The sequence below is a fragment of the Bacillus sp. RC251 genome, assembly GCF_044908765.1.
GTDB lineage: Bacteria > Bacillota > Bacilli > Bacillales > Bacillaceae_G > Bacillus_A > Bacillus_A wiedmannii.
The window spans coordinates 1-115,343 of the sequence record NZ_JBIYDP010000001.1 but is presented as its reverse complement, the minus strand read 5'-3'; the positions used below and the strand labels follow the sequence as shown (position 1 = coordinate 115,343).

The window sequence follows — 115,343 nt, the reverse complement described above, 5'->3', positions numbered from 1 at the left end:
ACCCGCGTGTTGCTCCATCTAATGCAATACCAGAACCAGTAATACCTCCACCAATTACGATCACATCTAACTCTTGTTTATTTACTCCGTTTAATACGTCTTTACGTTGTTTACTTGAAAATTTCATGGTAATTCCTCCCTTTGATAACGAAAAAAGAGACCACGAACTCCGCTATAGATTTCGCCTCTATAGCGTGTTGTGGTCTCTCCAAATCTCCTACCGAATTATTAACTTGTCACCATTATAACACTGTTTATGATTATTTGAAAGCTTTTGTTGCTTCAATCGCTTTTTTCCATCCAGCATATAGCTCTTCGCTTGTTTCCGCTTCCATCGTTGGTTCAAAGCGTTTGTCCATATGCCACTGTTCTTTAATTTCATCTTGGTTTTTCCAATATCCAACCGCAAGACCAGCTAAGTATGCTGCACCTAAAGCTGTCGTTTCATTGATTACTGGACGCTCTACAGGAACATCTAAAATATCACTTTGGAACTTCATTAAGAAGTTATTTTTAACTGCTCCGCCATCAACGCGTAATGTTTTCAGTTCAATACCTGAATCTGCTTCCATTGCACATAATACATCTTTCGTTTGGTACGCTAAAGATTCTAGTGTTGCACGAATGAAATGCTCTTTCGTCGTACCGCGCGTTACACCAAACATAGCGCCGCGTACTTCACTATCCCAGTATGGTGTACCTAATCCTACGAATGCTGGTACAACGTATACACCGTCAGTTGATTCAACGCGAGAAGCATATACTTCACTCTCACTTGCATCTTTAAACATGCGCATTCCGTCACGTAACCATTGAATTGCAGAACCTGCTACGAAAATACTTCCTTCTAATGCATAGTTTACTTTACCATCTATACCCCATGCAATTGTTGTTAATAGACCATGCTCAGAAGCTACTGCTTTTTCACCTGTGTTCATTAACATGAAGCAACCAGTTCCGTAAGTGTTCTTCGCCATACCTTCACCGAAACAAGCTTGTCCAAATAATGCTGCTTGTTGGTCACCAGCTACACCTGCGATCGGTACATTTTGACCGAAGAAGTGATAATCAATTGTTTCGCCATATATTTCAGATGATGGACGTACTTCTGGAAGCATGCTCTTTGGCACTGTTAACATGTCTAGAAGCTCATCATCCCACTGTAAGTCGTGAATGTTAAACATTAATGTACGTGATGCATTTGAGTAATCCGTTACGTGCGCTTTACCGCCAGACAATTTCCATACAAGCCACGTATCAATCGTTCCGAATAATAGATCGCCGTTTTCTGCTTTTTCTCTTGCACCTTCAACATTATCTAAAATCCATTTTACTTTCGTACCAGAGAAGTATGCGTCAATTAAAAGACCTGTTTTTTCGCGAACCATTTCGCTATAACCTTTTTCTTTTAGCTCATCACAAATTTCAACTGTTTGACGAGATTGCCATACGATTGCGTTGTAAATTGGTTTTCCAGTCGTTTTATCCCATACAACCGCTGTTTCACGTTGGTTCGTAATACCGATACCAGCGATTTGTTCTGGTTTTACATCTGCTTCACTTAAGCAAGTTGCGATAACTGCTAAAATAGATCCCCAAATTTCTTGTGCGTTATGCTCTACCCAGCCTGGCTTTGGAAAATGTTGTGTAAACTCTTTTTGAGCTGAATGAACAATTTCACCTTTTTTATTGAAAAGAATTGCGCGTGAGCTAGTTGTTCCTTGGTCTAAAGAAAGAATATATTTTTTCATAATGGTTTCCCCCTATGCTACTTTTCTACTATTTGTATTGCTTTCACTTTTTTTACTTGTCATATAAGAGATTGCTAGTACAATCACAGTTGCAATAATCACATAAATAAGTGCTGCATTTTGTTTTCCTTCGAATACAACTTGATGGAATAATCCTGCAAGTGATCCACCTAGAATTGGACCAACTACTGGAATCCATGCATACTTCCAGTTCGAACCGCCTTTTCCTGCAATCGGAAGGAAGAAGTGTGCGATACGCGGACCTAAATCACGAGCTGGGTTAATCGCGTATCCTGTCGTTCCACCTAATGATAAACCAATACTTACAATTAAGAAACCTACGATAAATGGATTTAATCCATCTGCAAATTTATTTGCTCCAATTGCTAATATACCAAATACTAAAACGAATGTTCCAATCATTTCACTTAAAAGGTTTGTAAATGTGTTCGGAATTGCTGGGCCTGTTGCAAATACACCTAATTTTGTTCCTGGATCTTCTGTTTCTTTCCAGTGTGGTAAGTAATGTAAATATACAAGAACTGCCCCGATAATTGCCCCAATCATTTGTGCTGCGATATAACCTGGTACGTCACTCCATGGGAACGCTCCCTTAAATGCTAATCCTATCGTTAAAGCCGGATTCAAATGTGCCCCACTAATTGATCCAACTGCATACGCTGCCATAGCAACTGCTAAGCCCCAGCCCATTGTAATAACAATCCAACCAGAATCTTTCGCAAACGATTTCTTTAAACTTACACCAGCGCAAACGCCGCCACCAAGTAAGATTAACAACGCAGTCCCTACTAACTCTCCTAAAAATGCTGACATAGTATCCCTCCACAATCAATTTAAATGCGTTCAAATGTGATAGAGGTAAAATGAATGGCCATTCGTTTTTGTCAAAAGAAAAAGACCCACAGCTTTGCACGCTTCTATATAAATTTATATAGAAACAATGAAATGTGGATCTCTTCTTTTCTCCGTCACGTTTATTAACTTGTCTATAATGTTAACCTTTCATGAAAGCGGTGTCAACAGAATTTTTTCACATTTTCGTCACTTTTTTTGGTAATGTTTCCATAGTTCTTTTTTTGATGTCGTAATTGCTGTCGCACCAGCACTTAAAGCTCTTTCAACATCTTGCACAGTACGAATGAAACCACCCGCTAAAATCGGGACACCAGTACGCTCTTTCACTTCAGCAATCACATCCGTTAGCGCACCAGGGAGCACCTCTATATAATCCGGCTTCGTCTTTTCTAGCAAATTACAGCTCTTTTCCATCGCGCTAGAATCAATTAAAAAGATGCGTTGAATTGAGACGACACCCTTTTGCTTCGCCTTCATAATCACGCTCGCCTTTGTCGACAGTAACCCGTACGGTTTATATTCTTGGCATAAAAACTCCGTCGCATGCCCATCACTTTGTAATCCATGGATTAAATCAACATGTAAAAACACCTTTTTACTATGCTGCTTCGCAAGTGACACAACACTCTTCAATTGACCAACATGAATATCTAAAATAACAATATACTCATATGAACTATGTAATAGCTTTTCCAAATCTTTAATTTGCCTCACTGCCGGCAAAATCTTCTGTTCATGAAATTCCATTCTATATCCCCTTCCTGTCTATTCTTTATAGTACACAATTTGAGTGGAAAGAACAGCTAGTGAAGGGGATTTCTTTCATTATCTATATATTTTCTTTAACTTATCAGAAGCCGTTCCACCTATAACCATTAATATGAGAGGTAAAAAATTCATTACATACGGTGCATCTGCTACAAGTGTAATGCTCGCTCCGGCAAACTTATTTAGCATCCATACAACGATTTTTGTAATAAATAAAAATACACCCATCATAAATAAACTATCGAAAAACACCTTCCATTTTGGATATGCTAACTGTTTACTATCGTTAATTACTTTTTGCGTCAACTCTTCATCACTCCTTAGCAACTCATCAATCGTAATACCGAACAGATCACTTAAATGAATAATAATTTCAATGCTCGGATAGTTCTTTCCCGTCTCCCATTTTGAAACAGACTGCCTACTTACATGAATTTTTTCAGCCAAATCATGTTGCGACCAATTTCGTTTTTCTCGTTCTTCTTTTAAACGTTCACTAAAAATCATACTGTGTTTATCACCTCTCTCCGTCTAGTATGGTCAAATAACGGATGAAGAGTAAAGCGAGTTGTCGTTGCGTAGGTGGTGCAACTTGTGCGTTACAGGTTGTAATGGGGCTATGTAGTGTGTCGATTTCATATATTTTTCTTCTATAATAATTTCCCGAACAATAATTGCGCTCCTTAACATTGTCGTTTCGTGTCGATAAGTCGATATCCCATGTCGAATCGTCGATATATTGAAAAAATCGTTGATATATTCCAAGTTGTGTTCGATATATTTGAAAAATCGTCGATATATTTCAGGAAATAAAAAAGTGGATAACAATACGTTATCCACTCTTCTCTAATTATAATAAAACCGAATCCTTATCACTATCCTGATTCCGCTTCTCTCGCTCTTCTTCTAAACGCTTCATATACACTTCGCCTTCTTTTTCGATAAACTCATTATCCATCTCTTGCTCTTTTTTTGAAGTATATAAAACCATGTAGCCACTTAATACGATCCCGACGATTACAAGATACACCCACCATGGTAAAGTTTCCACTGTACTTCATTCCTTTCCTTAGACAAGCCTTATTAGTTTCACTGTATGAGGAAAGAAGTGGATTTATGCTTAAATTTTATTGTGGATTCTTCGCGAAGAACGCTTGTACATATTCCATAAACTCTATTGGTTCCTGGCGAAACGGTGCGTGGTATCCTTTCTCAATGATATGGAACGTACTATCCGTAAATAGCTGATGATACAGTTCACCATTTTTCCAAGAAACGCTCTTATCGTGTCGTCCCCATATAATTAAAGTCGGCACCTTAATTTTGTCTGCTTCCATCGCAATGCGGCGCTCTCTCATTTTCGTAAGCTGATCATAATGTTCTTTATCGTCGCGACTATTTTTCACCGCACTTTTATTATAATCCGTAATCTCTGTTACAGTTTGTAAGTCTGTCGATAATGGCGGCACTTCATAACTTTCTTTTTGCTGGAAAGACTCTATCCCTGTAGAATCCGCTAAAATGAGATGCGTTACTGCATCCGGATATAAATACGCTAAATTTAGAGACATCTCTCCGCCCATCGAATGACCAAGTACTGCAAATTGATCGTATCCGAGTTTTTTCATTAACTTATAATATAAATTCACTTGCGCAGGAAACGAATACTGAAAATCAACTGGCTTAGAAGAACGTCCAAACCCTAAAATATCAACCGCTATAATCGTGTGATCTCGTACAAGTTCCGGATAAATATCATTAAATCCATCAGATGAACCACCAAACCCGTGAAGCATAAGTAAAGGCGGTTTTCCCTCACCAATTTGCTTAAAATAAATCGTCTGTCCATCAATCTGCGCCATACTCTCTTTCGTATGCAGCTTCATCATAACAGTATCTTTCACTTCTTCAACCTTCGCAATCGGCTTATCAACGAAGTTACATACGATAAGCAAAACAAGCACAATACCACTAATCAAATAAAACTTAAACCGTTTCAACATTCCCGTCTCCTTTCTCTTGTTGCTATTTAAAGTTTTTACATTATTTGGTTGTTTTATAATAAATTTTAATTGTAACTACTTTAGTTACAATTATATCAAAAAAATATTACTCACTTCTATTAGTGATGGTTGTTTTGTAACCATTATAGTTACACATTTAAAGTAAGTCAATTCTTTTATAACTAAAAAGAAAAAAGAGACCTCATTGTGAGATCCCTTTTTCTCTTTTAGCCACCATAATCCCCATGTTCAGCTTTCATTAGTGTTGGACTTTTTTGATGATCTGTTGAACTATACACCCCTAAAGTCAGTGTAAATACTGTTACAATCCCTAACAATTTGATTACTATTTTTTTCATTTTAAAGCCCCCTTATCAAAAAGTTTTTCCCTTGCTTTTTTACTAAAATAAAAATACTTACTTGCCTTTTCCCAAAGGTTTTCTTCATAAAATTTCACTGCTAATTTTTCCTGATACTCCTGAGTATAATCATATAACTCTTCTCTTTCAAAATACGTAATTCCTCTAAGAATAATACCCTCTAATTCTTCCGCTTTTACACCTTGATTTAATGCATTTAAAATTTCATAATGGTGTTGATAGCCTTCAATTTTCGAATCTCTACAAATCTTCAATCCTTTTTCTATAAGCTTATTTGCAATCTCATGCTCTTTTAACTTGTAATGCTCTTTTGCTTTTACATAAAGAGCTTTATAATGTTGAGGAGATTTTTCTACTACTTCAGTAAGATAACGAATTGCCAATGCAGATAAATTTTGCGTAGAATACATCCATCCTAAATTATGACGAACCATAATAATAAATTTTTCTTCACCAATTTTTTGGAATTGATCCATAGCAGCTGTGAAATGCTCTTCAGCTAATTCCCATTCCTTTAAGTTCATACAGGCTAAGCCTAAAATATTATCACAAAAAGCTACATTTAATTCATATCCATCATGATTTGAATACATATCCTTTGCCTTCGTTGCATGTTTAATAGATACCAAAGCTTGTTGTATATCATAATGAAATGTAGCTAACTTATAATAAAATTCAGCCTTTTCTAATTGATCAGGAACATACTTCAAAAAACTTTCAGCCTTTTCATAATGTTCTTTAGCCAGATGAAAATTTCCTAACTCACTAACATGTATTGCTTTAAAAAAGTGATAATAATAAGTTAAAAAATTATCTGTTGGTTGATCAAACGAATCTATCTTGTTAAAACTCTCTTGAGATAAGCCTAGATTATCTATTAAATAGTTATATCGAAATTCTAGCAAATAATAATAAAGTAATAGATTTTGGTCCTGCAAACCTTCTCCAGTCTCTTTTTTTAGTTTAGTAAATTTAAAATCAAGTTCTTGTTTTAGACGTTCTGCATTACTTATACGTCTTGATCTAATCTCTAGATACCATTCATTCAATAGCTGCGTCAGTTTTTCGTTTGTAGTAGATGTAATCATGAAACCCCTCCTAATCATCTGTTATGTACTCTTCTATAAATAATAACAGAAAATTCAAACATACATTTTGATCATCCTACAAATAAATATTTCTCCATAATTAACTGACAATTCATTAATTATTTTATAAAGATTATCCACTTTGATAATTACCCAAATAAAAAAACAAGCAGTTCCAGCACTCCGCTAAAACTACTTGCTCTCCTACCTATTCTCTCTATTGTTACTCTTTAATAAATTCCTTCGTGCTTCTTACTGTATCAATTGGACGAACTAATTTTTCAATTTCTTCACGTTTTGGCTCTAGGAACGGAGGTAATGATAATTTTTCACCAAGTGTTTCGTATGGCTCATCTCCCATAAATCCTGGACCGTCTGTTGCAAATTCAAATAAAATTTGCGGTGCTACTCTTGCATATAATGACTCGAAGAAGTGACGATCTACATATCCAGATGACGGAAGGCCAACGCTACCGATTCTCTCAATCCATTCTTCTAATACAGCGCGGTCTTCTACGCGGAATGCAGCATGGTGCACTGTACCAAATCCTTGTTGTGCTTCAGGAAGAACCGTATTATGTTCTACAATGACAGAAGCACCGTTTCCGCCTTCGTTTACTTCAAATAAATAGAATTCTCCTTCTTGCGCAATCTCTTTAAATAATAGAACTTTTTCTAACACTTCTTTAAAGAAACTAAAGTTTGCAATACGGATGAATACAGGGCCTAAGCCAGTAATCGCATATTCTAATGGAACTGGACCATTTTGCCACGGTGTACCTGATTCTATCCCGTTATCAAGTTCATCTGAGATTAATTGATAGTGTTGATCGTCAAAGTCAACGAAAGAAAGAGTTTTCTTACCAAATTGCTCTTTAATGCCTGTATGCTCCACTTCAAGACGATCAAAGCGTTTCACCCAATACGTTAATGCTTCATCAGTTGGAACGCGGAATGAAGTTTTTGAAATTTCATTTGTACCGTGTACTCCTTTTGGAATACCTGGGAAATCAAAGAATGTCATATCTGTTCCTGCACTACCTTTATCATCTGCGAAGAATAAATGGTACGTTTGAATATCATCTTGGTTTACTGTTTTTTTAACTAAACGCATTCCTAAAACGTGAGTGAAAAACTCATAGTTCTTTTCTGCACTACTTGTAATTGCTGTAACGTGGTGAATTCCTTTTAATTGGTTCATTTTATATTCCTCCAGTTGTTTTTAAAGTTTTATTTTTTCTTCTATTATTTCTCTTCAATAGGTGCTAATTTCGCTTCAATTTCTGCTCGCTTTTCTTCTAAGAACGGCGGTAAATCAAGTTTTTCTCCTAAATGCTCTACATCTCCATCAACTGTAAATCCTGGTCCATCTGTCGCAATTTCAAATAGGATTCCATTTGATTCGCGGAAGTATAAGCTTTTAAAGTAGAAACGGTCGATAATTCCAGAAGAATGGAAACCTTTTTGTATCACCTGTTCTTCCCAATAAGCTAGCTCTGCATCGTTTTTTACACGAATTGCTAAATGGTGAATGCTACCGCGGCCCGGTTTTTCAGTAGGACCATCTAAATATTTCACAACGATTTCTCCAAAGGCTTCTCCTTTAATAGACTGGAAAATCGCTTCTTCATCGCTTCGGCTAACTTCTGTATAACCAAATATGTCTGTTAGTGTACTCGCCAGTTTATCAAGTCTACGCACTGTCATTTCCACTGAACCCATTCCTTGAATTTGATGTTCAGCAGGAACTTCTGATTTCTCCCACGTCTCCCAGTGCTCCACTTTTTCTCCGTTTGAAACGATTAGCACGAGGCGAAGACCTTCAGCATCCTCAAATTGCAAAGCAGGACGATTTGCATATGTTGTTATTTCGCTATGTTTCACACCAAATTTCTCAAATCTTTCTTTCCAGTAATGTAAGCTTTCCTCTGAAGGAACGAGTAATCCGATTCGCGTAATTGCATTCGTACCACGGTATGTTTTTCCTACTAAAGGCATTTCAAAAAATGATAGTTCCGTACCTGGGCTTCCTGTTCTATCTCCGTAAAATAAGTGATACATCGATGGATCATCTTGGTTTACCGTCATTTTCACACGACGTAAACCAAGTACGTTTTTATAAAAATGATTATTCTCACTTCCGTTTTTTGTAACCATTGAAATGTGATGATGCCCTTTAATTTCATACATTGATAATTCCTCCGTTTCATTTTACTAGTCAAGTGATATCTAAAAAATAATATGCTTCTTAGCTTTTCAATTTATTCTCATTATGTTTTTGTAAATTCATCTTAGTTTTTACTGAATAAGTTACTTCGTTTTTTTAATCGAAAGCAAGTGAGTGTATGTTTTTCATATGACTCAATCGCTTTCGTTACTATCACTTTACAACTCAAGTGATTAAAAAGCAAGTAATTTATCTCGAATTCGAGATATTTTTTTATTGGATAACATTTTGAACTGGAGAATGATAAAGTGAAGGCTAATAATCAGTGGGGTTTTACTGTCCATTAACGCGGGATAAAGTATTCATACGAAGAGTAGACAACTTCTCCCCTTTAAAAAGGTTTATTACATGGTGAAAAGGAATGTTATCTATAAAAGAAAGGGGTTAATTTATGAATAAAAATATATCATTACTGACCTTATCATTATTCCTATATCTATCCGCTTGTTCGACTGAGACAAACACTGGTAGTACATCTACTACTGAACAACCAAAAGTAAAAACTGCCTCAATACAACAAGAGGAAAATCGTAAACCTATTTTCTTTCAAGGCAAGGAAATAAAGAAAATTGAGCTTATATCCACTAAGGTAAAAAATACAAAAGCAGTTATAAATCTAGAGTTTGATCAAATTATTAAATCCATGGAACATACAGGAATAGATAAGGATCGAGAAAGAGTTATTCCTCTTTTGCTAGATGATGAGGCTAAAGCAAATATTGATTATCAAATGAATGTAAATTACCAAGATCATTCCAATGAAACATATTTAATTTGGCTAGAGGATAAAAAAGTTATAATTGCTCGTCAAGATAATGAAGAACAAAAAAATCTAGAACATTACATAATAAGGGATACAGATGCTCAACAAATATTAAGTTTATTTAAGAACAATGTAGAATAACAATAAGCTGCCCATATGGACAGCTTATTGTATTTTTTCTGAACTGCTGGCGGTACTCAATTAAAAAGTTGATATGCTCCCATTCTAGTGGCAAGATATGTTTTATTTGTTCTTCGTTACGCCCATGCGTACTTCTTAACTATTTTATTTTATTTTTAATAAAGTGAAACTTTAATCAGTAGGGGTTTTCTTCACCCCCCACTGATTATCAGCCCTCACCAATCGGACTTTAATGACTTAACATTATGCTTATCTTAGGAGCGAGGTATTTTATCGGTGAGTGTATACAAACCATGTAATGCTTGCTGTTAATAATGCTGACGAAATCAAAGCTGTAAGAACACTATATGTTTGCCACATAAGTATTGTTGACCAATCGAAAGCACAGCACAGTATAACCAGGGCAATCGTAGCGGTCAGGAAAATAACTGTTACGGTTATTCTCTTTTTTGTCATTGGCTGCCGCTCATTCGTTCTCCTTCTGCGTAATCCTAAGAGAAATAGCAAAACAGCCAATAGGAAAAGAATAATTGTGATAGACGACAAAATGATATCCAAAAGCTGTGTGCCGCTTATTTCATATGACTGAGTTAGATTGCCTTCTAATATATCTTTAACTTTTAGTACCATGTTTGTATTGGTATTTGCACCGTTGCTCAGCAAGGAGACGGCTGTTCGTTCATTTAGCAGTATGGCTACTTCGGTTCTGAAATTTGGATTGCCCCCAGTGTGTTCTATAATCGTTTGTTCGGCGTTTACGGACCAGCCTGCCGCATAATACATACCGTTGACAGCCGAAACAGACATATCACCCCTATGTGATTTTTCGATAACCGTGTGAAATATTTCGGGTATGTCCTGCACGATACCCATCTGTATGCCCATCCAACGCGCCATATCTTTTGTATTAGAAATGATGTAGCCTGCGGGTTTATTCCCAGCATAATCCGGAGCTTTAAATGGAGTTGTCATAAAAAAGGAAGAACGGTAGCCCTGTGCCAACTGTCCAGTGGCTTGAGCATCTTCTTTATAAGCATACGTCTGGTGAAGACCTAACGGCTGAAATACCTGTTCCTTCATAAAGTCTTCATAGCTTTGTCGCGACACAATCTCAATAATCAAACCCAATACGTCATAATTAACGGTTCCATAGTTATACTGTTCACCGGGAGGGAACGCCAATTCAGCATCCACGAGCATTTCCACAGTCTTTTGCAACATATCCGGTGTATTGCCTTGTGGAATATTTTGAGTATGCCTAATATTTGTTAGACCACTGGTATGGTGAAGAAAGTTATTTAGTGTAAGACTTTGCATATCAACAGGTTTCCCTTGATACTTTAACGTAAACCAAGGTAAATATTTTTGGACAGGGTCAGTCATTGAGAGCAGCCCTTGCTCTTCCAACAGCATAATACCCATACCGGTAAAAGCTTTACTGACCGAGGCTAACTCATAGAGTGTATTTTCACTTGCAGACAACCCATTTTCACGGTCTGCATACCCTGAAGAAAAGTAGAACACTTCATCATCAGCAAGTATTGAGATTGACATTCCCGGCACACCTGATATACGACAGGCATCATCTAGCAACGCTTGTATTGCCGCAGATTGCGAATCTGACAACGCATAACTTTGTGTTGCAAATCCTGAGAATAATATAAATATCGTTAATACAAAAACAATAATCTTTTTCATAAACCCTCCTTTTTGGAAAATTATAAGAGAATAATATAAAGTGAACCTATAATCAGCCCTCACCAATCGGACGTTTACGGGCAGCCCGACCCCCACCTAACTTCTTTGCTCCAGCCAAATTTTGAGGTGGGAGTTTTACTGCCCGTTAATGTCGGATAAATAACCTCCTTTTACAACTACGAAACTAAATTTTAATATATCTTTCTATTCACCTGTATAATATCAAATAATTACGAATAGTTACACTTGAACGGACAGATGGATGTAATTTGAAACAACTTTAAAGAGCCTTGCTACGTAGAATGTAGTAAGGCTCTTAGCTTTTAATAATCAAAATTCAATAACTTTATTATCATTATACAACAGCCCCACTAAGCTTATTAACACTTAATGAGGCCACTTTATTCACACTATTAATTATGGAACGTCGGTTTATAGAACGAACGATTATCAAGAGCAAAGACACGCTCTGTGTATTCACCTGGTTTTGTGCGTCCTAATGCGCGGTCCATCATGTTCATTTTTGCATCTAAGTTATCGATGTAGTGCAGAATTTCTGCTTCTTTTACTAATGGTGGTTTTGGGCTACCCCATTCTGCTTTTCCGTGGTGAGAAAGCACGATGTGTTGAAGAATTAATACTTCTTCTGCATCGATGTTCAGCTCATCTGCCGCTTTACCAATTTCGTTCACCATAATAGAAATGTGGCCTAGTAAATTTCCTTCTAACGTGTACGTCGTAGAAATTGGGCCAGATAATTCGATTACTTTACCAAGGTCGTGTAAAATAACGCCTGCATATAGTAAGTCTTTATCTAACGATGGGTATAAAGCCGCAATAGCTTTCGCTAAATCAAGCATCGATACGACGTGATAAGCTAGTCCAGATACGAACTCGTGATGGTTCTTTGTCGCTGCTGGATATTCTAAAAATTCGTTTTGATGCTTATTTAACAAATGTCTTGTCAGACGCTGAATGTTCGGGTTTCTCATTTCAAATATGTATTGCGTAATTTTTTCAACCATATCTTCTTTTTTCACTGGTGCTTTTTCTACGAAATCCGAGATATCTGTTACTTCATTTTCATTCGCAACACGGATTTGTTTCACACGTAATTGAATACGTCCTTTGTAGTTTAAAATGTCACCAGCTACTTTAACGATTGTTTCTGCTACATATTGTTTCTCAACTTCTGGCGATACGTCCCATAGCTTCGCTTCAATATCTCCACTTGGATCTTGTAAGATTACTGTTAAAAATGGTTTCCCATTGCTTGCTAAACCTTTTGTCGCTGTTTTAATTAACAAGAAAACATCGACTTGTTCACCAACTTCATATTCTGCAATTTTCTTTTTCATTCGAATTCCTCCACCATATCAATTACTTTTAGTATAGCACACTACAACTCATTTTCTTTACGCTTACGCACTAATTTTATAATCTGTTTTTCTGTAAAATACGTTAGTAAATGCGCATGACATGTAAAGAAGATGACTTGTCTATCTTTCGCAATTTCCTTTATTAGTTCAATCGTACGATTCGTCCTTACCGCATCAAAATGTACAAAACTATCATCAATAATAAATGGATAATCATGCTCAAACGTTTTCGCTAACGCAAATCGTAACGATAAATATAACTGCTCTGCTGTCGCTTGACTTAGTTCATGACTGTAAAAACGCATACCGTCATTACGCTCAACAATGAACGGTTCTGCCTCTGACGGTGAAAAGATTTTACTATATCGTCCGCCTGTTAAATAGACGAAATACTCTTCTGATTTTTGTAAAATACGAGGAAGATGTACTTCATGATAATATTGCTTCGTTTTCGTTAATACTGTCTTTGCGGCCGCATAAGCAGCCCACTTCTTCACTTGTTCACGCACTTGCGCTTTTTTCATTTCCCATTCGTGCAGTAAATCACCGTACGTACTACCTTCTTCTAAATTCGCGATTTCCATACGATGTTTCGCAATACGCTCTGTCAGTTCTTTCTCTTTCATAAGACAATTTTGCGCAGCTGTCATTTCTTGCTTTAATTTTTCATCATAACCGTCAGCCTCATAATGTTCAGCTAATGATAAACTCGTTAAACGTTGTTCTAACAGATCAATTTGCGGTAATAAACGCCCGATTTGCTGCTCAGCATCTTCACGTTTTTCTGCCAGTTTACCTGCTTTTAAAAACATCTCTTCATCTGTAGAATGTGCGATATGCCATAAACTATCTCGTTCTACTAACAGTTGTTTTAATTGCTCTTGCATGAACTCATATTCTTCTTGCCATTCAGCTAATTTCTCTTTTCGCTGCTTACAAGTTTGTCGCTTCTCTTTCTCATTTTGCATACGGCTTTGTGCCTCGTGCAGTTTACTATACTCCGCACTACCGATAACAGTTTCTAGTTTATGTTCAAATTGCGAAATCATTTCATATAATGAAGATTTCCGCTCACTTTGTTTCTCTAACTCGCGATATAATTGCTGCATTTTTTCCATACGCTCAAACGCCGGCAATATGTGTGCATACGTATAAAATTCAGGGAACATATAGCGCACTTTATACACATTTACTTGTTCGCTAATGCGGAACGTTTCTCTCTCCCATTCCTCATACGATGAAACGACTTTATCATAAGCTCGCTCTATTTGCTGTAACTTATACGACTCACGCTCAAATAATTTACGTATCTCTTCATCTTTTTCTAATTGATAACGAACTGACATTGCTTCTTCACTTTGTCTCCCACCAGCACTTTGCTGAAGAGTAAGAAGCTCTTCTTGTAATCCACTTGACGGATCTTTATATAAAACGAGGGCAAGAACAATCCCTACAAAAATAATAACACTAATAAATAAGAGTAGGCGGTTGTCTATAAATAAGCTTGTGAATAAAACGACTGTGTTAATAAGAAGTAACAGAAGACAAACTCTTTGCCACTGTTTTTTCTTTTGCACTGCCGCTCCTGCCTTCTCTTCATACTTGCGCTTCATTCTCTCTGCGCTCATACTGATAAACGCCGCATCTTGGAATGACTTTTCTTTCTCAACTAGCGTATTTCGTTCTTCATCCGCTAACATTTGTTGCTTAACCTGTTTTATGTTTCCTTCTTGTTCTTCTAATTGCTCCTGCGCTACTTTAAAACGCTCATCAAGCTGTGTTTTTTGCGTTTCTAGTTCGCGCGCCTTTTGCACCGTTTGCGTAATTAACTCTTTCGTTGCCAAACTCATATCAAACGAAAGGACTGTTTCTTTTTCAAAAGTAGCACCGATTTGTTGCTCTAGTTCTGCCAGTTCTTCTTTTATATTCGTAATTGTTCCTATCATGTCACGCATTTCTTGGCGTGCATTTTCATAAGACATATGCTGCATACGAAGTTCTTCTACATAACTTTCTTTTTGTAAAAACTCTTCATCTATTTGAATCGATTCAATTTCCGTTTGCACAGTCTCTATTTTCTTATGGAGTGAATCCACTTGTAATTGAAGCGGCTCCATCTTCGCCTTAATCGCTTCATAGCGTGCCATCCCGTTTACAGGAAACTGCCCGCTCTCGTTTTCTAACACTTTCTCATGCGCACGCTTTTCAATAACGAGAGGCTCTAGCACTGCTAATATTTCATAATCTTGCTTTCGCTTTTCTGCACTCTCTTTTTCCGCACGAACAGAAGCAAGTTTCTCTTCACTTTCTTTTAACTGCTCCACTTGCTTTTCATACGTGCCAATTTTCCCTTGCCACTCTTTCATCTTCTCTTCAAGCTTCTTCATTTCTTGCAGTGACACGTTAATTTCAGGTTTACGCCCGCTCGGCTTAAAGCGCTGATCCATTTCCTTTTCTAGCTTTTTATCTAGTTGTAATAACGCATCGCTTCCGACTGCGCTTGCTGAAAATAAATAATTTCCGATATCCGTTTCGCCGAGCTGATGAATATTTTGAAGGCCGTGCATATCAAATGAAAAGACAGATTCAAATAAACTTTCATTCATCCCGCTTAATATATCGTTTAAAATTTCTTCGCCGCCCGTTTTCCCGTCTTCAAAGTAAACGGTCACCTCGCCAGCTGCCGTCTTTGGCAACCGTTCAATTTTCAAACGGCCGTACTTCTCTGTTTGCACAGTCATCGCACCGCCATACTTGCCGCCTTCTTTCGGCTCATAACGGCGCTGTCCTCTCGTCGGAAAACCGAATAAAATACTTTTCATAAATGAGCGAATTGTCGATTTTCCCGCTTCATTTTCACCGTATAACACTGTCAGCATTGATAGATCCATTTCCACATTTTCTAATTTTCCGTACCCATAAATATGGAGTTTTTCAATTCTCATTTCTTATCCCTCTCTTGCTGGAATAATTGCTCTAAAATAATATTTTCTGCTTCCTTTTGAATCTCTTTCTTCTCTTCTTCTGTAAAAGATTCAATACTATTACGCGCTACAGGAGATGTCCAAATACTGCGCAATACGCCGTCCATATTGGTGAAAGCTTCTAACTCTTTTAGCACACTACCGACGAAATGATTTTCCTCTTTCAAACGCTCGATTTCCGCAAAAGAAACCGTCTCATTTTTCCACTTCATCGCATATACAAAGTCTTTTCGCTCTTCGCCAGCTGCTAAAATATGAAAGATCTCTTCCACACGCTTTTCATCACGTAAATAAGGAGAAAGTGGGCCTTGTCCTGTAAATACGACAGTAAGTAGCGTCCCTTCCTCTTCTCTTCGGCACTCATTCATCGCATTCGATGCGCTCGTCATAAGTTCATCAACAGTTTCAAGTCCATCAATATTCACTTCTATCTCATCCCACACAACATCCGCCGTATGGAAAAATGAACAGTGCGACCCTTGTTTCGTGAGTTCAATCAGGTATGCACCCTTCTCTCCTGTTTCCTTACGATGACGTCCTTGTATATTACCTGGATAAATAATGCACGGCTCTTCTGATAAAATTTCACGTTTATGTATATGACCAAGAGCCCAATAATCAAACTGCTTTTCTTTCAGCTCACGAATTTGAAACGGTGCATAGCGATTATGCTCTGCATCCCCTTCCACACTTCCGTGAAGCATGCCAATATGAAAAGGCGCATCACTCATTTTCGTATACTGCGCTGTCATATTATCCGTTACCGCTTGCTGCAAATAACTAAAACCGTAAATAGAAGCTAACAACTCACCATTTTTATAAAATGATTTCTCTTCTACGTAAGGCTCCGTAAACACGTGAACATTTTCCGGAAACTCAATTGCTGCCCAGCTTCCCCCTAAATGATCGTGGTTACCGTGAATAATAAAAACAGGGATATCGTACTGCGAAAGTCTCTTCATTTGCTCGCGCACAAACACTTGCGCTCTCAAACTTCTCGTCTCCGCATCATACAAATCCCCGGCTAGTAATACGAAATCAACGCGCTCTTGAATCGCTTTATCAACAATACGCTCAAACGATTCAAACGTACTTTGCTTCATTCTTTCCCAAACAGACTGCGGTACATTCATCTCCATTCCTTTAAACGGACTATCCAAATGCAAATCAGCCGCATGTATAAACTTCACTTGTTTCACAAATAACGATCCTTTCTATCTTTCAAAAGTTTCATTTTATCAATATTAAAATTGCTGAAAACTTTAATAAGTAGGCATGAATAGACTCCCCACTAGTTAAAGTTTCACCTTATTGTAACACGCAATGTCATATATTTCTTTGCATATTCTAGTGATTTATGCCAAAATAGTTATAAGATTCTGATTTTTATTATTGGAGGGAATTTTCATGGGAGTATACGTTCTAACAGTCTTTGAAAAAGATGGTTCAAAAGCATTAGACGAATCATTCGAGGCGGCAACTGAAAAAGAAGCGAAAGCAAAAGGTGAATCTATTTTACAAGAAAAAGGATTGTATGAAAAAACACATCGCTGCACATCTTCTGCAGGTAAGCTCGTTTTATTCCAGCGCTAAAAAAAGAAGCGTCCTCCGCTTCTTTTTCACTCTACTATATCTTCGTCACACCACGTAAACACCACATCTAGAATGCGATTACCGATACGTACGCGCTTATTCCATTTTCCTGTTTGGATCTGATGTTGCAATTCTGCTTTCATCTTTTCCGTCCAGTCGTGAATCGTTTCACTACCGTCGTACGGATATACGCTCGGAAACTCTTCCTGCAGTAGATGCAAGCTCTCTGCATCAAAATGAAAATGGAAGAAGTAGTTTGCTGTAAGCGATGGTTCTTGCAATCGTAAAAAATGATCATCAACTTGCTTTCTATTTCTATAGAAAGTAAAGATATTCACTTTACCGCTCGTAATTTGGTCAATTTGAATTTCGTGCTTCTCTATAATCACGTCTTGCCCACCTCGTTATATACTATCCTTAGTATATATGTCTTTTGCAACAAAGTTAACCATTTTCGCGCGAAATTCATTTCCTTCATTATATTACCTGTACCTCCATATGCAATCAGAACAACTAAAAACAAAGTTGAAGGGGAGCGATCACATGTATTTCGGAAGCAAAGGTTGGTATGTAAAAGAACTTAAAAAATTAGGTATCCGTACTTATGAAGGTAAAAAACTAGAATCGTATCGTACGCATGTGTTATCTAGTTTACTTGAAAGAATGAAGAGAGCTTCGGCTTAATTGATGTAGGAAGCGACTACGGTTGCTTCCTTTTTATATAGTGGAAAAAAAGAAATAATCCTATCTTAACGTTCTATCTTTACCGTTATACTCTCTTGATAAAAACCACCCATTATCAACTGCATCTCTATTACCAAATGCTCTTCCAGATAATCATTCGTATATATTTTAAATTCTCCATACTTATTAACCCGTCCACTTCCAACAAACGTATCGCCACTTGTTATGACAATTATTGAATGCGGTTCCGCACAGCCCGATACATAATTAGCACCACATTTTACAAAATCTATATTTATTTCCTTATGAATTTTAGTAACCGAATCTATATATTTCTTGTTACGCAAATTATCATCTTGCTCTTCAGCCCTCAAAAGCGTTTGATTTTTGCTAACTTTTTCTGAAGAGAAAGCAACATTCCCCAGCCAAATAAACCTATCAAATGTAGTAATAGGTAGAAACATCTACGCTAACTCCCCCATTCTTCTTTCCTGTTTTTATCGTCTACAATCTTTTGATGAACTTACAGTAATAATTTCTATATTAATATAAAAAAATATTCTTTTTCCATTCAATTTCGCACTGTTAATTTGTACAGAATACATAGAATACTGTTTTTCACCCCAGATGCAATGGCAACGCTACACAAAATAATCCACGATCCATTAAATGTAAATTCTCCTTCAAATGTGTTAATAATAATTATGTTGCCGATTATTAAAAGAATCCATGAAATGGAATACTGTTTTCCATTTGTAATATATAAAATTCCATCCTCATTACAAACTGTAATTCCTCCACCTTGCCAAACACCAATAGCGAAAGAAAAAATCGTAGCTGCCAATAACTCTGCTTGTAAATCTCTAGTCACTGGTTGCGGCGCCGTATAAGTAATAATCCCTATCATCATGAGAAAAGTAATAATATGTATCCAGTTTAATTTTGTTTGTTTACTTTGCAGCCAAATAAAGAAAATTACTACAGAAATTAAAAACAAAGTTGCCATTTAATTATTCTTCTTCCTTTCCCATATTAAAAACGTCTGTGTAATGCAATTAGAGCGTTCTTAAATCTCTCATACTTTCTAAAGCATAACATGAGAAAATAATAAAAAAATCGTACAAAAGGGCAAGCCTATAATGTACGATTGGGCATATATAATGTTTTAAAAATGAATTAACTTCCTTTCAATAGATACAGCTACTGCTTCTGACCTTGAATTAACACCTAATTTATTGTATATATTTGTTAAATACGCTTTTACTGTTCGCTCAGCTATTCCCATATCGAATGCAATTTCTTTATTCTTATTTCCACGCGCTATAGCTTTCAACACAAACAATTCTTTTTCTGTTAAATTATTTTCTTCAACCTTATCAGCATATACTTCTTTCCTTTTATAATTCACTATCTTTTCCATAATATTGGGTTGTAGTAAAATCTCACCTCGAATAGCCGCTTCCAATGTTCGAAACAAATTCTCACGATCCGTATCTTTTAGCAAATATCCTTTTGCTCCTAACTCAATTCCCTTTAACATTAATTCGTCTTCGTTATAAGTAGTTAATATAATAATCGGCGTATGATTTTGTTTTTTATTTAAAGCTTCAATTGTTTCTAACCCACTCATTTTAGGCATATTTAAATCCATTAAAATAACATCAGGTTTCTTTTTTTCTATGAAAGAAAGGGCTTCTTCTCCATTTGCAGCCTCACCTATAATTTGAAATGAATCACTCGTTTCTATTATTAATTTCAGACCCTCTCTTACAACGAAATGATCATCCACAATTAATACGTTATACTTCATGGCTATCTCCTTCATTATTGATAGGTACTTGAATACACACTTTCGTACCCTTCATCTTTTCACTCAATATATGTATTTCTCCATTAATCAATCGAACTCGCTCATTTAAGCCAATTAATCCATAATGCCCAGGATTCTTACCGATAGATCCAGTGTCAAAGCCCATTCCATTATCTTCAACTTCAATAGTAAGCTTTTCAAGGTTATCGATATATTCAACTTTTAAATTTACATCTGTTGCCTGCGAATGTTTTGCGATATTCGTTAAACATTCACTAATTACATATAAACAATGTTCCTTTACTAAGCTTGAAATATGCGGAGGGCTTTGAATAGTAAATCTCACTTGTATAGACGTAGCCTCAGAAAAACGTTGAACTTCTTCCTCTACTGCTTTATTAAATGAATTGGTAGTATGACGCAAATCATCAATAACCAACCTTGCATCATGTAAAGTTTGTCTCGCTCTTATCATAGTTTGTTTCATAATCTCTTGAGATCGTCCTATATTCCCTTTTTGCATATGGGCGTCTATTGCTTCCAATTGCATAATTAAGCTCGCTACACCTTGCGCTAACGTATCATGTAAATCCCTTGCCATTCGCTGCCTTTCATTAGCTAATGTCAATTCTTCTACTCTCATATATGCAGACTCTAACTCTTGAATGTAGCTCTGTATACGATTACGTGCATCATATTGCTGCTTATTAATATAAGAAAAAGGAATAATAATTGCTAGTACTAAAAGGAACATAGAGATAAGAATAGCTACTTTATTCACACCATAATTCATACTAATCGCAATACAAAATATGGCATACATGAGAGTAAAAACTGCCATTACTTTAAATATATTGTGATAAACATATAAACTTTGAGCAATTAAAATAGGGGTTAATCCAACAAAAATAGCTATTGAACCATTTGGTACAATAAATGCAGCCAAAAACACAATGAAAAGTTGTACAAAAAAGAAATACAACAATTGCCTATTTTTTAATGAACTCGCATACCAATGAAAAATAGTATGAATAACAATGACTATTGTAAAAAAGAAACTATCTATTGAGAGAATATTATTACGAAATTCTAAAAGCATTGAAGCTATATATACGAGTGTAATCCATAAAACAATAAACCTTCTTGGAATAAATACCGCTTCCAATACATTTGTATCCACATCTATATTTGAATTCATTTTTTTCATATTCGACCTCCATCATTATATTATACAAGATGCAGCTTACATTTTGATAAAGTGAAACTTTAATTAGTGGGGCTTTTTTCCATCCCCATTACAGAATATTAATATGAAATATTGCATATCGAAATGCATTGATATAATTGTAAGCGCTTACTATAATAAGCGTATAAAGATTTATTGCATCTTACCATAAAAAAAGGAGGCACTCATATGGAAATCGCAATGGCAGTTTTAAAATTTGTAGGTGGAGTAATTCCATTAGTTCAAGAACTTTTAAAAGCATTCATGTAAGGTTATCATTCAGCAATTATCTATAATAATTATCATACAAATGATCTGTATATCAAAAATAAATTGATACACAGATCATTTGTGTGAGAAAACTTTATACGAGAACTATGTAACCTAGTAGAACAATAATGATACATCTATCTCAAATTAGAAAAAGACGCTCACAAGAGCGTTTTTTTTATATTACTATGTATTCAGGAGAAATCGATTTTTTTATGTCTTATAAACCCTATTTTAGTATCCCATTTCAACTACCTAAAAAATAACATTGTCAACCAAACTTAAATTGGTTATCATAAAAACGAATATAACAGGAGATGAGCAGATGAATATGAACGAAAAGAAATCTTTTTCAAAAGTTGCTCGGCGGAAATTAGTCGATGAAGTGTTGGAACGTCTACAGGAGAAAATCTTTTCTGGCGAGTATGAAGTTGGTGATCGCCTCCCTACAGAGCCGCAATTAATGGAAGAGTTAGGAGTTGGACGATCAACATTGCGAGAGAGCATAAAGATATTAGTACATGCTGGCATATTAGAAGTTCGCCAAGGACAAGGTACTCGTATTGTTTCACTCAATACAACGCAAGATTCATTTGAAAAACGATTGCAAACAGCTAATATACATCATGTGTATGAAGCACGAAATATGTTAGATAAAGAAGTAGCGATGTTAGCAGCACAGCGCCGAACCGACGAGGATCTTTTATACTTAAAAGGACATTTGAGTAAAAGAAAAAATGCCCTTCAAGAAGGAAATTATGTAGCATACATAGATGCAGACATTCAGTTTCATCTAGCCATTGCAAAGGCGAGCAAAAACGAAGTTCTACTTGATTTGTATGAATCTTTCGTACCTGCCCTTCGCCACATTTTAAGCCAATTCATATTACATACAGCGAACTATGAAGATAACTCTGACATTCATGAAAAGTTATTCCAAGCGATTTTAAAACAAAATACTGAAGAGGCACGAACATACGCTATTCAAAATTTGGAGCTGAAATAAGCTCCTTATCTATTACACACAAACATCAGATGATATACTCAATAACATCTGATGTTTAAGAGAGGAGAAAGTGAAATTGAAACATCAAGAACGAACTTATTTGTATATACTAGCACTATTTTTTGTTTCTATTAATTTACGTATCGGAATTACATCTGTTTCACCTGTATTAGAAACAATCCGACAAGACTTAAATATAAGTAATTTTTCCGTTAGTTTTTTAACAGCTATTCCTGTTTTTTGTATGGGGACATTCGCCTTACTGACTGGGAAGGTAATAAAAAAATACGGGGCAGAAAAAGCAATTATGGCTTGTCTTATTCTAATTGGGTTTGCAACATGCATGAGGGTCTTTACCTTTTCCATTTCCACATTATTCGCGAGTTCTTTATTTATCGGTATTGGAATTGCACTTGCAGGTCCGTTACTATCAGGTTTTATTAAAGAAAAATTTCCTACGAAAATCGGCTTAATGATTGGCATATATTCAGTAGGTATGGGAACTGGCGCTTCTTTAAGTGCAGGGTTAACGATTCCTTTACAACATGTGTTAAAAGGATCTTGGAATATGGCACTCGCTTTTTGGGGTGCACTAACTATTATCGCTATTATGTTTTGGTATCCCGTTATGAAACGAAAAAAGAATACGAGTACACAAAATAAAAAGAATAATAGCTTACCTTTAAGAAATAAAAAGAATAATAGCTTACCTTTAAGAAATAAAAAAGCGTGGTTGTTCACAATCTTTTTCGGGATACAATCAGGAACCTTTTATTCCATTACGACTTGGCTTGCGCCGGCAAATCAAAGTATGGGTGTGAGTAGCGAACAAGCGGGGACTCTTATAACTGTTTTTACAGTGATTCAAATGATATGTAGCTTTTTAATTCCAACGTTAGCGGATATTTATAAAAACAGAGCACTTTGGTTATTAGGGAGTATATGCTTTGTACTCGCAGGTTTATCGCTTATGATTTACCCATTAACCACACCATGGGTTCCTTCTATTTTACTAGGTATCGGGCTCGGCGGCGTATTTCCACTCGCTCTCATGCTACCGCTATATGAAACAAAAACTTCAGAAGATGCGAGTGCATGGACTGCTATGATGCAATCAGGAGGATATATTATGGGCGGATTCATTCCTGTCCTAGCAGGAATCGCTCGTGATTATTTTAATAGTTATACGCAAGTTTTTATTATAATGGCACTTTTAAGCTTCATTTTATTCCTATTAACTTTAGTTATGAATAAAAGGAAAAGAAATGCAGAAGATCTTGTCTCCGCTTAAATTAAAAATGTTAATATATGGTATAATTTAATTAAAAACGAAAGGAGCTTCTAACATGTGGTTCATTTCGGCAATTTGGCCTGTTGTAATAGTTGGTGGAATTGTAGTATTTGTAATAAAAAGATTGGAACATAAATATAAGAACGGAAAATTAGGTAAGAAAAAATCAAATGAGGCTCAAATTTTATTAGACAGTTTCATACCGATAGGAATGCTTGTTGGCTGTATGATTGGTTTGATTTTCGGTATGTTTTTCCCGGAATTCTCCCTGCTTTCATTTAGTTTAGGGGCCGGAATAGGCTATTTATTTGGTTATTTCGCCTATGAAATTTATAGTAAAACAGGAGACAATTTCTCGTAATCCAAAAAGAATAATCAGGACCGTACATAGTCGTCATATACAATATGTACTGTCCTTTATTTTTGCATCAATGCTATCACCTTACCTTTCACATCCTATACACCTTTTCTTACCTCAAATAATAATTTTATTATTTGTCATATAATTAACACCTTCGTTAAACATATATAAAGATTGTTGTATTTCTTACTTTTCTCTTTGAAAACAATATATACTACATTTGAAATAAGCAAGTGTGTCTGCTTATTATCTAAATTCCCGTGCAATACCCCCTCACGAAATGCTAGGAGCAATCCTAGCATTTTTTACAATAACGTTTTGCCCACTTTGAACATATGTAATTATAATTTCTTGTCAACGTTAGTCATAAAACAAAAAAATCCCCTCAAAGCATAAGCTTCAAGGGGTGAGCCTGTATTTTTACTTACTTATATACGTACAGCTGTACCACTTACAGCAACCATTAACATTCCATCACGAACAACCTCATAATCTACGTCAATACCAACGATAGCGTTCGCACCTTTTTGTTTTGCAAGTTCTTTCATTTCATCCATTGCGATATCACGAGCTTCTTTTAGCTTGCTTTCGTAAGAACCAGCACGACCACCGACAACATCACGAACAGAAGCGAATAAATCGCGGACAATATTTGCACCCATAATAGCTTCACCATTTACAATATCGATATACTCAATAATTTCTTTACCTTGAATTCCAGACGTTGTTGTTACAATCATGACTGACACTCTCCTAATAAGTTGTAGTTTGAATAAGCTTTCTTATGTCTTTATTATGACATGGAACAAGCAACGAATCTATTGAATTACCTTACAGGAGTGTGACAATTTTGTAAGAATAAAACGCCTATTATGTTTAATAAAGCGCTTTAACATTCGGATACATAAACGATTCTCTATTTTCTTTCCAATCCCTTTCTACTTCTTTAAAAGTTGGTCGCCCTACTTCTTCCTTGTTTTTCTGTTTACGAAACCATTTCTTTACATACTTCTCTCCATTTTTGTTTTGAACTGTACAAAGGAAACTGTTACTACTATCCTTTACTATTTTTACAATCACGAAAAGACACCTCTTCCCTTTTAAATAAAAGAATAGAACTTGATCTTTTACTATAAGCCCTTCCTCTCTTATAGTCATACGACTCCTCGGCCGCGCCAAAGTTGTAAGATCAAAAAACGATATTCACTATGTTTAATATGTGACGTACATATTATTTAAAGAAATCCGAGTTATACGCATTGTGCTTATCAAATATTTTATAAATTTCTAACTTATCATCTAATGTTGCATCTACTAAAATTAATATATTTCCATCGTAAATGTATTCTTCATATTTCTTAGCATGTTCCTCAGGAATGCCTAATCCGATAAATGCTCCTATTAAACTTCCAGCTCCTCCGCCAATACCGGCTCCCCCAATAGCTGCTGCGATAGGTCCTGCCGCTACGATTGGACCCATTCCAGATACGGCAAGTACACCAAGACCTGTTAATAAACCACCGAGTCCGCCTGCTACTCCTCCTGCCACAAGCCCTGTTGCTGAAAAGATATCCGCTTTATGTGCAGTTTCATGATTCACTTTTTCACCCGATTTCTCTTCCAGATGTTCAATTTCCTTTTGATCCTTCGCAATAGCTGAAATGTTATCAGCTGAGTATCCTTTATCACTTAATTCATTAATAACACATGCCGCATCATCAATTGTTCTAAAAACACCTACTATTTTTCTATCTACATTCATAACTAGTAACCTCCTAAAGTTTTATATCATGTATCTTTATCTTTCTTCATTTCTGTATACACTAATCTTCTTATTAACATAACCATTTACGAAAAAAGCGAATAGTAAAAGCATTACAAGCGAACTACTTAACAAGTAAATTAAATCAAATGTAATATCAATTATCAGTTCATTCATGTATACCCGACTCCTTTTTATTTAAAGTAAAAGTATATTTTTATAGACTAGAAATCTTTCAATTCATCTTCATTCAATCTCTTTGTAGTATATGTATACCCTTCGTAACCCTTTCTAAACGTAAAAAACTATAATTATATTTTTTCTTATTTATATGTTTAACATTTTTTAAAACGGGTATGTTTATATTGTTATACTTACTATACGGAAAGGAATATTTCGATGAATGCAATCCAATCTACTACTATTCTTTATAATGAAACACCTACAATAACGCAGATTCATCACTTTTATGCTTTAATGACAACATTTCAAACGAATGTATTTATAAGTAAACATGGAACACTTACTTCTATTAAAAACTTAAGCACATTAGTTTCCTTTTTCCTTACTGTCAAAAAGAAAGAACTTGTATTATTTATCTTTGAAGGAATAGATGCAAACAAAGCTTTAAGAACACTCTTTCCTTCTTAAAAGTTTTATAATCCCCTATTCCCTCGATTGTTACTTTTCATATATCGTTTTATATTTCAAAATGATTTCCTCAATTCAAAAAGAGACCCCCCTAATACAATAGGGGGATTTCTAGTTTGGCCTTACGAAAACTGATATAATATATATTACGTTTTTTATTCTGTACAATTGAAAATTGTTAATAACCTTGAAGGTAGGAATTTTTAATGAACTCGAAAGCAAAATTTAGTATTCGCTACAAAATTATGGCTGGTTATTTAGTTATCATTTTGTTCTTACTTATTTCTTTCATTATGCTAAACAATGAGATTTCCAGTTTACAAAAATCTCGTAATTTTATTATTGATCACGATTTTAAAGTTCTTAATTTAACGAATCAAGTGGAGAAAGAATTACTAACAATTGAAAATAAAGCGAAAGGATTTATCACTTCTAATGATGCAAATTACGTTCAATCCCTTAACGCTGCGGAAAAGGATTACGAAAAACATTATCAAGATCTTTTTGCTCTATTAGAGGATAACCCCTCTCAGCAAGAAAAGTTAAAACAGATTAATGAAAACATTACTAGTTGGATTAATAAAGAGATTCACCCACTTATTACAAATAGCAATCGTAATAACGTACAAGCAATCGATACGACTCAAATTCAGTCACTACAATCGCAGGTAACTAACTTCCGTAGTGTAGAGGAGCAGCTAACGAAGAAAAGAGCTGCACAATTAGATACGGAAAATAATAAATTAGAGCTTTGGTTATACAGTTTGTTGTTCTTACTTTCTTGTATTTCTATTATCGTTTCACTCTATATTTCGAATTCCATTACAAAAACGATTAAAAATGTAATTCAAGCTATTAAATCCATTTCTTCTAAAGAAAAAATTACGGAAAGAATTCATGTAAACACTCATGATGAGATAAAAGATTTGGCTCATACAACGAACCATCTACTAGACGAAATATCGAAAAGAGAGTGGTTGCAAACCGAGCTTGCAGAATTAATTTTAATGTATCAAGGTGTATCTTCTATTGAGATGTTAGGGAACAAAATTCTTAGTGGAATGATACAAAAAACGCAAACTTCTTGCGGTGCATTTTATGTACGTGAAGAAATTGAAGACACTGTCTACTATGTGAAGAAAGCTTCTTTCGCCGATCAGGGTTCTGATGTTGGGAAGCAATCCATTAAAATGGGTGAAGGTTTAATTGGGCAATGTGCTTTAGAAAAGCAAAGCTTTATTCTTAGAGAAATACCAGAAGAATTTCGTTATGTCACTAGCGGCTTATTAGAAATACGCCCTCAAAACCTACTAGTTATCCCTATCTTATTTGAAGATGAAGTGATTGCAGTAATGGAGTTAGTAAGTGTAACTGACATTTCAGATTTACATCAAGATTTAATTCAACAAACTGTTGATAACCTAGGTTTAACGATCCATAGTATTATGGGACGTATGCGAATTCAAACTCTTTTACATGAATCACAAGCAATGACAGAAGAGTTGCAAGTTCAATCAGAAGAATTGCAAACACAAGCTGAAGAACTACAAATGCAAGCCGAAGAATTAAGAACAACGAATGAACAACTAGAGTCTAGAACGGAAGAGGCGGAGCAAAAGACAGCTGACTTACAAATCACTAAATCAGAATTAGAAGAAAAAGCAAGTGAGTTATTACGTAGCTCAAAATACAAATCTGAATTCCTAGCAAATATGTCACATGAATTACGCACACCATTAAATAGTATTTTACTATTATCTGAAATGTTAAAAGAAAATCATGATAATCATTTATCCGATGATGAAATTGAATTAGCAACTGTTATTCATTCATCAGGGAAAGATTTACTTACTCTAATTAATGACATACTAGATTTATCTAAAGTAGAAGCCGGCAAACTAGACATCATTTTTGAAGCAACGAACATAAGTGATATGGCAGCAAATATGCATCAAAACTTTTTACATATAGCTGCACAAAAAAATGTCGAATTTACTATTGAAGACAGTGATATTATTCCTGATTTGTTTTATACAGATGCAAAACGGATTGAACAAATTATTAAAAACTTATTATCCAATGCATTTAAATTTACGGAAAAAGGATTCGTTTCTTTACATTTCGATTCAATAGAAACAGCCAATTTAAGTCATGAAATGCAGTCTATCAGTAATGATTGGATGAAAATTTCGGTAAAAGATACTGGTATTGGTATCGCTAAAGAACAACATCAACTCATTTTCGAAGCCTTTCAACAGGCAGATGGCGCAACGATTCGAAAATACGGTGGTACAGGCTTAGGGTTATCTATTTGTAAAGAGTTTGCTAGATTATTAGGTGGTTGGATTACGTTAGAGAGTAATGTAGGAGAAGGCAGTACTTTCACCGTATATATCCCTAACCTTCCAAATGGGTTAACTGATATACAAGTATCCAATTTAGAAGTTGCAGCAACGATAGAAGATGTTATTCCTGCTGAAGTTGTTGAGGAAACTATCGTGACGCCAGAAACAAATAACGTCTTCCAAGAGAAAACTATTTTAATTGTCGATGATGATCATCGAAATATATTTGCATTACAAAATGCATTAAAAAAACAACATGCCAACATTATTACTGCGCAAAACGGTATAGAGTGTTTAGACATACTAAAAAACAATACAAATATTGACCTTATTTTAATGGATATTATGATGCCGAATATGGACGGTTATGAAACGATGGAACATATCCGAATGAACTTAGGGTTACATGAAATACCTATTATCGCATTAACTGCTAAAGCAATGCCAAATGATAAAGAAAAATGTTTATCTGCTGGCGCTTCAGATTATATAAGTAAACCATTAAATTTACATCAACTCTATTCAGTAATGAGTGTATGGTTAATAAAATAAGTGAGGTTTAGTTTAAGTGGAAAATAAGTATTATAATTTTGATCCATCTGTAGATATGGATAAGCTCACGAACTTAGAAATTGAATTACTATTAGAAGCGGTATTTAAACTATCTGGCTTCGATTTTCGCCAATATGCTCGCACATCTATTTATAGAAGAATTTGCAATCGAATGCAGCTCTCTAATATACCAACCATTTCAAAGTTAATTGAAAAAGTAATTCATGAGGAAGGGGTTTTAGAACAGTTATTAAATGATTTCTCCATTAATGTAACTGAAATGTTCCGTAACCCTAACTTTTTTAAAGCGCTAAGAGAGCATGTGATTCCTGAACTAAAAAAGTATCCTGAAATTAGAATTTGGCATGCTGGATGCGCAACTGGTGAAGAAGTATTATCAATGTCCATCTTACTTCACGAAGAAGGATTAAGTGAAAAAGCTGTTATTTACGCAACAGATATGAATACAGATGTGTTAGAGAAAGCAAAACAAGCTATCCTTCCGTTAAATAAAATGCAAACTTATACGAAAAATTATTTACAAGCTGGCGGTACACAAGCATTTTCTAACTATTATTCAACAGATAATCGTTTTGCTTATTTTAATCCATCACTGTTACAAAACATTATTTTTGCGCAACATAATTTAGTAACTGATCAATCTTTTAACGAATTTCATATTATACTTTGCCGTAACGTTTTAATTTACTTTACGAGTAAACTTCAAAACCAAGTACAGCAACTATTTTATGAAAGTTTAGGTCACAACGGATTCCTATGTTTAGGAAATAAAGAAACTCTCCGTTTTTCACATATAATGCCGCATTATATCCAGTTTAATCCGAACGAACAAATCTATCAAAAAATACAATAAAAAGCGTATGAAATCCTCTGTTTGGATTTCATACGCTTTTTATTTCGCATTCGCTTGTATCATAATGAGGCACATATCATCTGATTGTGCTTTCTTCTGTTCTTCCTTGTAAAACCCTTCGATCTCTTCTTCTAAATCTCCCCATTTTCTTTCTGTAAAAGCACGTAATTTCTCTTCAGCCTCAAATTCATCATGTGCAATTGCTTCAAGAACACCATCTGTAAACAATACGATTTGAGCGTTCTTCTCAAAAGGTATAACGGTCTTTTTAACTTTTATTTCATCAAAAAATCCTACTGCACAACTTCCTCGATTTAGTTCAACCATATTTGTCTCATCAACTAAAACGTATCCAGAAGGATGTCCTGCATTTACATATTCAATCGTTCTCTTTTCTGTATCTACTACTAAATATATCGCTGTAAAATAATATGGAATATCGTCATTCTCATTATGTAAAAGAGTCATATATTTATTTAAGTCTTTAATGACAAGTTCTGGATCGATTAAAGATTTAATCGTTTCACGTAATACAGACGAAATAAACATACAAACTAATGAAGCAGATATACCATGTCCCATCACATCTAATAATATAATACCGTAGCGGCTTTCATCGATTTTATACCAATAATACATATCTCCAGCTAATTTAAATGAAGGTAAGTAACTTGCTTCAATTTTTATATGATCTTCTCGTAATGGGCTACTTAATAAGTTTCTTTGTACTTGCGTTGCTAAATCTAATTCATTACGAAGGTTTTCTTCTTGTTCTTTATGCCAATTTAATTCCGATTTCAAGCGTAATGCTACACGCATACGCGCTAACAATTCAACTTTATTTATCGGTTTCGTAATATAATCCATTGCCCCTATATCTAGCGCTTCAGCTAATTTATTCGCGTCTTCTAAAGCTGTTACAAAAATAATAGGAATATCTTTAAACTTCTCCTCGTTTTGTAATCGCCTACAAACTTCAAGTCCATCAATTTCAGGCATCATAATATCTAATAGTATTAAATCAATTTCATTATGCCTGGAAGAATCTTTTCCAAAATGGATGTATTCGAAAAGCTCTTGTGCAGAATTAAGCGATACAAGATCCTGATATCCGGCTTGTTTTAAAATTTTTTCAATTACAAAGATGTTAACCGGATTATCATCGACAATTAAAATGGACACAAGTTATTTCCCCTTTTCTTATTTAAAATGTAAATCTATTATCATTTTCTATTTTTCTAGTATTGCATACTCAGTTATAAAATGAAAATTTCCTACTCAAACATATTTATACAGCAAAAGAACAAACTCCCTAGAAATGAGAGTTTGTTCTTTCACTCTATAAAGTTCCACTATTAATTTAACACCATTGCTTTGTCGCTTAAAAGACGATCTAATTCTTCCATATGATTTGTTTCATCTGCGATCATATCTTCTAACTTTACAACTAACTCTGTCATATTTAATTTCGCTGCCTGTTCTTTTCTCGTTTCATAGCGCTTAATTGTTTCATATTCTGATTGTCTAGCTTCTTCTAACATTTCTCTAACATCTTCTACTTGTTTCACTGGTAAAGGGATCGTAGTAGGTGTACCACCTAACGTCTTAATTTTCTCCGCTAAATATAGGGCATGTCCTTGTTCATCACTAATTTCAGATTCAAAGAAAGGTTTTAACACTTGTCTATATATACCAGAAACTGTAGCTGCATTATGGTTATACATAATAATTGCCGCGTATTCTCCTGCTAAATCTTCATTCAATCCTTTGATTAGTTCTTTCACATCGTGTGACATTTTAATATCTCCTCCTATACTTAATAACTACCCCTTTTCTCATGCTTTAAACATAATTCTTTTAAATTTTTATGTATCTAAAAATGCTGCTTGCTTCAATTTACTTATCGCTTGTCTTTTAATACGAGAAACATGCATTTGTGAAATACCTAACCGTTCCCCTGTATCCTTTTGATTTAAATTTTCTCCAAATATATAATGAATAACACTCTTTTCCGTATCATTTAATACGTTAAAAATATCCTTTAAAACGAGACGTCTTTCTGTTTCTTCATATCCTTGCTCTACTTCACCTACAGATTCAATTCTTGCTACCGAACTTCCATCAGATGAATTTTCAACTACATCATCTAAGGAAGATACTCGATAATTATTTTTTGCATCCATAATTTCTAGCACTTCCTCTTCGGATAGTCCTAAATGATCCGCAATCTCTATAATTTTCGGTGAACGTTGCAGGTGATCTGTTAGCTCCTCTATCGCAAGTTTAATCTTCCCGCCTAAATCTTTAATTCGCCTTGGAACATGAATGCCCCAAGTTTTATCACGTAAATACTTCTTTATTTCACCTACTATCGTAGGTATTGCAAATGGCTCAAAAGCATTCCCTATTGAATAATCATACCTTCTTATTGCGCCTAAGAGCCCTAACATTCCTACTTGTATAATATCCTCATGCATTGGCCCACCTTTTGAATAGCGATATGCAATGGAATGTACGAGATTTTTATAGTGATTAACCAACCTTTCCTGCGCTTCATCACATTGATTTTGTTGAAAGTCTGCAATTAGTTTAATAACGTCTTCTTTAGCAAGATTTGTAGGTTGAGATTGGATTTCCATCATTCTCCACCTGCTCTCTTTGTATATATTTTGTCATTAAAACTGTCATGCCCTCATCATGCATAATTTGTATATCATCCATTAACGTATTGATTAAATATAAACCTAAACCATTTTCCGGCAAATGCTCTACTGGTTTATTAATATCATACGGACCAACTTTCCTTTTTAAAGTGCTGAAATCAAAGCTAACCCCATTATCCGCAACCATAATTTCTAATCGATCTTCATATAGACCAAAGACAATTGTAATTTCTCCAACGTCTTCTTTATATGCATGTTGTACAATGTTTGTACATGCTTCACTAATAGCAATTTTCATATCTTCTATATCGTCATAAGCAAAGCCCATTCGATTCGCAACACCAGCCATTGTTAAACGAATAATAGCCACATATTCTGCTTTTGCAGGAATTTTCATTTCTATCTTTTCAAATCTCTCCATCATCCCTAGTCACCTTCTTTCTACTTTTTCAAAATCGGAATTCAAATTTAATATTTCTGTTAGCCCTGTAATATCAAACAATCTTTTTAGTCTTTTAGACACACCAATAAACTCTAGTTTTCCATCATTTTTCTTAATTGCTTTTAATAGCGCTATAAAAACGCCTAAACCCGTACTATCCATATACTCTACCTTATTAAAATCTACTACTATATAAACCTCTTTCTCACTTGCAATAGGCATTACCTTATTTTTTAAATCTGATGCCGTATACGCATCAATTTCACCATTTAGTTGTACTGTATAACCTAAATCATTTTGCAAAATATTTATTGCCAAATTCATCATTTCCGCCCCCTTATCTCAAACTCTTACTATTTAATTACCCATAAAAATTAATTTTAAACATATTTTTTTATTTTAATTATAAAGTGAAACTTTAATCAGTGGGGGTTTTCTTCATCCCCCACTGATTATTAGTTGAACCAATCGGACTTTTATGGGCAGTTGATTCCCCACCTAAATTCTTTGCTTTCGCTGAATTTTGAGGTGGGGGTCTTACTGCCCATTAAAGCGGGATAAATAAATTTTCTATATCTTTCCCAGCTTAACACTTAAAAAGTACTACCAAATGTTTAAACCTTATAAAATTGTGTATGTATAATGTATAAACATTATTTTTAGGGGGATCTATCTATGGAAGAGCACAACTTTAAAAAGGGAGATTTCGTTCAATTTTCTTATCGACACGATCATGCTACAAAATTAATTGGTTCTATTATTAACATACTAACGAATACAATTGTAGTTGATATAGGTAATAGCGAGGACTTATCTCATATAGAACCAAGGCAAGTCGTAAGAATAAATAATTGTGAAAAAGTAACAATGGTTTAATACATAATAGAAAGTATAATTTTAATGAGTGGGGGTTCTTCATCCTCCACTCATTCCTATGCAAATTACATTAAAAAAGCATCCAAATTATTTTAATTGGATGCTTTTTTATGTATATTTATCAGTTTATTAACTTTATAGCTATATATAATAAACTTAAGATTACTATTCATTATCATACTTACGCTTTCCGTAGCATTCTAGAAAAGAATGTAACGATTAAAATAAAGACGATTGCACCTAATAACGCTGGAAGAACGAAAATGCCTCCCCATTCAGGACCCCAATGACCAAATAACGAACTACCTACCCAAGATCCGATTAATCCGGCAATCACATTACCAACTATACCTAAAGGAAAGTCTTTTCCTGTAATCATTCCAGCTAACGCACCAATAAGTCCACCTACAATACACGTAATAATAAGTCCCATAATTAAACCTCCTATATTATTTTTATATTGGGTTCATCAAGCTTTGGTATGTAACCAAAGCTTGATGAACATGTATTATTCTTTATGATCCAATTCATCACTTATCTTTTGTTTCACTTTTCCGACTTTTTCTTTTATAGTTCCTTTTGTCTTCTCCCACTTCCCTTCATTTTTCAACTCTCTGTCCTCTGTAACTTCACCAATTCCTTCTTTTATTTGTCCTTTTTTCTTTTCAACTTTACCCGTAATTTGTTCTTTTAGCCCGCTCTCACTCATATTTCCCATCTCCTTTTCGTAATAGATTTATAGATTTAAAGAGTATACGTGCATCTTCTTTCTTGTAACCATTCACCAACTCTTTCTAAATCCTTAACGAATAACAAGATTTTTCCTTCATCCAGCTTTTCTTCATAAAAGTTAGCTTCTTCCTCATTAAGTCCTAACTCTTGCATCTTATTTCTTAACTGATCTCCCGTTTTTTGAAAGACGTTAATAATGCTTGTCCCAAGTCCCTCTTCTTTTATTCCAATTGTATTCACATCTGCATTGTCTGCGATTCTATCTGTCCTTTCTTTCTCATGTGTTAATACGTAAATATCTTTTTGGTCTATTCCTTTCTTCACTAGATCATTCGCCGCATTCATGACCTCTTTCTCCGTAATAAATTCATATACAAAAGGTTTACTATACTTCGTTTCCATCTTTAACTTCCTCCTCTAAAATGAATTATTTGTTATATTATATGTAGTACACCCATTTTCGAAATGTTAAACATAAAATATGAAAAAAGTTATGTGAATTTTGATTTTAATAGAGAATGAACAACATAATTTACCACTTTAAAACATTTTCCCTTACAATAACTACCTTAATTAACAGAAAATTGTTATAATTAAAAGTAAGGAGGGATACTATGAAAAAAATCATATCTATATGCGCTCTAACCGCTCTATCTTTCACTTTAATAGGCTGTGCAAGTACCTCAGCTACAGACAAATCTCCACAAACTAAACAAGAACAGAAACAAAATGCCTTTCAATTAAACTCCGCAAATATTACAGATATCGAAATACTTCAGACAACCAACAATACTACTTCTAAATCTCAAACAGACAACGAAGAAATGATAAATTCTATCGTTTCAGCAGTTCAAAAAGGAACGCCTAAAACAATTACACTTGATCAAAAAAAGAGAGAATCTACACATTCTACTATTACCGTTACATATAAAGATGACGCAAAAGAAGAGTTTCTTGTATGGGTTGATAATAAGGAGCAAATTACGATTGCTAAAGATGAGAAGAAAGATAAGGTGCAAGGCGTGGTAGTGAACATAAAAGATGTGAAAATGATGAAGGATTTCTTTAAGAAGACATCTTAGAGGATATCTTTTCTTTATATATTAAAAAGGCCCACCTATTTCCGTAGGCGGGCCTTATCTTTATTACACAATAAAAAAGTATACTCTCTTTTCTCTTGAATTTTTATGTAATTATACATATTTACAACAATGAATATAGTAAATTCTAAATTGTAGGCATGCTCTATAAAGCATCCTTTTCCTTTACTCGTTTTAAAAAGGTACCATTTACAAACTCAAAAAATCCCCTCAAAGCATCAGCTTTAAGGGGACCCATCCTATCATCTTCTCGCCTCATACAACCGATTTGCTTTATACGAGCAAATGAAAAACATACATGTCGCAGCGGGGATAAACGTCCAAAACAGTCCTCTCATTAATGCAAATGGCGTTTCAAATAAGAATGACCATAGAAATGATACACCTTGCTTATCCCATAGTCCTGGCGTCAAATATAGTTCTTTCGGATTTACAAGTGCTCCTAAATGAATCGTGTCATTAAACATAAATAGGAATAATATCGGCAAATAACAGATCGCTAATTCTAAAAATGTTTTAGATAGGCGTTTGTACTTCCCTGCTCGTGACATTTGATCTGAAAAAATGTCATCTTCACTTTCTTCATTTACCTTTTTAAAATAGTACGTACCTGACCACCGATTACCAGCTATATGCTCCCATCCACTGTCTTCAAATAATGTACAGTAATTCATAAAATCACTTTTTCTACTAAATACTCTATGGTCTATTCTAATCGTCGCATCTTCCGGCTCTGTATATCTAAATGTATAACCAAATGTAGTGCTTTCTAGTTGATAGCCTTTCCAAGCCATCTCTTCTAACCATTTTTCCTCTTTCTCAAAGTCTAAAAAGAATTTCAATCTCCACATCATCGTTTCCCCCTAACTATACGTGTAATAAACTTTTTGTAACCTCAATAATGTGCTGCATTCTCATAAAGTCTAAGCGCAATACTTCTTTCCCACGTTCCGTAATGACATACACTTTTCTTCGTTTATCTTCACTTTTTACCGATTCTATTAACCCTTGTTTTAATAAATTTTCAACCGCACCATACAATGTACCCGCTGCGATCTTTACTTGTTGATTACTTAATTCCTCCACCTTTTGCATAATTAAATATCCATGAGCTGGCTCTAATAACGCTAAAAGAACGTAATACGTTGTTTCCGTTAATGGTAAATTTTTATCTCTATTCATAAAGACCTCCAATGTAACGATAAATATATAGCTAAACTATATAGTTTAACTGTATAGTTTGATTTTATACAGTTGGACTGTATATGTCAAATTAAATTATAAAAAAGCAACCTAGATCCAACATGGGATCTAGGTTGCTTTTTTACATAAACGTAATCGTCACTAAAGAATATCCTTCTTTCGCATTATACGGCTCAGCTTTATAAGAAACACGGTTTGCCCCTTGCGGATAACCGATTTCTCCAATTACTTTTTTCACATCTTGCAATGCGCCATCCATTGATTGTTTATAAAGGATTTCAATCTTTGGTAACTTTTCGTTATAACGTTGCTGCATTTTATTTTTGAATTCATTATAGTTATTTGCGATGTATTCATTTCCTAAATAATTCAACTTTGTATCTTTTAAAATTTGCTGGTATGCAGGAGTTTTCGTACCACCTGCCGCAATTTTATTTGTTAATGTACTATAATAATTTGTTGTAGCTTGCGGATAGTCCCCGCGGTTCCACACATGATTTCTTGCGATTTGCTCATCTGATAAGTTGAAATAAGAATATGTTACGCGGCCTTGTTCATCTGGCACTGGACATTTAATTATGAAAAAGTACCAATAACAAAAAAAGTTAAAAATAATGATACATATCCAAGATACATAAAACGTTTATCGTGTGTTTTAAAATATAACGTAATACACAGTAAAGTGACCAGTAAAAAAACTGCTGTAGACACTATGAACATGAATGTTCCTCCTAAAAAGCTAATTTATTATTCTTTGTCAGTTAAGCACATCTAATTTTTCTAATATTAATGAAAGAATATTTCTTTGATCTACTACAATTGCAGCTTTTCCAGTAGAACCTGATCGCAACTTCTTTTTCCCTTTATTTTCAATTGTTCCTTCTACAACAAAAAATGTAGTATCTTTATTCTTGCTAATAATAGGGTCATGATAAATTTGAACTACACTTCCATCTTTAATATCGTATTGTCTCACCCAATAATATTTTTTAAATAAAGACATACTTATTTAAACAACCTCTCATATTTAACTTTTAAATGAATTCTCTCCCACATATGTTAATAAACACAGGAGTTTCAAACTTATTGTACTTAAAGATAACAATACAATTTGTTGGCCTTTCAAAAATTTCATATTGAAAGGCTTTTTATAAAGAAGAAAAGATTGTACTATTAAGCGCATACAATCTTTTCTTCTCTATAAAAATGTTTATTTCTTCTTGTTTGCTTGACTCTCTTCGTAAGCATCCCACATTCCAGCACCAGCAACTCCAGTAATTGCTAAAGGAACCACTCCACCATCAATGTTTTTTAATTCCTCATTACTTAATACTGCTAAATTAGGTATTTCTTTTTTTAATACTGAATTCATAATAATATATTATATACTTAATTTAATTATATTACGTTTAAATAATATAAATTTTATATTAATACACCTTTTGAGAAGATCCTACACTTTTTTGAAAAAATTCTTTTTTCTTGATTAAATAAAATTTTTTCACTTTAAAATACAGCAGAACCCACCCACTTACCTACAATGTAACCAATATAAATAAGCAGAGCTCCTGTTAAGATATAAAAACAAGATTTAAAATACATACTCCTTTCAATCGCATCACCAATTTGATGAAACATGTTTGACATAAAGAAAACACCACCTTTTTATAATTATTAGAGTAGAACACACAGAGATATTATCAGAAAATAACTAATTAACACAACACTTGTTGGAATAATAATATATAAAACAATAACAGTGTTAACAAAAAATTAAAATTTATGAAATGAATTACTTTAGAGTTAATATTTAGAATTCAAAAGGTTTATTAGGTAAAAAACACGTTATATTACAACTAATTATTTCTATTTAATAAAGTGAAACTTTAATCAGTGGGGGTTTTGTTCCTCCCCCACTGATTATTAGTTGAACCAATCGGACGTTTACGGACAGTTGATCTCCCACCTAACTTCTTTGCTCCAACTGAATTTTGAGGTGGGAGTTTTACTGTCCGTTAACGCGGGATAAATCAATTTAAGACATGAACTTTTAACGAAAAGAATTTGGGACTATTTTGCTCCGCAAAGATCACTTCAAACGCATGCACACCTGAATCTGGATAGCCTAAACTTAGTCATACGACAACGATTACTTTAACAAAGGTTTTTACTAGAAACTTATATCTTATTTAACTGATTCTACTTGTTTCTCTAATTCTCTTCCAAGGAATGTAGCAAGCTCAAGCATACCAAATTGATTCGCTACAGACTCTGCATCAGAATTATAGTTTGTGTTTGTATTAATATCATACGTATAAATTGTTCCATCCGCACTGCGAATAAATTCAATACCAGCAACGGTAATTTCATTTTCTTTCAAAAACTCTTTATATTGTTCAATAATTGGCTCGTGGAAGTCCGATATAATTTCAAATTTTGTTGGCGTCTCTTTCTTACTCTCTTCTCCTACTGGGCAAAAAGCATCTTGAATCGAGCATGCATCTGCTGGACAAAGTTCAAATCCTTCTGATGTATCTACCTTAACCGCATATACAAACTGGCCGCCTATAAACTCACAACGTGTAATATATGGTTCGGGCGCTTCAATATATTGCTGAATTAAAGTAATTCCATCAATGGGTTCTTCAAACGCTGGACCATCCAAATATTGTTCTAAAGCATCAATGGAATGAAACAGTTGAACACCAAGGCCTTTACCTGCACGGTTATGCTTTGTAATGAACGGTACTTCCCCTAACTCTTTTGCTGCTTTTACTATATGATCACGGCCCACAGCACCAATTGTTTTCGGCACTTGTATCCCAAATTTTCTTAATGCTGCGTATTGGTTTAATTTACTTACTTCAAGACGTAATGCACGTGATCCATTAAATACTGTGCGCCCGTATCCCTCTAGCCAAGCAAGAACACCTTCAGTTAATTCAGGTGCATATCGATGCCCTCTCGTATGTGAAGAAGCACTCATACGGCTATAAAATACACCTTTTGGAGGTTCTTGTTCTAATGAAAGTGTTCCTTCATTTAAAAGCCATTCCTCATACGGTAACTCCAGTTCTTCCAGCCTTTTCACTAAATGATCCGTCCATTCCTTATTCTCATGTAATATGTAAATTTTACTCATTTGTAATCAATTCCTTTCTTTTCGCTTCAACTAATAGCATCACTTTTTCAGAAAATCGTTTCATCTCTTCAAGCTGTGGCGAAAATTGTAAAAGTAATAACGTCACACCCACTTTTTCAAAAGCAAGTATTCTTTCTGCAATTTGTTCTGGTGTTCCGATTAAATTAGGACGTAACCCGCGATTCGATACGGAATAATCATTGAGCTTCAATTGCTGTTCCAACTGCGATTTACTCACAAAATCTTGGTAACCCGCGTAACCTAACGCATCATCTTTCACATCCGTTATGCGTTTCCATTCTTCTAATGCCTCTTCTTCTGTATCACGACAAATGACGTAAGCCGCAAGCCCGAATGACTGCAATGGCTCCTCTGTAACTTTCTTTCTACGATTCTTCATATCTTCTATTTTCACAGCTACTTCTTCCACTGTTCCCCCGTGCATTACATATGCATCTGCGTGATTTACAATGACCTCTTTTCCTCTCTCGCTCTCACCACCTGCATAAAGCTTAATGCCTTGTTTTTGCACAGGTTTTGGATTTAAATGTGTATCATGAAGCTCATAAAAGTTCCCTTTATAAGAAAACTCTTCTTCTTTCCAAAGCTCCTTCAAAATTGTTACAAATTCCTCTGTGCGATCATATCTTTCATCATGTGCGGTAAATACTCCGCCGTACTGTCTCGCTTCTTCTTCCCACCATGCTGAAACTACATTTAATGTAAAACGACCATTACTTAATTGATCGATATTCGCTGCCATTTTCGCTGTAACCGCTGGATTGTGGAAGCCAGGTCTTACAGCTGTCATAATCTCTAATTTATCCGTTACTGCTGCAAGTGCTGCCGCAGTTGTCCACGCTTCTAAACTTGGTGCTGACACACCTTTTATATCATTTAAATTTAATTCCGCAATAAGAGTTGTTGAAAAACCTAATTGTTCTGCCGCTTGCGCTGTTTGTTTTGCATACTCAAACGTAGGCGGCATAGATTCATCATCTACATTTCGAAGCCATCCCCCAAAAATCGGTAACCAAAAACCGTACTCCACTACCTATTCCCCCTTTATCTTTTAGCCATAAAAAAAGCTACTCTTATCGAAATAAGAGTAGCCTTCTTGACTAAGTGAACCGCTCTTATCTTTCAGGTGTTTTTTCACCTGCAGGATTTGGCACCTTTCGTCTAAAACGAGGTTGCCGAAGTTTCATAGGGCCCGTCCCTCCACTTCTCAACATAAGAATTGTTTGGTTTTCATTTATTATAATCATCAGAATAATAAAAATCAATCCTTTAATACTTATTTTTCCGATATACATTAAATGATATACGAAAAATTATATTGTTATAGATAATTATAGGGGTATTATGTTGTTTTACTTGCGAATAGTTAAAGGGGTATGTTATATCATGTCGAAAACATCATGTATAACCAAGTTGATTTACTTCTATCTTAAAAATACAGAAAAAGAGGTGTTAATGCATGAAAAATAAACGATGCGAGAATTGTGGTTCTACTACATTTAAAGAAGGAAGAGTTGGATTTGCTTATCATGCATATGTTTGTGAAGATGATTCCAGTAGGCTCTTTTCAGTGGGAAAACGTTCCAAACTATTAACTACATTTTGTTTAGAGTGCGGTGAGGTGAAATCATTTAGAGTGGAGAAGCCGGAGATATTTGAAGAGTAGAATAATACTAATTACATATTATAAAGATGTTTATTAATGATGGTAACATTCAAGCATTTCGCCTACCTTTAGAATTGGAATATTGAGTACTTTCATCTATAGGTGCTACTTCACTAGGAAAAATCCGTTCCTCTGTAAAGTTGCTTTCGAAATAATAGACACGAAATTTCATATAAAATGCAAATAAACAAGGAACGTATTAGTCGGTTCCTTGTTTATTTAGCTAAAGCAGACTTCTTTGGAGAACCCAAATAAAAGTTAAATCAACTCCTATTTAACTTTTCCCTTCAAATATATGACAGTAAAGAATACATCATCACGGTGTCAGCAAGCAAAAGTGTATTCTGCATTTCTAAAAACAGTAGATGGTAGATTGTGACCTGCTGAATCTGCTAAGAAAGAATATACAAGCACATCCTTAACATCATCTTTATTTCCACTAATGATGACATCAAGAAAATCTTCTATTTGGAATTCTGGCGTAAACAACACAATCTTAGTTGTTCTGTTTGGTTCTAAAGAAACAAAAGTACGAGAGATTTCAACTAATTCATTTTGAGTTGGGAAAGAAATGTTTCGACTTCTCTTAACAGTTACCGTTACATTACTAGTATGACAGCGTGAATCATTGTTTAACATAATGTTGAGAGCAGTTGGAATAATCCCATTTTCAGAAACTGGAACTCGAAACACTCCCGTAGATTTATGAGCCATATAATCACATCCTTTCAAAATAAAATATACTTACAATATATTAGATGCAAAAAACGTTCATTTTGATAGGGACAAATTATATGATTAATATATCTATAATAACCCTCAGTATTACTAAGCCAATGATTTAAAAGATTAAAAAATATCGTGAGAACCAATTGGATGTATATTAAAAGTAAAAAAATAAGGTGTCTAAAAGATTCCCTATTTTGAGCCAATAATGAGACATTATGTTAATCTTATATGTATAGTTGCACAAAATTGAGAAACTTAAGGAGACAGATTAATTTTATGAGAAAATCATTCATATTACTTACTTTCATTCTAGTATTAGTCAGTGTTACGGCTGCTTGCACACAAGATAAAAAAGATAGTGCCGTTGAAAATGGTCCAATAGAAGAACCAACCGCAAAAAATGAAAATGAAGAATTAATAAATCTTGAAGAAAAAGAAGATATGAGCCGCTTGGAACAAGGTATTTTATTAGTTGGTGAGAGTGTTAAGGGAGGCTATTACTTAACCGCCGTTCAAAATGCATATTTAAATGCTAGTAACGATTCCGTCGTTGTTAATGTCTCTGTAAAAAATGTACGAGGTCAAACGATTGGACTATCAGAATTAAAATATAACCTAAAAGATGAAAAAGCCGGAAAGACCTATGAAGGAAAGGTGCTTGATCAAAACCTTTCTGATATACAAGTTAAACCAAATGAAACGGTAGAATTGAAAATAGCTTTTGAAGTACCAAGTACCGCAGATGAATATATGTTTTATATTGAAAGCTCTTTAGATCCTCTAGGAGCACACTGGAAAATCGATAAGCTGCAATCACAAAAAAGCTAAGTCTCAAATAAGCAAAAAGCAATGAAAAATTTGATATAGATACAAATGAATAATATATAAACATAAAACCATCGATTTAATGAATCGTTGGTTTTTTTCAAAAAATGCTCCATTAAAAACTAGGAGACAAAAAAGAACTAATCCCTAGAAGAGATTAGCTCAATACATCAAAAGCTATTATAGTACATAGTTTTATGAGCAAACGTTATATAATGTTGTATGGGATACATAACCTGTCATCCCTTTATAGGTAACTTTTAACCACTGTTTAGAATTACTGTAATGACCTTGAACATATTCACCAGTTACCCATGTTCCAGTAATTTTCGCACCATCATTAAATGTATGTAAGACAGGTGATCCAACAGTGTAACCACTGCGCATCTTTGCACCATATACACCTACCGTACCTCCCTTTGCACAAGCTGATACTACTGTTTCATTTTCAGTAGTATTCGTAGCCGCGAAAGCAGAGCCGTTAAATGTAAACAAAGTAAACATAAAAGCTGTTAATAAAGTACAAATAGATAAGCGACGTAACAAAATAAATTCCCCCTTTTTTTATAATTTATTTCTTCACAAACGATTATCTTAAATATTCTAACTATTTTAAATATATTAATATTGAGAAATATTAGTTGTATTTTTGAAATAAGATTTTATCAAAAATATTAACAAACTCATATTTTACAGAGAGCCCGAAAGTAGTCTTCTACCAACTATATAAAAGCCCCTCCACCTTAAGGCAAAGGGACTTTCTCATTCCTATTTCAAACTACCCGCAATCTCCGTAAAGATAACTCCAAGCGCATGTGCACCTACATCTGGGTAGCCTAAACTTCTTTCACCAACTGTACCGGCGCGGCCCATGCGAGCAACGATTTCTTTCGTGTACTCTGCTCCTTTTTCAAAGGCAATTTTCACTATGTTTAAAATATCTGAACACATAAATTCATTTACTTTTTACGAAAATAAAATTGTATTGTTTAGAATTTTAATGTTAATCAATTTGAAACTTTACGAGTTAATTAAATGTGATATTTAAAGAAGGAATTTCTAATGAAGTACTCACATGATGGTATTAATGTTAAAAAACAAAAAAACTCTAACTAATTCGTCATGGCGATTTAGTTAGAGTTTTTTTGTTTGAAGTATTCACGAGTATCTACCCTTGTCTTTTCAGGTAAAACAATATCAAGTTCTTTATCTAACCATGCAAGAGTCTTTTTACGAAGAAACTCACGCATGTGTTCTTCTGCTTCAAGCATTACTAAGTTAATTGTACAAGAAGAATTGCTAGGCTCACAAGAATTACAAGCTTCGTCTCGATATAGTAGACCATTTTGTACAATATTTTTACATTGAAAGATAGGTTTTGGGCCTTCGACGGCTTCTATTACATCCCAAAAAGAAATATCTTCTGGAGACTTAGCTAACCTGTATCCTCCTTTTACACCTGGGACAGAATTCACAATGTCAGCTTTAGATAATTTACCGAAAACTTTTGAAAGAAATGTTTCAGAAAGTCCTTGAAACTCTGCCAAATCTTTTATTCCAACACTTTCCTTGGAAGGAGCATTGATTAAATAAACTAGGCAATGCAAGGCATATTCAACCCCAACACTATATTGCATATACAAATCACCTGCTTTTTATTTTAAGGGTTATCAAATTGTATCTTAGGACCATTTAGAATTTTAGTCAAATAAAAAAAGGCTCTTTTAGAATAGTATGTATTTCATTTGACAAAAATAATTTCAGAGATTATATTAAAGACAATATTAATCGACGATTAATATTGTCGACAATTAAAACGTAAAAACTTTTAAAAAGGGGAAATACAAATGAACAAAACACTTATTATAAACGCACATCCGAAAGTGGATGATACATCATCAGTCAGCATTAAGGTTCTTAACCACTTTTTAGTATCTTATAAAGAATTAATTCCTAATAATGAAACGATTGAACAGATTAATTTATACGATGATGTAGTACCAATGATAGATAAAACTGTTTTAAGCGCATGGGAAAAGCAAGGAAATGGACAAAAGTTAACTGATGAAGAACAAAAAGTAATAGAGCGTATGTCCGAAATTTTACAACAATTTAAAAGTGCAAATACGTATGTGATCGTATTACCTTTGCACAACTTTAATATTCCATCAAAGTTAAAAGATTACATGGACAATATCATGATTGCACGTGAAACATTTAAATATACTGAAACTGGATCAGTGGGACTACTTAAAGATGGAAGAAGAATGCTTGTTATACAAGCAAGTGGAGGGATCTATACAAATGATGATTGGTATACAGAAGTGGAATACTCTCATAAATATTTAAAAGCAATGTTTAATTTCCTTGGTATTGAAGATTATCAAATCGTTCGTGCACAAGGAACAGCAGTACTAGATCCAAATGAAGTATTACAAAATGCATATAAAGAAGTTGAAGACGTAGCTTCTAGATTAGCTAACAAATAAATTTTTTCACTGGAAGAATGATGGTTATAAATAAAAATCCCCTCCACCACAAGGCAGAGGGGATCTTCTCATTCCTATCTCAAACTACCCGCAATCTCCGTAAAGATAACCCCAAGCGCATGTGCACCTGCATCTGGATAGCCTAAACTTCTTTCACCAACTGTACCAGCGCGGCCCATGCGAGCTACGATTTCTTTCGTATACTCTGCTCCTTTAACCGCTGCTTCTGCTCCTTTTTCAAAGGCAGTTTTCATATCTTCTTCGCTTGAAGCGCTAGCTAACCAAGAATCTACACATGGAGCAAGTGCGTCAACAAGTGTTTTATCACCAACTACTGCTCCTCTGCCAAATGATCTTTCACCGATAGATTGTATGCCTTGCAGTGCTGCTTGCAACATTTCAGCGAATTCTTTCACTGTTAACTCACGCTTCTCGCCTGCTGCTTTACTAGCTGCGCGGAATGCTCCGCCCCAAATTGGACCAGATGCGCCGCCGCAATGTTCCATAATAATCATCGAACAACCGTCAAGGAATGATCCGATCGTTACGTTCTCTTGTTCTACAATAGAATGCCACTCACGTTTTAATTGCTTAAATCCTTTTGCCACACTCATTCCGAAGTCCCCGTCACCAGCGTGCGTGTCTAACTCACAGAACGGTACTTCATTTTTAATAATAATGTCGCTCATTTTATCAACGAGATAAACCATATTGTTTAATGTGATGACATTATCTTTTATAACAGCGTGCTCTTCAGCTGTTTCTATTTCAAAAGAAACTTCTTTCTCTTCTGCTCCTTCAAGCACATTCACGTACTCTACACTTTCAACTGGTCCATCTACTTTAAACGCTGGTGTATTACACTCTTTTGATAGTAATGTTTTTAGCTCATCGTCTAGTTTCATTACTGTTAAAGACATACCCGCCATATCGATACTCGTCATATAGTTGCCAACGAACACCCTATTAATTGTAATATTTCTAGTAGCTAGTTCTCTCGTAACTGCGTTATTAAATAGGTAAAGTTCTTGCAGTGGTGTTCCGCCAAAACCGTTAACTAGAAGTGCAATTTCTTCGCCGTCTTTTACTCCTAAATCTTTCATTAGATCATTTGTCATACGGTTCGCTAGTTCATCTGCTGATAACATTTTTTCACGTTTAATTCCTGGCTCGCCATGAATACCTACGCCGTATTCCATTTCATCTTCCGCAAGTGTGAAAGTAGGTGATCCGCTCGCTGGAACTGTACAAGAAGTTAACGCTAAACCGATTGTACGCACGTTAGCCGCTGCTTTTTCCGCTACAGCTTTCACCGCACCTAAATCCATACCTGCTTCCGCTGCTGCGCCGGCAATTTTATGAACGAGAATAACGCCCGCAACGCCGCGGCGTCCTACTGTATACAAACTATCTTCTACCGCAATATCATCGTCCACTTTTACGTAGTCGACTTCAATTCCATCTTCCGTCGCTAAATGTGCACCGTTTTTGAAATTCATAATATCGCCGCTGTAATTTTTAATAATTAATAACGTACCTTTTTTACTCGCTGTCTCTTTAATTGCTTGATACACCTGAATTTGTGAAGGCGAAGCAAACACATCTCCGCACACTGCCGCATCTAGCATTCCTTTTCCGACTAATCCTGCATGCGCTGGCTCATGACCACTACCGCCGCCACTAATTAACGTTACTTTATTTTCGTTCATTTCTTTCTTCTTAATTACTTTATATTTTTTCAAAAGCTCAAGCTCTGGGTGAGCCATAACCATTCCGTTACACATTTCCATTACTAATGTTTCTGGTTTGTTTATAATCTTTTTCATTGTGATTCTCCCTCAATTCCTTTAATATATTGTGATATATTTGAAATCTTCTTCTTACTACTTATGTTAAAATGAAAGCGTTTTATAGTAAACGGACAAAATGGACAATCTGTCTAAAGACACCGCTCTCATTTATGGATAGGATTTTCATATTAATAACATTCTAGGGATGATTCACATGACCTCTTCTATAATTTCTAAAAAGATAATCGCGAATTCATTGAAGTATTTAATGGAAACAGAGTCGTTTCATAAAATATCAGTGAGCGATATTATGTTACACTGTCAAATGCGTAGGCAAACTTTTTATTATCATTTTAAAGATAAATTTGAACTATTAAGCTGGATTTATAGAGAAGAAACGAAAGAGAACATTATCGACTTTCTTGACTATGAAACGTGGGAAAACATTTTCGATTTATTATTTGATTACTTTTATGAAAATCAAAAATTTTACCGAAATGCTTTTAAAGTCATTGAGCAAAACTCGTTTAATCACTATTTATTTGAGCATACGAAAAACTTATATATGAAGATTATTGATGAACTATCTGTGAGCTGTGGATTCAGCCTTTCTGATGAGACAAAAAATACGATCGCCTCCTTTTATAGTCACGGCTTCGTTGGAACGATAAAAGATTGGATTGAAAGCAAGTGCGAAGTAGATCCGTCCATTATGTCTTCTCTCATGAAAAATATGATAAACAATCAATTACTACTATTACTGGAGCAATCTGCAAAGTAATTAAAGGGTGGCAAAAGCAATGAAAAAGATTATGAATGATGTACAAAATGTTGTTCAAGATATGATGCATGGCTTTTATTTTGAACATAACGACAAAGTAAATTACGACGAAACAAATAACATCATTTATGTAAAAGATATCGAAAAACTGAAACAAGACGTTGTCATTATAAGCGGCGGTGGTAGCGGACATGAACCTGCTGATATCGGTTATGTAGGAAAAGGTATGCTTACAGCGGCCGTAAACGGCAATATTTTCACTCCGCCTACAGTGGAACAAATTATTACGGCAACTCGCCTCATGCCAAAAATTAAAAGTATTTTATTCATCATCAAAAACTTTAAAGATGACGTAGCAAACTTTCTTGCGGCTGAACAAATTGCTAAAGAAGAAGGAAGAAAAATTGACCATATCATCGTAAATGACGACGTTTCAATTGAAGACGATGCTTCGTTTAATAAAAGAAGGCGCGGCGTCGCTGGTACTGTTTTCGTTCAAAAAATACTTGGTGCGGCCGCTCTTGAAGGTCACTCTTTAGAAGAACTAACAACACTCGGCCGTTCTATCACCGAAAATTTACACACATTAGGAGTCGCCCTTTCACCTGCAAACGATCCAGTGAAAGGAAAAGCTTCATTTTCATTAAACAACGATGAAGTCTTTTACGGCGTCGGCATTCACGGAGAAAAAGGATACCGTAAAGAGGCACTATCCTCTTCTGAAATATTAGCGATCGAACTAATGAACAAACTAAAAAGCATTTACCGCTGGAGAAAAGGCGACAACTTCGCCATCCTCATTAACGGATTAGGCGCAACTCCACTAATGGAACAATACATTTTCGCAAATGACATTCGCCGTTTATGTGAGCTGGAAGGATTACAGATTACATTCGTAAAAGTTGGTACATTGCTAACTTCTTTAGATATGAAAGGTGTTTCGCTTAGTTTGCTTAAGGTGGAAGATTCTGATTGGGTGAAGTGGTTGAAAGAAAGTACGGAAACTGCTAGTTGGTAATACAAATAAAGTGAAACTTTAATCAGTTGGGGGTTTTGTTCATCCCCACTGATTATCAGCCCTCACCAATCGGACTTTTACGGGCAGATCGATCCCCACCTTGAAATATCCGCTGTGCTTACCCCATTGCTATCAAGTTAAACTCGCACAACGTCAATTAAAGTATAGGTTGTTTCTTGAAATGAATTTTTAAATAACTCAAAATAACAAGCAAAAAGTCCCTTCAAAGTTAAAGGGACTTTTTAGTATGTAGAAATTAGCCTAAACCTAAGATTACATCTCTTGAAAGGGGGCATTTTTATGTTATTCAGGTTTATTGAGGAGCTTTTGTTTGAAGCAACTTTAACCCCATACCAATAAAAATCAGTCCTGTTATCTTATTTAGAATCATTCCTACCTTTTGGTTTCCTCTTAATTTTTTTGTAACATATGAAGAGAAATAAGCAATAAATAAACACCATAATAGTCCAGTTACTGTAAAAGTAAGTCCTAAAATGATAAAAGGCATAGGACCTGAAGCCTTTGTATCTATAAATTGCGGAAGAAATGCAATAAAGAATAAAGAGACTTTTGGATTCGTCAGACTTGTTAAAAGTCCTTGTACATATATCTTTCTAATGTTCAATTTATTGGACGAGGCCTGGAAAGCTACATTCGTCTTATCAAGTATCATTTTAATCCCTAAATATACAAGATAGATAACACCTATAACCTTAATAGTGTTAAATAGCACAATGGATTTTGTAAGTATAATAGATAAACCAAAAGCAACCAACAACGTATGAACTAAAGAACCAGTAATAATACCAAACACAGAATACACACCTGCTTTTCTACCTTGTGAAATACTTCTCCCCACAATGTACATGGTGTCTGCACCAGGAATTAAATTCAATAAAATTCCTGTTAGTAAAAACACTTCATAATTAATAATACCGTACATTTTAGCACCTCTATCTATTTTTTGGTGCCCTTATTGATATTAAATTAAATAGGCGGAAAAAGAAAGTATTTTCTATTTATTCAATAAAGTTAGTGGATTTTTGAATCCACAAACGAAATCCAGCTATTAAAAGATTCAATTACTGAAGAATTCTGCACTCAATATTACAGCAAAATCATATCAAAAATGTAAATTCTCATTTCCCTGGTACTTTCCTTTATTAAGTCTTTTTCTTATGAATAATTCTGCAACAATTAAATTAGGTACCCATGCTAACCAAGCAATAATAGCGTAACTAAGTTCAAACCGCTCTATTCCAAATAGAACGATAAACAACGGTAGCCAAATTCTTAATGTAACTGCTCCAAAGGTTAAAGAATAATTTCTAATCATCCAATTCCGATGGTCTTTAATTTTTTTATTCTTAACTCTATGTAACGCTTGATATGCTGATGTTAGCCAAGATACGGATAACAAACCGAAACCTAGCTTCGCTACCAATCCTCCCGTAGCATAAAAGGATAGATATAATCCAGAAACGCCTCCTAATAATATACCAACCATATAGATTCTCCCAACTATTCGATGACGGTTCATATTCCTTTCTCTAAATCTAGTGGATAATGTAAAAGGACCAATCACTAATGCTACTATACTAGTTGTAATATGTGTAAATAGCATCATATACCAAAACGCACTTAATTTAGATCCAAACATAAGCTTCACTTTTACAAGCCCTGTTTGAAATCCATCCATAATAAAATATTGGACAACAATATAACTAGCTACTAAAAAAGAAAAACAAGTAACTACAAACCAAATTTTCCTGTTCAAATTTTACTACCTCCTTATTACATTAAGGAATTAGATTATTCATTACTGTTCATTCTAGGGAAAATTTGAAAAGCCTTCTTTACTGATCTATTCGACACATTGTTTTTATAAACCGAATGACTTACATGCAACGACGAATAAAATATATGATATAAGAGCCTTCTTCATACATAAAAACCCTCAAGTATATCGTTCTATACTTGAGGGTTTACTCATCTCTCATTTTCTTACATCAATATTCAGCTCATCTGTAATCTGCTCAAGATGAAAAAATCTTTTTATATAATGGATATCAGACCATTTCTCTTCCCCACCAATAATAAATAATTCTTGCGCATCATACATAAATGAAAAGCTTGGATAGAAACTGTCAGCCTTTATTTCAATCTCACCAGTACGATTACTGATAACCTTACAGTCTGCTGAATAGCTTAATAACGTATAGAGAGAATCTTGTGCTGATTGGAAGAAATACTTCATAAGTGTGGTTATATCATCACTATTAGTAATGAACACGTTAAAAAAGTTCGTATCCCTTTTCTTATTAGTAAAAACTAGCTCAAAATGGAGTTTATTCTCTTCTAAAAAACCTTCAATAAAGTTTCTACATAAATACGTTTCAAATAACATATACATAGGAAATTTTTTATTTGCACCTATCAATCCTTTAATGATTTCTTCGAATCCTGTATGCTGATTCCAATTTGTTCCCACCCCTATCATAATAGGACGATTTAAATAGATAGGATACGGTGATAATCCTTCATCTTTTAACATATACACTCTTTTTCCATCTGTATGAAGAGCTGGTTGATACTCTTTTAGTACGTATTGGGATAATTGAACATGTAACACATTTACACCTGCCTATCATGTCATACATAAACTATATCTATTAAATTAGAAAAAAGGATGAACCATTCACATTTTACCGTGTTTAAGCGAGGAGAACTAGAATCATTTTATAAACGAAATCGCACAAGGGCATAATCACCTCACTGAAGGATGACAGGTCTTCCAAATAAAGCTGGATAATAAATGAACATCGCACCTACAAATGAACAAACTAAACAAAAAACAGCTTCGTATTTTATGACTAAAGAAGAGTTCGTATCAAGCTTTTTTCCCTCTCTTTTTAATATCATTTTAAATAATGCTGTATATAATATTTTATATAATACATACCCAACAATCGCCCCGAGGGTATTCGTAAATACATCATCAATATCTGTAATTCTATTATTTAGTAATTGATTTAACTCAATTGCCAATGAAAAAAAGAATCCCGCACATACGGTGTTTTTCATTTTTCTAAACTGCGGCCAAATAGTCGGTAGTAAAAAACCGAACGGCATAAACAGTACAATGTTTAAAAGATACGTCGTACTACCTGCCGTATCAAATAGAGTCAAATTAATTTGATTTACACGAATCCACGTTTCATATCTACTTATATCCCATACAGTCGCGATTTGCGTCACCTTATACACGAGCGAAAGGTAGAACAGAAAAACATATACCCATAGAAAATGCCGAACAGATATAGCTCTTTTCACTTTAAAATAAAATCCAATTTGAAACACAACACAAAACATAATAGTAAAAAAATAAGTATACAAATAACTCATCAAAACTCCTGTATCCATGTAGAATCCCCTAACTTTACAATTTCATCTATGACTTTGTTGTTTATAGGATAGGAAAAACTTTTAAAATAAAAAGTGGGGTAAACATAAAATTTTTCTTAAATCTTCACATGCAACCTTGTAGTATTTTCATCCATACAGTATATATAAGTTAAAGTCTGACTCAACCAGATATACTTATTCTGACAAGAGGAAAACAGGAAGCATGAATGAAAGGGTACTTGATAAAATAAGAATTCATGATGCGTGGGTGAATACATAATGTTAAAAAAGCTAGAAAATCTAATCACTTCGGCCGCTTTCGAAGAAGCTGAAAAGTTATTTAAAAACAATAGCTTTAAGGACTTCTCAGAAGAAATGCTATATGTTACTTATGAAAACAGCAGTATTACCAATTATAGTTTTATACATTATTTATTAACGAAAAAAGAATCAAGTGAGTTACATGATCTTGCATTTGATTTATTAGTAAATCCTTTATGCCATATTGAAGGAGCATATCATTCTGCTTTGTATCATGCTAAAAGATCCGTGGATTTAACAAAGGAAGAAAATGTGGATAGTTTATTGCAATTACTGTTTCTTCATTCCGTACCAGATAAATTGATTTCTGATCAAAAGGCAATTGCAATTTGTAATACAATTTTAGAGCTGGATGCTTTTAATATAATCGCTACAGAAACTATTAAGGAATTATATTAATTAAGGGCGTCGGCATCCACAATGAAAAAAGGGTACCGTAACGAAGTACTGTCCTCTCTGAAATATTAACGATCGAACTAATGAACAAACTTAAAAGTATTTACCACTGGAGAAAAGGTGATAACTTTGCCATCCTTATTAATCGACTCGGCGTAACTACCACCATAATCTCTCCTTTGAGTCGGAGTGGAAATGCAAGGTCACACATGTATTTTAACGGATTCAGTTTACTTTATATTTTTAAGCATTAATTGAGCAGGCCCTTTAAGAAAAAAAGAGCAGAAACCCTAAGTCCCCTTCCTCCTACTTGATAACCACATTTTATGTATTAAGCTGCTATCCAATATTATTGTAGTTCAAATTATTTTTCTGAAAATTCATAACCGTACACTTCATTAAGTTTACATTTATTTACAAGGTAATCTTGTCAAAAAAAAAACATAAAAAACTATACTTGTAATAAATACCTATTAAACTTAACATTTGGTTGTACAGTAAAAAATTACAAGGGGATGAATTAATTGAAAAGATTTATTAAACCACTTCTAATCGCTTCAGCATTTGCTTTAGGGATTACAACAATTGCACCTGAGAAGGGGTTTGCAGAAGTATCTAATTATGAAAATAAAATTGAAAGCACTTACGAATTAGAGTACAATAACGATGTTTCATTTGAAAATAATTTTGAAGTGAAGGATTACAGTGAGTTAGAGCAATCTAATCTACAAGGTACTGAAGGTCTTCCTGAACATGGCGTACAGTATGCACTACCTTTAATTCCAGTTGCTATTGCTGCGATTATGCGCCTTGTTCCAGTGGCATTAAAAGCTGGATCTAGACATATTAATATGTCTAAGTTTACTCAAAGGGTATCAGGTCAACTATTTAAAGATCCTAAATCAGGATGGTCTATTTCTAAAGAAAGGTCTGGTAACCCTCATGGAGGAAGTGCATGGAAGTTGATAAGTCCAAAAGGAAAAAAGGAAGCTACTTTAGATAGTAAAGGAAAGGTTCTTAGATAAAAAATGTGTGAAATCAAAGATTTGTTTCAAAAGTTAATTGAAGAATATTATGAGAAAGAAGATACCGATTTTTACGTTGTAGATACTTTTCCAAAAATAGTAAAGAGTGAAAAGTATTTTGATTTTGAAGAGAATATATTGCTACAGAATAAATATAACATTTTAAACAAAAGTGTTTTAGCTTTAAGTAAGTTATATTTATATGATGAGAATATTTACATTTTGGATAATGTAGAATCCCTAAATTATAGCAAATACACAAAATCTATAACTGAATTTAATGATGATGTGTTGAAATTTTTACCGTGTACAGAAGTAGATAAGCTCATATTAGTATTTTCTGATTTAAAAATAGGCGTAATAATTGGTGATGGTTGTTTTGCCTATGTAAGTTTTGAATCGAAAGATTTAAAACTAGTTGAGCAACTTTGTATATCTGAAGGCTTATTTGTAGCACACACTAAAGACCCTGACAGAAATTAAAAAAGGAATGCTGGTATTAATATCAGCATTCTTTTTTAATTTGAATATTTTATGTATATTCGAAAATATTAGATGAATTTAAATTCCTGCGAATGGCAGCCAATTTAATATTATTGTCCTGCTACTTCTTGCCGTTGACAAACATACTATATAACAGCAAACGAAGAAAAAACAAGCCCTATTACTAGAGCATCTCATTCAGATTTAAAAGAATCTACATATACCTTCTCCCCTTAAAATCACTAAAACCCATTTACAAATCTATAAAAGTAGATATAATATCCTTATGGAACCTTTATTAATTTATAAAGCATTGTCAAATGAAACAAGATGTCAAATTTTATCATGGTTAAAAAATCCAGAAAACCATTTCGACGAAAAACCTTATCTAGAACAAGACCTTAACTTTCAAGTTGGCGTATGTGTAGGAGATATCCAGCTTAAAACTGGCTTAGCTCAATCGGTTATTTCTAGTTATTTATTAACTATGAAAAAAGCAGGCTTACTAGAGTCTGACCGAATTGGAAAATGGACCTACTATCGTCGAAATGAAAAAACAATACGAGAGTTTTCTGAATACGTCCAAAACGAATTATAAAATGAAAGCTAATAATCAATCAGCATACTAATTGATTATTAGCTTTCACACATTCTGCTTTTTTACAGGTATTCAATTACTTTTTATAAATTGCACTGCCTATAAAAGCAAGAAACATCGAAAGGAGAATTTTTTTTAATATATCATATCTAGTTATTTAGATATCTGTTATTGTATTTAAGATTACATACTCCTGATAATATTGGCATCCAATCATGCTTATAATAATGCTTCTTTGTTAATGAATTTACTTTCAAAATACTGATACGAATGGAGAGTTTTATAAATGAAAAAAGTAAATCCTTTACTTATTCTGACACTCGCAATAGGTGTGTTCGGAATTATTACTACCGAGATGGGTATTGTCGGCGTATTACCACAAATCACTGAAAAATTCGGAATTTCAACTACACAAGCTGGATTTTTAGTAAGTATATTTGCACTAGTTGTTGCTATTTCTGGTCCATTTTTAATTCTGCTCGTCTCTAGTATGAATCGCAAAATAATTTTATTAACAGCAATTTTTATATTTGTTATTTCAAATTTAATCTACGCTTATACAACACAATTTGAAATCATGCTTGTTTTTCGTATTTTACCGGCAGCGCTTCATCCACTCTTCTTTTCAATCGCTCTTGTAACAGCTGCTAAACTTGTCCCTCCAGAAAAGAGCGGTCAAGCAGTTACAAAAGTTTTCATGGGAATTACTGTTGGTTTTGCTTTAGGTGTACCACTAACCTCTTACCTTGCAGACCAATTTTCACTCGAAATCGCTTTCTTATTCGGAGCATTCGTTAACACTGTTGCATTCATTGGAATACTACTCCTACTTCCTTCTATGCCTGTTAAAGAAAAAATGTCTTTCGGCAAACAAATTCGTATACTCGGCAAACCAGGATTATGGTTAAATATTTTAACCGTCACATTCCTTTTTGCAGCCATGTTTTCCGTATACAGCTACTTCGCTGAGTACCTTGCAAAAGTAACTTCCATGAATGGATCTCTCATCAGTATCATGCTATTCATATTTGGTATAGTTATGATTTTAGGTAATCATTTATTTGGAGGTCTCCTGCAAAAAAGCATAATAAACACTGTAATATCATTCCCTATTCTATATTCTATTGTTTACATATTGGTTTATTATTTAGGTTCCTACCTTGTTCCAATGATTTTTATAGTATTCATTTGGGGAATCGTACATGCTGGTGGATTAATTGTTGGTCAAACATGGTTAATAAGTGAAGCTAAAGAAGCACCTGAATTTGGTAACAGTCTATTCGTTTCGTTCTCAAATCTCGGAATTACTTTAGGAACCACTTTTGGAGGCTGGTTCATTTCAAACTTAGGTATTCATCAGCTTATTTGGAGCGGATTTATATTCACACTACTCTCATTTCTATTAATTATAATAAAACTAAAATTTTTCAATTCTAATAGCCAGGCTTCATTATCAAGCTAGTACATTTTCAGTTCCAAATTCGATAAAAAACATTATAAATTCTTCTTATAAGATTTTATTAACTAAAAAGTATAATGCTCAAAGCCTTTAGCCATAATTACGACTAAAGGCTTTTTTGTATATAAAGTGAAACTTTAATCAGCCCTCACCAATCGGACTTTTATGAGCAGTTGATCCCCCACCTAACTTCTTTGCTTTCGCTGAATTTTGAGGTGGGGGTCTTACTGCCCATTAAAGCGGGATAAAAATAATTCTAAAAGGAGCTAATTTTATGGAACATAATCAAAATGGAGTACTTGCTTTAATTGTTTTGTTTTTAGGATTAGTGTTTTTTGTTAGTGGAATGGTTTATCATTTATGGGGTTCTTTTTAATGGTATGATTGTAATCACTCATAAAAACCCTCAAGTATATCGTTCCCTTATTAATTTCAACGTTTAGACAGATACATAATTCCAAAACTAAACCGTTTATTGCAATTATCGATATGGAACATTTCCAAAAACAACTTAACATGGTAAAATAATATTCGGACGGGAGTCCAATATTATTAAAATTAAGATGGTTCAAGTCGGAGAAAGGCACCTTAGGGTGTCTTTTCTTTATTTTCAAAAGGACCTGCTCAATTATTGTGTAAAAAACATAAAGTAAGTTGAATCCATTAAAATACATGAGTGACCCCTTGTTTTCCCCTCTTATTAAAGGAGGAACTATTATGGGATTTGGTGGTAGTTGTAGTAGTGGTTGTGGCGGCGGCTTTGCTTTACTAGTTGTATTGTTTATTTTATTGATCATTGTTGGAGCTTCTTGCTTCTGCTAAAAAACTATCGGAAAAGACACTCTTATATGGGTGTCTTTTCTTTGTAATAAAAAGCTCTCTATAAAGGAAAGTTTTCACATCCAAATTAGTGATTTACACAGCACTTTATTCCTTCGCATCCCTCATATTGTAATACCCTAAATTAATAATAATTAAGAAATACCCACCCATAATTCCAGCTGTAAATGTCCACATGTACTCACGGTGTTCAATTTCATACATAATAATCGCACCGAGTATGGCGGCTGCAAATCGATTCATCATGCCGAGCATTGGTGCTTTTTCTTTTTTTACGATGCTATTTCCGAACTTTTCGATACGCCTTCCTAAAATCCAGGCGCAGTACATACTCACTAAAAGGCCAATGCTTATCCCTACAAACTGGGCTGAAAAAGGTGTCATCAACCATCCCAATAACATCACGCCTAGCAAACAATATATTTGTATGTTGAATGATCTTAATGCCATACGAATCATGTTATGCTCCTTATCTTTCCTATTAATCCCATCTTTCGGACTTCAAGCTTTCCGATATATCTTTTTTAAAATGGGGGAATTTGATTTTGCTCACCATTAAATAAGCGAGTACGCATGTGCCAAATGCCACGGAAACTGGGTTATTTAGGAGGCATAAAATGAGGAGGCACATTGCCGCAAATGGAATGGGCATTCCGATAAATGTTGGGAGTTTGCTTTGTACTGTATTAAATCTCGCAAGCCGCAGCATTCCGCAAATACTATACGCGAGTGCACATATCATCCCGATAGACTGCAAATCTTTTAAAGCGACACTATAGGCAAGAATAGATGGTGCCACACCGAAGGTCACTAAATCTGCAAATGAGTCTAGCTCTCCGCCTATTTCCGAAACAGCATCAAGTTTTCGAGCGACCATGCCATCAAACAGGTCAAAGACCATACCTGTAATAATGAACATAACTGCACCATACATATCGTGAACGAAAACAGCGTGAATAGCCAAAAGCCCACACACAAAATTTGCTATCGTAATCATATTTGGTATGTAACTCATCACACGCTTCTCCTCCTTTCTACTAATTGCTTCAACTTGCTTCTTACTCATTAGACTCAAGTTCCTTCTGTTTTTCTTCCAATATCACTTTATTTATTTTCGTTAACGTATCAGTCATTTGCTGCAAAGCTCCGATATCAATTTTCGAGAAATATTTCTCAATCAATACATCATCTAACTCGGACAATCTTTCGATATATTTACTACCATTTGGACCGATCGTAAGGAAATACTCCCTTTTATTATTCGGATTAACTTGTTTTGAAATCATCTGTTGCTTTTCCAATTTCGATAAAACTTGGCTCACCGCACTTTTCGTTATATTAAAAGTACTCGCAATGTTATTCGCTGTCGTATTTTCATTTAAATTAATATGAAATAACATGCTCTCTTGCTTCCCAGTAAGACCGAACTCATCCTTTAAATCTTGAAATAGTAAAATGTAGAGTTCCGTGTAGGCTCGATTCATTTCATTAATTACTTCTTTATATGATCTAGTCATAGTGTTCTTCCTCCAATTATGCTGCTCTTTCATCTTATCTAATAGTTTAGTTCACTTAACTAAACTATATTACACCTTTATGTTTGTGTAAAGGGAAATGTCGCTTTATCATTCACAATGAAAAAAAGAAGACATCAATTAAGATGCCTCCTTTTCATACTTAAGACTCCAAACTCTCACCATTCGTCTTAATTACTTCCTTATACCAATCGAAGCTTTTCTTCTTCGATCTTTTTAATGAACCTTTTCCTTCATTATCTTTATCAACGTATATATATCCGTAACGTTTTTTCATTTCTCCAGTAGAAGCACTTACAAGATCAATCGGGCCCCAGCTTGTATAACCGATAATATCTACTCCATCTTGGATTGCTTCGGACATTTCAATCATATGTTTTTGCAAGTAATCAATACGGTATTCATCATTCACTTCGTCTTCACCATTTAATTGATCGATTGCGCCGAGACCATTTTCAACGACAAATAAAGGTTTTTGGTAACGATCGTACAGTTGGTTCGCTGTAATACGGAAGCCTTTCGGATCAATTGTCCATCCCCACTCTGATTTTTCAAGATATGGATTTTCAACAGAACCGAATACATTCCCGCTCGTTATACTTTTTAACACTTCTGGATCTGTACTTGTTGCTCGGCTTGAATAGTAGCTAAAGCCAATATAATCAACTGTATGCTCTTTTAAAATTTCCTCGTCTTCTTTTTCCATTTCAATTGTTACATTGTTATCTTTAAAGAATCGTCTTGCGTATCCAGGATATGCTCCTCTTGCTTGTACATCAATGAAGAAGAATGATTCACGGTCTTGTTCCATCGCACGAAGTACGTCGTCGGGATTACATGTGTACGGATACGTTGCACCTGCCGCAAGCATACAACCGATTTTTGCATCTGGAATGATTTCATGACACGCTTTTACAGCTAACGCACTTGCGACAAGTTGGTGATGCGCTGCTTGATATTGAATTTGTTTTTTATTATCACCTTCTTTAAATGCTAGACCTGCTCCCATGAAAGGTAAATGTAAAAGCATATTAATTTCATTAAACGTCATCCAATATTTCACTTTATCTTTATATCTATTAAAAATAGTTTTTGCGTACGTCTCGAAGAAGTTTACAAGCTTTCTACTTCTCCAGCTTCCATACTTTTCTACTAAATGAACAGGCACATCGAAGTGAGCCATCGTAACGACTGGTTCAATACCGTGCTTTAACAGTTCATCAAACAAATTATCATAAAACTGTAATCCTGCTTCATTTGGCTTTTCATCTTCACCACTTGGGAAAATACGCGTCCACGCAATCGATACACGTAACGCTTTAAATCCCATTTCTGCAAAAAGAGCGATATCTTCTTTATATCGATGATAAAAATCAATCGCTTCGTGTGACGGGTAAAACTCTCCTTCTACGGGCGTAAAGGAATGAATATTTCCTTTCATAATATCCCAACGATTTTCACCAGTTGGTAATAGATCAACCGTCGTTAATCCTTTTCCATCTTCTACATATGCGCCTTCAACTTGATTGGCTGCAGTTGCTCCACCCCATAAAAATCCTTTTGGAAAATTAACTTTAGACATATAGAAAAACTCCTTTATATAAGAATGAACGAGGAAAGATATTGTAAGTTTTAAAGAATACCTTTCTTCGTTTGAACCTGTATGAAATGTAACTACTATTTAACTCCTAACTTTAGTAAGGAATCTCCTGCTTGAATCTTTTCTATTTCGGTTTTTTTGATGCTATATTTATCATAATTTGTAACAACAACTGGTGTTGTCACAATATAACCCGCCTTTTGAATTTCAGCTATATTAAACTCAATAAGTAATTGCCCTTTTTCTACTCTCGCTCCTTGTTCAATATGAGAAGAGAAAAATTCACCATTTAATTTCACAGTATCCATCCCAATATGGATTAAAATTTCAGCACCTGAATCCGCCGTAATTCCTACTGCATGATTCGTCGGGAAAAGCGCAGCAATCGTACCTGAAACTGGTGAAAACAACTTTCCTTCTGAAGGCTCAATCGCAACTCCTTCACCTAGCGCACCTGATGCAAATGCAGCATCTTCAATATTTTGAAGCGGCATAACGGCGCCATGGAAAGGACTAAAGATTACTTCATCATCGTTTGATGCAGCAATTTTATTACTTGTTTCCTCTGTTTCTGTAGATGTTTTCTTTTTCGTAAAACCAAATAAGTAAGTTAGAATAAAACCTACTACTAAAGAAACAATCATTGAAACAATTGCGCCCCAAAATCCAGCTGTAATCCCATCTTTCGGACTAATGAATGTAGGAAGCGTAAATATACCAAGTCCACCTGTCATATAAGCTTGTGTACCAAATACGCCAAGTATTGCGCCGCCAATTCCTCCAGCAATACAGCTCATAATAAACGGCTTTTTTAGCGGAAGTGTAATACCATAAATTGCTGGCTCTGTAACACCGAAAATACCTGAAATAAAAGCTGGAATGCTAAGTGTTTTTAATTTCTTGTCTTTCGTTTTAATCCAAACGCCAAGCACAGCACCAATTTGAGCAAATGAGGCAGCAAATATAAGTGCTAATATCGGATCAACACCGTTTACTGCTAAATTGTTATAGCCAATCGGAACAACGCCCCAATGAAGGCCAAATATGACAAGTACTTGCCAGAAAGCACCGAGTAAAGCACCCGCTACTAATGGGCTTGCATGATAAACCCAAAGCGTCGCCTGTCCTAAAAACTGCCCTGCCCACGTCGCAATTGGACCAATAACGAGAAATGTAACTGGTACAACGATTAATAATGTGAAGAATGGTAATAAAAATGTTTTCACAACATCTGGAATAACTTTCTTTAAAGAATGTTCTACTTTCGCTCCAAAATAAGCAGCGAGAATAATTGGAATAACAGATGATGCATAGTTCATTAAAATAACTGGTATTCCTAAAAACGTAATATGAATTGGTGATTCAAATATCGTTCCTGCAAATAACGTATATAATGGCTCACTTGCTTTTAAACCGGATAAAGCCGGATAGACTAACGCTCCCCCAATTGCCATACCGATGAATGGTGATCCCCCGAATTTCTTACTTGCTGTATATCCAAGGAAGATCGGGAAGAAATAAAATAACGAATCGCCAACTGCATTTAATATTTGATACGTTCCTGACTGTGTACTTAACCAGCCTAACGCTACAAATAATGCATTAAATCCTTTAATCATCCCAGTTGCAGCTAACACTCCTAAAATAGGAGTGAAAATGCTAGAAAGAATATCTATAAGACTACTCTTTTTCTTCTCACTCGTATTTTCTTCCTCAGCTTCTTGAAACCCTCCAGCAGCAATAACCGCTTTGTATACGTCGGATACATGGTTACCAATTACAACTTGATATTGTCCGCCGCTTTTCATAACAGTCACAACATCTTCCATGTTTTTCAGTACTTCTGTATTTGCTTTCCCCTCATCTTTTAACTGAAATCGTAAACGAGTTATACAATGTACAACGCTATGTATATTTTCTCTCCCGCCAACATGTTTCAGTATGTCTTTTGCTAATTTTTCATACTTCATAGTAACTTTCCCTCCCTACAATCATCCCATTTGTTATTTTTATAAAAGAAAAAACCTAAACTAACCGTAACGGCGTGATACATACGAATCACTCCATTACAAGTCAATTTAGGTTTTGCCTGCCAAACAGTAACAATCCCGTTTATTCAATTACATAATTCATTGCGTTTCGTTACACGATGAATGTGCAACGTTACATACACTTTTTCATCTTTTGAAAGATGACTATTATGTGCTTTTCGTAAATACGCTTCAATTTTTTCTGTACAACAATATGCCTCTTCATACTTACTTTTCACTTGCTCGTATAAAAAATCATCATCGGCCGAGTTCAATTCCTTCTGCATTAAACGCTGCGCAAAATATCGTAAATGCGTTACAAAACGACTATAATTAAATGAATTCTCATCTAAGTTCATCTTATAGTGGTACTTTACAACATTTAAAATATCTTGGACGATTTTCGTCATCGCTACCGTTTGTTGCATCGCCGGCTCTCCTTGCTGCGCATTAACGAAATGTAGTGCAATTGACCCTGCTTCATCTTCAGAAAGTCTAAGCCCAGTCTCTTCTTCAATTATGTTCAAAGCTTGTAGACCAATTTCAAACTCTTTCTGATAGAACCTCTTAATCTCCCAAAGCAAAGTATTTTTAAGATCCATTCCTTCTTTATGCCGAGTTAAGGCGAAACTTAAGTGATCCGTTAATGTAAGATAAATATAATCACTTAAAGTCCCCGGCAAAGCGTTCTTAGCAAACTGAATAATTCTCTCTGTAATCTCTAAATTTTCTACAGGAATTTCAGTTAGCAACCTAGCAAGTTTCTCTGATAATTCTCTTGTTTCTAGCACAAAGGTCTTTTCTACCTTAGATTCATCAATGGCATCGCCGACTTTTTTCTGAAATCCCAAACCTCTGCCCATAAGTACAACTTCTGTCTCGTTATCCTTCATCGTACAAACAACATTGTTATTTAAGATTTTATGGATTCTCATATTGTTCCGCCTTCTTCTTCTTAAAGTCACAAAAGGTAATAAAAAAACCTAAACTGATTCCAAAAGCCACACTACACCCGTAGCCTCTAGATCAATTTAGGTTTTGCCTGCCGAACAGTAACAATCCTTTTACTTATTAACTTACCTTTATTATACACAAAGAGTAAGCGGTTGCAATGATAAATTATTGAATATTTTTTTACAAAGAAAATACTAACAATCAATCAGCTGTTGCTTACATTCATTACAAGACTAGTTATGTACATCATTATATTTTACAATTACCGTATATAACTTACATATTTCACCATGTTTATCATCCTGAATAATCAAACATAATCATTAATAAAATTCCATATAGACCCAGTAATGGTTAAAATGTTATAATGAAACTACCCTACATAGTTACTCATATTCAAACTGAGGAACTAGCGTCTTATTAAGCAATGCGCATAACTCAAATAAAAAAGACACTTTACAGTGTCTTTTTTATTTATTTTCATAAGAATTATCTCTTTTATAAACAAAATCTATTAAACAACAAAGGAGAATATCGAATGGAGAATACTGTATCGAGAGAACTACGTAACATACGTATATGCCTTATTATCTTGATCATTGTCATTGCGTTTTGGGATCGTGAGAAAACTGTGGAAATCACTGATCACGGTAGTGATCCTATCGTAAACACGAGCAATATGACCCAAGTTGGCGATAATACATTTGCCTATAAAGACGAATCTAATCAAATTAAAATATTTAAATTTAACCCAGATACAAATGAAATAAAACTAATAAAAGAATTTTATACTAACGAATATGAATGAAATACATGGGACAAAAGGCACCTCAAGGTGTCTTTTTTATTTTCAAAAGGACCTGCTCATATTCATACGTCAAACATAAAGTAAATAGAATCCGTTAAAAAACATGAGTGACCCTTTGTTTTCCCCTCTTATTAAAGGAGGAACTATTATGGGATTTGGTGGTAGTTGCGGCGGAAGCTGCGGTTTTTCTGGAGGATTTGCACTATTAGTTGTATTATTTATTTTATTAATCATCGTTGGAGCTTCTTGCTTCTGCTAAACAAACTATCGGAAAGACACTCTTATATGGGTGTCTTTTCTTTGTAAACTAAAAAGCATGAGAATAAAAGCCTTTGGTCGTAATTACGACTAAAGGCTTTTTCTATATAAAAAATGAAACATAGTAAAAATAATATAATTACTTATATTGTTTTTCACTTTACAAACTATATCCAAAAAGTTGGATAGCTCCTTTTACTACTCATATTATTAATAAATAAAGCAATAACTACAATAACAAGGGAACCAACTAAAACCGGTGTTACTAAATAACTCCAACCGTATGCTCCTAAAATAACGACAATGGGATCAGCCCCTGCCGGAGGATGCGTTGTTCTTGTTAACATCATAATAGCAATCGACATACCAACTGCTAAAGCAATTGTCCAATATTCATTTCCAAACAAATGATATATTGATAGACCAATGAAAGTTGAAATCAAATGTCCTCCAATAATATTACGCGGCTGAGATAGCGGTGCATTCCAAACTCCAAACGCTAATACACAACTCGCTCCAAATGGAGCCATTAGTAATTCTGTAGAAGTTATACTCGTTAAATATGTTAAGGTGAGAATCGTTAAAAATCCCCCCAATAATCCCGTTAAAGAGTCCTTTATATTTACTTGTAATGGACTTCTTCCTTTCCCTTTCATTTTTGCAAAATATCGTACACTTATTGTTTGATCCTCTTTCTGCTTAGCTGCTGTTATATTACTCATCATTCTCCTCCTTTATTTACCAATAATTATATCCCGAACTAACTAACCAGTCAATGTTGATTCTAGAGGTTAGTTTAAAGACGCAGAAAAAAAAGAATCAACTGTTATAAGTTGATTCCCTAAACTTCTTCAGACTTTCGAACCTGAAATTTTGCTACCTTTTTTCGGTTCCCACATATTTTCATAGAACACCATTTTCGCTTTCCACTTTTATCTATAAATAATAAAACACAGTCAGGGTTTGAACATCTTTTAAGAGAAATAAGCTCATTTTCTGCTATTAACGTTAAAGCATCAAATGCAATTAACGATACAATTACATCCTCAATTTTTCCAACTGGAATAGGTACTAAACTCTGTTCAATAACTTTATATGTAAATGGTGCCTTCTCAATTTGTTTTTCTAAATACGTAATAAAATCATCAGAAATTTCGTGCTGATCCGCAATTGCCTCAAACTGTTTTCTCAGTAATTCTCTTAGCTCCAGTATGCTAGATGTAACTTGATTCATTCGCTTTTGAATCCCTATAAGTGTTTTTTCATTCCAGAAAGGAAGATTAACCTTTATTACATGTAGCCATTCTAATACATCTTCATCTGTTATTAATAAATCATAACGTTGTCCACGCCTAACTAACTCTGTATTCACTAAATCTAATGAGAGATTTCCAGATATAAGCGGGAATTGTTTTCTTTCCTGCATGTACTCATCACCTACTCTTTAAACAATCATATTCCAAATTAATACAGAAGTGCAACTTTTTTATAAACTACAAAGTATGAAGACCAAAACCTTTAGCCATAATTACGACTAAAGGCTTTTTTATATGTAAATAAAAAAGGAGCTGACTGTATGGAACATAATAAAAACGGAATGCTTGCTTTAACCGTTTTGTTTGTAGGACTAGCATTTTTTGTTATCGGCATGGTTTATCATTTATGGGGAACAGCTTAAAAATAAATAGTAATCCATTTAGAAGAAATTCAGATACAACATCCGGGTCTTCATCTCATTAAGCACCAATAATCTTTTTCCTAGTCATGAAACCCCTCATAATGCTTCAGGGGTTTCCACCTTAAAACAATTATAAAAAAAGGCCCCATCAATGGGGCGCTCAAAAAATAATATAAGTAAATGAATGAAAACAAATAACAGACAACTAAAATATATAAGATTAACATCACATAATCTATATATATGCAACATTACATAAAAAATCTTTATTATTACATGCTATACTAAAAAAGGAGTCGACAATCGTTATTTTCTTCTTATTTTTAAAGCAATATGGATATACCTTCTTAACTCATTTGGATTGTACAAGCAAAAGAAGACATCGTAATCGATGTCTTCTTTTCTTATATTTTTATGAATTCTTTTGAGCAGATGCTCTCCAAGCACGAAAAGATGTCGGGTGTCCAGAATGAGCTCTTTGCTTTGCAGCAGCAACAGCTGGTTTTTCTTCAATAGTCGCTGGTTTCTCTTCCACAATCGCTGATTTTTCTTCAAGAGTAGTCACAGCTGTTTGTATTTTTTCCAACTGCTCTTTTAAAGCTTGCTGTTCAATCTTTAAATCCGTAAGTAATCGTAAAATCATTTCAGAATTGGCCATAAAGATCCTCCTTCCCCCAATACACAGAATAAAATACAATATGTCATCAGCATAATACCCGTGACAAAAATAAGGTCGTCAACTCTTTTAAAATCTAAGCACTTTTTATTTTTCAAAAGGACCTGCTCAAGTTTATCCGTAAAAACATAAAGTAAATTAAATCCATTAATTAAATGGTCTATATGGAAGGAGGAGTTAATATGGGATATGGCGGTAGTTGTGGTGGAGGCTGTGGTTTCGGCGGCGGATTTGCTTTACTTGTTGTGCTCTTTATCTTATTAATCATCGTAGGAGCTAGTTGTTGGGGCGGCGGATTCGGCTGCTAAGGAGAGGCACTCTTGAGAGTGTCTTTTTTTGTGTTTTTTGATGTACAACCCTTCTCATTGGTAGTTTATCAACGTTAATAGTTACTGTCATAAGGAAATCGTATGATTTTAATTCCCCTCGAAATTCTCACATTTTAAAATTGACATAGCACTTCATGCACCATATACTGTTAACAACAGTATACTGTCATTAACAGTATTAATTCTAATTCATTCAAGGAGGTATATCCATGAAACATACAGGAAGACATACAGGTGCATTTCTTTTGTTATTTCTAGCTGAAGGAGATAACTATGGCGGGCAATTATTGCAAAAGTGCGAGGAAGAACTTCCAGTTAATCCAATCGATAGCGCCATTTTATATCGTACGCTAAAAAAGTTAGAAAACGAAGGTGCGATTGAATCTTACGTAAGTACAGATCATCAAGACAAACCGAGAAAGATGTACAAAATTACGCCTGCTGGAAAGGAACAATTGGCAGATTTCCAAATGGATATTGAAGAAAAAATGAAGAACTTATCCTTTTTCCTGGGCAAATATAAGGACTTAAAGGATTCCGACCATGATTAATGGCGTGATTCTTTACACTTTAGCCATTATTCTTACGGGGATTTCTTTTATGAAGGACCGCAATAAAACGAAAAGAGCTCTAATGAAGTCGTGGAAAATGTTTCGCAATCTTCTACCTGCGATGCTTTCCATCATGCTTTTCGTTGGCTTATCGCTTTCTATATTAACACCGTCTTTCATCTCTTCTATTATTGGGGAGCAATCTGGAGTTCTCGGCATTGTTTATTCAGCGCTACTCGGCTCCGTTGCACTTATTCCAAGCTTCGTCGTATTTCCACTTGGCAATACATTAGTCCAACATGGCGCAGGCCTTCCTCAAGTTGCGGCACTTATGTCTACACTTATGTCAGTAGGAATTACAACCTTACCGATGGAACAAAAAATATTCGGACGAAGCTTTGCTTACGCACGTAATGCGTCTGCATTACTCATGTCCCTCCTATTCTCCTATATCATTTGGGTGGTGATGGTATGAAAGAACTAAAAAGATACCGTTTCTTTTTCATCTTACTACTGGGGCTCTTTGTATTAACTTTTATAAATCAATCTTTAGGATGGAGCGCATTACAATTAACAGGAAATAGCATTTTAGATATGCTGTTTCTACTCCCGCCTGTCCTACTATTTGTAGGATTACTTGATCAATGGGTGAAGAAAGAAACGCTCATGAAATATATGGGCGAAAAATCCGGCATATACGGAATCTTACTCTCTCTATTATTAGGCGGCATTGCAGCTGGTCCTCTCTACGTTGCCTTCCCAATTGCAGCACTCCTATTAAATAAAGGCGCAAGCATTCGGTACATCGTATTTTTCTTAGGCGTTTGGACAACTGCGAAATTGCCAATTCTCGTGTATGAATTTTCTTCATTTGGCACTACCTTTACACTTATTCATGTTAGTTTCGGTTTAGTGTTCTTTTATGTAATGGGGCTTATTTTTGAGAGGTTTTATGATCAGGGGCAGTTGCTACGGTATGATGTTACAAAAGACATGTAAAAAGACACCTTTCCTAGAAAAGATGTCTTTTTTATATAAACCTTAATTTTCGTTCTGTAAAATCCCCTTTACTTCTACTCCCTCTTTCTCTTCTTTTAAAAACAACGATACGATAAACGCAACAATGATAAAGATTAATCCTAGTGTAAACGCACCTTGGAATCCTGATGTTAAACCGTTCAACTTCTCCACTGGGTCCAGTGGATTTGCGGAGCTTTCCATATAGCTAGTTGTTCCTGAAGACATTTTCGAAATAAAGATAGCTGTACCAATTGCGCCAGCTACTTGTTGCAACGTACTAAATAGTGCTGTTCCGTGCGGATATAAATCTGGTGTTAATTGATTTAAACCGTATGTTTGTGCTGTCATGACAAACATAAGTCCAACCATTAATACGCTATGCATGACAATAATTTGTACTATTGATGTATCAGGAGTAATGCCTTTAAATAAGAACATTGCTATCCCTACTAACACGATACCGGGAACGATAATAACTTTCGGACTAAATTTATCAAATAGTTTACCTGCGATTGGTCCCATTATGGCGCTAATAACACTTCCCGGAAGCATGATGATTCCTGATTTAAAAGCTGTAACGAGTAAAACTGTTTGCAGGAACATCGGTAATAAAGTCATCGTTGAAAATAACGACATCATCACAATGACAATTAATCCAACTGATATTGTAAACATCGGAACTTTAAATGCGCGTAATTCTAAAATTGGATTCTCAATTTTCAATTGTCGAACGACAAACATACATAATGAGATAAGCCCAACAAGTAAAGTGCCATACACTTTCCCATCAGACCATCCTAAATCACCTGATGCACTAAAGCTATACACAAGCCCACCAAATCCTAATGTCGATAAAAGGATAGATGGATAATCTACTTTTGGCCTTGTTAACTCTGAAACATTTTGAATGTACTTCATCCCAATCATAATTGAAATGATCACGATCGGAATAACAATGTAGAATAACCAGCGCCAATTGAGTGAGTCTACGATTACTCCAGATAATGTAGGTCCAATTGCTGGAGCTGCCATCATCACAAGTGCGATTAATCCCATTGTCGCACCCCGTTTTTCAGGCGGACAAATAATTAAAATCGTATTCATTAATAACGGTGTAATTAATCCCGTCGCTACAGCTTGGACGATACGGCCAACTAATAAAATGGAAAATTTCGGTGCGAATCCCGCAATTAATGTACCAGCTAAAAACGTTACCATAGCGATCAAAAACATTTGTCTCGTTGTGAGCCATTGCTGAAGTAACGCTGTAATTGGGACTAAAACCCCAACTACCAACATGTAAGCTGTAGAAAGCCATTGAATCGTTGAAGCTGTTACGTCAAATTCTTTCATTAATACAGTTAACGCATTACCAAGTAATGTTTCGTTTAATAATGCAACCATTACCCCTAAAAGTAATGCAATTAAAATGGGGGTATGTTTCATATTAGAAGTATCAACTTTGCCACTTGCAGGGCTCTTAGTTGTCATATTCATTTGCAAATTCTCCTCCTGTTTCTTACTTAAAAAGCTTTAAATAAACCGGAACACATGTAATATAATATACATATGTAGATTAAAAAGGGAGAATCAATTTTCAGCCACTGTATATTTAATCTACAAAAAAGGAGAATTGTAGATGAACGATAGTGAAAAACAACTTGATTTACGTATTAGACGTACACACAAATTACTGTGGGATTCCTTATTTGAATTAATGACGCAATCAAAACAGAAATATAGTACCATCACGATTAACCAAATTTGTGATCGTGCAATGGTACACCGAACAACCTTTTATAAACACTTTGAAGATAAAGATGCTTTATTAGCATTTGGATTTAAACGATACAGCAAGATGATTGCGGGAATACCGGTTTCAGATCGATTAAGTAAACCATTTCAAGTAATGGAACAATTTCTACACCATGAAGAAATCGGTAAAATATTAGAGACGCAAATGTCTGATGAACAATTTCTTAGCCGGACACAGTATTTAAGTCACGAAACGAGAAAACAAGAAATAGAAGCGTTAAATCAACTTTGCAAAAATCATACGATGCCAAATGATTTAATCATTGAATTTTATTCAGGGGCAATCACCTCATTAAGCGCATGGTGGTTTAAAAATGAAAGAAGCGTTTCTGCGGCTGAAATGGACAGGTATCTCCACCAACTTATTAATCGGGAGATTTTTCAGTTTGAAGAGGAATAACTTCCCCATCAAAAAAAACGCCTATATGAAATAGGCGTTTTTTTGTACATACTACATACCAACTTTCTTCAAATCCGAACTTTCAATAATCGAATGGGAATATCCATCTTTCCCAACTCGCACCATCGCATCTATCTACCTTTAAATACAAAATCAGTCGTTATGTAAATTAACATTAACCACAATAAACTTAATATAAAATTTTCAGCTGTAAAAAGGTGGAATAGACCACCTTTAAACTTTTTTGAAGCATTCTCTGCCTCTTGAATTTCCTCAAAGTAGGTCAGTAAAAAATAAATATCCTCCCCTAATTCTTTAAAAATCAAAGCAAATTCTTCAGGTGAAAATATAGCATTAGTAGTATTTAAAGGGACATTAAAGTCCATAGGAGTGGTAAAAACCCCTGATTGCAAAGTATCTTCTACTTTAAATAATCTTTCTCTTAAATCCTCAGGAATTACTGATATGTATTTTGTTATAAATGAGTCCATATCCTTAGAATTTTTAACTTTGAAATACTTTGTATATGTTTGGACAGTCCATCCAACCTCTTTGAACATTTCCAAAATGTTATTTGTTTGTACTGTAGAATCAAATTCTAATACCTTTACATTTTCACTTAAAAAATTGGATTTCACATGAGTTTTTATATTGGTATGTAAATTTAAGACCTGTTCTTTAACATCCTCAATATTGTTGATGTCCCCTTTTGTTTCACATGGTTTTTTTGTTATGAAATTAATATAGTCTTTAGCTAATTCCATCACCATTTTCTCATATCTTTTCCCTAGCATTTTATATACTTTATTTTTCGCTCTCTTCTCTTCATTCTTTTGCAATAAGTAAGTAATAAAATAAGACCCAATAAGGATAAATAAGCTATCAATTATAATGCTTGGAATTAATGAAAGCCAGAAGCCTTCTGTTAGTCCAGTTCTATAATACTGAATTATCAGCATTACTATAGATAAAGCAATAACAAAAATCCAAATTACTATATGCTCTTTTAATGTCATTAACTTTTTAAATTTCTTCATTTCTTAACCACCTCCTTAATTTATGAAAATTATACCATTTTCATAAACTAAATAGATATAAATGGTGGTTCATTCTTTCCCTAGTAATTAATTTAATAAAACAAATAAATTGATACTGCACAATTCCATAATTACCTTTTAAATAAATAGCAGAGTGAGGACTTACAGCTTGAATTTCACGAACAACTGCCAGTGGGAAACGTAAACGATTTTCTAAAGAATCACCCCCACTTTCGCAGCTAAGCTTTAGAGAAGCATGCATCGCCTGGTTCGAAAACATGGAACAGCACTACTTCTTCTTTTCAACAATGCTAGCAGGAAAAGGAGCTTCCGCTTTCCGCAAACACTTCTTCGACTACATCATCGAACAAATAAAAGATGACATAGATATTAAAGAAGGTGTAAACAAAGGATTTAGTGAAGACATGATTATTACATTCTTCGGATACGCTAGCGTAGGAGTCGTAGAAACATACTTCATGAAGGGACTTCCTGATCCGCCGGAGGTTGTCGCAGAGCAGCTTGGATTATTATTAAATCGGAACTTTTAAACGAAAAGAGGCTATTGTATGCACCGATTGGACCGGATTATACAGTAGCCTTTTTCTTATGGAGTAAAACGTCGATAAATTTAAGTTACAAATATTCAGAATTAATATTAAAATAAAAATGGGGATAGGGGTATGGGATTCTAAAATTTATACATAACGAGGGAATAGAAATGAAACTACAATTAAAAGCGGATTTAGGGCTACTACTAGTTACATTCTTTTGGGGTGCATCCATCTTACTTACAAAGTTTGGACTCGAAGGCATAGAAGAATACAATTTAATCGCATTACGATTTATTATTGCCTTTCTTTTATCAGGTTTAATATTTTACAAACATTTATTCAAAATCGATTTTAAAACGGTAAAATATGCATTTATACTCGCTTCTGTTTTATTTATCGTTTACATTTTCGCGACATTCGGCACAAAGTATACGAGTGTTTCTAATGCTGGTTTCTTACTATGTCTCACAGTCATTTTCATTCCGATATTATCAGCTATATTTTTAAAACACATTCCGGAAAAGAAAGTGATAGTAGGAATCTTTTTAACGATAATAGGAATCGGCTTATTAACATTAACGAGCGAATTCAAGATCGGTAATGGCGATATATTTTGCATATTGTCTGCCTTATTTTATGCCATTCACGTCATCATTACTGGTAGCGTAACAAAACATGTGAACTCCATTGCACTTGGAGTCATACAACTCGGTTTCGTCGGCCTATTTAGTCTTATTTTTTCATTCATTATCGAAACGCCAAAACTGCCTAGCACAACCAACTCATGGCTCATCATCCTAGCCTTAAGCATATTTTGCACCGCAATCGCTTTCATCGTGCAAGTAATCGCCCAGCAATACACGACGCCTACACATACCGGACTTATCTTTTCATTAGAACCTGTCTTTTCCGCAGGCTTTGCTTTCGTTTTCACTGGTGAAACACTTACTGGGAAAGGATACTTAGGGGCGACACTTATATTAGTGAGTGTTTTGATTGCTGAGGTGGATTTTAAGAGTTTGTTGAGTCCTAATTATAAGAAGAATATAGAGTAAACATTTCACTATGATCAATAAACATACCCTAGAAAAATATGAGTTTATATTATTTTCATGCTCTTCACTTAGATTTTCTTTTTCGATGCTATCTTCAAACAAGGTAGCATCGAAAAAATGTTAAAAGGAATTTCTCCTTAGTATCTTCTTATACTTGATGTAGTTTACATATTTGACCTTTTCTACGTTCTTTGATTACTTACTGAATAAAGTCATACAGATTTTTCGCTAACAATAAACAAGTTACTGTAATGAAAAGAGCACGAACATACCCACTTCCTTTTTTTATAGCAAACTTAGAGCCAACGACTCCTCCAGCAATTTGAGCAATCCCCATTATAAAACCATATGCATAGTTTACTTGCCCCACATACATAAATATCAACAATGCACCAACATTACTTCCTAAATTAAGAAACTTCGCATTACCTGCTGCTTTTAAAAAATCATACCCAATAAATAAAAGAGCGAACATTAAAAACGAACCTGTGCCAGGACCTAGAAATCCATCATAAAAACCAATAGCAAAAATAAAAAAGGTAAAAATAATGACGTGTCGACCAGATAATTTCTTATGAGTAGAAATACTACCCCAATCCTTTTTAAATATCGTATAAATAGCGACTGCACCAAGCATTACCAACATCAATGGCTTCAGTACTTCTGGGTTCATTAAATGAACGGTCCATGCACCTACTATAGAGCCTATGAAAGTGATTGGAAATAATTTAAAAGCCGATTTCAAATCAAGATTACCAGAACGATAAAACACAATATTACTAGTTGCACTCCCCATTGTTGATGCTAGTTTATTAGTCGCTACTGCACTTGCTGGATTCAGCCCTGTAAATAATAAAGCTGGTAAGGCAATCAATCCACCACCACCTACAACTGAATCAATAAATGCAGCCACAAACCCAAAAACAATCAAAATAATTAATATAGATGGGTCTAAATAAAAATCCATACTAGTAGCCTCCCCTTTAGTCACTATTGTAATAGTAACTATCAATTTGCTAAATGTAAAGAGTTATTGTAACGTTGAAATATAAAGTGAAACTTTAATCAGTGAGGGGTTTTGTTCATCCCCCACTGATTATCAGCCCTCACCAATCGGGCTTTTACGGGCAGCCCGACCCCCACCTAACTTCTTTGCTTCCGCTGAATTTTGAGGTGGGGTCTTACTGCCCGGCAAATAGCGGGATAAAAGCAAACATCGGAGGACGAAAAAAGTGGACTACATAGTACAACAGCTTAAAAAAATTGGTTTTAATGAATATGAAGCTAAATCTTATGTATCTCTTGTTAAACAGGGGCCTGTCACAGCCTACCAAGTGAGTAAGGATTCAGGTGTCCCAAGAGCGCGAATTTATGAGATTTTAGGTAACCTTGTAGAGAAAGGAATTGTCATGAAGGAAGAAATAAATGACACCACTCGCTATTCACCTCTACCTGTTGAAATCTTTTTACAAAAGGCTCAATCAGAATGGCAGTCTACGTATGAAGGAATCAGTGATTCATTAAAAAAACTAGAAACTTCCGAGGAAAAAACGGATAATCGAGTGATTACTTTAAAAGACAAAAAAACAATCATTAGCTATTGTCAGACATTAATAAAAAAAGCAGAAAAACGTATTGTCATTTCAATGTGGGATGAGATGTATGAAGCGTTAAAAGAGGAACTATCTGCGGTCGCTGATAAAGTTACAGTACAAGGTATTACCCTACATGTTGAAAATCCAATTAAAAATCTAGAAGCCCATCGTATCACACCCTATACAGAAACTCGCTCTACAGAACATTGGTTTATTTTATCCATAGATTCTAAAGAGATGATTTATGGACCATCACTTGAAGAGCGTAATGTTGCTTTTTATACAGATGACCCGGTTCATATATACCTATTAGAGGATTATGTATGGCATGATGTATTAGTGAACCGACTTGTCCGACGTAGCCAAGACGATTTGCAGCAATGGATCACTGCAGAGAGAAAATCCTTCTTTATGGGAAAGTAAGAAGGATATTGAAAGAATCAAAGAATAAAGCATAAGTTAATGAAATGAAAAACTTATGCTTTATTTGCAAAGTCATACTCAAGTCTTTCAACTATTTCCCCTCTACAAACCGACCAAACTCCTTCAAAAACCTCAATTTAAAACTCCCCACAAGCCCATTCCGATGCTTCGCCACATGAATCTCCGTCATCTCTTTCTGCACCGTTTCCTTATCATAATAATCTTCACGGTACATAAGCATAATGACATCCGCATCTTGCTCAATTTGTCCTGTCTCTCTTAAATCAGATAAAAGAGGGCGCTTATCTTGCCGTGCTTCTACTGAACGAGATAATTGCGATAATGCTACTACACAAACATTTAATTCACGCGCTAATACTTTAAGCTTACGAGAAATTTCACTAATCTCTTGAAATCGATTGCCCTTATGCTTCGGATCGCCCGTAATAAGCTGCAAGTAATCTACAATAACTAAAACCTTCTTATCACCGTGCTTCCTCTTTAACTTACGCGTTTGCATCCAAATATCTTGCACCGAAATGCCGGCGTTATCGTAAATCTCAAATGGTAATTCCCCGATTTCCGCAAACGCCTTACTCACCTTTTCCCAGTCCTCTATCGCAAAACGATGCTTCGGATTTTTCAGCCTACCCCCTGACACCTCGCCCACGCAAGACGCCATCCTTTTTAACAATTGCTTACTACTCATCTCTAACGAAAACAATCCTACCGCCGCTCCAGACTTCGCCGCATGCAGTCCAACATTTAGCGCAAACGCAGTCTTCCCCATAGAAGGACGCGCACCAAGAACGACAAAATCACCTTCCTGCAATCCGCACGTCATTTTATTTAGCGATGTATAACCAGTCTCAATACCCGTAATCTCTTTCGCATCTTGATGAAGCTCTTCATATAAATCAACTAGCGCATCCTTCAAATCAAACTCACATACACAGTCCTTTTCCTCTAACTCACAAAGTGCCGTAATCGTCTCACCAATAATTTTCTCACTCTTCTCCGCAATAAGGCGCTCTCCCATCTTGTGCCCGAGAACACCCGCCTGATACATTTTCCAGGCACCTCGAACAAGCCCCTCATAATAAGAGAAGTTGGCAATTGTCGGCACACCATCCATTAATCCTATAAAATACTCCATTCCCCCGATCCCCTCTAAAAACTTCGGATCCACCCTAGAAATGAACGTCACAAGATCAATCGGTTGCCCCTCTTCTTCCATTTTTCGCATTAACTGAAATATAGACTTATGCACTGACAGAGAAAAATACTGCTCCGTCAAACGGCACTCCTTAATAAGCTCTCCATCAAGTAATAGAGAACCTAACACCGTCTTTTCCGCCTCCACATTTTGAATACTCATGGCCGCCACCCGCGCTCCGCTAAAAAGCGCTGCAACTCTTCCTCAGATGGCGCATTCTTCTCCCACTCCTCACACCTCCCCAAAAACTCCTCCGTCTCCACCGTACTAACAGACGACTCCTTCTTCCTAAAGCTCGCCGTATCTGCCTCAACTTCACATACTTTCGTAAATCCTTTCCCGTGCCACCCTCTCAAAATGCCCTTCACATAAGCAACCGTCCGCTTATTATTCTCAAACGCAATTTGAAGAGCCTTCAGCACAAGCTCCTCTGACAAATCTTCCATCCACGCACTCAGTTCCTCTACCGTATGAGGGGACAAACTACCGAAATGCTGCTCATAAAAAGAAAACACGCGACTTCCCGTTTCTTCCTCTATAACCTCTTCTTCCGCCTCTGTCTCCTCACAAACCGGCTCAACATCATCCACAGCCAAATCACTCGGCATACCGAAATGCGCTAAAAGCATCGGAACATTCAGCTCCTCCTCTACGCACTTCTGAAGAAACATATGTACAAACTCCTTATTCTTCACACCCTTAAGCTCACGAAGCACACACTTCTCCACATTCGTATTCGTCACCGGATTATAACGAAGCCAATTCAAAACGAATAACTCTCGTGTATCCGCATCATAAAGAATCTTCCCATAATCAATGAAGCGTTGCACAAGCTTATCAACAGTCTCCCGATTATAACCCGTCTCCATCTCCGCTAACCGCTTCGGAAAAGGAAAAATCCCACACTGCGTCGTCTTCGAACAAGTTAACAAATACACATAAAAATACCGCTCCTCCGGCGTCAAATCCAAAACAAAATCATCCTGCCAAAAATTCACCTGCACAGTACGATACACCGCCATCCTAATTCCTCCCGTCCTAATTCAAAAATGAAAATTTCCTCTTTGTACTATATATAGGAAGGAGGGCCGGTTTTTTGGCGTGTTATTTCAAAATTTTTTTCGACGCCTACTACGGTGTTTGTTGGTGTTTTTGTTTTGTTATGTTTTTTCTTAGTGATTTATTACTTGGTAGGGGCTTGCAAGGGGCTTAGGAGGGGCTAGTTATCGGTTACTTCGATTAGAAACACTCGATCTGAAAAGCCACCTCGTTCTTCTGCTTTCTTTTTACGGATTTTATCTATTTCTTCTAGTGTCGTGCATTCGTATTCGGCTAGGGCATTTATTAGTTCTAGTAGGTCGGATAGTTCTTCTAGTTTATGAGGTTTTGTTTTTGCTTCTAGATATTCGGTTAGTTCTTCTTGTGTTTTTTTGCAGATTTCTTTTATGTATTCATCTTCGTTTAGGATTCTTGTTGTGGGTGTTTTTCCGTTGGATTTTATTATTTGTGGAATTTTGTTTCGGATTAGTTTGTTGTATGTTGGCATGGGATTTTCCCTCCGTTTGGTTTTTCTTCTATACTTCAGATTTTTTCTGACTGATTTTACAGTGAAAAAACCATAATAAACCTAGAAATTATTTCAGTGACTACACCTGTAAACGTTGACATATCCATTAAACCTTTTATTATATTTATATTCATATTTATCCTCCCTCTAAATGTTGATTCATCCAACCTGAATACTTTTAATCTAATTTTTAATTATCAAATATATTATTGAATAGTAAGTCATTCAAAGGCGAACAAAGCTATTTCCTTTGTTCGCCTTTTGGATGTTTCATTATCATTAGAAATCATTCATATTTCACTAACAGATTGGGTACTATAAGTTTTTTATTACATATTTTGAAACGTAACTCTAAAACAAATAACAATATATACCACTTCAACTAGATACGATTTCAATTCAAACTGATTTTCAGTTGATACAGACATATATTAAATAAAGATTAAGCTTTAAAAATTTGCAAATAAAAAGCTGACTAAATAGTAAAATCACTACTACTAAGCCAGCTAAATTGAAATATATTTTCAAACCATTTCTTCATCTCTCTTATACAATTACTAGCAATATAACTTATCTTCAAGTAAATATAATTAAGTTCAGTTTACCATTATTTATACGGTTCGCCGTAACTGGTGTAAGTATGTTTTTTAAGTAACTATTTTCTTATTAAGAATATAAAATTTTATACCTATTCCATCATTCCCCTACAATATTCTGATTGTTCCTTACCTCCAGGGCAACAATGTCCAAATTCTGGACATCTACATTCTTCTAACTCTATATCTGGTTCGTCAGGTGCATCTTCTGGAATTCCAGTTGCTATCTCATCTAAAAATCGATTCCTTAATTCCTCTGGTTTGTCATCATAAGCACCTTTTAAAAACATATCTTTTAGAAAAATAATTCTGTCTTCATAATCTTTTTTAGTCAATGGAGGTAAAGGCATGTGTTCAATACAGTGTTCCCAAGGACAGGTTAAACCTTGAATATCAAATGCACTATTAATTTGATACACTTCAATGTATCCCAAATGATTTGAAATACCTCTCGATAAACATAAATAACTTAGAAAACAAGAATCAAAAAAGTCGAAATTTTTTAGGTTATATTTTTTAGTTGTGTTCAAATTTCCATTTGGTTCTTCTAAGTTTCTTTCTATTAATTTTTCATCTAATAGATATTCAATAATTTCATAACTAGATTTCAAATCAGAATCATTAAATGCAAAAGGGAATCCAAATCGTTTTATAGCCCACATTGCGTCCAAACTATCATCGTTCATATGCAATAAAATAGAACATTTCGGAGATATAGTACTACTATTTTTCAAAAATTCAAGATGATATCCCCATTTAAATATATCTTCATATAGAACTTTACCTTTTTTATCAAATTGCTGCTCCATATAAGCTTTGTAATATTTGGCCAAAATTGTATGTAATTCTTCTTTTTTCACTAATGTTAAAATGTCCATAAGCAAACTTTTAATTGAATCATGAATATCATAATATCCATTTTTATGAAAAACGAGGTTCTTTTTCTTTAGATTTTCAAGGAGATATTTGGGATTTACAGATGAATTTATTACTTGTTTAACTTCTTCCTCTGTAAATGGATAATTAAATACCGATATTGATAAAGCAATATCTTGTTCTTCCTTTTCTAAAATTGAAAATACCCTATTAAATAAATATTCATGGGTGGACTCTATACTCAGCTTTTCCAATTGTGATAACTCATTTTTATTAATTTCATTACTAGATAATAACTGCTTAATAAAATTCACAGAAATAGGATATCCGCCGATTAGTTTATGGAAATAATAAATATCTTCCTCATTGTAATTATTATTTCTTCCTTTTAATATATCCAACGTATCCTCGAATGAAAATCCAGTTAAATGATATTCAAAAACTTTTTTTGTAATAAGATCAATTTTGGTATAAGAATTTAAGCCTTCAATTTTTGTAACAATCAAAGCGCCCTTCATTTCAATATTAATAATATTCTTAAATAAATCTTCGATAAAATCTACTACTTCTAAATTAGCTTTATCAATACTATCAATAAATAATAGTATTTCCTCTTTTGCTAAAATTTTTATAAGTGCTGGAATTCTCTCTGCTATTTCGCAAGAACTTATAATATTTGCTTCATCTATTAAACCATTACTATAAAGAAAACTCGAAATATTATCTAATATATTTGAAACTGTATACATCTTATTTAGCTCTAGCCAAAAGACTTTCTTTTTACTTCGGTAAAAACCTTCGGCAATTTTTGCCATTATTGTTGTTTTTCCAACTCCACTAATCCCTTTAATAACAATCTTTTTTATTTCTTTTATAGAACTAGTTATGTTATCAATTTCGTCTTTTCTACCTTGAAAATCGCTAATATCTGGAATATCTAACCAAGCTTTAACAGAAATTTTTAACCCTATTTTTTCCAGGTTTTTTTTAAAACATCCTATTTTGACAACTTTACATTCCTGCGAAAGTTGAAATACATATTCCCAAAGAGACCTGTAAACATTCTCTACTGAATCCGATAGTAAAAAACTAGTCGTTTTTAAAAGATTTATACACTTCTCTTTTATAACCATACCTGGTAATGAACTATCAACAGATGTATAGGATTGTGTTAAAATCGAAGTTTTCTTAATTAGCACTTTTAGTTTTTCTATAGTAAGGGGTTTCTTTAAAAACTTTTTTAACAAATCCTCATTAAGTTCTTCTCTGTTTAATAAACACTTTTTCAACTCTGCTACATCTCTATTACCTGGTCCGTCTGATATAAAAGTGAATTGTACCCCTTTATCATCTTTATTTAAAAATTTTATGAATATCTCCTTTAGTTCACTTGCTGTCCAATTATATCCTTCTGCTTTTTTCTTTATCTGTATGTACTCACTTGTCCCATCTTTTTTATATATATTCATATCTTCTTCAAGCTCTGTTAAACTTTCAAATTGGATACTGTCCACCATATCACATTCATTAAGTAATATTTCTAGTAATTTCAATACAGAGTATGAAACTTGATAATCTATGCCTCTTAAATTGTCTACACCACTCATTAAATCACTCCATTATATTTGATAGTTTTGTTATTAACATTACTTAATTATAACTAAGCGAGTATTAAAATCCCACGAATTTACATAATAATAAAAATACTTTTATATTATAAGGACATAGAAACTATTTTGATAATAACACTTTAATTGATTAGAATGTTCTGTTATATACATTTTATCTTCAATTAAAATAGCTTAATTATCGTTAATTTCAATAAGTATATCTAAACCTTTAAATTATTTTTTAATCTTAATTTCTTTAATAGCAGCTGGAAAGGTCTTTTTATGTAAATCATATATTCTTCTAATAAAGCCTATACTGGCTTCATATAAACATTCATCGGTTTCTTTATAGAGTGGGTTCGCCCACTCTGCTAACCAACAAATAAACGCATCTTGCGACAACTCACTTGTTCCATGTGAAAATAAATTTGGTCTCTTATTCATTCCCTAATCCCCTTTGTATCTAAACGTTATTCCCAAACATTTAACACCTCTAAAACTTCCCTAAACAACACCGAACCTCTCCCAACAACCAACTCCAAAGGAACTTCCTTCACTCGCCCATCTCTCCCCACCATAACAACCCCACTCTCATAATCAACCCAAATCTGAACATCCTGCACATAATAACTCTTAATAGAAGAAGCCTCATCTAAATTGCGATGATCCAGCTCAACCTTAACTTGCTTCGTAAAACGACGCAGCGTTTTCCAAAGAGTTCGTTCTTCTTTTGATTTCATAAATAGTTCTGGGAGTTCTTGCACTTCTTTTAATAACGACATAGTTGTTATTGTGTATGTTTGAATGCCATATCCTACTGGGCGGATGAGGTGGTCTAGTTTTTTCCATGGCTCTAGTTCGAAATGTACATATTCATTGTTTTGTTGCATTTGAATATTTTTGATTTTGGCTACGTATTGAATGCCACCTTTTTCTCCGTGCCATTTTTTCGGTGCATATAATGCTATGTACTTCGCTTCTTGCCATCCTGGTTTTAACTGTGTGGCTAACATCTGATATAAGCCATTTTTTCTATATGTTTCGTATTCAATTTCAGTTTTCACGCTGCCCACTAATACTTTTTCTTCTAGTGATGAATGCCATTCTTCTTTTGTTCCTCTTGGAAGGATGCCTTCTCTTATAATTTCTTCTGGGCTTTTTTCAATGAGATGGTCTAGAAATTGTTCGACTAGTCTTGTTGCGTTTGGTAAGAATGGAAAGCCACCGATATTTACTTTTTCGATACTTTTATAAAATGGATGGTTCTCATACGCTTCCTCTTGGTTCCATGGGAATAATACATACGCTCCGTAAGCTGTCCGCTCAAAAGGTCCATCTTGTTCCACAACTAATGCATCTCTGTAGCGGTGCATTGTATTAATGTCTTCTTCCATTGGGCCAGGAGTACCATACTTCCTTTTATAATGAGACCTTTCAGCAAAATCAATTCGGTATTTCGCATCAAAAATGTATTGATATTGATAGTTCTTTCCCTTTTTCTCAATAGCGAGCATCGTATCTGGCTTTTGTGTAACTGTTGGCAGTCTACCGTTTCTTTTCTGGAAATACAGTTCTATTATTTCACCAGTGACTGGATGCTTGAACGTTCTTTTTGCGGTTTTACTTTCATCTAACGTTACGTACAAACCATCTTGTTTAACTTGAATAACATCTTGATAGAGCGGTATATATTTCTTTGATAGAATTTGTCCGAGTTTTAAATATGTCCAGTATTCATATAATCTAGCAACATCTTTTACCGACATTTTGAAAATTTGTCCTCGTAATGTTAAACCTCGCGATAGCATTAAGAAGATTTGATATGCATCTCTATAGCCTGCAGCCATCTGGATAACGAGTGAAAAGACTGAGCGATCCAATTTTCCGATTTCTCTCCAAAATGGATCGTTCAATTCATTTTTCATTCGATACTTCATATCTTTCACACGTTCTAACAAATCTTCATCAGTTACACCACGTGTATATCTAGACTTCGGCTCTAATGCCTTAAGTAAATCATCTATTTTATGTACGACTCTTTGAATCATCCATTTAACAAATCGATTTTCTAACGTATCATAAGACACTTCCTTATAAGCTGTAATCCCTTTAGTCGGTATATAGTTTTCTCCTTGCAGCAAGTGTGGTCGCTTTCGCAAATAGTTCATTCCGACAGAATCCAATTTACGAATTTTTTCTCCTCGTACTAGTTGATGCCTAGTCATAAGCTTATGATGCGGTTGTCTTTTAATGTGAGAGATCGACTTCATAAAACGCTCAAAGGAATCATTTAAAATACGATAAAACTCACTCTTTGATGGATTGGTAGCGTAAATTGCAGATGCTCCTAAGTAAGTTCTCTTCAGTAAATGAAATGCTAAATTATAAATTTCATCATTTACTTCATCTAATAAGGCTCTGTAATCATCCTTATAATCAAGCTTTGCCGGGAAAACTTCAAATGTAACAGTTAATACAGTATCTTGATCATCTTTAATTTCAAACGTTGTATTTCCTACTTCATTTGGAAATGAAAGGTTCCCCATTAACACATAAAGCGACCCCATTTGAATAGAACTAACTTGCTTTCGAAAACCCGGATGTTCATGATAAAAAGAGAGCTGCCTGTTATTTTTCGGAACAACCACAAGCTGATAACTTCTATTTTCAAAAAAGATTGGTGGATGTTCGTTCCATTCATCTAGCCTCTGCAATCTCGCATCAAATACAGAAACGGATTCCGTCTTCCCATCTACATGAAAATACATCATTTCATCTGCGTTCATAGCTTGATATTCTTTTAAACTCTCATATTTTTCATGATAAGGATTTCCCTTAATCGTCAATGATAGCTCCTCTGTTTCAATCTTAACTAGTTCTATCTCATTATTAGATCCAGAAAGAGGTGAAACCATCATACTCGAACCTCCTTAACATATGAGACAGCTTGTTAGCTGAACGAGGATACTTAGCATATGAAGCATCACTATTGCCACTATCATATTCTTCATTTGCACATAATACATACAATTGCTTTAATACCTCTTCCGTTCTTCCATCACTTCCTGCAAGACGCGGTAAAATCTTTTGATATATTTGATAATCAAGCGCCTCATCGAACGATAATAACTTCCCTTGTTCGTTATATACCATATAAAAGCAAATTTCATCTCGTATACGATACCCAACTTGAGCTCCAACTGATTCAAGTATTTTATTTATTTTTATTAAAACGTTCGATATATTTCTCACAAGATCTTCGTTTTCTTTAAAACATTCTTTTAGATGAAGATACTCGGTTTCTAAAGAGCGATTTGAAGCAATTTCAGCTTCCTTCTCTTCTACATCCATTAAAAAATTAAAATAATCTAAGTTAACAGTATTAAACTCAATTGTATTCGCACGATCTAATACTTTCTTACTTAACGGATGTGTCGTTTCATCCATATTTACCGTTCCGATAATGTATACATTTGATGGAATCGTAATATGCTTATTCGTAATTAATTCTGGAAGTACTGGTGACGTAACAATCTTTCCATCTTTCCATTTACGACTTTCAATTACACTTAAAAAGTCACTAAAGTAGTACTCCACTCGAGCTAAGTTCATCTCGTCCAACACTACAAAATACGGCCGATTTGGATTTGCATCTGCAGCTTCAAGCACCTTAATTAACGGTCTTTCTTGAAACTCCCCTTGAAGATTCACATAGCCCAGCAAATCAGAACTATCACTCCAATCAGGTCGAACCGGAATAAGCGTAAATTGTCCATTCTCTTCCGTTGCCCCTAAACTCTCCGCAAACCACTGAACAATTTTCGTTTTCCCTGTACCTGAAATGCCTGATAAAATTACAAACGGCTTCGTCTTTAATGAAAGGAAGAAATTAATAAGATCCTTTTTCTCATAAAAGAAACCTTTACTTTGAATATAAGAAGACACATGATCGATAATGGATTGTTGATCTAAATACACTTCTTTCCTCTCATAGATCATTTCATATTTCGTTCCTTTCTCTTTATAAGATATGAATCCCTCATAATAGCGAAGCATTTCTTCTAGGTCCTCTACTAACTCTTTTTCACTTGGCATTTTATTAGCATCGTACGCAATATATGCAGCTGTTGAATTCGCATATCCTTTCGCTTTTGGGCTTGTCCCCAGGAAAATCTCATCATCTTTTTTCACTTTTTGGGACATATGTATTTGCTTGCGGATCTCTTCTTTAATTTTATCCAATTCATCTTTATCCGTTTTAGTTACCCCTTGTGCTATCGTTAAATATAATCGCTCCATATCTTCACTAAATAAATAAACGATATAATAACCACTCTGCGTAGATTTCGTAATGTCTTTATTCATGATCGCAAGCCACGGAACAGCAGCCCAATTTCCTTGTCCAACTGATCCTGTGACAACGTACTGACTATGATCAATAAATAGTAACCTCGTTATTTCCGTTGTCATCTCATTCCTAACAACCGATCCCATTTTATGACCCGCAAATCTTTCTGTTCTTGCCTGTAAATACTCATTCATAACCGTTAAAAACTTTTCACGTAAATTACTGTTCATACTACCGCCCTTTTCTCCAGCATCTTTTACATCTTGTTCAACAGGAATCCATTCATCATTAATTAATCCTACTTGTTCAAACCAATCTAGTAAGTTATTCGTACGCCGCTTCGCCATCGCTTCAACCATTAGATTATCCCCTAATGAATTCCTGACAATTGTCATTCCTAAATCAACTAAAGCTTCCTTTTTTTCATCTTTTGAGCAGTTCTTTAAAACTCCAAGAACAAATAAAGCATGACGGAAATATTCCTGTTTTAAAACTAGCTGTGCAATATAAGCATTCTTATCTTCCGACTGAACATATTCGTTTAATAGAAGCTTATTCATTTCATGAGATTTATTCAAAAATCCTAATAATCTCAAATCCTGACGTGCGTTTGACTTCACTCTATATAAATTCTCATCCGTTTGTTCATGTAACTTACTCGGATTATACGTACCATTCATTATCTCTTCTAAAAAGAGCATGACTTTATCATATTTTTCACTTGGTAAATTATCGGTTTGAAATTCTTTAAATGTAATAGCATTTTCTCCATTAATCTTTGTTACCTCTATGAAAGGTAGTTCCACAAATAGCGATACCAGGAAATTTGATCTCCCACCTGGATAAAGGTCAGGATTATTAATTATTCTATCATTTATAAAATCTTGCCAAACTCGTAGAACCTCATCAACAGTTACATTAAAATCCAATAATGTTCCTGCTTCTTTTTCTATTCCAAGTTTTCTTTCTACATATATTTCATTATCTTTTATCGTCATAAGCCAATTACTTTTATCACCAATACCATTCATAATTCGCTGTTTTGTTTTAATAAATTCGATAATTATTTTATCTAGCATCTTTATCCCCCGTAGCTACAATTAATTACAATTACTGTTATTTTATCAAACTATCTATAACAAACAAAATATCTGAATAAATGATATAACTTTTCCTATAAATCCATCCCAAAACAAAAAGAACCTCTTACCACCCACACTACAGGCACAATAAAAGGTTCCCCTATCTTCAAACAATATTACCCATTCACTTCCGAATAAACTTCATTCATCATATCTTCCATAATGAAGTTCTTAAATTCTTCATTCTCTAAAATCTTCATGAAGAACTTCTCATTACTACCCATACGATCAATAACAAAATTTATGAATGACTTTTCAAAAGCAAATTTGAAATTGTCTTTTGTGTTGTTTTTTGCTTTTTGTTGAATATCTTCACTGTTTAACATATCTTCTTTTACTTGGTCGCGTGAAAGAAAATCGGTTTCTGTAAACTCTGTACCGAAACGATCGTTTAGCTTATCTAGTATAGATGATAAACGAACTTTTTCATCTTCAACTACACCACCTGCGCCGTGTGAAGTTGGCTTTAAGTCTACGCCACCAGTTTGTTCTAACTCAATTCCACCTTCAAATACCTTCTGATTACGGTAATATTCTAGTGCAACATCATCAGCCATGTATACATCTTTATCTTTACTACTACGAGGTAACTTGCGTAATAAGTAATTTAAGTAGATATACAATTTGTGTAAATCAAGGTCAATGAATGTAGCAATCTGCAAAATGAATGCATACGTGCGGACAAATTTCGTCGCTGCTGCTTTAAACGCATCCTTTTCTTCCTCTTCCAGGGACTTAAAGCGATCTACTCCTCTATCAATCCAAGAGTTCAGCTCTGTTTGTGCCTTTGTCTGCTTTTTAAATCCGCCTTTAATCTCTAGCTCATTGACAACTTGTACTTCTTTTTCTGTAAAAATTTGATACGGTTCTAATTCCGCTTGCAGATCGTATAAAATGTTCGGATCTGTCACTTCTTCAAGACCTGTTGTTTCATAATACGGCTGGAATGAATCTTTTATATCCTCTGTATCATTAACGAAATCAAGTACAAACGTATCCTCTTTTCCTGGACAAGTACGATTTAAACGAGATAGTGTTTGAACTGCTTTAATCCCGCTTAACGGTTTATCAACATACATCGTATGTAGCAACGGTTCGTCAAATCCTGTTTGATACTTTTCAGCTACAAGCAACACTTTATACTCATCTGAATTGAACTTTTCAGGTAATTCCTTTTCACTGAATCCGTTCATATCCTGCTCTGAATATGGAATTTCATCGTCTTTAACAATACCCGAGAAAGCAACAACCGTTTTCAAATCTTCATAACCCATTTTATCTATATACTGATCAAAGGCAATTTTATAACGAACCGCATGAAGACGACTCGCTGTTACGACCATTGCTTTTGCACGACCACCAATTTTTTGACGAGTAAAATTACGATAATGTTCAATAATGATTTCCGTCTTTTGAGCAACGTTATGCGGATGCAGTGATACATATTGTGCAAGTTTTTTCGTTGCTTGTTTTTGTGACACTACCGGATCTTCATCAATCCTCTTGGCTATTTTATAAAATGTCTTATATGTAGTGTAATTACTTAAGACATCTAAAATAAAGCCTTCTTCAATAGCTTGTCGCATCGTATATTCATGGAATGCACGTGGCTTTCCATCTGTACCCATCGTCCCGAATTTTTCAATCGTCTTCGGCTTCGGTGTAGCAGTAAAAGCAAAGAAGGAAATATTATCTTGCTTTCCACTTTTCATAATCGTTTCAATGATTTGCTCATCTACATTGTCCAAATTTTCTTCCGCAACACGATCTTCTTCGTAAGCATCTTCTAACGTTTTATCTGATAAAATATTCGTTAATGCTGTCGAAGCTTTTCCCCCTTGTGAAGAGTGGGCTTCATCAATAATAACCGCATACCTTTTACGATCAAAATCAGACACCTTTTCCATAATGAACGGGAACTTTTGAAGTGTTGTAATGATAATACGGGTTTCACCAGTAATAGCTTGCGCTAGTTGATTTGAATCCTTATTAATGCGCTCAACCATACCTGATTTATGTTCTAACTGATACACCGCATCTTGTAATTGCTTATCTAAAACACGACGATCAGTAATAACAATAACACTACTAAATACTGCGTTATTTTCTTCATCATGCAACTTCGCTAAACGGTGCGATAACCAAGAAATAGAGTTCGTCTTCCCGCTCCCTGCACTATGTTGAATGAGATAATTTTGACCGACTGATTTTACTTGTACATCTTGCTCAAGTTTACGCACAACATCTAATTGATGAAAACGCGGGAAAATTAACATTTTACGCTCACCAATCAGTTCACCATTTGAATCTAAAATATCATCCTTCTTCACAAAAACGAAACGGAATAAAACATCTAGCAAGCTATCAGGAGCTAATATCTCTTCCCATAGATAATGAGTACGATAATTATTGTAAACAGTCGGATTTCCTTTTCCGCCGTTATTACCTTTATTAAATGGTAAGAAATACGTTTTCTCTTTTTTCAACTCAGTCGCCATAAACACTTCATCTGGATCAACCGCAAAATATACGACAACACGCTCATTAAATTTAAACAGTTGCTCTCTCGGATCTCGATCCGTCTTCAACTGCTTCATCGCATCCTCAACAGTTTGACCAGTCAATGGATTCTTCAGTTCCATTACAATAAGCGGCAAACCATTTATGAATAACACCATATCCAAGCTATTGTTATGCTTATCGCTATAAAACACTTGACGACTTACAGTAAATCTATTTTTACGATATAAATCATTCATTAACTGATTCATCGTAGTTGGTGGCTTATTATAAATAAGTTTTAATATTACACCACGGTCTTTAATTCCGTGGCGTAAACACTCCATTATTCCTTGCTTTTTCAACTGATCACAAATGCGATTGAGCATCTTCTGCTTATAATCTGCACCATATGATTTCTCTAACGCTCGAAGTTGCTTTGCCTGAGTCTCCTCTAAAAACGCAAACAATTCCTCAACATCAAGCCCATATTGTTTAAATAGTTGGCTTGCCTCTCCTTCAAGAGTCCGCTTCATATATCCATTTTCTATCAATGAATCTTCAATATTCGTCTCAAAGCCCTTTTCTGTTGCATCAACCGCCATATTATCACCTCATTACGCTTCTACTTCGAAATCACGCACATCGATTTTGCCTGTTACCGCTTCGTAAATTAGAGATTGGCGGTATTCTTTTAGCTTCTCAATTTGCATCCTAATATCTTCAACAATACCAAGATGTTCCCTTTCTTTGACTTCTAAATAATCGATTATTGACTTTTGTTCTACCAATGGAGGTACTAAACATTTAGTAGATAAAAACTCTCCATGGTTTAAGTCCGGAATTGTAGTAGTTCCTGCTACTAATTTAAAATGACTCTGGATACTTTTTTGCTTCAAGTAAAACACTAAAAAATCTTTCGTTATTTTTTGAGTATCATAATTAATTTTAAAGAAATTATTATGAAATACCCCTTTAATATTTGTAACTACTAAACCTGTAGCACCGGTTCTTGCTAACAAGACATCCTCTTCTGTACAGATTACTCTATCTGATGCATTTTCAATGTATTCTCTAATTAAATCTGGGTTATTAATAGATTTTACAGTTATATACTCTAAACGATTTTCTGCATTTTCATAGAAACGTTCCTCTTGTGCTATTTGCAAACCTTGTTGTAAGAAAGTAAGCCTTCTAAAATTTAAACATTCCCAATGCCCAGGTATTTCACCAATCCACTCCACACCTGAATCTTTCATTTTCACATTTGGGTTCAATCCTTTTGTTACAGCTTCTGTAATCATTGATTGACGTTTTTCTTCTAATAGATTTATTAACTTTTCTTTATCCCCCATTAATAGATCTATCTTGCTAATCTCTTCATTAAGGTACATTACAATTCTTTTCTGCTCATTTCTATCTGGTAGTGGATATGAAAAATTTTCAAATGTTTCTTGATAAAGATGTTTAATAGTTGAACCTGTTTCATGAAATTTTATATATTTATCAAATACTACAGAATTTAATAACCAATACATATACTCAACTTCATATTTATTACTTCGAGTAACAAATATCCCACTATTCAAAATGGCTTTACTTGGTAATTTTTTAACTATAGCAACTTTTCCTATCGTGCCATCCTTTGTGATCAATAAATCGTTTTCCTTTAATTGAATTGAGGGAGCTTCATCATACCGTTCTTCCGAAATATGATAACAAGTCCCCCAATTAATATAACCGTTTTCAAAATCAGTTCCTGTAACTAAATAGGGCCCTTCATCTATAAACTCATCACTTTTTAATCCTTGCCATCCAATCCTCCCTTTTACATAAGTAGTATATTTAACCTTTGTGATAGACCAACGATTAGGGATTTTGTCAATCCACAAAATCCCTGTATTTGTATATTCTTTAGAAATAACTTTCTCGATCATCCCATCACCTTCTTCAATTGCTCCAAGATACTCACCTCAAGCTCCTTAATCTCAGCCATAATTTCCTCTGAACTACGAAGCTTTGTATATTTATAAAACTGACGTGTAAATGGAACTTCATAACCTACTTTTGTTTTTGATTCATCAATCCAAGCATCTGATACATGTGGTTTTACTTCGCGCTCGAAGTATTCATATATACCCTCATTTAACGGAACACTTTCTGTATCACGTAAATCAGTATCTGTTTCAGCATCTGTTTTATTTTTCATACAAATATCCGCTGTTTCATCCTTCTCCGACAGACCAGCTAATATAGCCTTTAATACCGGGGCACCAATTGCTACATCTTCCTTTTTGAATTCATCTTTTAATAGCTTTGTAAATTCCTCACGATTTTTAAATAACTGTTCACTTTGTAATCCACGTAACACAGCAATGATTTTTTCTTGTAGCGCTTTACCAGCTTCTATTTCAGCTAAGCCGTTGTCACCTTTTTTCTTAGACTTCGCAAGATTTTCAAACGCTTTTTGTTCTGCTACACGCTGAATACGTTCTTCAGAAATAAGGAAATTTAAACGTAATGGGCGTTCTACAGTGATCTTTTGATAACCAAAGTCTTCATTATCAAAAATTTTAACGTATTCGCCTTCTTTAAAGTTTCCGTATAAACGACCGATTTCATCAATTTGTTCTTGTGAAATTTCGTTACGCTTACTACCCATGCTCTTTTTCATTTTTTTCGAGAAGTCTACAGCATTTACAAGTTGTACTTTCCCTTTACGAATAGCGGCTTTATTATTTGTTAAAATCCAAATGTAAGTTGCAATACCTGTGTTGTAGAATAAATCGTTTGGCATAGCAACAATACCTTCTACTAAATCATTCTCAAGTACGTAACGACGAATTTCACTTTCACCTGAACCTGCATCACCAGTGAATAATGGAGAACCGTTCATAATAATTGCAAGTCTAGATCCTTGTGGATTTTCCGCTGTTACTGGTTTCATTTTTGAAATTAAATGCATTAAGAATAATAGTTGTCCATCACTCGTACGAGGTGTACCAGGGCCGAAACGTCCTGCATATCCTTGTTCTTCATGTTCAGCTTTAATTGGCTTTTCATACGATTTCCAGTCCACACCATACGGAGGATTTGAGATTAAATAGTCAAATTTATCCCCTTTAAACTGATCGTTTGATAGCGTATTTCCTAAACGAACGTTTTTAGCATCTGCACCTTTAATAAGAATATCTGCTTTACAAATCGCATACGATTCTCCGTTAATTTCTTGAGCAAAGAACTCCAGGTCCGCTGTTTTATTTAGCTCTGTTAAATACTCTTGTGCAACAGATCCCATACCACCTGTTCCCGCAGCGCAGTCATATAATGTTTGCGTTAAGCCGTGCTTCGTTAAAATATCATCGTCCTGCATGAATAAAAGGCTAACCATTAAACGTACTACTTCACGAGGAGTGTAGTGATCACCCGCTTCAGCGTGCTCTGAGAAACGACGAATTAATTCTTCAAAGATGTAACCCATTTCTACGTTTGAAACGAACTCTGGATGTAAATCAAGCTCACTAAAACGTTTAATCGTTAAGTATAATAAATCATTATTATCTAATTTTTCGATTTGACGATCGAAATCAAAATGATCCATAATGTCACGAGCTGTTTTCGAAAATCCATTAATATAATCACGTAAATTATCAGCGATATTATCAGAATCACTTAATAGTTTTGTGAAAGTGTACTTACTTGTATTATGGAAATTTTGCTTTGCGATACGATTTAAAATTGGTTCACGAGCATCTTCATTCATCGCTTTAAATTTCTCGAAATTTGCTAATACTTCATCTTTCGTGTTCTCTAATACACAGTCAAAACGACGTAAAACTGCTAAAGGTAAAACTACCTTTCCGTAATCTTCTGGCTTATAAGGCCCACGCAAAACTTCTGCAATTGACCAAATAAAACTTACTTTATCTTGGAAATTAATCATTTTATCTATCTCCTCATTATCATATCAATCTCATGTTATTAACAAAACACAAGATCGATAACTTATAAATATTAATCATACTTTATCAAACGTTAACGACAAACACTACCATTTTCCCTATACCATTATAAGTTTCAAATAATAGCTTCCTGATCTTTTTTACCTACTAATATTTTCGCTGTTTATACATCTCAGGAATTTCTACATTTTTATTAGAACGTATAACTTTTTTATCCCAAAAATCAATAAGATTTGGAGCGTATCTCTTTCCTAACTTTCTAGCAAAAGAATTTCTTTGTTTTCTTAATCCACTAATATTAGCCCCTATAATCATTAGGAGACCATAGAGCATAATAGTACATACAAGAATTAGAATTGATACTGAGATCATGCCTTTAGGGAATTGACCTATAAAGAGATAATCCCAAATAGAAAGATATACAAAAAGCATAGCAACAAATACAACAAATTGGCTTGCTTGAAATAAAATATAGATGAGCTCATGCCATATTCTAACGAAAATATTTGCTGTTAAAGTTCTTTGAAACCAACGGTACTCACCATATAAAGAATCAAAGTTTTTTTCATATTCATACCCTAACATGACTTTAAGACCATATAATTGTTTCCAGTATTCTTCCCAGTCTCCTAGTTCCCTACTCTTTTTGAATTTGTTATAAAGATTTTCAGTTTCAATGAACCAATCAATAATAAATTTATTCCCCAACTTATAAAGATTTGGATTTAATGTAGAAAATTCTTCAAAGAATTGGTCCGTATATTCCTCTCTCTTTTGCGCATCTTCAATTTCAAATACTCTCTTTAAGCTAAAATTCATTGGTCCACATACTTCTTTAAGATTAATATCAACTTGCTGAAAAAAACGATTGATTTTCCCACTTCTTTGACCAGTAACATATCCCAAGGAAGCTGCAATTATAGCTATAACTAATGGCAAATACGGAAGATACTCTTTCATGTGACTCTCCTCTTTCAATAGTTACTTTATACAATTGTTTCTCTTAAAAAGGAACCCCCTCAACCAACTCCAAAACATACCCCGCCATCAATTTCTCCAGCTCTTCCTCTCTACCAGAATGTAAGGAATACTCCCCACTCTCCAGTTTGATCGCAACGCTTGAGAACGGTCCTTCAATTAGAAATCGAAATCCAGCATCCGCATACTTTTCTGCTTCGGCGAACATTTCTCTTTCTTCTGTTAGTTGTTTCGTTTTGTTGTAAATGAGTGATTGTAAAATTGTTTTTTCGTATGTTGTGAATGTGTAGGCTTGGCATAGTTCGATTCCTTTGTAGGATTCGTCTATTTTGCCTAGTCGTTGTCCTACACATGCACATAGTGTGAAGAAGGAGCTGTGTTGTTCAAATATATGTTTTGTTCGTAAGTCTTTAAAGAATGGTAAGTATTCTTTGCGTACTTTGACACGTAATGATGTTTTTGTTTCTTCCATATAACTCCCTCCTCCTTATGAATGTTGCGGGATGAACATTAGATGTTCGATAATTTTTGTTACGCTCGGTTCGACGCTGCGAAGTTCGTAATATTTGCCCCAGCATCCTTTTTCTAAGAACATGGCTCTTTCACGATCACCGAATTCTCTATCTGTTACGAGTAGTATCCATTGTGAACATACTTCTGGTAAGAAGCTTAATAAGTTCAGTTCATGTTTTGAAGATAAACGGCCGAACGGCGTGTCCATGAATAATGGCATTTCTAAGGAAGCATGTCCTCCTGCAACTTGTGCTAATGCGGTAATAAAGCTTAAAGATAGTACTTGTCGCTGTCCTTGTGAAATGTTCGCTAGGAAAGAGTGACCGTAGCTGTTTAATACTTCTAATGAATAATCCTTTTTAATTCTTACTTCTTGAATATTCATATTCCCGCTATCATCTAGTAGCTGCTGAAGATTATTCGTTGTTACTTTTTCTAGGTCGGCAATAATAATTTTTTCAAATTCTTTTATCATTTGATTAATTGCCTTTACAGCTTTCCCTGTTTCTTCTTGCTTTTTAGCAAGCTTCGCGTGTACGCCACTTTTCACTTTTAAATCGCGCAGAGCTAATTCTAATTGCTCTTCTTTACGTTCAAGCTCTTCTATGCTTTCGCGCAATTGTTTCATATGCACATCTAACTGTACTTGTTGTTTATGTACATCATTTCGCTCTTTATTTAAAGTAGCTAAATCTTCAATTCCTGTATCTGATAGTTGTCTATTTAAGCTTTCAACTTGTTGTCGAATCGTTTCTAATTCGTACTCTTTTTTACTCACTTCATCAAGCTTATATTTTAAGTCGTTTTCTTTATCTTCAAGGAAACCAATTAATTGTATAACGTTTGTTAGCAGTTCATAAAAAGCTTTCTTTTCAACGTTACGAATTGCAACTTTTTCTAGTCGCATAATGGATTCGTACTCTTTAGATCCTTCTTGCAAAGCAGTACCACACATACATTTTAAATCGCTCAGTAAGTTTTGAATGAACTCTAAACCGATATCCATTTTTTCTGTTTGATAATCGAGTACGATCTCTAGCTTTGTTTTAACAGAATGAAGAATATCTTTCGCCAATAGTAAAGATAACGTGTTGTTAAAACCGACTAAATGTTGCATTGCAGCTCGTTGTTCGAGTTGCTTCGTTTGAAGAAGTTCTTCCTGTTGTTTTAATTCTTTAATTTTCTGTGCTTCTTCCTGGAATTGCTCTAATTGCGTAGTTAAATGATCCAAACGTTGTTCAGCTTCATCTAACTGTACGCCAGTTGTTTCTAGTTCTAGCTTAGCCTTTTCTTTCGCTTCATCATTTTCTAGTTTTTCTTTTAACTTCTTTTGATAATCACCAGAAGAATGTTTTTGTAATTCTTTTAGCACTTGTTTATCTAACGCTTGTAATACCTCTTGCGATTTAAGTAAATCATCAATTTTTAATAAGTTTTTTATACCTTTTGCGATTTCTTTACGTTGCTGTTCTGACGCTCTTGTAAGGCGCTCGATACGCTCTCCATCAAAGAAGAAATAGTTTTTTACACGCTCATCTAATATTTCATTTACAAATTGCTGAATTTCTTCTTTATCTGTAATGACACTTCCGTTCGTTACATTTTTTAACTCAGCAGCATGTAATCTCTCGATTTTTTCACCTTTATCATTTTGCACTGCAAATATGGAACGGCTAATAGAAAATTCATTTTGATTATGAAGAAAATCAATCGTTACCATGCAAGTAACACCTTTTTTCTCACCGTCATAATCTTCTTGCAATACTTTTGTATTCGTTAAAACAATATCGTCTTTTCCATCAGCATCCTGATCTAAATACATATCTCCATATAAACCGAAGAGAAGACCGCGGTAAATACCTGTTTTACCGCGACCATTTTCACCTAAAATGACTGTAACAAGCCTTTCATTATCTACTCCTGCAAACGTAATACTTTGCGTGTCGTAAAACTGTCTGAAGTGATGAAAGGTGATTTTTTGAATTAACATGCTTTACACCTCCTGTATGTCACACCTATATTAAACTATCAATATCTCTATCTAACTTTTTCACTAAAGCTTGTGTAGATAATTTTTTACGCGTACTCACTAACTCTACCGTCTTCAGCACAATTTTCTTCGTTATATCTTCTTCTTTTTGTAAATACGGTTCAATTTTCTCTTTTAAGTCCGATTGCAATTTTTACACCTCCACTAAATGCTTAGAGATAATCTCATCACCTATTTGAACGAAAGGAGCTTTTCCGTCGGCTAGTAACGTTTCTGTCTCAAATAGCAACTCTCCATCCGCTGAGAATCCGTATTGCATTAACTTTTTCTTTACATCGCGCATTTTCGCTGATCCACCAAACTCTTTTACTAATACATATTGGATAAAATCTGTCTCTGATTGAATAGAGCTTGTACGAGGTACGATAATAGTTCCTCTTGAACCTAATAAAATGAATTCTTCATCTCGTTTTAAACAATCTACAAATAAATCAATTGTCCAAGATAAACCTTCATCTAATTCTGGAAGATTTTCAGATAAACATTGTTCTACCAATATAAAGTTTTTATCATTTATTTGCTGTTCTCTCGCTAATACGTCTAATACCGTATTTTTTAACATAAGTTGCTTTTCTGCATTCCATCCAATTGTCATTTCGTGTACATACTCAGCATACTGGCCTCTCGTATAGTAAAAAATTCGATCCGAGAGCTGTAGTGTAATATCCAAAGCATTTTCACGAGCACCTAGTTCATTGACAAGCCAATCCATTACCTCTTCTCTTGAAACCTCGTATCCTTGCTCTAGAATATAATCTTCTACTAAAGTTCTAATACTAGCCGTTTCTAACTCACTTCCGATTTTCACGATGTGTGGGTAACGCGGCAACATAAAATGATCGTCACACTTGGAACGAAGTAAATAATAGAGTAAGTAATTTGTATGAATTCCATTTGCAATGCAGTATGATTCAAACTCTTTAAATATGCCATTAATTTGAAACTGCGGAATTTCTTCTAATTTTTCGTTTACACGCTTTACAATTGGATCAAATATATGAACTGGCATTTGCTCATAGAATTCTAGCAATGTGTATTCTCCATGATTACTCTGAATAATATCTTGTGTACTAGATAAAGTGAATTCCACCGTAAACGGCTTCCAACCACGATTTACTATAAACTCTTCTCTTAATTCTTTCGTGCTCACTCCATACCCTTTACTTCTAATAAAATCTCGAAGTAAATCTGCATTTCTTATACTTCCTGTGTCCCCTATTTGAATAATTTTCGGGAACTTTGGTAGTGCAATATGGTTAGAACCATATTGTCTTAATAATGTGTACAACGCATATTCTGTTGGGACATTATTTTCTAGTAGTACATCTTCATATTGATCGAACAAATATGTAACCGTAATAACCGGCTTCTTCTCTAATTTGTTAGCTGCTTCTTTTGCTATCGTCTCGATTAATTCTATATTCGGCTTAACGAAGCTACTGTGAATATAAATACCTCTGCCCCATAAATAAATCGTATCTGAAGCTTCATCTCTCGTACAAATAGCAGGAAAATCTCTTTCGCCATGGAATGAATTTGGCATTATTTCATTTGCCTTCTCATTTAACATCTCATACTCTTTATATACTTCAGCACCATTCGGGAACTGTCTCAATACAATCTCAGCTACATCAATTTTCTTCGCTTTTGCTAATACATATTGATTTTGACCTGTCTGGCGCATTATTTCATTACAAGTATTCCTTACAATAAACGGAGACACTTCTAATTCCGTTGCAACATTCTCGATCATTTCCTCATATTGCTCTTCTTCTAACAATTTCCCTTTTAATCGTTCAGAGAAAATATTAGAAATTTGTCTATCAAATTCTTGTAACTCAGCTTTCGTTAAAGTAGTGAAAAATTGATTATCAAAACAAAGGTATATATCCTCTAACTCTAACATTTCTAAAACTAAGTACTCGTAAAAAGTGTTCTCTGTGAAAATGTCATTTTCCATAAAGTTTCTATTAGCTTCTAATTTATTTCGGAATAATTGAAACCATACTTCCGCTTTCATTTTAATCTTTCCGACTGAATTTTTAACAATTTGTCGGATTCTTTCACGCGTTACATCATGATTTTGCGCTGTTTCTTCTAATGTTGGGCGCTTTCCATTTAATGTTCCTTCATACCGTTCGCGCATAATCGCAAGAGCTTTCTCGTTTATCTTCAGCTTAGTATGAATACTTCCTGTTTCTATCATTTCTTGCAGCATTTCTATTAACTGATCTGTTTCGTACTGCACTCTCTCGTCCGCCGTCATTGTTGCATAAAAGCTTTCTTCCTGTTCTCTCTTCTCAGCAATTTCTACCTTTTCTTTTAAGTGTTGTAAGAATCTCTTCACAGCTGAATCGCCAACACCTTGAAACTTTCTCAGCTCCTGTAAATCGAGAGGCAGTTGTTTATACTGATGAATACCAGCTTCATGCAATTTTTCTATAAGTGATGGACAACTTAAATAATCACCGTATTCTAACGATTCTTCCTGTAATGAAGACGGAATTACGACTCGTTCTCCATTTAATAGTACTTCTTCTCCTTGTGTCCCTATTGGCTCAACGGCAACCTCGATTTTTTTAGGGCGCCCCATCTGTCTTAACTGACTAAAAAATTTCTCCATCATTTTAGGGCCAACATTACGCATTTGTTCCCGTAAAGGGAGTATATCTTTTGGAAGATCTCCTATCACATGAATCCCCATATTTTTTCGCAATTGTTTAACAAGAGTATTACAGCCTGAAATCAGCTCTAGCGTAATTTCAATATTTCTCATAGAAGCAGGAATTTCTACACATTCCGTTCCCATACAAACTATAAATCCGTCCTCATTTTGTAACTCTTCTTCAAATTCGTTCTCGTTCTGTATATTCTCTTCTACGCTACTACTGGGGCTGTCGTCATCTGTATCAGACTCTTCGTGCTTTAAACAATTTAAAAATTCATCAAATGCTTCAGCTGTAAGCCAGCGAACTGCAAACACTGGCAGTCCATGTAATTGCTTTATGTTTCGCACACCAAACTTAGCAAATAACTCTGTTAAGTGTTGTGGAAGCTTCTCACTTAACGCTTCATTTTTTATGGTATTTATTTCTATTAATACTCGCTCTTGTTCATGAGGCAAGTTTATAAGCTTCGCTAAATTCCCTTGATACTCACAGCCTAAAAACCATAACTGAACTGCTAAATCATAAAAAGCTTGTTTATCTTTTCGATACCAATCACGTAAATGATCTTCTTTTATTTCTCCAAAAGTGTCTAAATGAAAATGTTCGCCAAATGTATAAACTGGGCTTCCTTCATATTCATTCAGACGCAATTCAAATAATCGAGAAGGAATGATCAATTGTTGATCAGTCACTTCTCTTTTTTCTACTACTTGCTGCACGACTTCTTTTTCTTTTTCTTTTTCTTTCTCCTGCTCAACTTCTTTCGGCACATCTACTTGCTTCGGTTTTTCTACTTCCTTTTTAGGAGTACTTTCCTTTTTCTTAGGACCATCACTATAACTTCCCATTAAAAACCAGGCTGGCTTACGCTTTGTCACGCGCCCACCTTTAGCTGTGTAACGGAAATAAATTTTACGTGGTTTTAATGGATCTAATACCTCCTTTAATTCCCAACCACCAACTAACCAAAGAGATCCTCCAGCAGAACGTTTATCAATGATTTCTACATCATGACTTTGCAAGTAGCTTATTAAATCAAAATCTTCTTCTAAAATTTCCGTAGCAGTTGTTTCTGCTTTTTCAAGCGTTTTTTCTTTCTGGGCCGGCTCTTGTACTTCTTCCTTTACAGGTACCTTTTCTTCAATAACCGGCTCCTTTTCTTCTTCCTTTACAGGTATATCTTCTTCAATAACTGGCTCTTGTTCTTTTTGCTCAGTTACAACTTGTACGACTTCTTTCTCTTTTTGCTGTTCCTGCGTTAACTTGAGTAATGTCTCCTGCATTTCACGGAATTTCGCTTCAAGTGTTTTTTCTAAACTTTTCTCCACTGTTTCTGCTACGGTTTGTTTAATATCATCTGTATTAACCGCCTGCTCAGTAACAGCTTTTGGGCTTACATATGCTGGCGCCTTAAAATTAACATCTCCGTATAATTCCATGAACCAAACTGCCAAGTCATATGTAAGTTTATGAGCTTTTAATGCATCTTCTACACTTCCAAAATTCGCTTCATGAACCGCTTTATTTCCCATCTTGCGAATCCATTCAAATCGGAAATGCATTTCTTCATTTAAAATCCCTTCACGGTATAACTTATGTATCACTTCAACGTGCTTCATTTCGTAATACACATTAATATCTTCCATTTCCATTACATACTTCGCTAGCTTTTCTGCAAAAAGCCTCGCCTTTGATAATGCAGACGGAACATCGTTATACACTTGCTTCTCTAACGCTTCTGCAACATCAGCCAACTTCTTATACTTTGGCTGTAAAAAAGAAAATAAAAATTCATTGCTCATACGCTCTATCCTTTCTATTTAAATATAATTGTTAATTCTTTATATACTTATAAAGGAAAGTCTAATTTCAAGGACCATAGACTAAAACTATAATTATCGTAATTAAATGTATCTACTATCCTTTTACATTCTATTCCATTATAACATTAAAACCAGCACTAATAACGTCACTTTCAGCCGTATATTCTTCCAAAAATATAACAATTTCTTTTACCAATATTTTAATATACTAATAAACATATTATCAACCATACATCTCCATCAACTTCCTTCCCTCCTCAACAACCTCTTCCCGTAATTCTCTAGGCTCCAACACCCTAACTGAAGCACCCATCCCCAAAATCCACTTCTTAATCGACTCTTTCCCGCTCATCGTCGCCCGGAAAAGAATACTGCCATCATCATTATGTTCTATCTTTTGATTCTCTCCCCAAATGGATTCTGGTACGGATACAGCGAATGGTGGGTATATGAGTAACTCTACTTCTAATGGTTCTTTCATAATGCCGAATTTCGGAAATTCTTCTCGAATATCAAAATCAGCGGGTATTTTATATGTATCATACAAAGTTTTAATATCTTTTATTCGAGATAGTTTAAACATACGTTTTTCCTTTTTATCATTACATAGGGCTAGGCAATAAAAGAATTCGTTGTAGTGTACAAAGCCGTATGGATCGATAATTCGTTCTGATCTTTCACCAGACCGTTTCTCATACTGTATTTTCACCTTACTTCTTGTAAATAACGCTTCTTGTAGTTGTACATATTTTTGGTTTTCATTCGAAAACGCATAATTCGGCTTCGATCTTTGCACAAAATAAATATGACGATCTTTATTCGTTTCCACTTTCCGAACGGCATTCAATTTATCTAATGCTACTTGTGCGTCTCTTGAATAAATGTCATTACCTTTTGAAACTAGTTTTTGAATAGAGAATGTTAACGCATCTAGCTCTTGTTGAGACATATTTTTAATAGGAAATAACGATGTATTTGAAAGAGAGTATCCACCGTATCTGCCTTTCGTTGTTTCAATTTTAATACCTGCCATTTCAATATCATCACGATAAATGCGAACCATCCGCTCTTTTACTTCTAATATCTCTGCCAGTTCACTAATTCTCATTTTCCCTCTCGCATGCAGGAGCTCAATCATATATAGACAGTTACTTAATTTACTCATATAATTCCTCGTTTCTATTCATCCATCCTCATTCAAGTATAAAAGAATAGAACTATCTTTTAAATTATTTCTATAATTACTTCTAAAAAAATCAATATATTACCCCCAAATGCACAGTAGCACACCCCTGACATACACCATCCCTATCAAGATGTTCTGGCAAAGTCTTTGTATTGCAAAACTCGCACTCCTGATACCGCCTCTTTCTAAAATCAACAACCATACGAATACTCTCTTGAATTTCCACTGCTTTCTCACTGTCACTTAATTCTTCTAGATGTTCCCATAATAATATATGATGCGTAAACCGTGTCATATCTGGTGCGACTGGACAACTCCATACTAATCTATGAAACCCTATTTCTAATCCCATTTCTCCTGCACGAATAAACATGTTCGGATCAAAATCCAGCCCTCGGACTGCGAATTCGACATCTAATTCTTTCAACTTAAAAAGCTTCAATTGTTTTAAAATAAATTGTTGTATCTCTGTTTTTGCTAATTTCATTAATGACTAATCTCCTTTATTACATTAAAACAAATGCCAAGTACATTCCTCTGCACTTGGCATTGCTTTTAAATATGAACTTCCTCTTTAGCAATGTCTATTAACATTTGAATAACATTTTGACAGTCCGTATCATTAAATAACTCGTTCATAGCCTGTATAACGATGTCTTCATCTGACCAATTACTTATATTACTTGTATTTGTGTAAATTCTTGTATACGACGCTTCTGGCCTTTTGGCCGCTGCACTTATTTTTCTTCCTTTACTTTCCAGCCTTGTTAATAGCGCTAATCTCTTCTGTGATTCTAATGGTCCAACTTCTAGGGTCAGTTTCAATCTATTATCTTTCAAACGTTCAAACCATATAATCGCACAGTTATTTAACCACCAATTCCATTTCGGTGTTCCAAATTGTTCTTCTAGTTTGCGAAACTCCGGCATAATAAATGATGGTAGTCGGTGATGAATATTGAAAAAACCTTCTTGGAACTTTTGTTCATGGACGAATAATTGAAAAGCATTAGCTAAAGTATCCGCATCTGTTTGGCTACTCTCTACCGCAACAATTTCAGAAGAAGAATCTTCTTCTCCGTATACAAGCCCCTTTATAGTATCGCCTATAGCTGCAACCACTTGATTAAAATCAGCATTGTTATACATATCATTCATGACATGGAGAATTTCATCTTGATCTGCCCAATCACTTATATTTTCATATCCAGCATAAATTCTTGTGTACATGGATCCAGCTTCTTTTGATTTTTCTTTAATAGTAATTCCATTTTCCTCTAACTTGCATAATAACTTTAATCTCTGCTTGTATTCCAACGGCCCGACTTCAACGATAAGTTTCATACGCCCATCTATTTTTCTTTCGAACCAAGTTATAAGAGCATTATTTAGCCACCACTCATGATTTGGAACTCCAACAATCTCATCAAGTTGTTTCCATTCTTCGAAAATGAAAGATGGAATGCGAATGTGTTCATGGCAACAATCTTCTGGTATTTGATTCTTTTCTACAAATTGTAAAAAAGCTTCTCTCATGACGCTATTTCCAGCTCCATGTATAAAGTGGAGCGTTTCAGCATACTTCTTATAAATTTTACGAAGATCTTCTTTTTCTTCAGCATTCAATTTCTTTACAGCACGTAACAACTCTTTATTAACAAACTTTCCAACTACTTTTCCGTTACCATTTAAACATAAAAAATCAACAGCGGCCTTATGGCTCTTATACACTGTTAATGCTAGTTCAATGTCTTCCTCATCACGAACTAGTTCCCCCTCTAATATATCAATATAGTAGGAAAGAAAATCTTTTATCGTACTAGACGTATAATCACTATAAATCTCCAATTGCCCTTTTAGAATATTTAATATATCTCCATAATCTAAAGTAAGATACGCTTTATGACTTGGAGCGCTACCATCTAAACTCAAAAAAATTGGAATGATCGTATACCCTTCATATTTCTCGCTAACAAAATTTATGTAATTTTGTAATTGTCCATCTGACTCAGATGACTTATATTTATTTTCAATCAGAATAGCAACCTTTTGCGCTTCTGATATTGCCAAAATATCAATTCGTTTATTATTTTTCGTTTGTACTTCGCGAAACACTTCCAAATCTTGAAGAGACTGCTTATGTAATTTAATAAAATTATATTGTCCAATTAACTCCTCATTCTCCGCTTTTACAAACGTTCTAGAAAGGATCTTATTTACAAACATAGAACCTACGTGATGATTTTCCATAGGATCAAGTAGCCAAGCAATCATATTAGAATGTCTAATCTCAAACTTATCTATCTTCAATATTTTAAAAGGATTAAAACGATTAAACTTACTATGTAGCTTCTCAAACTCCATTGAATTATCTAACAGTGATAAAATCTCAAAATTATAATCCATTCCTCACACCGCCGTTTATAAATTTGTGGATTAATTCTCCTGAATAATCATTTTAATAAATTGTTATAAGTAAATTATAACTTATAATGTGGCATTATTTATGTCACATATCCTATTTCTTACAAATAAATATGCATTAATTACTAAACTTAACCATTCCCCCATACCAATCACTACTCTCCTCCAAAAACCCCCTCGTCTCCCCACTATCCTTATAATAAGAATTCCACCCCCGCTCCCTCAAAATCCCCTTCCAACTCTCACTCTCCACCATCCTCTTAATCACACCATCCCAATAAGCAACCTCTTCCTCCGTCATATCTTTTGGGCCCATAATGCCCTTCCAGTGCTGGAAGATGACGTTGATTCCTTGTTCTTTCCAGGTTGGGATTTCTGGTAGTCGGTCTAGACGTTTTGGTGCGGATACGGCTAGTATTTTTATTTTGCCGGCTTTGTATTGTTTTTCGGCTTCGGATAGGGTCATGGTTGCGGCGCCTATTTGTTTGTTCGTTAGGGCGTTTATGATTTTTTCTTTGTTTTCGTAGACAAAGAATTGTAGTTCGGCAGGGTTTATGCCGAATGCTTTGCTTACTTGTACGAAGGATAAGTGATCGTCGTTTCCTAGGCCGGGGGCAACGCCGATTTTGAAGTTTTTCTTGTCTTGTTTTAGTTGTTCCATTAGTTCGTTTGCGTTATCTATGGTGCTGTCTTTTGATACGACAACGACTTCCCAGTCCGATGCGAGTGTTGCGAGCGGTGTGAAGTCTTTATATGTTAGTTTACTGTGGCCTAGTAGGTTGTTCGTTATGAGTAAGCTTGAGTTAATCGCCAGTACGTGACCGCCTTTTTGTTTCGTATATTTCCATCCGACGTCACCGCTGCCACCTACTTTGTTTGTGACAGTAATTGGTTTTGTGAAGATTTTTTCTTCTGTTAGTGTTTTTTGCATCGCTCGTGCTGTTAAGTCCCATCCTGCTCCTTGAACGTTTGGCGCAACGATTTCTACTTTGTCGATATTCACTTTATTCGTTTGAGTTTTTTCCGAAGAACAACCAACTATTACTCCTGTCACCATCCATATACATAGTAATAATCGTTTTTTCATAGTCCTCGTCCTATGCGATATTTTCGCTCTGGTCGTCCGATAATGCCGTATGTGTACTCTACTGTACATTCGTTTGTCGCTACTAGATATTCTAAATATCTTCTTGCGGTTGTTCTGGAGGCACCCATTTGTTCTCCCATTTCTTCTATTGTAATGCCCGCTTCGAATCCTTTTATAATCCCTTTCACTTTTTGCAGTGTTAACGGATCCACACCTGTCGGTAAGTTTTTTATGTCTTGTGTTTGCGAAATGCCGAAGAAATTATCGATGAGTGCTTGATTCACTTCATTGTTACTATGTAAGAGTTGCTTCTTTCTTTTATAGTCTTCAATTGTGCGAACGAATTTTTCTAACGTGACCGGTTTTATAAGGTAGTTGCTTACGCCGTTTCGAATTGCTTTTTCTAGCATATGGTTTTCATTTGCCGCAGTAACCATAATGACGTCAACGTTTGGAAAGTCAGCATGGATTTTTGGCAATAAATCCGTACCGATTCCGTCTGGTAAATAATTATCTAATAGAAGTAAATCGATTTCTTCCCTTTGTAGTAATTCCATCGTTTCTTTCGCGTTCAATGCTTTTCCAATCACTTTTACGTCCTTTATTTTTAATAAAAACTCTTCCTGAATTTGCGCGACGCGGAAATCATCTTCTGCAATTGCAACCTTCAACATATGCCCATCCCCCTGTTTGTCATGTACTTTCTCTCAATGTTTTCGGAAGGTAAATTGTAAAAATCGCTCCCCCATTTTTCTCGTTTTGAATCTCAATTGTTCCCTCTAGTACATCTACCATTTCTTTCACATTCGCTAGTCCGTAACCACGATCATTTCCTTTCGTTGAAAACCCTTTTTGAAAAATGGTCGTAATTTTTTCTGCCGGTATCCCTGCTCCACTATCTATCACTTCAAACACAATGTCGTGTCCAATATCGGTAATAAAGAAAGAAACATTCTTCTCCTCTTGCTCACTCACCGCATCAAACGCATTGTCGATTATATTTCCAAGGATCGTAATAAGGTGCGAAACTTTTATATGGTCTGGTAACGGATGAAGCGCACTATCTCCTTCAATATGAAAGTCAATTTTCTTCTCAGACGCTGTTGCGAGTTTTCCTAATAAAATAGCTTGTACTTTCGCATCATGAATTTGATGGAATAAAATATGGTTTTGACTTTGATGAATATTAGATTCTTGCTGAATAAATTCAATCGCTTCTTTGTAATGTCCTAGTTGAAGTAATCCTGATAAGACAAACAGCTTATTTGTAAATTCATGTGTTTGAGCACGTAAGTCCTCGGAATATTTTCTTACCTCAGATATCGTATTCACTAAGTTTTGCAGTTCCGTTTTATCCCTAAAACTACATACAACGCCTACCGTACTGTTATTTTCGATTATCGGCGTCATGTTTAAAATAAACACTTTATCTTGAAACGCAATTTCTTGATCATTTTCTAGCACTCTTTCCATATTAAATTCTGGTAAAACTTTTGAAATGTGTTGCTGCATATAATCATCATTTACATGTAGCATTTCTTCTGCCGACGTATTCATCATCGTAATAAAACCATTTTGATCGATAGCGATAATCCCTTCTTTTATAGATAGTAGTATCGCGCTTCGTTCCCGGTATAGCGCTGCGATTTCATTCGGCTCTAAACCGAGTGTGTCTTTACGAATGCTACGTGCTAAAAGAATGCCACCAACAATTCCAGCTACTAATACAGCTAAGGAAAAGAGTATAATTTCTTTCGTTCTACTCAATATGTTAGATTCAATACCTTTTATTAAAAACTCTACTGTCACAACACCTACAACTTGATCGTAGTCTCCGTTATGAACAATAATGGGTGCCTTTGCCATTAAAGCCGGACCACTTTCACCATTTCCTTCAAGCGTATAATAGCCACCAAAAGTGAGTGCTTCATAGTTATATGGATTGTTACTCTTTGTGCCAATTAACTCCGAATTAGAATGGGAATACATCACCCCAAAGCGATCTTCTATAATGACATAATCTGCACTAGCTTGCTCACGAACTTGTTCCGCAATGGATTGAATCGTACTTTTATGCTCATTATTTTGAAAAGCATCTTTTATAGCTGGCATAAAAGAAAGCGACTTCGCTGTTTGCAGTGCTAACTGTTCCACTTGTCGCTTCGTATCAACGGACTGAATGTAAACAAATATTCCTGCTAATAGGAGAACAACAAATAAAATTAACGTAATAATTAAGCTTACTATTTTCGTTTGTAATGACACTTTGCGTGATTTCTTCATACTTCATATCCTTTGATAAAATATTCAAAACTATCAATCTCCTTTTTCTATTATTATGACAAAACTAATAATGAAGCAACTATTAAAACTCTCCATGTACATAAAGTACAAAAAGAATAAAATTGTCATAATATTGAGATTTCATTCTATAGATAGTACAATTCAACTATAATGAACACGCTTTCATAATTATCATTTTATTTATAAGCACGAGGAGGAATGATTATGGCTCAAGCAAAATCTAATCGAGTCGCCGGCAATATTTTCAAAGGTTCTGTCGGCAATTTAATTGAATGGTACGACTGGTACGTTTACTCTGCTTTCGCTGTTTATTTTTCAGCAGAGTTCTTTCCTAAAGGTGATCCAACGAGTCAGTTACTGAACACAGCAGCTATTTTCGCAGTTGGATTTTTAATGCGCCCTATCGGAAGTTTATTAATGGGACGTTATGCGGATCGGCACGGCCGCCGGGCGGCATTAACGCTTTCCATTACAGTTATGGCCGGTGGTTCTTTAATTATCGCCTGTACACCTAGTTACGAAAGCATCGGTATTATGGCGCCAATTATTTTAGTTCTTGCTCGTTTACTTCAAGGGTTATCACTTGGCGGAGAGTATGGAACTTCCGCAACATATTTATCTGAGATGGCTAGTAGTGGACGCCGAGGCTTTTATTCGAGCTTCCAATATGTAACGCTCGTTGCCGGACAAATGGTTGCGTTAGGTGTTCAAATTGTTCTTCAGCAATTACTAAGCGAACCAGATATGAAATCTTGGGGATGGCGCATTCCATTCATTATTGGAGCGATGGGCGCAGTAGCTGTATTATGGCTTCGCCGCACAATGGATGAATCGGAACAGTTCGCAAACATAAAATCACAAAAACGCGAAAGCGCAGGAACTGTTCGCGCTCTTATGAAACACCCGAAAGCAGTATTAACAGTAGTCGGGCTAACACTAGGAGGCACTGTTGCATTCTATACGTACACAACATATTTACAAAAGTTCATGGTAAACACAGTCGGTCTTCCGAAAGAAGTTGTAAGCTGGATTAACTTTGTCGCACTACTTATTTTCGTTGTACTTCAACCAATTGCAGGGCTATTATCCGATAAAATTGGACGCCGCCCACTATTAATGGCATTCGGTATTCTCGGAACATTACTAACAGCACCAATCTTCTTCTTCCTAGAAAAAACGACAGAACCAATGGTAGCATTTTTACTCATGATGGTCGGCCTCATTATCGTTACTGGTTACACTTCCATTAACGCCATTGTAAAAGCAGAACTCTTCCCAACTGAAATTCGCGCACTAGGCGTAGGTTTACCGTACGCATTAACCGTTGCGATATTTGGCGGAACAGCCGAGTTCATCGCATTATGGCTAAAGAGTATCGGAATGGAATCACTATTCTACTTCTACGTAGCTGGATGTATCGCCATCAGCTTTATTACGTATTGGCGTATGGATGAATCATCGAAGACTTCGCAGATTGAGGCGGAGCTTGGTGGTGGAGATAAATTAGTTAATAATAAATCTAGTTAAAATTATGTATTCTATGTTCTTCGTTTACCTGAACTCGATTTGCTTTATCTAAAAAAGCATAATTCATTCATATATAATTTAAAAACCTCTACTTATATGTAGAGGTTTTTGTATGACGAAAAAACACGTAGTTTCATTGTTATTTTACAAACCCAAAATTCTCCCTCCTCTTAAAGTGGAACAAATTTATTACTTAGAGTGTCTAATAAGTGTATTTCTAATATTAGTTGTCCAGATTGGATACAACATATCCCGTTTGACATCTATTTTTATGTATTACAAAAAAATGAAAGGACTTATTATTCCCAAAAGCAAAAAATATGTATTGTAATACTTTCACAGGTGAACCATTACAAGTGGAAACAAAAAAGAAACAGCCCAAACCGTGACTTATCAATCATATAAACGTTTTGGATATCCTTTAACCTGTGAAAATTTAGCTGCAGTAGTATTGTTACCCTATGCCATCTTTAATTGCATTGGTATTTAGAATACCTAGACAAAATCCATATATTCTTGAAAGAGGTTGAAAATTTATGTTCGTTTTAAACAAGTTCTTTAACATTTTACATTACAAAAAGATTGTGCCTGTAGTATTACTTTCATGTGTATCACTTATAGGATGTTCCAATAGTAACACTCAATCTGAACCACCTAAACAAACGAATCAAGCTAATCAAATTAAACAAGAAAATACAACAGGTAACCAATCTTTCGCTAAACTTGAAAAAGAATATGATGCTAAGCTTGGTATTTATGCACTGGACACAGGTACAAATCAAACTGTTGCTTATCATTCAGATGATCGTTTTGCATTTGCATCTACATCTAAATCATTAGCTGTGGGCGCTCTTTTACGCAAGAACTCATTAGAAGCTCTTGATCAAAGGATTACGTATACTCATGAAGATCTTTCTAATTATAATCCAATTACTGAAAAGCATGTTGATACAGGACTGACGTTAAAAGAACTTGCAGATGCTTCTGTTCGATATAGTGACAGCACAGCACATAATTTGATTCTTAAACAGTTAGGGGGGCCCTCTAAATTTGAAAAAATCTTGAGAGAAATGGGAGATACTGTTACTACTTCAGAACGATTTGAACCTGAATTAAATGAAGTGCATCCAGGAGAAACACATGATACCAGCACACCAGAAGCGATAGCTAAGACACTTCAATCATTTACATTAGGAACTGCACTTCCAATAGAAAAACGTGAACTATTAGTAGATTGGATGAAGAGAAATACAACTGGAGATAAATTGATTCGTGCGGGCGTACCAAAAGGATGGGAAGTAGCTGATAAAACAGGCGCGGGATCTTACGGAACAAGAAATGATATCGCAATTATTTGGCCACCAAATAAAAAGCCGATTGTTCTTGCTATACTTTCTAATCATGATAAAGAAGATGCTAAATACGATGATAAACTTATTGCAGACGCAACCAAGGTCGTGTTAAATACCTTAAAAGCTACGGAATAAATGATAATAGGTTAAAAGTTTTCTATTTTAGGCGGGTGTTTTCATCAACTAAAAATTTAATAGTGTCCCAAAAACGAAATTTGGTGCTAACTTGTAATAAAAAGCTCATTTTTATTGTTTGGGGATAAATGATTCTTTAAGCTTGATGGCAATTTGGTGCTATTCCTAAAACATCTGGACTGTAATAGCCAACTAAAAAATGCAAACAAAAAGACCTTTAATCAGTCGTTTTGTTTGCATTTCCTTTTTCTAAAACTACAGAAAAGATAAGTACTATAGTTAACACCATAATAAACCTTACTTCACTTCCATCACTTACAAAAAATGAATACAAAGTATAAATTAAAATTAATATTCCATAAATAACTTTGTGCAATGAACTCCCCCCTTTTTGCCGTATATATTTTAGTCTAAAAATTTAATTCAAGCCCTATATCAAAATGAAAATAAAAATAAAAATAAAAAGCACCTGTGATATACACAAAGTGCTTTTCTCTTGTCAATTTATCTATTTTCACTATATTTATCTATTTTCTTTTTATAACTCAAATTTCTTCGAATCATACTTTTCTAGAGTTTGCTGCCATTCATTTTGTTCATATGGAATATATTTATCTGTCTGTACATCTTCAACATTTTCTCCACCTGTTAATAATCTCCTGTACTTAAAAGAGTGCCCTGTTAATACTGTTGTAATCATTTTGTATTGCCCTCCTTTTGTTTGATTACTTGTATCATAAAACAAGTATCTGAAGTTAATATGTAGTCCATCTAGAGTGTATGTAAATTTAGAAAATCTCTAATAAAATGTTTATGTTGTAACGTTACCACCAAAACTAGTGCTTCCAACACCATGATTTGAAGAGATAGTAACCTATATTCTAGCCCCAATTCCTCCTACAGTTCTATATTGAGTAAAACTAGTTAATCCCTACAATATAAAAAGAGCACCCCTTTTGGATGCTCTTCGTTATAACTATATATTATTTAATTTCCCTCTTTTGTTGGTACCATTTTTCCTTCTTGAGAGTCTGTACCCTCTGTTCTTTCAACAGTTTTTGCATGTTCTGGTTTTTCAGGGGCTCCCATTTCAAATCCAGATTGAGAATCTGTACCTTCTTTTGCTGGTACCATTTTTCCTTCTTGAGAACCTGTACCTTCTGTTCTTTCAACAGTTTTTGCATGTTCTGGTTTTTCAGGGGCTCCCATTTCAAATCCAGGCTGAGAATCTGTACCTTCTTTTGTTGGTACCATTTTTCCTTCTTGAGAACCTGTACCTTCTGTTCTTTCAACAGTTTTTGCGTCTCCTTTAGGAGTTGCTGGCACTGTATCTTTAGGTAAATCAAAGTTTTGTGAGAAAGACATTGTTCCATCTGCACTTTGTGTAATTACTTGATTTGAACTATTTTCATTTGACTTTAAATTGTCCATTTTCGCATCATCTGCACCTACTGCACCTCCCGCTACCAATCCTGTACTTAAAAGTGCTCCTGCTAATAATGTTTTAATCATTTTTCATTACCTCCTGTTTATTTGTAATATTCATCAAAAAAGTATCTAGAGTTAATGTTTTAGTCATTATCTTTATCTACTTGCTTTTTTGATTACATTTAGCATAAGACAAGAATCTATAGTTGATATGGACTGTATCTGGAGATTATGTAAAGAAAAATAGATGATCAATTGTATATCCTAATGGATGCTTAGACAAAATTGAAACTTTATATGAGTTTGAACAATTGAGTTCCCCTTTGTTTTTGGGTGTGAGGTTTTTAGCTGGGGTGGAGTGAGGGACTAACCTTTTCTAATTTGAAAGCAAACTTTTTATTATTAGTTTACATTCATATTTTCAACTCTTTTATTTTTCTATAATAAAAATAAAAGAGTAATCACAAAGACTACTCTTGTTTCTTTTCCTTCTCTTCTTTTTCAATTTTAGATACCGATTTTGCTGGTTTTTTCATGTAGTTATCATATAGTTCTCCAGAACATCCAAAATGATCTTCAAAATTCTCTGTGGTACTAATACTTGCTACAAACCACAATTCTTGATCACCATTTATATATCCTTTTATAGTAGGGATTCCCATCGGATTCAACTCTTGTTTTGTAAACGTAATAGATTTCACATCTTTAATATTGTAATGAATATATTTTTCTACTCTTGTTTCTTGTGTTTTCCAAAACTTTTCTTCTTTTTCTTTTTGTTTTAAGTATTCCATTGTAAAATACCCTCCTGCTATAATACAAATAATGGATATGAAAATTACCAACTTCTTCTTCATAGGAAATCCCCTTATATTTCAATATAGTTAAAATATACCATGAAATGATTTGAAACATATGAGTGAATTTAAAAAGAATACCATTGCAACAGATGAAGATTTTTTCAAACTATCAAGTGATGTTTATAACGATGAATTTTTACACAAAGGAGCCTCAATAGAAGGGGTTAATGGTCAAACCTGGAGGGTCATAGAATCAATAGATGCAGATTCTCAAAAAGTAAAAAATGGATTAGAAGCTATCGCGGTAGTACCAGCAGACAAATATGATGAAAATGCAACACATTATGATGAGATAATCCTAGCATTTCGTGGGACAGAGCCTAACCAATTAGCAGATTTCGAAACAGATATCGATCAGATTACGTTTGGAATTAAAACACATTCTAA

At 34.7% G+C, this 115,343-nt stretch carries 120 protein-coding genes, 6 pseudogenes and 1 riboswitch (1 of these 127 running past the window's edge); of the genes and pseudogenes, 37 read left to right on the top strand and 89 right to left on the bottom strand.

Annotated elements, in window-relative coordinates:
- The 11 genes from glpD to ABH961_RS00580 all read right to left on the bottom strand — a co-directional run.
- Window positions 1-127, bottom strand: partial view of an aerobic glycerol-3-phosphate dehydrogenase gene (glpD, locus tag ABH961_RS00630; RefSeq protein WP_000672824.1) — the start only. It extends 1,556 nt beyond the left edge of the window; 127 of the gene's 1,683 nt are visible here — the first part of the coding sequence; the start codon lies at window positions 125-127; its stop codon lies off the left edge, out of view.
- A 133-nt stretch (window positions 128-260) separates the two neighbouring features.
- Window positions 261-1,751: a glycerol kinase GlpK gene (gene glpK, locus ABH961_RS00625; protein ID WP_000760000.1), complete on the bottom strand. Its 1,491-nt coding sequence runs from the start codon at window positions 1,749-1,751 to the stop codon at window positions 261-263.
- 12 nt (window positions 1,752-1,763) lie between these two features.
- Window positions 1,764-2,585 (bottom strand): glycerol uptake facilitator protein GlpF, encoded by an 822-nt coding sequence (gene glpF, locus ABH961_RS00620; RefSeq protein WP_001272205.1) that lies wholly within the window; start codon window positions 2,583-2,585, stop codon window positions 1,764-1,766.
- Between the two features lie 228 nt (window positions 2,586-2,813).
- Window positions 2,814-3,374 carry a glycerol uptake operon antiterminator GlpP gene (gene glpP / locus ABH961_RS00615; RefSeq protein ID WP_000394296.1) on the bottom strand — a complete coding sequence of 187 codons (561 nt, stop codon included), beginning with the start codon at window positions 3,372-3,374 and terminating at the stop codon, window positions 2,814-2,816.
- A gap of 78 nt (window positions 3,375-3,452) precedes the next feature.
- The gene (locus ABH961_RS00610) at window positions 3,453-3,902 is read right to left on the bottom strand and encodes a helix-turn-helix domain-containing protein (protein WP_098079730.1); all 450 of its coding nucleotides are present in this window, start codon (window positions 3,900-3,902) and stop codon (window positions 3,453-3,455) included.
- A 343-nt stretch (window positions 3,903-4,245) separates the two neighbouring features.
- Entirely contained in the window at window positions 4,246-4,446 is a 201-nt protein-coding gene (locus tag ABH961_RS00605; RefSeq protein ID WP_000449229.1) for a sporulation YhaL family protein, read from the bottom strand.
- Window positions 4,447-4,522: 76 nt separating this feature from the next.
- On the bottom strand, window positions 4,523-5,395 hold the full coding sequence (locus ABH961_RS00600) for an alpha/beta fold hydrolase (protein WP_141497637.1): 873 nt from the start codon (window positions 5,393-5,395) through the stop codon (window positions 4,523-4,525).
- A 230-nt stretch (window positions 5,396-5,625) separates the two neighbouring features.
- On the bottom strand, window positions 5,626-5,757 hold the full coding sequence (locus tag ABH961_RS00595; RefSeq protein WP_080492516.1) for a hypothetical protein: 132 nt from the start codon (window positions 5,755-5,757) through the stop codon (window positions 5,626-5,628).
- On the bottom strand, window positions 5,754-6,866 hold the full coding sequence (locus tag ABH961_RS00590) for a response regulator aspartate phosphatase (protein ID WP_098079735.1): 1,113 nt from the start codon (window positions 6,864-6,866) through the stop codon (window positions 5,754-5,756). The genes ABH961_RS00595 and ABH961_RS00590 overlap by 4 nt, the downstream gene beginning before the upstream one ends.
- Before the next feature lie 223 nt (window positions 6,867-7,089).
- On the bottom strand, window positions 7,090-8,067 hold the full coding sequence (locus ABH961_RS00585) for a ring-cleaving dioxygenase (RefSeq protein ID WP_098079737.1): 978 nt from the start codon (window positions 8,065-8,067) through the stop codon (window positions 7,090-7,092).
- A 44-nt stretch (window positions 8,068-8,111) separates the two neighbouring features.
- On the bottom strand, window positions 8,112-9,056 hold the full coding sequence (locus ABH961_RS00580; protein ID WP_098079739.1) for a ring-cleaving dioxygenase: 945 nt from the start codon (window positions 9,054-9,056) through the stop codon (window positions 8,112-8,114).
- Between the two features lie 428 nt (window positions 9,057-9,484).
- On the opposite strand from ABH961_RS00580, the gene ABH961_RS00575 reads away from it, so the two are divergent.
- Window positions 9,485-9,997 carry a hypothetical protein gene (locus ABH961_RS00575; protein WP_076535881.1) on the top strand — a complete coding sequence of 171 codons (513 nt, stop codon included), beginning with the start codon at window positions 9,485-9,487 and terminating at the stop codon, window positions 9,995-9,997.
- Between the two features lie 270 nt (window positions 9,998-10,267).
- On the opposite strand, the gene ABH961_RS00570 is transcribed toward ABH961_RS00575, so the two are convergent.
- The 4 genes from ABH961_RS00570 to ABH961_RS00555 all read right to left on the bottom strand — a co-directional run bounded on the left by ABH961_RS00570 (window position 10,268) and on the right by ABH961_RS00555 (window position 17,257).
- The gene (locus ABH961_RS00570) at window positions 10,268-11,695 is read right to left on the bottom strand and encodes a serine hydrolase domain-containing protein (RefSeq protein WP_098079741.1); all 1,428 of its coding nucleotides are present in this window, start codon (window positions 11,693-11,695) and stop codon (window positions 10,268-10,270) included.
- Window positions 11,696-12,108: 413 nt separating this feature from the next.
- On the bottom strand, window positions 12,109-13,053 hold the full coding sequence (yhaM, locus tag ABH961_RS00565; protein WP_064473804.1) for a 3'-5' exoribonuclease YhaM: 945 nt from the start codon (window positions 13,051-13,053) through the stop codon (window positions 12,109-12,111).
- Between the two features lie 41 nt (window positions 13,054-13,094).
- Complete coding sequence (locus ABH961_RS00560) at window positions 13,095-16,019, bottom strand: ATP-binding protein (protein WP_098079742.1); 2,925 nt, start codon at window positions 16,017-16,019, stop codon at window positions 13,095-13,097.
- On the bottom strand, window positions 16,016-17,257 hold the full coding sequence (locus tag ABH961_RS00555) for a metallophosphoesterase family protein (protein ID WP_048545406.1): 1,242 nt from the start codon (window positions 17,255-17,257) through the stop codon (window positions 16,016-16,018). The genes ABH961_RS00560 and ABH961_RS00555 overlap by 4 nt, the downstream gene beginning before the upstream one ends.
- Window positions 17,258-17,465: 208 nt before the next feature.
- Between ABH961_RS00555 and ABH961_RS00550 the strand changes: the two genes are divergently transcribed.
- Window positions 17,466-17,651 carry a YhzD family protein gene (locus ABH961_RS00550; protein WP_000539551.1) on the top strand — a complete coding sequence of 62 codons (186 nt, stop codon included), beginning with the start codon at window positions 17,466-17,468 and terminating at the stop codon, window positions 17,649-17,651.
- A gap of 26 nt (window positions 17,652-17,677) precedes the next feature.
- On the opposite strand, the gene ABH961_RS00545 is transcribed toward ABH961_RS00550, so the two are convergent.
- Entirely contained in the window at window positions 17,678-18,040 is a 363-nt protein-coding gene (locus ABH961_RS00545; RefSeq protein ID WP_016136590.1) for a hypothetical protein, read from the bottom strand.
- Window positions 18,041-18,194: 154 nt separating this feature from the next.
- Between ABH961_RS00545 and ABH961_RS00540 the strand changes: the two genes are divergently transcribed.
- Window positions 18,195-18,335 (top strand): YflJ family protein, encoded by a 141-nt coding sequence (locus ABH961_RS00540; RefSeq protein ID WP_000273537.1) that lies wholly within the window; start codon window positions 18,195-18,197, stop codon window positions 18,333-18,335.
- A gap of 65 nt (window positions 18,336-18,400) precedes the next feature.
- On the opposite strand, the gene ABH961_RS00535 is transcribed toward ABH961_RS00540, so the two are convergent.
- The 4 genes from ABH961_RS00535 to ABH961_RS00520 all read right to left on the bottom strand — a co-directional run bounded on the left by ABH961_RS00535 (window position 18,401) and on the right by ABH961_RS00520 (window position 21,352).
- Window positions 18,401-18,799, bottom strand: coding sequence for a hypothetical protein (locus tag ABH961_RS00535; protein ID WP_098079744.1), 399 nt, complete (start codon window positions 18,797-18,799; stop codon window positions 18,401-18,403).
- Window positions 18,800-18,906: 107 nt separating this feature from the next.
- Window positions 18,907-19,341 (bottom strand): hypothetical protein, encoded by a 435-nt coding sequence (locus ABH961_RS00530; protein ID WP_098079746.1) that lies wholly within the window; start codon window positions 19,339-19,341, stop codon window positions 18,907-18,909.
- A 159-nt stretch (window positions 19,342-19,500) separates the two neighbouring features.
- Window positions 19,501-20,145, bottom strand: coding sequence for a response regulator (locus ABH961_RS00525; protein WP_000876838.1), 645 nt, complete (start codon window positions 20,143-20,145; stop codon window positions 19,501-19,503).
- Window positions 20,135-21,352 carry a sensor histidine kinase gene (locus ABH961_RS00520; protein ID WP_098079748.1) on the bottom strand — a complete coding sequence of 406 codons (1,218 nt, stop codon included), beginning with the start codon at window positions 21,350-21,352 and terminating at the stop codon, window positions 20,135-20,137. The genes ABH961_RS00525 and ABH961_RS00520 overlap by 11 nt, the downstream gene beginning before the upstream one ends.
- 103 nt (window positions 21,353-21,455) lie before the next feature.
- Here ABH961_RS00520 and ABH961_RS00515 point away from each other — a divergent pair.
- The 4 genes and pseudogenes from ABH961_RS00515 to ABH961_RS00500 all read left to right on the top strand — a co-directional run bounded on the left by ABH961_RS00515 (window position 21,456) and on the right by ABH961_RS00500 (window position 24,298).
- Window positions 21,456-21,640: pseudogene (locus ABH961_RS00515) on the top strand (hypothetical protein).
- Between the two features lie 325 nt (window positions 21,641-21,965).
- On the top strand, window positions 21,966-22,646 hold the full coding sequence (locus ABH961_RS00510; protein WP_098079750.1) for a FadR/GntR family transcriptional regulator: 681 nt from the start codon (window positions 21,966-21,968) through the stop codon (window positions 22,644-22,646).
- A 76-nt stretch (window positions 22,647-22,722) separates the two neighbouring features.
- Window positions 22,723-23,937, top strand: a complete 1,215-nt coding sequence (locus ABH961_RS00505) for an MFS transporter (protein WP_404518740.1) — start codon at window positions 22,723-22,725, stop codon at window positions 23,935-23,937.
- A gap of 55 nt (window positions 23,938-23,992) precedes the next feature.
- A complete protein-coding gene (locus ABH961_RS00500; RefSeq protein ID WP_098079754.1) occupies window positions 23,993-24,298 on the top strand; it encodes a hypothetical protein in 306 nt (101 codons plus the stop codon).
- A gap of 428 nt (window positions 24,299-24,726) precedes the next feature.
- On the opposite strand, the gene ABH961_RS00495 is transcribed toward ABH961_RS00500, so the two are convergent.
- The 4 genes from ABH961_RS00495 to ABH961_RS00480 all read right to left on the bottom strand — a co-directional run bounded on the left by ABH961_RS00495 (window position 24,727) and on the right by ABH961_RS00480 (window position 26,237).
- On the bottom strand, window positions 24,727-25,038 hold the full coding sequence (locus ABH961_RS00495) for a YbjQ family protein (protein WP_000637510.1): 312 nt from the start codon (window positions 25,036-25,038) through the stop codon (window positions 24,727-24,729).
- Between the two features lie 136 nt (window positions 25,039-25,174).
- Window positions 25,175-25,378: a DUF4028 family protein gene (locus tag ABH961_RS00490; protein ID WP_141520048.1), complete on the bottom strand. Its 204-nt coding sequence runs from the start codon at window positions 25,376-25,378 to the stop codon at window positions 25,175-25,177.
- Window positions 25,379-25,529: 151 nt separating this feature from the next.
- Complete coding sequence (locus ABH961_RS00485; protein ID WP_001100081.1) at window positions 25,530-26,060, bottom strand: general stress protein; 531 nt, start codon at window positions 26,058-26,060, stop codon at window positions 25,530-25,532.
- Between the two features lie 36 nt (window positions 26,061-26,096).
- On the bottom strand, window positions 26,097-26,237 hold the full coding sequence (locus ABH961_RS00480) for a hypothetical protein (protein WP_098079759.1): 141 nt from the start codon (window positions 26,235-26,237) through the stop codon (window positions 26,097-26,099).
- A 222-nt stretch (window positions 26,238-26,459) separates the two neighbouring features.
- On the opposite strand from ABH961_RS00480, the gene ABH961_RS00475 reads away from it, so the two are divergent.
- From ABH961_RS00475 to ABH961_RS00465, 3 genes are all read left to right on the top strand, one after another.
- Entirely contained in the window at window positions 26,460-26,711 is a 252-nt protein-coding gene (locus ABH961_RS00475) for a hypothetical protein (RefSeq protein WP_097845240.1), read from the top strand.
- 206 nt (window positions 26,712-26,917) lie between these two features.
- The gene (locus ABH961_RS00470; RefSeq protein WP_340421993.1) at window positions 26,918-29,608 is read left to right on the top strand and encodes a response regulator; all 2,691 of its coding nucleotides are present in this window, start codon (window positions 26,918-26,920) and stop codon (window positions 29,606-29,608) included.
- 16 nt (window positions 29,609-29,624) lie between these two features.
- Window positions 29,625-30,482, top strand: coding sequence for a CheR family methyltransferase (locus tag ABH961_RS00465; RefSeq protein WP_098079763.1), 858 nt, complete (start codon window positions 29,625-29,627; stop codon window positions 30,480-30,482).
- A gap of 39 nt (window positions 30,483-30,521) precedes the next feature.
- Here the strand turns inward: ABH961_RS00465 and ABH961_RS00460 are convergent, their stop codons facing one another.
- The 5 genes from ABH961_RS00460 to rsbV form a co-directional block, all read right to left on the bottom strand.
- The gene (locus ABH961_RS00460) at window positions 30,522-31,664 is read right to left on the bottom strand and encodes a SpoIIE family protein phosphatase (RefSeq protein ID WP_404518737.1); all 1,143 of its coding nucleotides are present in this window, start codon (window positions 31,662-31,664) and stop codon (window positions 30,522-30,524) included.
- Between the two features lie 173 nt (window positions 31,665-31,837).
- Window positions 31,838-32,278: a ferritin-like domain-containing protein gene (locus ABH961_RS00455; RefSeq protein WP_404518735.1), complete on the bottom strand. Its 441-nt coding sequence runs from the start codon at window positions 32,276-32,278 to the stop codon at window positions 31,838-31,840.
- Window positions 32,279-32,347: 69 nt separating this feature from the next.
- Entirely contained in the window at window positions 32,348-33,124 is a 777-nt protein-coding gene (gene sigB, locus ABH961_RS00450) for an RNA polymerase sigma factor SigB (RefSeq protein ID WP_404518734.1), read from the bottom strand.
- Window positions 33,087-33,569 (bottom strand): anti-sigma B factor RsbW, encoded by a 483-nt coding sequence (gene rsbW / locus ABH961_RS00445; RefSeq protein WP_063260035.1) that lies wholly within the window; start codon window positions 33,567-33,569, stop codon window positions 33,087-33,089. The genes sigB and rsbW overlap by 38 nt, the downstream gene beginning before the upstream one ends.
- Window positions 33,570-33,575: 6 nt before the next feature.
- A complete protein-coding gene (gene rsbV, locus ABH961_RS00440; RefSeq protein WP_404518731.1) occupies window positions 33,576-33,914 on the bottom strand; it encodes an anti sigma b factor antagonist RsbV in 339 nt (112 codons plus the stop codon).
- A gap of 348 nt (window positions 33,915-34,262) precedes the next feature.
- Here rsbV and ABH961_RS00435 point away from each other — a divergent pair, with 348 nt between their 5' ends.
- Window positions 34,263-34,463 carry a methyltransferase gene (locus ABH961_RS00435; RefSeq protein ID WP_000390990.1) on the top strand — a complete coding sequence of 67 codons (201 nt, stop codon included), beginning with the start codon at window positions 34,263-34,265 and terminating at the stop codon, window positions 34,461-34,463.
- A 181-nt stretch (window positions 34,464-34,644) separates the two neighbouring features.
- Here ABH961_RS00435 and ABH961_RS00430 read toward each other — a convergent pair whose 3' ends face one another.
- From ABH961_RS00430 to ABH961_RS00420, 3 genes are all read right to left on the bottom strand, one after another.
- Window positions 34,645-34,896 carry a GlsB/YeaQ/YmgE family stress response membrane protein gene (locus ABH961_RS00430; protein WP_000522904.1) on the bottom strand — a complete coding sequence of 84 codons (252 nt, stop codon included), beginning with the start codon at window positions 34,894-34,896 and terminating at the stop codon, window positions 34,645-34,647.
- A 75-nt stretch (window positions 34,897-34,971) separates the two neighbouring features.
- On the bottom strand, window positions 34,972-35,172 hold the full coding sequence (locus ABH961_RS00425; protein WP_000004258.1) for a CsbD family protein: 201 nt from the start codon (window positions 35,170-35,172) through the stop codon (window positions 34,972-34,974).
- Between the two features lie 35 nt (window positions 35,173-35,207).
- Complete coding sequence (locus ABH961_RS00420; RefSeq protein WP_097865278.1) at window positions 35,208-35,597, bottom strand: YflT domain-containing protein; 390 nt, start codon at window positions 35,595-35,597, stop codon at window positions 35,208-35,210.
- Window positions 35,598-35,809: 212 nt separating this feature from the next.
- On the opposite strand from ABH961_RS00420, the gene ABH961_RS00415 reads away from it, so the two are divergent.
- The gene (locus tag ABH961_RS00415; RefSeq protein WP_098080289.1) at window positions 35,810-36,277 is read left to right on the top strand and encodes an LptM family lipoprotein; all 468 of its coding nucleotides are present in this window, start codon (window positions 35,810-35,812) and stop codon (window positions 36,275-36,277) included.
- Window positions 36,278-36,537: 260 nt separating this feature from the next.
- On the opposite strand, the gene ABH961_RS00410 is transcribed toward ABH961_RS00415, so the two are convergent.
- The 9 genes and pseudogenes from ABH961_RS00410 to ABH961_RS00370 form a co-directional block, all read right to left on the bottom strand.
- The gene (locus tag ABH961_RS00410; RefSeq protein WP_098080291.1) at window positions 36,538-37,149 is read right to left on the bottom strand and encodes a DUF2812 domain-containing protein; all 612 of its coding nucleotides are present in this window, start codon (window positions 37,147-37,149) and stop codon (window positions 36,538-36,540) included.
- A gap of 13 nt (window positions 37,150-37,162) precedes the next feature.
- On the bottom strand, window positions 37,163-37,477 hold the full coding sequence (locus tag ABH961_RS00405; protein WP_048545456.1) for a PadR family transcriptional regulator: 315 nt from the start codon (window positions 37,475-37,477) through the stop codon (window positions 37,163-37,165).
- 142 nt (window positions 37,478-37,619) lie between these two features.
- Window positions 37,620-38,066 (bottom strand): annotated as a pseudogene (locus ABH961_RS00400) (S-layer homology domain-containing protein); the annotation flags it as partial.
- A gap of 8 nt (window positions 38,067-38,074) precedes the next feature.
- Entirely contained in the window at window positions 38,075-38,218 is a 144-nt protein-coding gene (locus ABH961_RS00395; RefSeq protein WP_000471229.1) for a hypothetical protein, read from the bottom strand.
- Window positions 38,219-38,255: 37 nt separating this feature from the next.
- Window positions 38,256-38,501 carry a hypothetical protein gene (locus ABH961_RS00390; RefSeq protein WP_255258464.1) on the bottom strand — a complete coding sequence of 82 codons (246 nt, stop codon included), beginning with the start codon at window positions 38,499-38,501 and terminating at the stop codon, window positions 38,256-38,258.
- A gap of 207 nt (window positions 38,502-38,708) precedes the next feature.
- Complete coding sequence (locus ABH961_RS00385; protein ID WP_098068737.1) at window positions 38,709-38,870, bottom strand: class IIb bacteriocin, lactobin A/cerein 7B family; 162 nt, start codon at window positions 38,868-38,870, stop codon at window positions 38,709-38,711.
- A gap of 134 nt (window positions 38,871-39,004) precedes the next feature.
- Window positions 39,005-39,145 carry a hypothetical protein gene (locus ABH961_RS00380; RefSeq protein WP_000069042.1) on the bottom strand — a complete coding sequence of 47 codons (141 nt, stop codon included), beginning with the start codon at window positions 39,143-39,145 and terminating at the stop codon, window positions 39,005-39,007.
- 538 nt (window positions 39,146-39,683) lie between these two features.
- On the bottom strand, window positions 39,684-40,640 hold the full coding sequence (locus ABH961_RS00375) for an ATP-grasp domain-containing protein (RefSeq protein WP_098068736.1): 957 nt from the start codon (window positions 40,638-40,640) through the stop codon (window positions 39,684-39,686).
- On the bottom strand, window positions 40,633-41,691 hold the full coding sequence (locus ABH961_RS00370) for an LLM class flavin-dependent oxidoreductase (RefSeq protein ID WP_098075990.1): 1,059 nt from the start codon (window positions 41,689-41,691) through the stop codon (window positions 40,633-40,635). Before ABH961_RS00370 ends, ABH961_RS00375 begins: the two co-directional genes overlap by 8 nt.
- Before the next feature lie 82 nt (window positions 41,692-41,773).
- Window positions 41,774-41,880: riboswitch (SAM riboswitch) on the bottom strand.
- 240 nt (window positions 41,881-42,120) lie between these two features.
- On the opposite strand from ABH961_RS00370, the gene ABH961_RS00365 reads away from it, so the two are divergent.
- Complete coding sequence (locus tag ABH961_RS00365; protein ID WP_000792082.1) at window positions 42,121-42,327, top strand: hypothetical protein; 207 nt, start codon at window positions 42,121-42,123, stop codon at window positions 42,325-42,327.
- 324 nt (window positions 42,328-42,651) lie between these two features.
- On the opposite strand, the gene ABH961_RS00360 is transcribed toward ABH961_RS00365, so the two are convergent.
- Window positions 42,652-43,041 carry a hypothetical protein gene (locus tag ABH961_RS00360; RefSeq protein ID WP_000940657.1) on the bottom strand — a complete coding sequence of 130 codons (390 nt, stop codon included), beginning with the start codon at window positions 43,039-43,041 and terminating at the stop codon, window positions 42,652-42,654.
- 291 nt (window positions 43,042-43,332) lie between these two features.
- Between ABH961_RS00360 and ABH961_RS00355 the strand changes: the two genes are divergently transcribed.
- Window positions 43,333-43,884 carry a DUF4352 domain-containing protein gene (locus ABH961_RS00355; RefSeq protein WP_098847851.1) on the top strand — a complete coding sequence of 184 codons (552 nt, stop codon included), beginning with the start codon at window positions 43,333-43,335 and terminating at the stop codon, window positions 43,882-43,884.
- A 192-nt stretch (window positions 43,885-44,076) separates the two neighbouring features.
- On the opposite strand, the gene ABH961_RS00350 is transcribed toward ABH961_RS00355, so the two are convergent.
- The 3 genes from ABH961_RS00350 to ABH961_RS00340 all read right to left on the bottom strand — a co-directional run bounded on the left by ABH961_RS00350 (window position 44,077) and on the right by ABH961_RS00340 (window position 45,518).
- Window positions 44,077-44,427, bottom strand: coding sequence for an SH3 domain-containing protein (locus ABH961_RS00350; RefSeq protein WP_098642527.1), 351 nt, complete (start codon window positions 44,425-44,427; stop codon window positions 44,077-44,079).
- A gap of 222 nt (window positions 44,428-44,649) precedes the next feature.
- Window positions 44,650-44,811 (bottom strand): DAK2 domain-containing protein, encoded by a 162-nt coding sequence (locus tag ABH961_RS00345; protein ID WP_371411172.1) that lies wholly within the window; start codon window positions 44,809-44,811, stop codon window positions 44,650-44,652.
- 200 nt (window positions 44,812-45,011) lie between these two features.
- The gene (locus tag ABH961_RS00340; RefSeq protein WP_404518727.1) at window positions 45,012-45,518 is read right to left on the bottom strand and encodes an RrF2 family transcriptional regulator; all 507 of its coding nucleotides are present in this window, start codon (window positions 45,516-45,518) and stop codon (window positions 45,012-45,014) included.
- A 210-nt stretch (window positions 45,519-45,728) separates the two neighbouring features.
- Between ABH961_RS00340 and ABH961_RS00335 the strand changes: the two genes are divergently transcribed.
- A complete protein-coding gene (locus ABH961_RS00335) occupies window positions 45,729-46,370 on the top strand; it encodes an FMN-dependent NADH-azoreductase (protein ID WP_001044358.1) in 642 nt (213 codons plus the stop codon).
- A gap of 74 nt (window positions 46,371-46,444) precedes the next feature.
- On the opposite strand, the gene dhaK is transcribed toward ABH961_RS00335, so the two are convergent.
- Window positions 46,445-48,196, bottom strand: coding sequence for a dihydroxyacetone kinase subunit DhaK (gene dhaK, locus ABH961_RS00330; RefSeq protein WP_404518725.1), 1,752 nt, complete (start codon window positions 48,194-48,196; stop codon window positions 46,445-46,447).
- A 178-nt stretch (window positions 48,197-48,374) separates the two neighbouring features.
- On the opposite strand from dhaK, the gene dhaS reads away from it, so the two are divergent.
- Entirely contained in the window at window positions 48,375-48,941 is a 567-nt protein-coding gene (gene dhaS, locus ABH961_RS00325) for a dihydroxyacetone kinase transcriptional activator DhaS (protein ID WP_000204220.1), read from the top strand.
- A 19-nt stretch (window positions 48,942-48,960) separates the two neighbouring features.
- Window positions 48,961-49,959 carry a DhaKLM operon coactivator DhaQ gene (gene dhaQ / locus ABH961_RS00320; RefSeq protein WP_098075985.1) on the top strand — a complete coding sequence of 333 codons (999 nt, stop codon included), beginning with the start codon at window positions 48,961-48,963 and terminating at the stop codon, window positions 49,957-49,959.
- 313 nt (window positions 49,960-50,272) lie between these two features.
- Here dhaQ and ABH961_RS00315 read toward each other — a convergent pair whose 3' ends face one another.
- The 4 genes from ABH961_RS00315 to ABH961_RS00300 all read right to left on the bottom strand — a co-directional run bounded on the left by ABH961_RS00315 (window position 50,273) and on the right by ABH961_RS00300 (window position 53,382).
- Window positions 50,273-50,902, bottom strand: a complete 630-nt coding sequence (locus ABH961_RS00315) for a LysE family translocator (RefSeq protein ID WP_098075983.1) — start codon at window positions 50,900-50,902, stop codon at window positions 50,273-50,275.
- Window positions 50,903-51,082: 180 nt separating this feature from the next.
- The gene (locus ABH961_RS00310; RefSeq protein WP_098075981.1) at window positions 51,083-51,736 is read right to left on the bottom strand and encodes a DUF2306 domain-containing protein; all 654 of its coding nucleotides are present in this window, start codon (window positions 51,734-51,736) and stop codon (window positions 51,083-51,085) included.
- A 219-nt stretch (window positions 51,737-51,955) separates the two neighbouring features.
- Window positions 51,956-52,591, bottom strand: coding sequence for a hypothetical protein (locus tag ABH961_RS00305; protein ID WP_098048719.1), 636 nt, complete (start codon window positions 52,589-52,591; stop codon window positions 51,956-51,958).
- A gap of 140 nt (window positions 52,592-52,731) precedes the next feature.
- On the bottom strand, window positions 52,732-53,382 hold the full coding sequence (locus ABH961_RS00300; protein WP_098075979.1) for a VanZ family protein: 651 nt from the start codon (window positions 53,380-53,382) through the stop codon (window positions 52,732-52,734).
- 261 nt (window positions 53,383-53,643) lie between these two features.
- On the opposite strand from ABH961_RS00300, the gene ABH961_RS00295 reads away from it, so the two are divergent.
- The 7 genes and pseudogenes from ABH961_RS00295 (at window position 53,644) to ABH961_RS00265 (ending at window position 58,468) form a co-directional block, all read left to right on the top strand.
- Window positions 53,644-54,084, top strand: coding sequence for a hypothetical protein (locus ABH961_RS00295; RefSeq protein ID WP_098075977.1), 441 nt, complete (start codon window positions 53,644-53,646; stop codon window positions 54,082-54,084).
- Between the two features lie 5 nt (window positions 54,085-54,089).
- Window positions 54,090-54,242, top strand: a pseudogene (locus tag ABH961_RS00290) (DhaKLM operon coactivator DhaQ); the annotation flags it as partial.
- 363 nt (window positions 54,243-54,605) lie between these two features.
- Complete coding sequence (locus tag ABH961_RS00285) at window positions 54,606-55,106, top strand: hypothetical protein (RefSeq protein ID WP_048545478.1); 501 nt, start codon at window positions 54,606-54,608, stop codon at window positions 55,104-55,106.
- A 3-nt stretch (window positions 55,107-55,109) separates the two neighbouring features.
- Entirely contained in the window at window positions 55,110-55,589 is a 480-nt protein-coding gene (locus ABH961_RS00280; protein ID WP_002064076.1) for a hypothetical protein, read from the top strand.
- Window positions 55,590-55,875: 286 nt separating this feature from the next.
- On the top strand, window positions 55,876-56,187 hold the full coding sequence (locus ABH961_RS00275) for an ArsR/SmtB family transcription factor (protein ID WP_000433539.1): 312 nt from the start codon (window positions 55,876-55,878) through the stop codon (window positions 56,185-56,187).
- A 286-nt stretch (window positions 56,188-56,473) separates the two neighbouring features.
- Window positions 56,474-57,649 (top strand): MFS transporter, encoded by a 1,176-nt coding sequence (locus ABH961_RS00270; RefSeq protein ID WP_098075975.1) that lies wholly within the window; start codon window positions 56,474-56,476, stop codon window positions 57,647-57,649.
- 714 nt (window positions 57,650-58,363) lie between these two features.
- Window positions 58,364-58,468, top strand: a complete 105-nt coding sequence (locus ABH961_RS00265; RefSeq protein WP_000505689.1) for a YjcZ family sporulation protein — start codon at window positions 58,364-58,366, stop codon at window positions 58,466-58,468.
- Between the two features lie 105 nt (window positions 58,469-58,573).
- Here ABH961_RS00265 and ABH961_RS00260 read toward each other — a convergent pair whose 3' ends face one another.
- The 6 genes from ABH961_RS00260 to licT form a co-directional block, all read right to left on the bottom strand.
- Complete coding sequence (locus ABH961_RS00260; RefSeq protein ID WP_098080442.1) at window positions 58,574-58,945, bottom strand: ATP synthase subunit I; 372 nt, start codon at window positions 58,943-58,945, stop codon at window positions 58,574-58,576.
- A gap of 22 nt (window positions 58,946-58,967) precedes the next feature.
- Window positions 58,968-59,552, bottom strand: coding sequence for a CDP-diacylglycerol--serine O-phosphatidyltransferase (pssA, locus tag ABH961_RS00255; protein WP_141520088.1), 585 nt, complete (start codon window positions 59,550-59,552; stop codon window positions 58,968-58,970).
- Window positions 59,545-60,003, bottom strand: coding sequence for a MarR family winged helix-turn-helix transcriptional regulator (locus ABH961_RS00250; protein ID WP_098080444.1), 459 nt, complete (start codon window positions 60,001-60,003; stop codon window positions 59,545-59,547). Before ABH961_RS00250 ends, pssA begins: the two co-directional genes overlap by 8 nt.
- A 160-nt stretch (window positions 60,004-60,163) precedes the next feature.
- On the bottom strand, window positions 60,164-61,603 hold the full coding sequence (locus ABH961_RS00245; protein ID WP_098080446.1) for a 6-phospho-beta-glucosidase: 1,440 nt from the start codon (window positions 61,601-61,603) through the stop codon (window positions 60,164-60,166).
- A gap of 95 nt (window positions 61,604-61,698) precedes the next feature.
- Window positions 61,699-63,591 (bottom strand): beta-glucoside-specific PTS transporter subunit IIABC, encoded by a 1,893-nt coding sequence (locus ABH961_RS00240; RefSeq protein WP_098080448.1) that lies wholly within the window; start codon window positions 63,589-63,591, stop codon window positions 61,699-61,701.
- Between the two features lie 146 nt (window positions 63,592-63,737).
- Window positions 63,738-64,586 carry a BglG family transcription antiterminator LicT gene (gene licT, locus ABH961_RS00235; RefSeq protein ID WP_098080450.1) on the bottom strand — a complete coding sequence of 283 codons (849 nt, stop codon included), beginning with the start codon at window positions 64,584-64,586 and terminating at the stop codon, window positions 63,738-63,740.
- 557 nt (window positions 64,587-65,143) lie between these two features.
- Between licT and ABH961_RS00230 the strand changes: the two genes are divergently transcribed.
- Both ABH961_RS00230 and ABH961_RS00225 read left to right on the top strand, forming a co-directional pair.
- The gene (locus ABH961_RS00230) at window positions 65,144-65,413 is read left to right on the top strand and encodes a YmzC family protein (RefSeq protein ID WP_016089072.1); all 270 of its coding nucleotides are present in this window, start codon (window positions 65,144-65,146) and stop codon (window positions 65,411-65,413) included.
- A 148-nt stretch (window positions 65,414-65,561) separates the two neighbouring features.
- Window positions 65,562-65,672 (top strand): YjcZ family sporulation protein, encoded by a 111-nt coding sequence (locus ABH961_RS00225; protein ID WP_000505686.1) that lies wholly within the window; start codon window positions 65,562-65,564, stop codon window positions 65,670-65,672.
- A gap of 166 nt (window positions 65,673-65,838) precedes the next feature.
- Here ABH961_RS00225 and ABH961_RS00220 read toward each other — a convergent pair whose 3' ends face one another.
- From ABH961_RS00220 to ABH961_RS00210, 3 genes are all read right to left on the bottom strand, one after another.
- Window positions 65,839-66,393, bottom strand: a complete 555-nt coding sequence (locus tag ABH961_RS00220; protein ID WP_098080452.1) for an HPP family protein — start codon at window positions 66,391-66,393, stop codon at window positions 65,839-65,841.
- A gap of 119 nt (window positions 66,394-66,512) precedes the next feature.
- Entirely contained in the window at window positions 66,513-67,097 is a 585-nt protein-coding gene (locus ABH961_RS00215) for a CGNR zinc finger domain-containing protein (RefSeq protein WP_098080454.1), read from the bottom strand.
- Between the two features lie 664 nt (window positions 67,098-67,761).
- Complete coding sequence (locus ABH961_RS00210; protein WP_141520089.1) at window positions 67,762-68,007, bottom strand: hypothetical protein; 246 nt, start codon at window positions 68,005-68,007, stop codon at window positions 67,762-67,764.
- A 200-nt stretch (window positions 68,008-68,207) separates the two neighbouring features.
- On the opposite strand from ABH961_RS00210, the gene ABH961_RS00205 reads away from it, so the two are divergent.
- The 4 genes from ABH961_RS00205 to ABH961_RS00190 all read left to right on the top strand — a co-directional run bounded on the left by ABH961_RS00205 (window position 68,208) and on the right by ABH961_RS00190 (window position 69,904).
- The gene (locus ABH961_RS00205) at window positions 68,208-68,333 is read left to right on the top strand and encodes a YjcZ family sporulation protein (RefSeq protein ID WP_000540377.1); all 126 of its coding nucleotides are present in this window, start codon (window positions 68,208-68,210) and stop codon (window positions 68,331-68,333) included.
- A 230-nt stretch (window positions 68,334-68,563) separates the two neighbouring features.
- Complete coding sequence (locus ABH961_RS00200; RefSeq protein WP_098080458.1) at window positions 68,564-68,905, top strand: PadR family transcriptional regulator; 342 nt, start codon at window positions 68,564-68,566, stop codon at window positions 68,903-68,905.
- Window positions 68,898-69,380: a hypothetical protein gene (locus ABH961_RS00195; RefSeq protein WP_098080460.1), complete on the top strand. Its 483-nt coding sequence runs from the start codon at window positions 68,898-68,900 to the stop codon at window positions 69,378-69,380. Before ABH961_RS00200 ends, ABH961_RS00195 begins: the two co-directional genes overlap by 8 nt.
- A complete protein-coding gene (locus ABH961_RS00190) occupies window positions 69,377-69,904 on the top strand; it encodes a permease (protein ID WP_141520090.1) in 528 nt (175 codons plus the stop codon). The genes ABH961_RS00195 and ABH961_RS00190 overlap by 4 nt, the downstream gene beginning before the upstream one ends.
- Before the next feature lie 42 nt (window positions 69,905-69,946).
- Here the strand turns inward: ABH961_RS00190 and ABH961_RS00185 are convergent, their stop codons facing one another.
- On the bottom strand, window positions 69,947-71,422 hold the full coding sequence (locus ABH961_RS00185; protein ID WP_098080465.1) for an MDR family MFS transporter: 1,476 nt from the start codon (window positions 71,420-71,422) through the stop codon (window positions 69,947-69,949).
- A gap of 142 nt (window positions 71,423-71,564) precedes the next feature.
- Here ABH961_RS00185 and ABH961_RS00180 point away from each other — a divergent pair, with 142 nt between their 5' ends.
- Complete coding sequence (locus tag ABH961_RS00180; RefSeq protein ID WP_098068721.1) at window positions 71,565-72,140, top strand: TetR/AcrR family transcriptional regulator; 576 nt, start codon at window positions 71,565-71,567, stop codon at window positions 72,138-72,140.
- A 51-nt stretch (window positions 72,141-72,191) separates the two neighbouring features.
- Here the strand turns inward: ABH961_RS00180 and ABH961_RS00175 are convergent.
- The 3 genes and pseudogenes from ABH961_RS00175 to ABH961_RS00165 all read right to left on the bottom strand — a co-directional run.
- Window positions 72,192-72,269, bottom strand: a pseudogene (locus ABH961_RS00175) (epimerase); the annotation flags it as partial.
- A gap of 2 nt (window positions 72,270-72,271) precedes the next feature.
- On the bottom strand, window positions 72,272-73,177 hold the full coding sequence (locus ABH961_RS00170) for a hypothetical protein (RefSeq protein WP_098080467.1): 906 nt from the start codon (window positions 73,175-73,177) through the stop codon (window positions 72,272-72,274).
- A gap of 40 nt (window positions 73,178-73,217) precedes the next feature.
- Window positions 73,218-73,457, bottom strand: coding sequence for a hypothetical protein (locus tag ABH961_RS00165; protein ID WP_098080469.1), 240 nt, complete (start codon window positions 73,455-73,457; stop codon window positions 73,218-73,220).
- On the opposite strand from ABH961_RS00165, the gene ABH961_RS00160 reads away from it, so the two are divergent.
- Together ABH961_RS00160 and ABH961_RS00155 are read left to right on the top strand one after the other, a co-directional pair.
- Window positions 73,456-73,728: a TetR-like C-terminal domain-containing protein gene (locus ABH961_RS00160; RefSeq protein ID WP_255258505.1), complete on the top strand. Its 273-nt coding sequence runs from the start codon at window positions 73,456-73,458 to the stop codon at window positions 73,726-73,728. The genes ABH961_RS00165 and ABH961_RS00160 overlap by 2 nt on opposite strands.
- Window positions 73,729-73,898: 170 nt before the next feature.
- Window positions 73,899-74,786, top strand: a complete 888-nt coding sequence (locus ABH961_RS00155) for a DMT family transporter (RefSeq protein ID WP_098080471.1) — start codon at window positions 73,899-73,901, stop codon at window positions 74,784-74,786.
- 199 nt (window positions 74,787-74,985) lie between these two features.
- On the opposite strand, the gene ABH961_RS00150 is transcribed toward ABH961_RS00155, so the two are convergent.
- Window positions 74,986-75,753: a TSUP family transporter gene (locus tag ABH961_RS00150; RefSeq protein WP_098080473.1), complete on the bottom strand. Its 768-nt coding sequence runs from the start codon at window positions 75,751-75,753 to the stop codon at window positions 74,986-74,988.
- Between the two features lie 265 nt (window positions 75,754-76,018).
- Here ABH961_RS00150 and ABH961_RS00145 point away from each other — a divergent pair, with 265 nt between their 5' ends.
- A complete protein-coding gene (locus ABH961_RS00145; RefSeq protein ID WP_098080475.1) occupies window positions 76,019-76,804 on the top strand; it encodes a TrmB family transcriptional regulator in 786 nt (261 codons plus the stop codon).
- A 91-nt stretch (window positions 76,805-76,895) separates the two neighbouring features.
- Here the strand turns inward: ABH961_RS00145 and dnaB are convergent, their stop codons facing one another.
- The 21 genes and pseudogenes from dnaB to ABH961_RS00040 all read right to left on the bottom strand — a co-directional run bounded on the left by dnaB (window position 76,896) and on the right by ABH961_RS00040 (window position 109,633).
- The gene (gene dnaB / locus ABH961_RS00140) at window positions 76,896-78,182 is read right to left on the bottom strand and encodes a replicative DNA helicase (RefSeq protein ID WP_141520091.1); all 1,287 of its coding nucleotides are present in this window, start codon (window positions 78,180-78,182) and stop codon (window positions 76,896-76,898) included.
- Window positions 78,179-79,042 (bottom strand): DnaD domain-containing protein, encoded by an 864-nt coding sequence (locus ABH961_RS00135; RefSeq protein ID WP_098080479.1) that lies wholly within the window; start codon window positions 79,040-79,042, stop codon window positions 78,179-78,181. The genes dnaB and ABH961_RS00135 overlap by 4 nt, the downstream gene beginning before the upstream one ends.
- Window positions 79,043-79,239: 197 nt before the next feature.
- The gene (locus tag ABH961_RS00130) at window positions 79,240-79,566 is read right to left on the bottom strand and encodes a nucleoside triphosphate pyrophosphohydrolase (protein ID WP_098080481.1); all 327 of its coding nucleotides are present in this window, start codon (window positions 79,564-79,566) and stop codon (window positions 79,240-79,242) included.
- Window positions 79,567-80,275: 709 nt separating this feature from the next.
- On the bottom strand, window positions 80,276-82,666 hold the full coding sequence (locus tag ABH961_RS00125) for an ATP-binding protein (protein ID WP_061672088.1): 2,391 nt from the start codon (window positions 82,664-82,666) through the stop codon (window positions 80,276-80,278).
- 126 nt (window positions 82,667-82,792) lie between these two features.
- A pseudogene (locus ABH961_RS00120) lies at window positions 82,793-83,113 on the bottom strand (PD-(D/E)XK nuclease family protein); the annotation flags it as partial.
- 26 nt (window positions 83,114-83,139) lie between these two features.
- The gene (locus tag ABH961_RS00115) at window positions 83,140-85,584 is read right to left on the bottom strand and encodes a restriction endonuclease-like protein (protein WP_141520093.1); all 2,445 of its coding nucleotides are present in this window, start codon (window positions 85,582-85,584) and stop codon (window positions 83,140-83,142) included.
- Window positions 85,559-88,096, bottom strand: coding sequence for an MrcB family domain-containing protein (locus ABH961_RS00110; protein WP_098080485.1), 2,538 nt, complete (start codon window positions 88,094-88,096; stop codon window positions 85,559-85,561). The genes ABH961_RS00115 and ABH961_RS00110 overlap by 26 nt, the downstream gene beginning before the upstream one ends.
- A gap of 179 nt (window positions 88,097-88,275) precedes the next feature.
- Window positions 88,276-91,263, bottom strand: coding sequence for a type I restriction endonuclease subunit R (locus ABH961_RS00105; RefSeq protein WP_098080487.1), 2,988 nt, complete (start codon window positions 91,261-91,263; stop codon window positions 88,276-88,278).
- 12 nt (window positions 91,264-91,275) lie between these two features.
- On the bottom strand, window positions 91,276-92,595 hold the full coding sequence (locus tag ABH961_RS00100) for a restriction endonuclease subunit S (RefSeq protein WP_255258506.1): 1,320 nt from the start codon (window positions 92,593-92,595) through the stop codon (window positions 91,276-91,278).
- Complete coding sequence (locus ABH961_RS00095) at window positions 92,592-94,601, bottom strand: type I restriction-modification system subunit M (RefSeq protein WP_098080489.1); 2,010 nt, start codon at window positions 94,599-94,601, stop codon at window positions 92,592-92,594. Before ABH961_RS00095 ends, ABH961_RS00100 begins: the two co-directional genes overlap by 4 nt.
- A gap of 166 nt (window positions 94,602-94,767) precedes the next feature.
- A complete protein-coding gene (locus ABH961_RS00090; protein WP_098080491.1) occupies window positions 94,768-95,580 on the bottom strand; it encodes a hypothetical protein in 813 nt (270 codons plus the stop codon).
- 43 nt (window positions 95,581-95,623) lie between these two features.
- On the bottom strand, window positions 95,624-96,070 hold the full coding sequence (locus ABH961_RS00085; RefSeq protein ID WP_000393175.1) for a hypothetical protein: 447 nt from the start codon (window positions 96,068-96,070) through the stop codon (window positions 95,624-95,626).
- 15 nt (window positions 96,071-96,085) lie between these two features.
- On the bottom strand, window positions 96,086-98,101 hold the full coding sequence (locus ABH961_RS00080) for an AAA family ATPase (protein ID WP_404518717.1): 2,016 nt from the start codon (window positions 98,099-98,101) through the stop codon (window positions 96,086-96,088).
- A 25-nt stretch (window positions 98,102-98,126) separates the two neighbouring features.
- Window positions 98,127-98,291, bottom strand: a complete 165-nt coding sequence (locus ABH961_RS00075; protein ID WP_001190284.1) for a hypothetical protein — start codon at window positions 98,289-98,291, stop codon at window positions 98,127-98,129.
- Window positions 98,292-98,294: 3 nt separating this feature from the next.
- Complete coding sequence (locus ABH961_RS00070; protein WP_098080495.1) at window positions 98,295-102,632, bottom strand: sigma factor-like helix-turn-helix DNA-binding protein; 4,338 nt, start codon at window positions 102,630-102,632, stop codon at window positions 98,295-98,297.
- Between the two features lie 244 nt (window positions 102,633-102,876).
- Window positions 102,877-103,818, bottom strand: coding sequence for a helix-turn-helix transcriptional regulator (locus ABH961_RS00065; protein ID WP_098080497.1), 942 nt, complete (start codon window positions 103,816-103,818; stop codon window positions 102,877-102,879).
- A 91-nt stretch (window positions 103,819-103,909) separates the two neighbouring features.
- The gene (locus tag ABH961_RS00060) at window positions 103,910-104,326 is read right to left on the bottom strand and encodes a hypothetical protein (protein WP_098080498.1); all 417 of its coding nucleotides are present in this window, start codon (window positions 104,324-104,326) and stop codon (window positions 103,910-103,912) included.
- A 68-nt stretch (window positions 104,327-104,394) separates the two neighbouring features.
- Window positions 104,395-106,245 carry a PDDEXK-like family protein gene (locus tag ABH961_RS00055; protein ID WP_404518715.1) on the bottom strand — a complete coding sequence of 617 codons (1,851 nt, stop codon included), beginning with the start codon at window positions 106,243-106,245 and terminating at the stop codon, window positions 104,395-104,397.
- Between the two features lie 136 nt (window positions 106,246-106,381).
- The gene (locus ABH961_RS00050; protein ID WP_404518714.1) at window positions 106,382-107,350 is read right to left on the bottom strand and encodes a tripartite tricarboxylate transporter substrate binding protein; all 969 of its coding nucleotides are present in this window, start codon (window positions 107,348-107,350) and stop codon (window positions 106,382-106,384) included.
- Window positions 107,347-108,024, bottom strand: a complete 678-nt coding sequence (locus ABH961_RS00045) for a response regulator (RefSeq protein WP_404518713.1) — start codon at window positions 108,022-108,024, stop codon at window positions 107,347-107,349. The genes ABH961_RS00050 and ABH961_RS00045 overlap by 4 nt, the downstream gene beginning before the upstream one ends.
- A 19-nt stretch (window positions 108,025-108,043) precedes the next feature.
- Window positions 108,044-109,633, bottom strand: coding sequence for an ATP-binding protein (locus ABH961_RS00040; protein WP_404518712.1), 1,590 nt, complete (start codon window positions 109,631-109,633; stop codon window positions 108,044-108,046).
- Window positions 109,634-109,858: 225 nt separating this feature from the next.
- Between ABH961_RS00040 and ABH961_RS00035 the strand changes: the two genes are divergently transcribed.
- A complete protein-coding gene (locus ABH961_RS00035) occupies window positions 109,859-111,181 on the top strand; it encodes an MFS transporter (RefSeq protein ID WP_098977570.1) in 1,323 nt (440 codons plus the stop codon).
- A 536-nt stretch (window positions 111,182-111,717) separates the two neighbouring features.
- Complete coding sequence (gene blaIII, locus ABH961_RS00030) at window positions 111,718-112,668, top strand: class A beta-lactamase BlaIII (protein WP_098222552.1); 951 nt, start codon at window positions 111,718-111,720, stop codon at window positions 112,666-112,668.
- A 217-nt stretch (window positions 112,669-112,885) separates the two neighbouring features.
- Here blaIII and ABH961_RS00025 read toward each other — a convergent pair whose 3' ends face one another.
- The 4 genes from ABH961_RS00025 to ABH961_RS00010 form a co-directional block, all read right to left on the bottom strand.
- Entirely contained in the window at window positions 112,886-113,044 is a 159-nt protein-coding gene (locus tag ABH961_RS00025; protein ID WP_002087303.1) for a hypothetical protein, read from the bottom strand.
- Window positions 113,045-113,206: 162 nt separating this feature from the next.
- A complete protein-coding gene (locus ABH961_RS00020; RefSeq protein WP_162937125.1) occupies window positions 113,207-113,368 on the bottom strand; it encodes a hypothetical protein in 162 nt (53 codons plus the stop codon).
- Window positions 113,369-113,655: 287 nt separating this feature from the next.
- Window positions 113,656-114,180 (bottom strand): hypothetical protein, encoded by a 525-nt coding sequence (locus ABH961_RS00015; RefSeq protein WP_098847816.1) that lies wholly within the window; start codon window positions 114,178-114,180, stop codon window positions 113,656-113,658.
- A gap of 386 nt (window positions 114,181-114,566) precedes the next feature.
- Window positions 114,567-114,953 (bottom strand): DUF1433 domain-containing protein, encoded by a 387-nt coding sequence (locus ABH961_RS00010; protein ID WP_098080514.1) that lies wholly within the window; start codon window positions 114,951-114,953, stop codon window positions 114,567-114,569.
- A 58-nt stretch (window positions 114,954-115,011) separates the two neighbouring features.
- On the opposite strand from ABH961_RS00010, the pseudogene ABH961_RS00005 reads away from it, so the two are divergent.
- Window positions 115,012-115,343: pseudogene (locus tag ABH961_RS00005) on the top strand (cytoplasmic protein); the annotation flags it as partial.

Excerpts from the sequence above, each read along its gene's own strand:
- glpK (WP_000760000.1), bottom strand. The coding sequence starts at position 1,751 with ATGAAAAAATATATTCTTTCTTTAGACCAAGGAACAACTAGCTCACGC.
- glpF (WP_001272205.1), bottom strand. The coding sequence starts at position 2,585 with ATGTCAGCATTTTTAGGAGAGTTAGTAGGGACTGCGTTGTTAATCTTA.
- glpP (WP_000394296.1), bottom strand. The coding sequence starts at position 3,374 with ATGGAATTTCATGAACAGAAGATTTTGCCGGCAGTGAGGCAAATTAAA.
- ABH961_RS00610 (WP_098079730.1), bottom strand. The coding sequence starts at position 3,902 with ATGATTTTTAGTGAACGTTTAAAAGAAGAACGAGAAAAACGAAATTGG.
- ABH961_RS00595 (WP_080492516.1), bottom strand. The coding sequence starts at position 5,757 with ATGAAAAAAATAGTAATCAAATTGTTAGGGATTGTAACAGTATTTACA.
- ABH961_RS00590 (WP_098079735.1), bottom strand. The coding sequence starts at position 6,866 with ATGATTACATCTACTACAAACGAAAAACTGACGCAGCTATTGAATGAA.
- ABH961_RS00585 (WP_098079737.1), bottom strand. The coding sequence starts at position 8,067 with ATGAACCAATTAAAAGGAATTCACCACGTTACAGCAATTACAAGTAGT.
- ABH961_RS00580 (WP_098079739.1), bottom strand. The coding sequence starts at position 9,056 with ATGTATGAAATTAAAGGGCATCATCACATTTCAATGGTTACAAAAAAC.
- ABH961_RS00575 (WP_076535881.1), top strand. The coding sequence starts at position 9,485 with ATGAATAAAAATATATCATTACTGACCTTATCATTATTCCTATATCTA.
- ABH961_RS00570 (WP_098079741.1), bottom strand. The coding sequence starts at position 11,695 with ATGAAAAAGATTATTGTTTTTGTATTAACGATATTTATATTATTCTCA.
- yhaM (WP_064473804.1), bottom strand. The coding sequence starts at position 13,053 with ATGAAAAAGAAAATTGCAGAATATGAAGTTGGTGAACAAGTCGATGTT.
- ABH961_RS00560 (WP_098079742.1), bottom strand. The coding sequence starts at position 16,019 with ATGAGAATTGAAAAACTCCATATTTATGGGTACGGAAAATTAGAAAAT.
- ABH961_RS00550 (WP_000539551.1), top strand. The coding sequence starts at position 17,466 with ATGGGAGTATACGTTCTAACAGTCTTTGAAAAAGATGGTTCAAAAGCA.
- ABH961_RS00540 (WP_000273537.1), top strand. The coding sequence starts at position 18,195 with ATGTATTTCGGAAGCAAAGGTTGGTATGTAAAAGAACTTAAAAAATTA.
- ABH961_RS00535 (WP_098079744.1), bottom strand. The coding sequence starts at position 18,799 with ATGTTTCTACCTATTACTACATTTGATAGGTTTATTTGGCTGGGGAAT.
- ABH961_RS00530 (WP_098079746.1), bottom strand. The coding sequence starts at position 19,341 with ATGGCAACTTTGTTTTTAATTTCTGTAGTAATTTTCTTTATTTGGCTG.
- ABH961_RS00525 (WP_000876838.1), bottom strand. The coding sequence starts at position 20,145 with ATGAAGTATAACGTATTAATTGTGGATGATCATTTCGTTGTAAGAGAG.
- ABH961_RS00520 (WP_098079748.1), bottom strand. The coding sequence starts at position 21,352 with ATGAAAAAAATGAATTCAAATATAGATGTGGATACAAATGTATTGGAA.
- ABH961_RS00510 (WP_098079750.1), top strand. The coding sequence starts at position 21,966 with ATGAATATGAACGAAAAGAAATCTTTTTCAAAAGTTGCTCGGCGGAAA.
- ABH961_RS00500 (WP_098079754.1), top strand. The coding sequence starts at position 23,993 with ATGTGGTTCATTTCGGCAATTTGGCCTGTTGTAATAGTTGGTGGAATT.
- ABH961_RS00495 (WP_000637510.1), bottom strand. The coding sequence starts at position 25,038 with ATGATTGTAACAACAACGTCTGGAATTCAAGGTAAAGAAATTATTGAG.
- ABH961_RS00485 (WP_001100081.1), bottom strand. The coding sequence starts at position 26,060 with ATGAATGTAGATAGAAAAATAGTAGGTGTTTTTAGAACAATTGATGAT.
- ABH961_RS00480 (WP_098079759.1), bottom strand. The coding sequence starts at position 26,237 with ATGAATGAACTGATAATTGATATTACATTTGATTTAATTTACTTGTTA.
- ABH961_RS00475 (WP_097845240.1), top strand. The coding sequence starts at position 26,460 with ATGAATGCAATCCAATCTACTACTATTCTTTATAATGAAACACCTACA.
- ABH961_RS00470 (WP_340421993.1), top strand. The coding sequence starts at position 26,918 with ATGAACTCGAAAGCAAAATTTAGTATTCGCTACAAAATTATGGCTGGT.
- ABH961_RS00455 (WP_404518735.1), bottom strand. The coding sequence starts at position 32,278 with ATGTCACACGATGTGAAAGAACTAATCAAAGGATTGAATGAAGATTTA.
- sigB (WP_404518734.1), bottom strand. The coding sequence starts at position 33,124 with ATGATGGAAATCCAATCTCAACCTACAAATCTTGCTAAAGAAGACGTT.
- rsbW (WP_063260035.1), bottom strand. The coding sequence starts at position 33,569 with ATGATGGAGAGATTTGAAAAGATAGAAATGAAAATTCCTGCAAAAGCA.
- rsbV (WP_404518731.1), bottom strand. The coding sequence starts at position 33,914 with ATGATGAATTTGGCAATAAATATTTTGCAAAATGATTTAGGTTATACA.
- ABH961_RS00435 (WP_000390990.1), top strand. The coding sequence starts at position 34,263 with ATGGAAGAGCACAACTTTAAAAAGGGAGATTTCGTTCAATTTTCTTAT.
- ABH961_RS00430 (WP_000522904.1), bottom strand. The coding sequence starts at position 34,896 with ATGGGACTTATTATTACGTGTATTGTAGGTGGACTTATTGGTGCGTTA.
- ABH961_RS00425 (WP_000004258.1), bottom strand. The coding sequence starts at position 35,172 with ATGAGTGAGAGCGGGCTAAAAGAACAAATTACGGGTAAAGTTGAAAAG.
- ABH961_RS00420 (WP_097865278.1), bottom strand. The coding sequence starts at position 35,597 with ATGGAAACGAAGTATAGTAAACCTTTTGTATATGAATTTATTACGGAG.
- ABH961_RS00415 (WP_098080289.1), top strand. The coding sequence starts at position 35,810 with ATGAAAAAAATCATATCTATATGCGCTCTAACCGCTCTATCTTTCACT.
- ABH961_RS00410 (WP_098080291.1), bottom strand. The coding sequence starts at position 37,149 with ATGATGTGGAGATTGAAATTCTTTTTAGACTTTGAGAAAGAGGAAAAA.
- ABH961_RS00405 (WP_048545456.1), bottom strand. The coding sequence starts at position 37,477 with ATGAATAGAGATAAAAATTTACCATTAACGGAAACAACGTATTACGTT.
- ABH961_RS00395 (WP_000471229.1), bottom strand. The coding sequence starts at position 38,218 with ATGTTCATAGTGTCTACAGCAGTTTTTTTACTGGTCACTTTACTGTGT.
- ABH961_RS00390 (WP_255258464.1), bottom strand. The coding sequence starts at position 38,501 with ATGTCTTTATTTAAAAAATATTATTGGGTGAGACAATACGATATTAAA.
- ABH961_RS00385 (WP_098068737.1), bottom strand. The coding sequence starts at position 38,870 with ATGAATTCAGTATTAAAAAAAGAAATACCTAATTTAGCAGTATTAAGT.
- ABH961_RS00380 (WP_000069042.1), bottom strand. The coding sequence starts at position 39,145 with ATGTCAAACATGTTTCATCAAATTGGTGATGCGATTGAAAGGAGTATG.
- ABH961_RS00375 (WP_098068736.1), bottom strand. The coding sequence starts at position 40,640 with ATGAGTAAAATTTACATATTACATGAGAATAAGGAATGGACGGATCAT.
- ABH961_RS00365 (WP_000792082.1), top strand. The coding sequence starts at position 42,121 with ATGAAAAATAAACGATGCGAGAATTGTGGTTCTACTACATTTAAAGAA.
- ABH961_RS00360 (WP_000940657.1), bottom strand. The coding sequence starts at position 43,041 with ATGGCTCATAAATCTACGGGAGTGTTTCGAGTTCCAGTTTCTGAAAAT.
- ABH961_RS00355 (WP_098847851.1), top strand. The coding sequence starts at position 43,333 with ATGAGAAAATCATTCATATTACTTACTTTCATTCTAGTATTAGTCAGT.
- ABH961_RS00340 (WP_404518727.1), bottom strand. The coding sequence starts at position 45,518 with ATGCAATATAGTGTTGGGGTTGAATATGCCTTGCATTGCCTAGTTTAT.
- ABH961_RS00335 (WP_001044358.1), top strand. The coding sequence starts at position 45,729 with ATGAACAAAACACTTATTATAAACGCACATCCGAAAGTGGATGATACA.
- dhaK (WP_404518725.1), bottom strand. The coding sequence starts at position 48,196 with ATGAAAAAGATTATAAACAAACCAGAAACATTAGTAATGGAAATGTGT.
- dhaS (WP_000204220.1), top strand. The coding sequence starts at position 48,375 with ATGACCTCTTCTATAATTTCTAAAAAGATAATCGCGAATTCATTGAAG.
- dhaQ (WP_098075985.1), top strand. The coding sequence starts at position 48,961 with ATGAAAAAGATTATGAATGATGTACAAAATGTTGTTCAAGATATGATG.
- ABH961_RS00315 (WP_098075983.1), bottom strand. The coding sequence starts at position 50,902 with ATGTACGGTATTATTAATTATGAAGTGTTTTTACTAACAGGAATTTTA.
- ABH961_RS00300 (WP_098075979.1), bottom strand. The coding sequence starts at position 53,382 with ATGGATACAGGAGTTTTGATGAGTTATTTGTATACTTATTTTTTTACT.
- ABH961_RS00295 (WP_098075977.1), top strand. The coding sequence starts at position 53,644 with ATGTTAAAAAAGCTAGAAAATCTAATCACTTCGGCCGCTTTCGAAGAA.
- ABH961_RS00280 (WP_002064076.1), top strand. The coding sequence starts at position 55,110 with ATGTGTGAAATCAAAGATTTGTTTCAAAAGTTAATTGAAGAATATTAT.
- ABH961_RS00275 (WP_000433539.1), top strand. The coding sequence starts at position 55,876 with ATGGAACCTTTATTAATTTATAAAGCATTGTCAAATGAAACAAGATGT.
- ABH961_RS00270 (WP_098075975.1), top strand. The coding sequence starts at position 56,474 with ATGAAAAAAGTAAATCCTTTACTTATTCTGACACTCGCAATAGGTGTG.
- ABH961_RS00265 (WP_000505689.1), top strand. The coding sequence starts at position 58,364 with ATGGGATTTGGTGGTAGTTGTAGTAGTGGTTGTGGCGGCGGCTTTGCT.
- ABH961_RS00260 (WP_098080442.1), bottom strand. The coding sequence starts at position 58,945 with ATGATTCGTATGGCATTAAGATCATTCAACATACAAATATATTGTTTG.
- pssA (WP_141520088.1), bottom strand. The coding sequence starts at position 59,552 with ATGAGTAAGAAGCAAGTTGAAGCAATTAGTAGAAAGGAGGAGAAGCGT.
- ABH961_RS00250 (WP_098080444.1), bottom strand. The coding sequence starts at position 60,003 with ATGACTAGATCATATAAAGAAGTAATTAATGAAATGAATCGAGCCTAC.
- ABH961_RS00245 (WP_098080446.1), bottom strand. The coding sequence starts at position 61,603 with ATGTCTAAAGTTAATTTTCCAAAAGGATTTTTATGGGGTGGAGCAACT.
- ABH961_RS00240 (WP_098080448.1), bottom strand. The coding sequence starts at position 63,591 with ATGAAGTATGAAAAATTAGCAAAAGACATACTGAAACATGTTGGCGGG.
- licT (WP_098080450.1), bottom strand. The coding sequence starts at position 64,586 with ATGAGAATCCATAAAATCTTAAATAACAATGTTGTTTGTACGATGAAG.
- ABH961_RS00230 (WP_016089072.1), top strand. The coding sequence starts at position 65,144 with ATGGAGAATACTGTATCGAGAGAACTACGTAACATACGTATATGCCTT.
- ABH961_RS00225 (WP_000505686.1), top strand. The coding sequence starts at position 65,562 with ATGGGATTTGGTGGTAGTTGCGGCGGAAGCTGCGGTTTTTCTGGAGGA.
- ABH961_RS00220 (WP_098080452.1), bottom strand. The coding sequence starts at position 66,393 with ATGAGTAATATAACAGCAGCTAAGCAGAAAGAGGATCAAACAATAAGT.
- ABH961_RS00215 (WP_098080454.1), bottom strand. The coding sequence starts at position 67,097 with ATGCAGGAAAGAAAACAATTCCCGCTTATATCTGGAAATCTCTCATTA.
- ABH961_RS00210 (WP_141520089.1), bottom strand. The coding sequence starts at position 68,007 with ATGGCCAATTCTGAAATGATTTTACGATTACTTACGGATTTAAAGATT.
- ABH961_RS00205 (WP_000540377.1), top strand. The coding sequence starts at position 68,208 with ATGGGATATGGCGGTAGTTGTGGTGGAGGCTGTGGTTTCGGCGGCGGA.
- ABH961_RS00200 (WP_098080458.1), top strand. The coding sequence starts at position 68,564 with ATGAAACATACAGGAAGACATACAGGTGCATTTCTTTTGTTATTTCTA.
- ABH961_RS00195 (WP_098080460.1), top strand. The coding sequence starts at position 68,898 with ATGATTAATGGCGTGATTCTTTACACTTTAGCCATTATTCTTACGGGG.
- ABH961_RS00190 (WP_141520090.1), top strand. The coding sequence starts at position 69,377 with ATGAAAGAACTAAAAAGATACCGTTTCTTTTTCATCTTACTACTGGGG.
- ABH961_RS00185 (WP_098080465.1), bottom strand. The coding sequence starts at position 71,422 with ATGAATATGACAACTAAGAGCCCTGCAAGTGGCAAAGTTGATACTTCT.
- ABH961_RS00180 (WP_098068721.1), top strand. The coding sequence starts at position 71,565 with ATGAACGATAGTGAAAAACAACTTGATTTACGTATTAGACGTACACAC.
- ABH961_RS00170 (WP_098080467.1), bottom strand. The coding sequence starts at position 73,177 with ATGAAGAAATTTAAAAAGTTAATGACATTAAAAGAGCATATAGTAATT.
- ABH961_RS00160 (WP_255258505.1), top strand. The coding sequence starts at position 73,456 with ATGGAACAGCACTACTTCTTCTTTTCAACAATGCTAGCAGGAAAAGGA.
- ABH961_RS00165 (WP_098080469.1), bottom strand. The coding sequence starts at position 73,457 with ATGTTTTCGAACCAGGCGATGCATGCTTCTCTAAAGCTTAGCTGCGAA.
- ABH961_RS00155 (WP_098080471.1), top strand. The coding sequence starts at position 73,899 with ATGAAACTACAATTAAAAGCGGATTTAGGGCTACTACTAGTTACATTC.
- ABH961_RS00150 (WP_098080473.1), bottom strand. The coding sequence starts at position 75,753 with ATGGATTTTTATTTAGACCCATCTATATTAATTATTTTGATTGTTTTT.
- dnaB (WP_141520091.1), bottom strand. The coding sequence starts at position 78,182 with ATGAGTATTCAAAATGTGGAGGCGGAAAAGACGGTGTTAGGTTCTCTA.
- ABH961_RS00135 (WP_098080479.1), bottom strand. The coding sequence starts at position 79,042 with ATGGCGGTGTATCGTACTGTGCAGGTGAATTTTTGGCAGGATGATTTT.
- ABH961_RS00130 (WP_098080481.1), bottom strand. The coding sequence starts at position 79,566 with ATGCCAACATACAACAAACTAATCCGAAACAAAATTCCACAAATAATA.
- ABH961_RS00125 (WP_061672088.1), bottom strand. The coding sequence starts at position 82,666 with ATGAGTGGTGTAGACAATTTAAGAGGCATAGATTATCAAGTTTCATAC.
- ABH961_RS00115 (WP_141520093.1), bottom strand. The coding sequence starts at position 85,584 with ATGGTTTCACCTCTTTCTGGATCTAATAATGAGATAGAACTAGTTAAG.
- ABH961_RS00110 (WP_098080485.1), bottom strand. The coding sequence starts at position 88,096 with ATGCTAGATAAAATAATTATCGAATTTATTAAAACAAAACAGCGAATT.
- ABH961_RS00105 (WP_098080487.1), bottom strand. The coding sequence starts at position 91,263 with ATGGCGGTTGATGCAACAGAAAAGGGCTTTGAGACGAATATTGAAGAT.
- ABH961_RS00100 (WP_255258506.1), bottom strand. The coding sequence starts at position 92,595 with ATGATCGAGAAAGTTATTTCTAAAGAATATACAAATACAGGGATTTTG.
- ABH961_RS00095 (WP_098080489.1), bottom strand. The coding sequence starts at position 94,601 with ATGATTAATTTCCAAGATAAAGTAAGTTTTATTTGGTCAATTGCAGAA.
- ABH961_RS00090 (WP_098080491.1), bottom strand. The coding sequence starts at position 95,580 with ATGAAAGAGTATCTTCCGTATTTGCCATTAGTTATAGCTATAATTGCA.
- ABH961_RS00085 (WP_000393175.1), bottom strand. The coding sequence starts at position 96,070 with ATGGAAGAAACAAAAACATCATTACGTGTCAAAGTACGCAAAGAATAC.
- ABH961_RS00080 (WP_404518717.1), bottom strand. The coding sequence starts at position 98,101 with ATGTTAATTCAAAAAATCACCTTTCATCACTTCAGACAGTTTTACGAC.
- ABH961_RS00070 (WP_098080495.1), bottom strand. The coding sequence starts at position 102,632 with ATGAGCAATGAATTTTTATTTTCTTTTTTACAGCCAAAGTATAAGAAG.
- ABH961_RS00065 (WP_098080497.1), bottom strand. The coding sequence starts at position 103,818 with ATGAGTAAATTAAGTAACTGTCTATATATGATTGAGCTCCTGCATGCG.
- ABH961_RS00060 (WP_098080498.1), bottom strand. The coding sequence starts at position 104,326 with ATGAAATTAGCAAAAACAGAGATACAACAATTTATTTTAAAACAATTG.
- ABH961_RS00055 (WP_404518715.1), bottom strand. The coding sequence starts at position 106,245 with ATGGATTATAATTTTGAGATTTTATCACTGTTAGATAATTCAATGGAG.
- ABH961_RS00050 (WP_404518714.1), bottom strand. The coding sequence starts at position 107,350 with ATGAAAAAACGATTATTACTATGTATATGGATGGTGACAGGAGTAATA.
- ABH961_RS00045 (WP_404518713.1), bottom strand. The coding sequence starts at position 108,024 with ATGTTGAAGGTTGCAATTGCAGAAGATGATTTCCGCGTCGCGCAAATT.
- ABH961_RS00040 (WP_404518712.1), bottom strand. The coding sequence starts at position 109,633 with ATGAAGAAATCACGCAAAGTGTCATTACAAACGAAAATAGTAAGCTTA.
- ABH961_RS00035 (WP_098977570.1), top strand. The coding sequence starts at position 109,859 with ATGGCTCAAGCAAAATCTAATCGAGTCGCCGGCAATATTTTCAAAGGT.
- blaIII (WP_098222552.1), top strand. The coding sequence starts at position 111,718 with ATGTTCGTTTTAAACAAGTTCTTTAACATTTTACATTACAAAAAGATT.
- ABH961_RS00020 (WP_162937125.1), bottom strand. The coding sequence starts at position 113,368 with ATGATTACAACAGTATTAACAGGGCACTCTTTTAAGTACAGGAGATTA.
- ABH961_RS00015 (WP_098847816.1), bottom strand. The coding sequence starts at position 114,180 with ATGATTAAAACATTATTAGCAGGAGCACTTTTAAGTACAGGATTGGTA.
- ABH961_RS00010 (WP_098080514.1), bottom strand. The coding sequence starts at position 114,953 with ATGAAGAAGAAGTTGGTAATTTTCATATCCATTATTTGTATTATAGCA.